The sequence below is a fragment of the Nocardia sp. NPDC004123 genome (assembly GCF_053603795.1).
The window spans coordinates 1-110,910 of sequence record NZ_JBSGGG010000008.1 but is presented as its reverse complement, the minus strand read 5'-3'; the positions used below and the strand labels follow the sequence as shown (position 1 = coordinate 110,910).

The following is a 110,910-nucleotide window of genomic DNA, read 5'->3' as shown; positions in this document are numbered from 1 at the left end:
TGTTTAGGTGTCCATCGGGAAATTGGTGTCGTTCGACAGTTCTCGGGGTTTCGGATTCATCCGTCCGGAAGACGGTGGTCCGGATGTGTTCGTGCACGTCAACGACATCGGGCTGGACGAGGACGAGTTGCGCCAGGGGCGGGTGTTCGAATTCGATGTGACCGAGGGTGATCGGGGTCCCAAGGCGATCAACCTTGCGGTGGTGCCGGGGCAGTCGGCTCCGGTGCGGCACGCCAAGGGCAAGGATCATCGCGGGTCGGGGCAGCTGACTGCGGCCGAGCATCGCCGGCTGATCACCGAGTTGCTGCTGGATGCCTCGCCGCAGCTGACCGCGGCGGAGATCATCACCATCCGCGACCGGCTCACCGCCTTCGCCGATCAGCACGGGTGGATCGAGAACTGACCGGTTCGCATTACGATCGGTCTCGGGTCCATCGCGAACCGAGGAGGTCGTGTGCAACTACCCGTGATGCCACCGGTCAAACCGATGCTGGCCAAATCGGTCTCGGAGCTGCCCCGTGACCCGGGGTTGCTGTTCGAACCGAAATGGGACGGCTTCCGCTGCATCGTCTTCCGCGACGGCGACGAGATCGAACTGGGTTCCCGCAACGACCGGCCCCTGACCCGGTACTTCCCCGAACTGGTGGAACTACTGGGTCGGGCGCTGCCGGACCAGTGCGTGGTGGACGGGGAGATCGTGGTCGTCACCGAGAACGGCCTGGATTTCGACACGCTGCAGAACCGGCTGCATCCGGCGGCCTCGCGGGTGAAGAAGCTGGCGGTGGAGACACCGGCCAGCTTCGTCGGCTTCGACCTGCTGGCGCTGGGCGAGCAGGATCTGACCGATCGGCCCTTCGCCGAGCGGCGGCGGATGCTGGAAACCGTGCTCGACGGGCAGGCGCCGGGCACGCATCTGACACCGATGACCGAGGACCCGCAGGTGGCGGCGGACTGGTTCACCCGGTTCGAGGGCGCGGGGTTCGACGGGGTGATGGCCAAGGCGGCGGACCTGCCGTACCTGCAGGACAAGCGGGTGATGCTCAAGATCAAGCACGAGCGGACCGCCGACTGCGTGGTGGCCGGGTTCCGCTGGCACAAGGACGGGCAGGGGGTGGGGTCGCTGCTGCTGGGGTTGTTCGACGACGAGGGGAATCTGCATCACGTCGGGGTGGCGTCGAGTTTCACCGCGGCCCGGCGCAAGGAGCTGGTGGGTGAGCTGGAACCGTTGCGCGAGAACGCACTCGAGCAGCATCCGTGGCGATCGTGGGCCGATGCGGCCGCGCAGGCCAAGGCGGACGGGAAGATGCCGGGCGGGGTGAGCCGCTGGACCGGCGGCAAGGATCTGTCGTGGGAGGCGCTGCGCCCGGAGCTGGTGGCCGAGGTGCGCTACGAGCATGTGATGGCGGGCCGGCTGCGCCACGGTGGCCGGCTGGTGCGGTTCCGCACCGACCGCACCCCCGAATCGTGTACCTACGCCCAGCTCGACGAGGTGGCGCCCGCCGAGCTGGCCGACATCTTCGCCGACGCCAGGAACGCGAAAGGGACTGCGCGGTGAGCGATTCGTTGGAGCTCGAGGTGGCCGGGCATACGGTCGGCGTCTCCAATCCGGGCAAGGTGTACTTCTCCAAGCGTGGGGAGACCAAGCTGGATCTGGTGAATTACTATCTGGCCGTTGCCGATCCGATCATGCGGACCATCGGCGGGCGGCCGGTGCTGCTGGAACGGTATCCGGATGGGGCCTCGGGGAAGTCCTGGTTCCAGAAGCGGGTGCCGAAGTCGGTGCCGGACTGGTTGCAGACCACGGTGGTGTCGACGCCGAACGGGACCACCAGCGACGCGCTGGTCGCTGTCGATATGGCGCACATCGTGTGGGCGGTGAACCTGGGCTGCCTGGGTTTCCACGTCTGGCCCACCCATGCCGGCGCCGAGGCCGCCTCCACGTTTCCCCCGGTCATGGACGCGGCCGGCACTGTCCTGCCGCCGACCGGGGTGACCGATGAGTTGCGTATCGATCTGGACCCCTCCCCCGGTATCGGTTTCGACGATCTGCGGGCGGCCGCCTTCGCCACCCGCGAGCTGTGCACCGAACTGGGTATCGATGTGCGCGTGAAGACCTCCGGCTCGCGCGGTCTGCACCTGTACGCGCTGCTGCAACCGGAGTGGGACGGTTATCAGGTTCGTGCCGCGGCGGTCGCGCTGGCCCGTGAGCTCGAGCGCCGCGACCCCGAGCGCATCACGGCCGCCTGGTGGAAGGAAGAGCGCGGTTCGCGGGTGTTCGTGGATTTCAACCAGAATGCCCCGCACAAAACGGTTTTCGGTGCCTGGTGTGTCCGCCCGAAGGTCGGCGCGCAGGTGTCCACCCCGATTTCGTGGGAGGCGCTGGAGACGATCGTCCCCGACGAACTGACCATCGCGACGGTCCCGGCCCGGGTCGCCGAACTGGGTGACCCGTGGGCCGATCGTGTCCCCCAGTCCCTGGAACCACTGCTGGAGATGTCGGAGAAGGACATGGCCGCAGGGTTGATGGACGCGCCCTGGCCGCCGGTCTATCCGAAGATGCCCAACGAGCCGCCGCGCGTGCAGCCGAGCAAGGCTCGCAAGGACAGCGCCGAATAGCGGTGTGCCGGTAGCACTCTCACCGCACAGGCCCCGGCGAGCGCGGCTCGCCGGGGCCTGTGCGGTTGTGAGATGTCTCGTGGTGGCGGACGGCGAGTTGTGGCGTTACCGTCATCGGCGACAACGCCGACGACACGGGCTATATCTGGAATGTCGTGCTGCCCGAACAGTTTCCGACACACCACCGACAGGCAGGGACATTCGATGGACAGCAATATCGAACGCGTGGCGTGGGACCACCGGGCCGCCGCCGCGTACGTGCGTGCGGCCGGTGATGCCGCGGCCCTGCTGGGCACCGCGAAGGATCACGCGCACACCGTGGCCGGTATGGACCTGTCCGGGCTGGGGACCCTCGGCAACGGGTTCGCCGCGGCCTGGGCGGCGGCCTGGACCACCCACGGCGGCCACCTGCAGACCGCGTCGGCGCTCACCGGCGCCTACGGCCGGGCCGTCACCGGGTGGGGGACCGTGCTCGGCGGGGCGGACACCGAGTCCGCGGCCACGATTGCGGGCGCCGTCCCCGGCACCGACGAGATCCAGGCGTAGGCCCGTCAGCGGATCAGGGGGACAACCGATATGCAGACCGGCATTCAGGGCGGAGACCTCACCGCGGTGGCGGAACCCGCTCTGGTCACCGCCTTGGTCGCACCGCTGGTGAAGCTGCGCGCGGCTCTGGGCGACGGGACCCGCCCCGGCGGGACGGCCCTGGCGGCGCTGGCGGCGGTGCCGGGCCTCGTGCGCGCTGCCGAGGACGCCCACCGGGGCGGGATCATGCCGCTGGCGTCCACCGACACCGCCGCGGCGGCGGTGCCCGTCCTGACGCGAACGGGCGATGAGGTGGGTGCCCTGGCCGACGTGGCGGAAACCCTTGCGCCGCTGGTGACCTCGGCCTACGCCATTCGCGACAAGGCCGCCGCCGACCTGGATGCCCTCATCGCCGATTTCCGGGCGCAGGCCACGCCGCTGGTGAAAGCCGCACGCTCGCAAGCGGATCTGGACTCGGTGGTGAGCCTGGCGGCGGACTACGTGCGTGACGGGGTGAGCGTGGCCGAGGCAGCCGACGGCCGCATGGACATCCTCACGGCCCGGATCACCAGCATCGACCAGGCCGGGGTCACCGTGCCCACCGGCCTGCCGATCGACAACGACATCAGCACACAGCGCGACGGACAGGCGGGCACGATCTCATGAATTTGTTCGGCGACCTGCCCGGCTTCGCGGGTGGACCGATCCTGCCCCCGCCCGGCAGCCCGGTCCCGGTGCCCCCGCCCGGCCCCGACACCGACCCGCCCGAGACGGAGGACTTCGAGGTCACCGGCGATATCCGCGATCACAGCTGGGACGAGCTGCCGACCGCGCGGCCCGGCCACCGGACCACCCTGTGGGACGATCCCGAGCACGCCGCGGCCCTGCAGGGCCCGCTGGCGGCCACCGATCCGGTGCTCGGGGCCGACACCACCACCGAGGCGGGCACCGCGCGCATCGATACGCACACCACCTACCACGAGATCGAAAAGCATTGCGCCGCCGAGTATTCGGTGACTCTCACGACCCAGATCAAGGCTCAGCCATGACCGACCCTGACGTTCCGGTGTTCACCACCACCAGCAGCAACCGCACCATCACCGTGACCGCCACCGACGCCGGCCAGATCATCGAACTCCGTTTCGAGGCCGCCGAATACGGCCGCGGTGCCGCCGCCCTGGCCGCCGAGATCGTGCGCCTGGCCCAGCGCTGCACCCTGCTGGCCCGTGCCCGCCGCCGCGAGGTCCTGGCCGCCTTCGGCCTGGCCGACGTACTCCTGGACCGCCTGGGGCTGCCCGACCCCCACACCGTCGCCGCCGAACTCGCCCGCCTGGACGCCCCCACCGCCGACACCACCCCGCACAGCTGGGTGCGTGCCCTATGAGCGCCGACATGCAAGCCCTCATCGCTCAGGTCGGCGACCAGCTCGAAGCCCTCACCCTCGCCGCCGACGGCCTGGCCCGAGTCACCGGCCACGCCTCCGGCCTGCACGGCACCATCACCGCCCAGGTGGCGGGCGACGGCGCCCTGACCGCCCTGACACTGGCCGAGTCCATCACCGCCCACCCACCCGACCAGGCCGCCGCCGCCATCCTGGCCACCATCACCGCGGCCACCACCGCCGCCGCTCGCCAGCGCGCCGAACTGCTGGCCCACCTCAGCGACACCCTCACCTAGCTGTCCTGGCTGCCGTCCCCGAACAGCGCGAGCTGGCGCGACGAAGCAACCGATCCCCCGATCTTGCGCAGACACCGGGCGCACGTGACTTCCGCCCGGGTCGGCTCCAGCGCAGTCGGCGACCACCCGGCAACACCGGTGTGGCACAACAGCTCCGGCACCTCCTCACCCTCGATCCAGTGCCCGAGGCTGACCGCGTGCACGGTACGCCCGGACCGCACGACGGCGTGCACACCCGGGTCGCCGAACACCGCTCGCGCGGCGGAGGCTAGAGGAGCGATATCGGTCATGCGCCCAGACGATAGGTCTGGTCACCGACAAACCGAACCCACCAGGACCTGCTCCGGGCACTCGCCGAAGATCCCCACGCGACTTACGTAATGTCGTGTAACGTAACAATAAGGTGAGGGTTCTGTTCCAGTGCCGCATACATCGAGGCTGATGGCCGGGCTCGTGCGTGCCGTTCCGCAGTCCGCAGGGTCCGTGCTCGATCTCGTGGAATTAACGTGTCTAGGTGGTATGTAAATGGCGCAGGTGATCGTCGAATGAAGATCGACGTGCAGTTGGATTGCCGGCCCGAGGACTCCGAGCAGGCAGCCGTCGAGAACGCTGCTCTCGGTGTCGACGGGTTGTTCAGCTTCGAGGGCGCCCACGATGTTTTTCTGCCGCTGGCGCTCGCGGCGCGGGTCGCCGACCTGGACTTCTTGACCAATGTCGCGGTCGCGTTGCCTCGCAGTCCCTTGCATCTGGCGCATCTGGCCTACGACATGCAGTCGATCACGAAGGGGCGGTTTCGGCTCGGTCTGGGGTCTCAGATTCGGTCCCACATCGAAAACCGGTACGGGGGTCACTGGTCGCGTCCGGCGGCGCGGATGCGAGAGACGGTGGCCGCGATCAAGGCGATCCTCGACACCTGGCAGTACGGCACACCGCTGCGGTTCGAGGGCGAGTTCACCCGCCACACGCTGATGACGCCCACATTCGATCCCGGACCGAACCGTTTCGGCCCTCCGCAGGTGTGCCTGGGCGCGTTGGGCCCGGTGATGACACGCACGGCCGCCGAAGTGGCCGACGGCTTGCTGGTGATGCCGTTCGGCAGCCGCCGCCATTTCGGGGAGGTCACCGTGCCCGCGGTCGAGGAGGGCCTGGCGCGAGCCGGTCGCACACGGGCCGATCTGGCGATCTATCCGCAGGCGATCGTCGCGGTGGGCCGCACACCGGAGCAGCTCGACGCGGCGCGTCACGGTGTGAGACGACTTCTCGCGTTCTACGGCTCGACACCGGCCTATCGGTCGGTGCTCGAGGTCGAGGGGTGGGGCGGGCTGCAGCCGCGACTGCGTCAGCTGGCCAGGCGCGGCGAGTTCGACGCGATGGCCGATCTCGTCGACGACGCGATGCTCGACACCTACGCGGTGGCCGGGACACCCGAGCAGTGCGCGACCGAGATCCGGTCACGGTTCTCCGCGCACGCCGATCGGGTGTGCTGCTATTTCCCGGGCTACTCCCCCAGCGGTCAGCACATCGCGGATCTGGCCCACGCGGTCAAGGACAGCGCCGCATGAGCGGGGTGCGGGTCGAGATCGTCGACGGTGTCGGGCTGGTGACGCTCGATCGTCCCGCCAAGCGCAACGCTTTCGACGGGCCCATGGGGCGGGCACTGGGCCGGGCCTACGGCCGGTTGGACGAGGATCGGACGGTGCGGGTGATCGTATTGACCGGCACACCGCCCGCGTTCTGCGCCGGGGCCGACCTGTCGGCGGGCGCACAAACCTTCGCCGCACCCGAGGATCCGGGCTTCTCCGCCTCACCGATCACACCGCCGGCATTCGATCTCCGCACACCGGTGATCGCTGCGGTGAACGGGCACGCCATCGGCATCGGGCTCACCCTCGCTCTGCAGGCCGACATCCGTGTGATGGCGGCGGAGGGAAAATACGCGATCCCCCAGGTACGCCGCGGGGTGATCCCGGACATGATGGCGCACTGGACCCTGCCTCGGATCGGCGGGATCGCCGTTGCGGCCGATCTCCTGCTGACCGGTCGGACGTTCGACGGCACCGAGGCCGTCAGTCTGGGACTGGCATCTCGATGTGTACCCGCGGACCGGGTGCTGGCGACAGCGATGGATATCGCTTCCGACATCGCGACCAACGTGGCGCCCCGGTCGGCGGCGTTGAGCAAGCGGCTGCTGTGGGACGCCGCCCGCACCGCCGACACCCCCGAAGTCGTGGCCGCCCGCGAGACTGCGGTCCACCGGCAGCTGATGGGAACCCCGGATGCCCGCGAGGGGGTGCGCGCCCACCTCGAGCGCCGCGCCCCCCGATGGGCACCGGCGGAACCTGTGACCCACGACCACGCCGAGTAAGAGAAGAGGCCCTCCGGCAATGGGAAACACCAGCAGATTCGGTGCCACGACGGTGACCGACGACGTCCTCGCCGACACCGACCTCACCGGCCATGTCGCACTGGTGACCGGCGCCACCAGCGGGCTCGGTGCCGAGACCGCGCGGTCACTGGCCGCGGCCGGCGCCGAGGTGATCCTGGCGGTACGGGACATCGCAGCCGCCACCGTGCTGTGTGAACGGATCCGTGACCGGCATCCGCACGCTGTGCTGGACGCGGTCCACCTCGATCTGGCCGACCTCGGCAGCGTGCGGGCGGCTGCGCATCTGCTCACTGCCCGTCGGCAGCGGCTGAACATCCTGATCAACAACGCGGCGGTGATGTACACGCCGTTCGGGCACACCACCGACGGGTTCGAGCTGCAGTTCGGGATCAACCATCTCGGCCACTTCGTCCTGACGACCGGTCTGCGCGCCGCGCTGTCGGCCGGTGCCCAGCACACGGGTTACCCCAGCCGTATCGTCACGGTCTCCTCCGACGCCCACCACCGGTACCCGGCCGACCTGGGTGACCCGAACTTCCATCGACGCAGCTACGACAAATTCGCCTCCTACGGCCAGTCCAAATCGGCCAACATCCTGATGACCGTCGCACTGGCCGCGCGGCCGACCGGGGACGTGCACGCCTTCGCCGTGCATCCAGGAGTGTGCGCCACCAACCTGGCCCGGCACATGTCCCGCACGGACTTCACCGAGATGCGCCGGCTGTCGAGCCGCGACCCCGGCCTGCTGCGCACCCTCAAATCGGTGCCCGCCGCCGCGGCAACCACGGTCTGGGCGGCGACCGACGCTCGACTGCCCGAACTCAACGGCGCTTACCTCGCCGACTGCGCGCCGGCGCAAGCCAGTGCCCATGCCACCGATCTCGACGCCGCCGGCGCGCTGTGGGAGTTGTCCGAGCAGCTCACCGCGCACCGGCCGTGACCGCACCCCTCACCTGCGTGCCGTATTCGCGCCGGCGACCTCGCTGTGTCGTGCCGCGACCACATAGAGTGCGCCGGCGAGGGTTTCGACGTAGGCGTCGGCATCGTCGAGCCCGCGTCGCAGCCCGCGCATGGACGTGGAATCGGCCAGGAGATCGAACAGGAATTCGGTGTCGACATCGGCGCTGATTTCGCCGCGCTGCACGGCATGGTCGATCAAGTCCGAAAATGCTTGTCGCACAGGCGCACCCAGGGCGGTCAATCGAGCCCGTGCCTGTTCGGTCTGGGTGTCGGCCAACAGCCCCGGAAAGCCCGCCCGCGCAGCGGGGCGCGCCGCGCGGGCCAGGAAGGTCTGGACCCAGGTCTTCAGATCCTCGCGCAGGTCACCGGTCTCCATCGGCAGCGGATGCCCGCCGGGGCCGTGCACGGCCTCCTCGATCAACGCCTCCCGAGTCGGCCAGCGGCGGTAGATCGCCGGCGTATTCACACCCGACTGCCGTGAGATCGCCGCGATCGTCGTCTGTTGGTAACCGACCTCGGCCAGCAGGCGACGAGCCGCCACCAGCACGGCCTGATCCTTCGATTCGTCCCGTGGACGGCCCATCCGCGGCCCCGCTCCCTCGCTCATAATTCCATGTAATCACGCTACGTTTCTGCGGACCAGAATCTGGCAGTGACGGGTTGCAGAGGCTGATAACCCTGCGTATATGGACTGTTCAGACCGCCGAGCGCCCTAGAATAGTTATGTGGCACCCCGTTACGTAATTGGTGACTTACGGCGACCTGAAAACCGTCCTGCACCTGTTCGCGCGACTCCACACCGCCTCGGCGCCGCAGGGTGATCGGTGTGCACGGGGTCCCGGTAGTAATCGTGCGAAAAACAACGACAATGGTTTGACCAGCGGTGATGTGGGGCTTCCGGTTCGGGCTGCGGGGCATCGTGTTTGATGCTCGGCTTGGCTGCCGATGAGGTTGGTCGGTGTGCTGGAGGTCGGGGTTCGTGGCGATGCAGGTTTCCTGATATCAGCCGCGAGGAGCTGTTCCGGTACTTCACGCTCACCCCGGCCGATATCGCGTTCGTCACCCCTGGGCGTGGGCGCGGCCCGGCGGAGCGACTGGATCTGTCGGTGGTGTTGTGCACGTTTCCGTGGCTGGGGTTCGTGCCGGACAAGGTGGCCGCCGGTCGCGGTGGCGTGTCTGGCCGAGCAGCTGAAAGTCGATGCGTCCCTGACCCGTTCGTACGATAGGTGAGCGCAGACGCGCACCGAGCATCTGCGGTTGGTCGCCCAGTATCTGGGGTGGCGGCCAGCTGGGGCGATGGAGCTGAAGGAGCTCGACGAGTTCCTGTTGGCGCGGGCGATGGAGCACGATTCACCAACGCTGTTGTTCGGGCTGGCGTGCGAGTACCTGCTCTCGACGCGGGTGATCCGGCCCAGCCCCGACACCGTCGTTCGCCGCGTCGTGCACGCGCGCGAGCGGGCACAACTCGAGACTTACGACCGGTTGGCGCATGAGCTGACTCCACAACGCCGTGCAGAGTTGGATGCGCTGCTGGTCACCGATCTCTCGGTCCGGATGTCACGGTTGCGGTGGCGGTCGACCGGGCCGGTGGAGGCGTCGGCGGCCGCGGTGCGCAACGAGGTCGAGAAACTGGGGTTCGTGCGAGGTCTGGGTGCCGACACCCTGGACCTATCGGTGCTCCCTGCGGAGCGCCGCCGGTTCCTGGCCACGCTGGGCCGCCGCCTGGACGACGAGGTCTCGGCCCACATCAGCCCGGCGCACAGCGAGAACATCAACTTCATCGGCGCGATCGAGGTCGACATCGGCGCCGAACTCGCCCAGCTCGGCCCCACCGATTACCGACCGCTGCGAGTACGCGACACCCTGTTCCAACCCCAGCGGGCCCGACCGACGCGAAGGACCAACCAGCGCCGTTACGCTGCGTCGGCGCGTAGCGCCTTCGGGACCGAGGAGCTATCACCGGGCCGGTACCTCCACGGCAACGCATTACGGGTCAACGCGATGAACAGCACCGACACGAAGACGACAGCGCAGGCAGCCTCGACAATCTGAAAGACCGCGAACTCGGCACCGCGTGGCATCTCCAAAACTCCTACTACCACAGAGAATGCCACCGCCGGCCCTCGGAACGCCGGTTTCGTCGCCCACGCGGCCAGCGGCACGATCGCCCACAGCAGATACCACGGTTGCACCACAGACGACAGCAGCACGATTGCACCTACCGACAGGCCGAGCGCGCCGATCGGGTGCAGGCGCCCGGTCCACGTGGCCACCAGCATGCGCAGGCTCAGGAACGCGGCTGCCGCCATCGCGAGCGGGCGCGTGAGGCTCAGCAACGCGGTGGTGTGATCACCCAAACCCAGGAGTACACCGCCGAACCCGATGATGATGCCCAGAGCAGTCGGAAGCGACAGCCAACTGCGTACCGCATTGGCCGTGCCGAGGGTGTAGATCCAGCCGAAACCGAGGCCACTACCCCAGCAGACCAACAGGGTGGTCAGCGCGGCGATCACACCGAGCGCCATCGCGGCACGAATCACAGGCCCGATGCGGCTGCCCCACTGCCGAGCCAGCGCCATGCCGACGAACCCCAGCGCGATGATCGCCGGAGCCTTGACCATGGCCGCGAGCGTGATGAGCACTGCACCGAACCCCAGCAGCGCCCAGGCGCGCCCGTCCAAAAGCGGAGATGAACCCGTATAGATGTCTACGCCGACGGGGAGCGCGCGCAGACAGTACTCCAGCCCGACCAGCATGAGTCCGAGCATCAGCGTGTCGTTGTGCACCCCGACGACCAGGTGGAACAGCACCAGCGGATTGGCCGCGCCGAGCCACAATGCGCTCACCGGCGCCACCCCGCAGCGGCGCGCCAATCGCGGCAACGCCCACACGATCAACGCCATCCCGCCGAGTTCGAGCAGCCGATGCGACCAGACCCCGAGCAGGATGTTGTCACCGGTGATCGCAGCGATCCCGCGGCCGATCCAGAGAAACAGCGGGCCGTATGGGGCGGGCGTCTCACGCCAGATGTTGGGCACGTTGTTGGTAAGCACATTGTCCAGGCCGAGCCCGGTTGCCGGACCCACCATGTAGGGATCCATGCCACGCTGCGCGATTTCGCTTTGTGCCAGATAGGAATACACGTCGTTGGAGAACATCGGCGGGGCGATGATCAGCGGAGTGACCCACAGCAACAGAGTGCGGTTGAGCTGAGAGCGGCTCATTCGGTGCGCGGGAGCCTTTCTGGTGCCGCCGACCACGAATCTGCCCAGCAGCAGCCAGGCCAACACCACCGCGACCGTGCCGATCATGCACATTGCCAGCATGGATGTCGGCATCCGCGCGAACAATCCCATCACCCGCACTCCCGACACCGGGTTCTGATGCACCGGCTGAGCGCCCACACCCAGCGCGCTGATCGCCATCAACACTGTTCCAGTGGTGCCGAGCATCCGGATCCGCCCGAACTGCACGGCTTCTCGGCGATCGAGCCCCGGCACCTCTGCCTCGTCGCTGTGCAGGTCGGCGATGGAGTGATCGGCGGGCGGTGTGTCCAGACCAATGGCCCGACGTCCTAGGTCGATACACCTGCGCCGCACGCTTTCTCCTACCCCCACAGCAGCCGAGCCTAGCCGCACCACATCGGTAGGTTGCTCGACCTCGGTTCTGGCAGGTCACTACGATTCGCTCCTCCCACGATGTGAGCGCTGTGTCGCAGAAACGATCGCTTTCGAGATCCGTTGTGCGGCAGCCAGCCTCGCTGGATGGATCGGTCTTGGAACCCCGTCTCCGAACCTACGTTTCCAGTGCCCGGGCTGCGGGCCACGCCCTCTACGGCCAGCTTCAGGCGAGCCTGTCCCGGGACCGTTAGGAAAATGATGGTCAGCCGACCTCCCTCGCGTATTCGGCGGCGGTGAGCAGGCGGTCGGTAGAGGCCGCCCGCCGCCAGCCTGATCTTGTACAGCCATGTGCCGTACGCGTCGGCGTTCACTCCCCGGGGGCGTCGACGGCGTCAGCGTTTGTATGCGGCTTTCCGGGCCGGCGAGCGGGCTTGTCACAACCGGTCGGTGCCCGATCGTGGCCTATCGATGAGGCCGATACGGCCCATGTGGTCCGGTCGATGGAGGTGCGGGCCGCGTTTTGTCAGCTGGCCGAGCCTGTGGGGAATCCGGGGCCGACCTTCGTGATGTCGACGGTGATGGTTTTGGTCGATGCGCCCTGGGTCGCGGTGAGGGTGTAGGTGCCCGTGGTGGCGGGTGTCCAGTCGTATCCCAGCAAGGTGGTGCCGTCGTCGTTCCTCGCGACCACGCGGCCGTTGATGCTCAGTGATGCGGGGGTGTACTGGTCCTCACCTACCAGCGTGACGGTGACAATGCAAACTTTCCACGTGGTGGTGCAGGGGACGAAGCCGCCTTCGCGGATGCCGGAAGAGGTATCGGCGGTGAAATAGTCGATTGCCGCCGATGCCGGGGGCGCAAGGAGTGCGGGGAAGAACAGTGCACCTGCGGCGATCGCGGTCAGGGGTGCCAGTCGGTTGATCAAGGTTTCCTCCCCGAGCGAGGCCCGGATTTCGCCGGACCCCATATGAAATGCAATTGTTTCATATTGAGGTGGGGTGGAAAGGGTGTCAAGGCAAAGGAATTGGGGGTGCTCGAACCGTGCTCGACATAGGTTCTTTGCCCGAGGTGCAGACGCGGCGACCCAAGCCGAGGTGTTCGTAAAACGATCGTCGGCCGAACGCGAACCGTCGACTGGCCGGACGCTCTCGCAAGACAGAGTGTTCGGCAACCTGTTCGTTTGAGGTACGGCCTGCCTCCACCGAGGACGCGGGCCGCGATGGGTGTCACCCGCATGGCCGTCGATGCTTCGTGTCGGCGTGCCTGTATCTGGTTCGGTTCCGGTACTGGGACGATTGTTGCGGCCAGTCGCCGGTTGCGGGCTTTCGGAAATCCGTCCGGCGGGTTGGCGTCAGGTAACCGCAGACGACAGTTAATCCGTGGACTCTTCCGGGGAAGCAGGTATGCGGGTATGAGCGAGCCGGTGCCATCGCGGCCAGTGTCGAACCTTCTGCGGCGACGGTGGATCGCTGTCCTGGCCCTGATGCTCCTGATAGTCGGGGCAGGCGGCGGCATCGCCTACTGGAAACTGAGCGAGAGGGTCCCGGCCGGCAGCCCGGCCTCCCACACCGTCACCGCCACCATCCATGTCGGCAAGAGACCACATGATCTGGCGGTCGACCCGGGCACGCACACCATCTACGCCACTAACGACAGCGACTCGGTGTCGGTGATCGACCCGGCCGCCCACGCCGTCACCGCGACCATCCCGGTCGGCAAGGGGCCAGGCGGTGTGGCGGTCGACCCGGGCACGCATACCGTCTACACCGCCAACAGCGACGACTCGGTGTCGGTGATCGACCCGGCCGCCCACGCCGTCACGGCCACCATCCCGGTCGGCAAGAACCCATACGGTGTGGCGGTCGACCCGGGCACACACACCGTCTACACCACCAACTACGACGACGGCTCGGTGTCGGTGATCGACCCGGGCACGCACACCGTCACCGCGACCATCCCGGTCGGCAAGGGGCCATGCGGTGTGGTGGTCGACCCGGATACGCACACGATCTTCGCCGCCAACGACGGCGACGGCTCGGTGTCGGTGATCGACCCGGGCACGCACACCGTCACTGCGACCATCCCGGTCGGCAAGGGGCCGATCGGTGTGGCGGTCGACCCCGGCACGCATACCGTCTACACCGCCAACAGCGTCGACGGCTCGGTGTCGGTGATCGACCCGGCCGCCCACATCGTCACTGCGACCATCCCGGTCGGCAAGGGGCCGATCGGTGTCGCGGTCGACCCGGGCACGCACACTGTCTACAACACCAACTACGACGGCGACTTGGTGTCGGTGTCGGTGTCGGTGATCGACCCGGACACGCACACCGTCACCGCCACTATCCCGGTCGGTAAGAACCCACTGACTGTGAATGGGCTGGCCGTGCAGTATGTGGCGGTCGACCCGTACACGCACACCGTGTACGCCACCAACAGCGGCGACAACTCGGTGGCGGTGATCGAGCCGCGGCACTGACTCGGGTGCTGTCTGGGCCCCGGCCCGGACGCCCATCCCACAGCGTCCGGGCCGCCCAGCTTCACCCCCGCCCTGGAATCATCTGCAGGACACCGCATGTGGGGGGCCAAACCTCTTAGCGTGACTTTTCGCGGATCCGTTCCTCATGCCCCGTAGCTGGCCGAGGTGTTCGGAAAACGATGGCAGCCGAACGCGAGCAGCCCTGCCCGGCGGTACGGCGTTCCCGCAGGAGGGGTTTTCGGTAGTAATCGCCGAGAATCCAACGAAGTTCGGCATTGGTGATCTAGCGGTGGTGCCGGCGGGGGCGGCGGCCACCGCGTGATCGAAGACGGCCATTTCCTTGCGCAGTCCGGACCCCTTCTGATGCCGGTTACGCCCTCACCGATGTCGCCCCGATAATTGGGGGGGCAAACACCCTGTACCGCATGGACATTGGAACAAGTCCGCAGCGGCCGGGCGCGCCGAGTCGCACCGCGTGACAAGGGCCGTCGGTGTATTCGATTGGTGGCCAACGGCTCTGGTAGTTCCCGGGGCAGCCTGCCACACTGGATCGGCGGTGTCGGCCCGAGTGGTCGGAGAGCGGGCATTCGATACCGTTCATGCGGTAATCACCTGTGGAAGGCATGAAGATGACCAACCCGCAATCGAATCAAGCCGTATTCTTCAGGCAAGTCAATTATCAGGGCGATCCCTACACCTATTCCATCGACGATGGTGTCGTGGACATGCCCGGATCGCTCAACGACGAGTTCAAATCCGTCAAGGTCGGCGCGGACGCGAAGGTGCTGGCCTGGCAGCACTACGGCTTCGGTGGCAACTACGTGGAATGGGAAACCGACCAGCCCGATATCTCCAGCATCGGCGGCCTCTCGGTGTTCACCGTCACCTACCGAAGCACCCGATTCATCATGGCCCGCTTGGTCAACTCCACACAAACCAACCGGGTGTTCGCTCTGAAGGTGAACACCGCGGGCGTCGATCCCGGGCTCAGTGAACGGTGGCTCGCGCAGAACGATTCCACCTTCTATCCGATCGCTCTCGCTTTCAAAGACGGCCGGAAGGTGACCACCGGGCTGTATGTTCGCGACGAGCAAACCTACGTCTTCAACCCCATCGGATCCTGTTACTTCCGTTGGAACCGCAACACCGACGCCGTCGAGCTGGACCCCGGCGTGAACTTCCCCGCAGGAATGAACCATAAGCAGGAAAGCGCCAGCGAATTCACCTTCGACCTCCTGGACGCACCCCCGTCGCGCTGATCACCCGCGTCGGGACTACGACGCGAAAGAGATTCGCCAGGCGCTGGCAAAGCCCATTCGATGGACTGGCCCTCCGCTACCCGGGGTTCCGGTAGCAACGGCGCGAAAAACAACGACAATGGCTTGACCAGCAGCGATGGCGAGAGTTTTCGCTGAAAATGCGGCGCATGCGCTGTAATCGGCTGTCTTGCAACAAGGGGGCAGGTGAATGACTGTGCGGCGTGCCCGAATCGGGTGCGCCGCACAGTCGTGTCTGGGCCTACCCGCCGGAGGGCCCCTGGTCGAGGTGGTGGGTCAGTAGTCCGGTCAGCGCCTCGTCGATGGTGGCTCACGGCCCGCCGCGCAGGACCGTGTTGTGCGGGTCGAGGGCTTGCCAGCGTCCGCGGCGTCCGGTCGCGGTGATCTGTCGGGCGATCCGGCCGAGGTACTCGTCGCCGTCGGTGACCCGGTGGTCGCCGGTGTCCGGGTCGCGGGTGAGGGTGACCAGCTCCCGCACCTTCGCCTTCGGGTCGAGCCACCGCTCGCGCCGCGACTTCGGTTGCCGGACACGGGAACCCGCCCGCCGACCAGGCGCCCGCGCGGCGGCGGGCACAGCCGGTGGAACCGGCGCAGGGGTCGGCATGGGCATGCCGGGAGAGCCGAGTTCGGAGGCCTTCTCTTCGGTGTGGACCACAGCGGGGCTGACACCGCCGACGGCAGCCTGCGCCCGCTCGTCGGCGGGTAGGGCGGGTTCGGTGTTGGGGTAGCTGTAGACGGTTTCGCGGCTGATGCCGAATTCCCTGGCGAGGGCGGCTTTCTTCTCCCCGGCGGCGGCGCGCTGGCGTAGTTGGTGGGATTGGGTGTCGGTGAGGGCGTGCTTGCGTCCTGTGTAGACGCCGCGGGCCTTGGCCGCGGCGATGCCTTTGCGCTGGCGTTCCAGGATCAGGGAGCGCTCGAATTCGGCGAAGGCCCCCATCACCGACAGCATCAGCGTCGCCATCGGTGAGTCCTCGCCGGTGAAGGTCAGGTTCTCCTTCACGAACTCCACCCGTACGCCCTTGCCCGCGGGCGCGGGCGGCGGCCAGGCCTTCGTGGGTGCCGTCGACGATCAGCTCGCGGATGAACTCTGCCAGTGCGGCGAAGACGTGGAAGACCAGGCGCCCGCCGGGGTGGTGGTGTCGAGTGCTTCGTGCAGGGATCGGAATCCGATGCCGCGCTTACGGAGTGCGGCGACGATCGAGACCAGGCCCTGCAGAGAGGGGTGTCGGTCCACTGTCACAAATTGTGAAAGGCCAACACTTCATAGTTCGGGGCGTTAGTGTTCGCCTGTCCTCGCGCAGGTGCGGGGTGAACGACCGGGAGGGACACATGACAACGAACCGCGTTTTGGGACGAATCGGCTGGGCCGCACAGGCTTTGGTGGCCGCGAGCGCCGTGGTGACCCTGGCGGCGGCCCCCGCGTCGGCCGGTTCGGGTTCGGCCGATTCGGGTTCGGCCGATCCGGGTTTCACGATCAAGGGCAATCCTGCGCAGTTGCAGGTGGGGACGAGTTACGAGCTGGACTACACCCGCGCCTACGACCACGTCCCTTGGATGGGCGCCCAGCTCGTGAATTTCTATGACAACGGGCAGTGCATCGGCTGGGACGCGGGATTTGGGGGGGATAAATACCTCGATTCGACGATGTGGACGCCGACTTCCGCTGGCGCCCATACCCTGCAGGTCGCATATGGCCCGTATGTTCAGACCATGACTGTCACCGTCCAACCCGCCGCGAGCGGCGCTCCGATCCCGAAGCCCACCACCGGCGGTTGCGGGGTTGACAGCCCCCCCACCTCCACAGGCAGCTCGGGAATCTGAGCCGCAGCCCCACGAGGGCGAGAATCGAGCAGACATCCAGGGGTCCCGGACTCGCCGAAAATCCAAGTGCCCGGCGTCGGCGTCGCGGAGGGTGATGCGGATCCGCATCCCGTGGGCGTACCCATCCTCCGCCTGCGTGACTGGTCCTACACCGCGACGTCGGGCAACCGCCCGTGATCCTCGGGCAGGGTGGGCCCGGCGTTGAGGTAGCTATAGACGGTGTCGCGGTGGACCCCGAATTCCTTGGCCAGCTTCGCTTTCGGCTCGCCGGCCGCGGCGCGAGTGCGCAGGGCGTGGGCCTCTGCGGTGGTGAGGGAGGGTTTTCGGCCCTTGTAGACGCCGCGGGTCTTGGCTTTGGCGATGCCTTCGCGTTGGCGTTCGAGGATGAGGGCGCGTTCGAATTCGGCGACCGCGCCCATCATGTTCAGCAGCAGGTTGGCCATCGGGGTGTCCTCGCCGGTGAAGGTGATGCCCTCTTTGACGAATTCGACCTTGATCCCGTCCTCGGTCAGCCCGCGTACCAGCTGGCGCAGGTCGTCGAGACTGCGGGCGAGCCGGTCCATGGAGTGCACGACCACGGTGTCGCCGTCGCGGACGTAGTCCAGCAAGGCCGTCAGTTGCGGGCGTTCGCGGTCTTTGCCGGAGGCCTTGTCGGTGAAGGTCTTGTCGACGCGGATCCCGTCGAGTTGCCGTTCGGTGTTCTGGTCGCCGGTGCTGACCCTGACGTAGCCGACTCGCTGCCCGTGCATCGCCCGCAATTCCCTTCTGTGCGTGGATATGTCGGGCTGGAGTCTAAGAACCGACACCGACAAGTGTCGGAAAAGCCGGTTCGGATTCTATTCCGACACTCGTGCGGGTGGATCGGGAGTGTCGGGTACGGGTGTACCTCAAAACGACATGCTGACTGCCGTTACCGAACCCGGCTAACCAACAGTCGACGAGTTCCTAGCCGTCCCGACTTCGCTCATCTCATCAAACCCGGCCTGGACCTGTCTCGCCCCGCGACAACCACCAGCGCCCGCCCCGAAACTCGGGGCGGGCGCTGGTGGTTGTCGTGCCAACTAGCGGTTGGTCAGAACATCGCCGGGAGATGGGAGGCGCTGCCAGAGCCTGCGGCGGCGCTGCCGGTCCCGGCAATAGCGGCAATGATCAGGCCAATGATTGTCAACATGAAGGGTGTTCTCCGTTCGTGTCTAACTCAGGTCTGACTAACTCATGACGCATCAACCTAACCTGGTCAAGTGACCAGTTGTCAAGCTCGCGGTGGCGGTCACGCCGCGAACTGTCCGAGAAAGGTCTGACACAGATTCTCGGACAACATGTCTCGGCAACACGGTTTTCGACAGGTGGTCCTTCCTCGCCACCTGGGGATTCGCCGCCGCACGGGGCATGTGAGGTGAGTGCTGGAGAAATGATCGATTCTCGACACTCATCCAGCCGCAGGCGGCGGAGCGACAGCTGGCGGCCAGTCCTGAGGCTCGACGTTGTTGGGCTTCTGACTAAGGTCCTGGTCCCAGTCAAACCGTGGTGCTGGCGGGCCCCATCGCCGCGGATCAGCGAACGAAATAGCTTCAGTACCGAAATCCACCATTTCAAACCTGGTGGTGCCGGAGAAGGTCACGCCCCCGAACCCGGCGGCGCCGGAGAAGGTCGCACCCCCGAACCCGGCGTCGCTGGAGAAGGTCGCGTCCCAGAACCTGGTGGTGCCGGAGAAGGTCGCCCCCTCGAATCCGACGGTGCCAGAGAAGGTCGCGCCTCCGAACCGGGCGGCCCTGGAGAAGGTCGCGTCCCCGAACCAGGCGTCGCTGGAGAAGGTTGCGCCATCGAATCGGGTGTCACTGGAGAAGGTCACGCCTCCGAACCAGGCGTCGCCGGAGAAAGTCGTGTCCCCGAACCAGGCGGTGCTGGAGAAGGTCGCGCCATCAAACCGAGCGGTGCTGGAGAAGGTCGCGCCCTCGAATCGGGTGTCGCTGAAGAAGGTCACGCGCCCGAACCTGGCTTCGCTGGAGAAGGTCGCGCCTCCGAACCTGGCTTCGCTGGAGAAGGTCGCGCCCCCGAACCAGGCGTCGCCGGAAAAGGTCGCGCCCCCGAACCCGGTGCCGCCGGAAAAGGTCGCGCCCCCGAACCCGGTGCCGCCGGAGAAGGTCGCGCCCCCGAACCTGGCTTCGCTGGAGAACGTCGCGTCCCCGAACCAAGCGTCGCTGGAGAAGGTCGCGTCCCCGAACCTGGCTTCGCCGGAAAAGGTCGCGCCCTCGAACCGGGCGGTACCGGAGAACTGGGCGGCTGTGAAGTCGATGTCTTCGAGGTATGCGGTACGGAAGTCGAAATCGCTTGTTGACCAGCTGTATTCAGCGGCGGGTCGGACATGGTCGGCGATGACGCGGACGATGGTTGCGCGTACCTCTCTGTCGTTGTGCCTGTACTCGAGGTGGCGCTCGGAGTCGTCGGCGCGGGTGCCGTCGGTGGTTGCGCGGTGGTGTTTGAGAACCAGTTTGCTCTGGTGGTTGGCCCCGAGTTCGGGACTGTAGGGCAGGCGCAGGTAACCGCACAGGACGTCGATGCATTGTTGGCGGCGCAGTCCACTCGATTCGTCGGCGACACCGGCCATGGCGTAGACCCCGGCGATGCGGACCGCGACATCGGTCGCGCCGAGCTGTGCGGCGGCGGCACCGAAGCGTTCGACGAACCGGCCCTGCTCGATATCGCGTTGCCGCCGGTAGGCGATCACCAACGCGACCACACCGCCGACACCGGCCACCACGGTCAACGCGATCCGGGTGACGTCGATGTCGCCGGCGGTCTTGCTCGGATCGATCGGGGTGATCCAGCGCAGGAATCGGTAGGCGGCGAACGCTACGAGCAGTCCGCCGCACAGTGCTAGGAAGACCGCGGGAAACAAGCCGATCCGTCCAGCGAAGCGACCCATTGCCCTGTTGCGCTTTCCCACCCACATGAGCACCGCTCGATTGTGCTCGACACCATGCCCTACCGCTCGCGATTCGTCGGCCCGCTGTTGCAGTTGATGAACGGGCTTCCGAACACCGCTTCATGCGGAGGCGCGGGATGCCCGGAACAAGGACCGCCGACGTATGTGAACCATCGTTTTCCGAACGGCCGTCGCTTCATTCGATCAGGTGCCGCCGTGGCAGCGCGCAAGGGGGAGGGAAGGTGGCGGGCGCACTCGCCGTCTCTGCGAGGAAGCCGAGCGATGTCATCGGGGAACTCCGTAGCCGGGCAGCCGGAACGGCGGGTTGCGGCATGGCGGGTCGGCCGGGATGTTCGGGGTGTCAATACCCCAAATTGTGAAACGGATTCAGTTCTGAATGTTGGCCGAGTCGTTAAACTCGCCGACACCCGGTGGCCTTTCTCCGGGGGGAAGCAAGGAGATCTACCAGCCATGAAGCTGAAACCACTGGCGTGCAAGGGGTTCGGTATCTTGACTGCCGCCACGGTAGCGAGTCTCGCACTCGGGGCGGCACCGGCCTCTGCCAGCATCACCGAACTCGGGGCGGAGTGCCCGATAAGCGGGTACGAAGGGTCCGACCCCAGGTGTGAAAACTCGCACATCTGGGTTGGCACTACGGACTCGACTCCGGTGTGGCTCGCCGTCAACGGCACTGTGCTCGGCGGGAGTCCCTTCCCGGTGACGCTCTACGCTGCCGGCGGCGGCTACGGGGCCGGGGTGTACCTCGACTGCGCCGAAATAACGTTGCATGTCACCGCCATGCAAAAGAGCGCGGACGGCACGATCACCAGCCAGAAGTCGATCGATTACACACCTGCCTACCCGCGGGTGGGGAGCACGGCCCAAAGCATCTTGGCCGGTAGCGCCAGCGGCTCGGCCAGCCCCACCTGTCACGTTGTCACGTAAGGACAGCGTGAGTAGATGCATCCCTGAGGTCAACTGATCCTGCCCATCCACAAGCCGCTGACCATCGTTTTCCGAACAGCCCGGCCTGAGGGGGTTCCGGTAGTAATCGCCAAAAATCCAACGAAGTTCGGGATATGCCCTGGTAGAGGGTGATTCGCCGGTTCCGGGTGCGGAGCAGGGTGGTTGGTGCTTGGCTTGGCTGCCGATGAGGTCGGTCGGTGTGCCGGAAGGCTGGGTTCGTGGCGACGCGGGTATTCGCTGATGAGGAGTTGCAGCGACTTCGGGAGTTCCCGGAGATCAGCCGCGATGAGCTGTTCCGGTACTTCACGCTCAGCCCAGCAGATTTGGCGTTCGTCACGCCACAGGGTCGAGGGGCGAGTGTGCGCCTGGGCTTGGCCGTGATTCTGTGCAGTCTGCCGTGACTGGGGTTCGTTCCGGACAAGGTGGCTGCGGCGCCGCCGGTGGCGGTGACGCGGCTGGCCGAGCAGTTGAATGTCGATGCGGCGCAGCTTCGTTCGTACGGTCGCCGTGCCCAGACGCGCAGTGAACATGTGCGGCTCGTGGCCCAATATCTGGGCTGGCGCGCGGGCGGAGCAATCGAGCTGAAGGAGCTGGATGAGTTCCTGCTGGCGCGAGCGATGGAGCATGATTCGCCGACACTGTTGTTCCGGCTGGCGTCCGAATACCTGATCTCGGCGCGGGTGATCCGGCCGGGCCCGGTCACGCTCGTGGAGCGGGTCGCGCACGCGCGCAACCAGGTTCAGGCCGAGACGTATGACCGGCTGGTACACGAGCTCACACCGCAGCGCTGTCAGGACCTGGATGCGCTGCTGGTGGTCGATCCGTCACTGGGGATGTCGAGGTTGACGTGGTTGTCGACCGGTCCGGTGGAGGCTTCCGCGGCCGCGGTGAAGGCCGAGGTCGACAAGCTGGGGTTCCTGCGCGGGCTGGGTGCCGACGCCCTGGACATTTCGGTGCTGCCCGCGGAGCGGCGACGGTTCCTGGCCACGATGGGCCGTCGCCTGACCGGTCAAGCGCTGGAACGGCGTGATCCGCAGCGGCGGTATCCGATCCTGCTCACACTGCTGACTCAGTCGGCCACCGACGTGCTCGACGAGGTGGTACAGCTGTTCGACCAGGCGATCTCGGCGAAATTCAGCACTGCCGAGAAACGGATGCGCGACGAGCTGGCCGAACGCGGCAAGACCGGCGAGGACCGGCAAGCGCTGCTGGACGATCTCCTGGCGATCGTCACCGACATGCAGATCCCCGACGAGGAGATCGGCGGATTGATCCGCGGCGAGAAGATCGGATGGGAGCGGTTGCGCGCGGCGATAGCGCAGGCCAAGCCACGGCTGCCCCGCGATCACGGCCATTTGGCTGCCCTGGATGCCTCGTATTCGTATCTGCGGCAGTTCACTCCGGCGGTGTTGTCGACGGTGCGCTTCGCCGGCGGCACCGCGGCCACCGAGCTGCTGATCGCGGTGAACATGCTGCGCGAGCTCAACGCCACCGGCGGCCGGAAGGTCTTCGACGATGCGCCGACCGGGTTCGTGCCCACCAAATGGCGCGGATACCTCGACGAAGCCCGAAAGTCGGGTAGCGCGACCGCCTACCGGCACTACTGGGAGCTGTGCGTGCTGCTCGGCCTTCGGGACGGCTTGTGCAGCGGCGATGTGTACGTGCCAGGCTCACGCCGCTACGCCGACCCGGCCGCCTACCTGCTCACACCCGAGCAGTGGGAGCCCCAACGCGCCGAATTCTGCCGCCTGGTCGGCAAACCCGCTGATCCGGCCCGCGCGCTGGCCAGCGCCACCGACGAACTGTACGAGGCTCTCGGCGAGCTGGAGACGGTGCTGGTCGAGGGCGACGGCCCGGTCCGTCTCGACGAGGACGGTGATCTGGTGATTTCGCCGTTGACCGCCGAAGATGTCCCGGAGGAAGCGAAGGCGCTCAAGGCCGAGCTCACGGAGATGCTGCCGTTCGCGCCGATCGTGTCGCTGTTGATCGAGTTGGACAAGCGCACCGGCTACCTGGACTGCTTCACCCACGCCTCGGGCAAGCAAGCCCGCAGTCCCGAGCTGAAACGCAACCTGATCGCGGTCCTGCTGGCCTTCTCCACCAACCTTGGTCTGACCAGGATGGCCGAAGCCTCCGGGATCTCCTACGACATCCTCGCCTGGACCTCGGAGTGGTACGTGCGGGAGGAGACACTGCGCGCCGCGAATACGGCGCTGATCGGCTACCACCAAAGCCTGCCGCTCACAGCGATTTTCGGTGCGGGCACGCTGTCCTCCAGCGATGGCCAGAGGTTCCCTACGCGCGGCAAGTCGATCACCGCCCGAGCCCTGAGCCGCTACTTCGCCCACGAAGGGCTCTCCACCTACACTCACGTCACCGACCAGCACGCCACCTACGGCACCAAGGTCATCGTCGCCACCAGACGCGAAGCGCACTATGTGCTCGATGAAATCCTCGGCAACGCAACCGATCTGCCGATCACTGAACATGCCACCGACACTCACGGCGTCACGCTGGTCAACTTTGGGCTGTTCGATCTACTCGGCATGCAGCTGTCCCCGCGCATCCGCGACCTGGGGCGCATCACCCTGTACCGGGCGGGGCCACGCTCCGAGGCGGAATCCCGATTCCCTCACACAGGCCCGTTGCTGACGCGCAAGCTGAATCTGGATCTGATCGCCGAGCACTACGACGACCTGCTCCGACTGGTCGGATCGCTGAAGTTCGGGCACGCCACCGCCTCGCTGCTGGTCGGCAAGCTGTCCGCGTCCGGGCGGCAGAACGCCCTCGCAGCTGCGCTCAAGGAGTACGGGGCGTTGCGCAGGACGATCTACGCCGCGAAGTACCTGTCGGACCCGGACTACCGGCGCAAGATCTCCCGCCAGCTCAACAAGGGCGAATCCCTGCACGCATTGCGTCGCGACCTGCTCTACGCCCACGAAGGCATGATCCGCGCCCGGCACCTGGAGTCCCAGACCGAACAGGCCTGGTGTTTGACCTTGGCCACCAACGCCGTGATCGCCTGGACCGCAGAGTATTACGGGTTGGCGGTGGAGCAGATGCGCCGCGAGGGGCGGCGCATCGACGACGAGGTCCTCGCGCACGTCTCACCCGCGCACAGCGAGAACATCAACTTCTTCGGCGCGATCGAGGTCGACATCGATGCCGAACTCGCCCAACTCGGACCGACCGGTTACCGACCGCTGCGGGTTCGTGACACCTTGTTCTGATCGACACCTGGCGTGCCGATCAGAACACGAATCTCGAGTGACTACTCCTCGGTCGTTATCCCGGAGCTGACCGCGGGCCGGTCATCGACGGCGCCGGTCCTGGAAGCCTCCGGTGCGGAGACCCGTGAAGACCGTCGCGGCAGCATCAGCGCGGGTACCACCGCTACAGCGCCGATCGCGAGTGCCCACCAATAGGTTTGGGTGAACGCGTGCGCCAGCGTGTGGGTGATTCCGTCGGTTCGCACTGTTGTCGTCAACGCGTTCGCAACGGAACCCTCGTGTTCGATGTTGCGTTGGACCAGCACCAGCAGCGCCGCGACTCCGAACGAACTCGCCGCACGGAGGCTGACGTTGGTAGCGGTTGTGGCCGAGGGGATTTCGGAACGCTGCAACGTCTGATAGCTGGCGCTCATCGCGGCGGGCATTATCGGGCCGTGCCCGAGGCCGATCACGAACAGCGTGGCCACGACCAGGGCATTGCTGGTGTCGGGGCCGATCTGGGTGAGACCGAGGATTCCCAACAGCACCAGAGGCAGTCCGATGAGGATCAGCAATCGTGGAGAGTGCTTGTCGGTCAGTTTGCCGGTGATCAGCGTCGTGGCCATCGCGCCCAGCCCGACTGGTGCGACCATAGCTCCCGAACGCAGCGGACTGTCGGCGTTGACGGTCTGGAAATACAGCGGCAGCAGCGCCGTCAGGCCGGACAGAGTGCCGATATAGGCGAAGACCAGCACGTTGACCGCGGTGAAGTTTCGATCCCGCACCAGCCGAACGTCGACCAGGGCTGTGGCACCCTTGCGGCGAGCATGCAGGACATAGCAGGCGATCAGCGCAACTCCGGCGAGCACGCTGGCGACGACACCGATATCGGTCAGCCTCGTCCCGCTGCCCGCCCGCGCGGTGCCGTACACCAGTGCACCCAAACCCGGTGACAGCAGCACCAATCCGACGATGTCGAGCCTGCTGCCACGGTCACGGACCTCGTCGGTCGGCAATAGCCGGATCGCGGCGATGACGGCCATCGCGCACAGGGGCACGTTGATGTAGAACATCCACCGCCACGACAGGTGACCGAGGATCAGCCCGCCGACTGTCGGACCGAGTACCGGGGCGAGCATCGCGGGTACCGCGACCGCGCTCATGACGCGGCCCATCCGGGCGGGGCCGGCGGCACGGGCCAGCATCGTCTGCCCGATCGGCAGGATCATGCCGGCGCCGAAGCCTTGCAGCACTCGGAACGCGATGAGGCTGGTGATGTTCCAGGCCATTCCGCACAGCACCGATCCGGTGATGAACAGCAGCAGCGAGACGATCCACATCGTCTTCGGGCCGAACCGCATGATCGCCCATCCCGACAACGGGATGCTGGCCGAGAGCGCCAGGGTGTATCCGGTCAGCACCCATTGAATCGCCGACAGCGACGTATGGAACTGAGCACCAAGGGTGTTCACTGCGACGCTGGTGATCGTGGTGTCGAGGATCGTCATGATCGCGCCCAGGACCACCACGATTACGAGTTTGCTCAGGGCCGGGTCGAAGTCGGTCGTTTCCGTTCGAGGTTGTGTCATTGCGAGGTTTCCCCACCATCGTTATCGATACACTGTATCGAGAACGATACGGCGTTCTGTCAAGCGATACGGTGTCTCGGGTAGACTGTGGACCGTGGAGCTGCATGATTCCGGCGAAGACAACACCGCGTCTGGCACCCCGATTTGGGCGCGCGAGACGCCGCGGCGACGGCCTGCGGTGACCAGGGACGACATCGTTGCCGCCGCAATGGAACTCGCGAATACCGAGGGCCTCGACGCTGTGTCCATGCGTCGGGTCGCCGCACGGCTGGGCGTCGGTCCGATGGCCCTCTACACGCACATCGACAGCAAAGACGATCTGTTCGACCTGCTCGCCGACGCGCTGGCCGGTGAGATCGTCCTCGACGAGGGTGATCTCACCGCGGACTGGCGTGAGTCGATCACCCGTGTGGCCCGGTGCGAGCGCGCCATGATCAAACGGCACCCTTGGGCCACCGATCTGGTCGGCAAGCGCACCACGATCGGGCCGAACGCGCTGCTGCACATCGAGCAATCACTCAAAGCGCTGGACGGGCTGGGTGTTTCACCGGCACAGGCGACGCAGATCGTGCAGGCAGTCGATCAGTACACGACTGGATTCGTCCTGCGGGAGACCCTGGCATCGTCGCCGGAGTCGTTCGGGCTCGACTCGCCAACCGGTGCCTATCTTCGTGATGCGGCGACTGCGGCGGGCCACGAGCGGCTGACCGAACTACTCCAACGCAATCCGTCCGAGCTGCCTGACCCCGACGAGAACTTCGAACAAGGACTGCGCTGGCTGCTGGAAGGTATCGCGCGCGACACCAGCGCTCCGTGATCCTAGAGGCGTCTCGGAAACGATCGTCCACGAGACACCTTGGGCTTCCAGGGATTCCCGCAGGTCGAATGCCACCGAATCTGCACGGTTGCCGTGTACGCGCCAACGTCAACCTGTCGGGGGTTCGCAATACAGTCCGCGCCATGCGAATCGGCTACGGGCGGGTCTGCACCCGCGACCAGCATCCCGAAGCCCAGCACGACGCGCTCACCGCGGCCGGCTGTGAGGAGATCTTCATCGACAAGGCCTCCGGCAAGCTCCCTCCCGCACCGAGCTGACCAAGGCGCTGCTGGTCGCCGACCGGCCCAAAGACCAACTGGTGGTGACCACGCTCGACCGGCTCGGCCGCTCCCTCGAGCACCTGATCGAACTGTCGAAGACCTTGCAGGAACGGAGCGTGGACCTGGTGGTCCTGGATCAGGGCATCGACACCTCCTCCGCCCTCGGGCGGATGTTCTTCCAAATCCTCGGTGCGATAGCCGAATTCGAGCACGCCCTGATGTCCGAACACACCCGCGACGGCCTGGCCGGGGCCCGCGCCCGCGGACGCACCGGCGGACAGAAGCCGAAACTTGGGCCCCCGCAGGTGAATCTGGCGCGGCAGATGTACGACGAACTCGATGAGCGAGACAAACGTCGATACACCGTCGACCAGATCGCCGCCGAGTTCGGCGTCACCCGCCCAACCATCTACCGCCACCTCGGCAAGACAACCCCATAGCTGACCACGACCGCGGTCCGACCATCATTGCTGGTCAAGCAATTGTCGTTGTTTTTCGCACGGTTACTACCGGGACCCCTGCACATCGAGGACGAACCGAGGTGATCGTCTTGCCGCAACTGCTGGCCGCCCGGGCCGAGGCCTCGCACCGAAACCACCGACGCCCGGCGGTGGCACCGCCCGAGGGGCGTAGCGGGGGCTGCCGGGATTCCGGTCGCGGACACGATATGACCGCCGATGGTGTTGTGTCGTAGGACTTTTCGCGTCGCGGCCTGCTCAGGCAGCGCCGGCGGTGGGCTGCTGGATATCGAGGGCGGGTTCGCGGGCGGCGCGCAGGATGAGGTGGAGCAGGGCCACGACGAGGGTTTGATCGAGGGGGCTCCAGGTCAGGGACATGCGGTTGTGGACGAAGCCGACGGAGATGCCGGAGCGGGGGTCGGTCCAGCCGGTGGAGCCGAAGGCCCCGACGTGGCCGTAGCCGCGGGGTGCCCGCGCGGCGGGGAGGCTGTGATAGCCCAGGTGCCAGAACGGGACCAGCAGACTGTGGTCGAGGCGGTAGGTGCGGATGCGTTCGAGTTCACGGACGGTCGGGGTGGACAGGTAGGGGCGGCCGTCGGCATATCCGTCGCAGGCCAGGGCGCTGTACATTTTCGCCAGCGCCGCGGCGGTGCAGACGGCGTTGCCGGCGGGCAGGGCGGTGTCGAGGATGGCGGGGTCGTCGCCGCGGAAGATGGATTCCAGGCCGGGCACGTAGATCGATGAGAGCGGGGCGCGCAGCAGGCGGGGCAGGCGCGGGACGGCGGCGGCGACCGGGGCCGGGATGCTGCGTTCGGCAAGGGTTTTCAGGGAGCCGACGAGGTGGGCGGGCCGGGTGCGGGACCCGGCGGGCGGGCGGCCGAGGTGGATGCCGTCCACGCCGAGGGGGTCGGCGACCTCGCTGCGATAGAGCTGGGTCATGTCGCGGCCGGTGACGGCGCGGGCCAGCCCGCTCATGAGCCAGCCGATGGTGAGGGCGTGGTAGATCGGCGTGCCCAGCAGGTCATCGGGTTTCGCGGCGGCCAGGCGCGCTTCCATGAGTTCGTGGTCGAGGATCTCGCCGGGGGTGGCGGCGGGCAGCGCCGACAGGCCGGCGCGGTGGCTGAGCAGTTCGGTGACGGTGATGCGGGCCTTGCCGTTGGCGGCGAACTCGGGCCAGTATTCGGCGACGGGCGCGGCGTAGTCGAGCAGGCCGCGGTCGGCCAGCCGCGCCAGCACGGTCGCCGAGACACCCTTGGATGCGGAGTAGACCATGGCGCCGGTGTCGGCGGTCCAGGGCGTGCCGTGGGCGTCGGCGGCGCCGGCCCAGACATCCACGACCGGTTCGCCGTGCTGGTAGACCGCCAGTGCGCCGCCGTTGCCGCGGCGGCCGGCGAAGACGCGGGCGAAAGTCTTGATGGCGGAGTCGAATCGGGGTTCGGCGGTGCCGTGCACCCCGGTGGGCAGTCCGGCAGCGGCGGCGGAGCTGGAGGTCGTCATCGATCCACGGTAGCGGCGCGGCGACCACTCCGACAAGATGTGTCTGGGACAATTTTCCGGCGTGGTGGAGAGTTCGGATGTCGGTGCCGTCTGCCACAGTGACGGTCATGGATCCGGTGACCTTCCCCGACGCCGCCGCCTTCGACTCCTGGCTCGAAGCCAATCACGCACGCCCGGAAGGGGTTTGGATCCGCATGGCCAAGAAGGGCTCGGGTATCGCCACGCTCACCGAGGACGAGGCGGTCGATGTCGGACTGTGCTGGGGCTGGATTTCGGGGCAGCGCAAGGCCTTCGACGCCGACTACTACCTGCAGAAGTATGTGCCGCGCCGCCCGCGCAGCCACTGGTCGCAGGTCAATGTCGACAAGGTCGCCGACCTCACCGCCGCCGGGCGCATGCGCGCGCCGGGACTCGCCGAGGTCGAAGCGGCCCGCGCGGACGGGCGGTGGGCCGCGGCCTACCCGTCGCAGGCGAACTTCACGGTGCCGCCGGATCTGGCTGCCGCGCTGGCCGATCGGCCCCGCGCCCGGCATGCCTTCGACGCCCTGGACCGGACCCGCCAGTATGCGATCGTGCTGGAGTTGCTGCGGGCGAGAACCGCGAAAACCCGTGCTTCCCGCCTCGACAAGGCGCTCGACGGCCTCGAATCACACTGAAACCGGCCGATTCCGGGTGCCCGGGCCATATCGGGCCCCCGGAATCGGTTCGTGCCGGGTTCAGTTCAGTCGTTCGGCCAGCAGCGGCGCGAGGGTGCGCAGCACCTCGAGGTAGTCCCCGCCGACGACCTGCGGCGCGACATGGTTCGCACCGGCGTGTACGTGTTCGGCCAGCCGGTCGGCGATCTGGGCGGCGCTGCCGTGCGCGACGACCGCGTCCACGAACCGGTCGCTGCCGGGCTGGGTCAGGTCGGTCTCGTCGAAACCGAAGCGGCGCAGGTTGTTCACGTAGTTGACCAGGCCCAGATAGAACCCGGCCTTCTCGCGGCCGACGACCCGGGCTCGCGCGGTGTCCTCGTCGAGGACCACCTTGTGCTCGCTGACCAGCAGCTTGTCGGGCCCCAGGATGCCGCGCAGCTCGGCGGTGTGCTCGGGCACGGTCAGATACGGCAGGGCGCCGGCGCTGCGGTCGCGCGCGAGTTTCGCCACCCGTGGGCCCAGTGCGGCCAGTGCGCGGCCCTGCTGCGGGACGCCGCGGGCGTCGAGGATGTCGAGGTAGTTGACCAGGGCGTCATAGGGTTTGGCGTAGGTGCCGGTGTGCTCGGGGTGACCGACGCCGATGCCGAGCAGGAACCGGCCGGGGAATTTCTCCGCGAGCCGCAGGTAGGTGTCCGCGGCCGCCTCGGCGGTGGAGCCCCACACGTTGACGATGCTGGTACCCACGACGATCGATTCGGATCCGGCGAGCAGTTTCTCGTAGCCGTCCCAGTCGGCCGGCGGCGATCCGCCCAGCCAGACCGCGCCGTAGCCGAGGTCTTCCAGTTCACGCACCGCTTCGGGGGTGAACTGCGTGTAGAACTGCCATGCACCGAACTTGCCCAGGTAGTCGAATGCCATATCAGCGGCCAACACATCAAGATCACGACGCATTCCCGGCGGCGCTGTCGAATTCGGCGCGCGCGGCGAGCACCTCGTCCATGTGGCCCTCGGCCCACTGGTGCAGCCGGGTCACGATCACCAGCAGGCTCTGCCCGAGCGGGGTCAGCGAATAATCCACGCGCACCGGTACCTGCGCGGTCATGCGCCGCGCCACCAGGCCGTCGCGTTCGAGGGTGCGCAGGGTCTGGGTGAGCATCTTGTTGCTGACCGCGGCCACGATCGCACCGATCTCGCCGTAGCGGCGCGGTCCCGGGCCGAGCGCGGCCAGGATCAGGCAGGTCCACTTGTCACCGATGGTGTCGAGCATCTGATTGGTGGGACAGGCGGCGAGGAAGGCGTTGTACTCGACTTTGGCCTGTTCCCGGCGTTGCGCGGCGGTGGTGGTCGGCATCGTCACTCCCCTGGTGCGGGCCCGGCCACGAGCCCGGATCGACAACTGGCTGTGCAGGTACAGCCGACGCGGTGGCGTGCGCATTCCCGCCCGCCGGGACCGGTTCGGGTCGCGATCCGCACTCTCACCGGTGACCTGGGTACTTTTCGGTGCCTACTGGCCCGGCGCCCGGACGCCGACCTACGGTGAAACCACGCCCCGCACCGCCGGTCACCCGGCGCGGCGGCGTTCCACCGGTGGACCTTCATTCCTTCGCAGTCACAGGAGCATTCCCATGCGTGCTGTTGCTTTCTCCCGTTTCGGCGGTCCGGAGGTCCTCGACCTGATCGACACCCCCGTACCCGTCCCGGGACCGGGTGAGGTGCTGGTGAAAATCGCTGCCGCCCCGGTCAATCCGGTCGATATCGGGGCGCGGGCCGGGGCGTTCGCCGCGCTGCTGCCCGAGCGCGACCATTACGTGCCCGGCGTCGAATTCTCCGGCTGGATCGAGGCGACCGGTCCTGGAGTGGCCGACGCCGAGCCGGGTCGGCCGGTGGTCGGGCTGATTCCGTGGCTGGCCACCTTCGACGGCGCCTGCACCGAGTACGTGACGATCGCGGCCGAGCTGGTCGCCGCCGCCCCGACCGGCGTCGATCTGACCGCCGCGGCGACCCTGCCGCTCAATGCGATCACCGCGGACCTGGCCGTGGCGGCGGCCCCCGGAGCCCGGGTGCTGGTGACCGGCGCGGCCGGCGGCGTCGGCGGATACGCGGTGCAGTTGGCCGCGGCACGGGGCGCGACGGTGATCGCCGTGGCCGGGCCCGGGGACGAAGACCTGGTGAAGTCACTGGGTGCGAGCGAATTCGCAACGCGCGGTGAGGATCTGGGGCAGAGTGTGGGCGTGGGCAGTGTCGACGCCGTCATCGATGCCGCGCTGGTTGGTGCGTCGCTGCTGCCACTGGTGCGCGACGGCGGCGCCTTCGTGGCGTTGCTGCCGCCGGTGACCCCGCCCGCCGAGCGCGGGATCACGGTGACGACGGTGCAGCAGGCCCCCGACGGCCGCCGCCTGGCCGAGCTGGTGGATCTGGTCGAGGCGGGCACGCTCACGCTGCGGGTCGCGGAGACCTTCCCGCTGGCCGAGGCCGCCGCCGCGCACGCCCGCTTCGAGAAGGGCGGTCTGCGCGGGCGGCTGGTACTGCTCCCCTAGGCGGCTTCGGGTCGGCCCTGGGCGCGGAATTGTCCGGGCGCCACCCCGAATTCGCGTTTGAATGCTTTGGCGAACGCGTATTCGGAGGTGTAGCCGGACTTTTCCGCGACCACCCGCAACAGGGCGTCGGACTCGCGCAGCAGCCGCGCCGCGCAGGTCATGCGCCACCAGGTCAGGTAGGTCAGCGGCCCGGTGCCGAGGGTGGCGGTGAAGCGTTGCGCGAACACCGAGCGCGACAGCCCGGCGCGGGCCGCGAGGGACTGCACCGTCCACGGCGCGCCCGGCTCGGCGTGAATGGCCTGCAGGGTGGTGTGCACGGCCGGATCGCGCAGTGCCGCAACCCATCCGGCGTCGGCGGGGTGGGCGTCGTGCCAGGCGCGCAGCATGAACAGCAGCAGCACCTCCAGCAGCGGCGCGATGGCCCCGGACCCGTCCTGGGTGTCGAGCTCGTGGCCGAGCAGATCGATGGCGGCACGCAGCGGGCTGTGGTGGCCGACGCGGGCGGGCAGGTGGATCACATCGGGCAGTTCCGCCAGCGCGGGGTGCGGGCGCGAGTCGTCGAGAGAATAGGCGCCGCACAGTAATACGGTCTCCGCGCCGATGTCGCCCCCGCCACGTCCGAGCTCGGGACTGTCGGTGATGGCGTGGCCGCGGCTGCGTGGCATGAATGCCACGTCGCCGACCTGCAGGTGCACCGGTTCCCCGCCCTCGGGCAGCAGCCAGCACGAACCCTGCAGCACCACATGGAATCCCGCGCTGTTGCCCTGCGCCGGGAAGTGCGTGCGCCAGGGTGCATGCTTGACGGTCCGGTTGGAATGCGGGGTGCCCAGCCGCATCGCGGCGACCGCGTCGCTGAGAATGTCCACCACCCAACCGTACCGGTAACTCCGGCCTACCCGGACGATCGGATATCAGGGCCGGAGTTTCGAGCATGGATCGTCCGGACCGGACTCCATAGCGTGAAGCGCGAGCCGAATCCCGGTTCGTGTCCCCTCACTCGATGGAGTTGTCTCCCATGCGTATTGCCGTGCACGGCGCCAGCGGTTTCACCGGTTCCCTCGTCGTGGCCGAGCTCGCCCGCCGCAACCTCACCCCGGTCCTGGTCGGCCGCGACCCGGACCGCCTGCGCCGCATCGCCGACCAGGCCGCGATCCCGGACGCCGAGATCCACGTCGCCCCCCTCGAGGACACCGCTGCCCTCACCGCCGCGTTCGCGAGCACCGACGCCGTGATCAATACCGCCGGACCCTTCACCCTCTGGGGCGAACCGGTCGTGCGGGCCGCCATCGCCGCCCGCCGCCCCTACCTCGACACCACCGGCGAACCCGCCTACCTGCACACGATCCTCACCACCTACGACGAACCCGCGAAACAGGCCGGGATCGCGGTCGTTCCGGCCGTCACCGACGACGGCGTGCCCGGCGACCTCATCGCCGCACTGACCGCCGCCCGCCTCACCGCCCCGATCGGCGAGGTCGTCATCGCCGACCTGCGCCGCCCGGGCGCCGCATCCCGGGGAACCGCACGCTCGATGGCCGCCATCATGGTCGCCGAACAGATCGAATACCGGTCCGGCAGCTGGCAATCGGTGCAGGAACCCTCGTCCACGATGCGCGAGCCCGGCGAGACCGAACCGGTGCCCATGAGCCCCATTGCCCTGCCCGGCGTCTACACGATCCCCCGCCACATCCAGACCCCGCGCGTGCGCGGCGTGATCCGCGCCGAGGTCGGAGACCTGTTCGCGTCCTTGAATTCCGAAGTCGCCGAGACCCTTCCGGAGGTCCCCGACGCGGCCGCGCTCGACGCCGCCCGCTGGTTCATGCTCGCCGAGGCCACCGGCGTGGACGGCCGGCGCGCCCGCGGCTGGGTGACCGGGTTCAACGCCTACGCCTCCACCGCGGTCATCGCCGTGGAGGCCGCGCGCCGGCTGGTCGCCGACGGCGCCCCGGCCGGAACCCTCGCCCCGGCACAGGCCTTCGACGCCGCGAGCTTCCTCGACCACCTCGCCACCACCGGGGTGGCCTGGCAGGTCGAGGAGCTCGCCGCCGTCTGAACTCCGTGCCCCACACCGGAATCAGTGCCCCACACGGGAATCAGCGCCCGGCGTCGACCTTCGGGAAGGTGTCGCTGACCAGCGTGAGCAGCGCGTCCGCGAGCAGGTGGTGCACCTGCTCGCGGGTCAGGCTGCCGCGCACGATCCATTCGCGCCCGGCCGCCTTCACCAGCCCGCCGTAACAGCGCACCAGCGCCCGCAGTTCGGCCGAGTGCAGCGACTCGCTCAGCCCCATCATCTGGACCATGCGGTCGGCCGCGGCATAGTCGGCCTCGTCGAGGATGCGCTGCACCTCGGGGTCGTCGCCGACGCCCTCGTGCCCGGTGACCTTGACCCACGTGCTGCCGTGCTCACCGATGGTGTCCAGCAGCCACGAGACGCTGGCGTCCACCCGGTCCCGGGTGGTCCCGGCGGGCACGATCATCTTCTCCGGCCGCGGCAGCGTCACCATCCGCCGCACCACCGCGAGATACAGATCCCGCTTGTTGCCGAAGTAGTGATTGATCAGCCCGCGCGCCACCCCGGCCCGCTGGGCCAGCTCGGCGGTGGACACCGCCGCGTAGGGGCGTTCGCCGAACATGTCGATGGCGCAGGACAGGATCTGCGCCCGGCGTTCGTCGGGTTCGAGCCGGCGACGGCGCGACGGCGCGTCCCCCGCGTCCTCGGACGCGGGCGGCTCGATAGTGGTGTCGATATCAGAGTGAGCGGGCAATGAGATCCTTCATCACCTCGTTGGCTCCCGCGAGGATCCGCAGGACCCGAGCGCCGGTGTACAGCTGGGAAATCGGGTATTCGGTCATGTATCCATAGCCGCCGAAGAACTGCAGGCAGCGATCCACCACATTACCGAGTTGGTCGGTCAACCAGTATTTCGACATGGCCGCGGTGGGGATGTCCAGCTCACCACGCAGATGCTTGGTGATGCAGTCGTCGAGGAACACCCGCCCGACCTTGGCGATGGTCGCGCACTCCGCCAGCTCGAAACGGGTGTTCTGCATGGCGAACAGCGGCTTGCCGAACGCCTCGCGGCCCTTGGTGTAGTCGACGGTCAGCTCGACCGCCTTCTCCGTCATCGCCACCGCCATGATCGCGGTGACCAGGCGTTCCTGGGCCAGCATCTGCATCATCTGATAGAAACCCTGGCCCTCGGCCGGGCCCAGCAGGTTCGACACCGGCACGCGCAGGCCGTCGAAGAACAGCTCGGCGGTGTCCTGCCCCTTGCCGCCGATCTTGGACAGGATGCGGCCGCGGGTGAAACCCGCAGTGTCGTCGCCCACTTCGGCGAAGATCAGCGACACACCGGCCGCGCCCAGGGCGGGGTCGGTCTTGCAGGCGATGATGATGCCGTCGCACAGCCACCCGTTGGAGATGAAGATCTTCGACCCGGTGATGACGTACTCGTCGCCCTCACGCACCGCGCGGGTCTTGATGTTCTGCAGGTCCGAGCCGGTCCCCGGTTCGGTCATGCCGATCGAGAGCACCATCTCACCGCTGGCCGCCTTCGGCAGCACCCGCTTCTTGAGTTCCTCGGACCCGAACTCGTGCAGGTAGGGCGCGATGATCGAGGAGTGCACCGACATGCCCAGTGAACCGTCACCGCAGTGTGCCTGGGCCTCGATGATCGCCGCCTCGTGGGCGAAAGTGCCACCGCCACCACCGTATTCGGACGGGATGGCCGCGCACAGCAGGCCCAGTTCACCGGCGCGGTTGTAGAGCGCGCGGTCGGGGTGCCCCTGGGCGATGAACTTCTCCTCGTGCGGAATCACCTCCTTCTCGAAGAAGGTGGTCGCCAATCCTCGTACCGCCTCGACCTCGTCGTCGCTCCATGCGGGGCGTGCCATCGTCCGTTCCTCGCTTGCCTGAAAAGGGTGCGCCTGAGCGCCTCGCCCCTCAGCGTGCACGGCTATTGGCGGTGTGTCAACAATGCGTCAACAATCGCCCGACCGGGACTGATTCACCTCGGCCAAGGTCGAGAAGATCGGCGTGTCCGCATCCGCCTCGATCCCCTGCCGCCGCAGGAACCCATCGATGAGCCCCCACACCAGCTCCGTCGCCCGCTCGACGAACTCCGCGGTCTGCTCACCCGACGGCGTATCCGAATCCGACAACCACAGATCCGTCATCGACACCACCGCCCCCACCAGCGCCCGCGACAGATAATCCAGCCCCGCCGCATCCAGGGGCACCGCCTCGGCCACCGACCGCGCCAGCTTCTCCAGCCGCCGCGCCGCATCCCGGCCCAGATCCAGTTGCAGCACACCGGCTCCCGACTGCTGCACCACCGGCGCCTGCCCCAGATACCGGAACACATTGGGATGCTCCAGAATCCCCCGCGCGTACTCGGTGAAGATGCGCCGCAACGCCGTCCGCGGCGGCTGCAGCAGCAACGTCATATCCGCACCCGCCGCCGCGAACGCTTGCCGCGACATACGCGCCGCGATCTCGGTGAACAGATCCCCCTTGTCGGCGAACTGCCGATACAGCCGCGGCTTGGTGATCTGCGCTTCCCGCGCGATGTCATCCATACTCGGACGCGGACCCGCCCGATCGATCACCCGGATCGCCGCATCCACGATGTCCTCGCGGGTCACCGACCGGGTCCCGGCACTGCTACGAGCCACGGGCGAAGTGTACACGTACCGCTGGTACGTCACCTGGGCCGGTCATGCCTGCCCAACAATCCACCGGTCATCGGTCAGCCACGTGATACAGGCCATAACCAAGGCCACCAATCCCGCATTGATTTCACACAGAACGTACTGCCAGTATCGAATGTCGTACCGGCAGTACGCACAACCGAAAGACCCCGATGTCCCACGCAGCACGCCAACTCAGCGACACCCTGCGGGCACCCCTGCCCGACACCTTCGACCAGCTCACCGACACCGACCTGGCCGAACTCGACCGCCACCTCCGCGCCACCATGGTCCGCCGCCGCGAAACCCTCGACGCCGCCATCGGCTCCTCCCTCGACTTCGTCCCGCGCCTCATGCGCCCAGCCATCAAGAAGGCCCTCGGACTATGAGTGAACACCTCGTCGCCGTCGCCGAAATCACCAAACTCGCACGCCTGCTCGGCATCACCGACCCCACCGAACTCGACTTCCTCGCCGACCTGCCGCCCGCCGCCATCCGCGCATACCGCGAACGCGTCACCGACCGACTCTTCGATCGAGACACCAAGCGCCTCAAAGGAATCGCCACCGCCAGCAAGATCGTCCCCGTCGGCATCAGCGCCAAAATCGCCGAACGCGCCTTCGGACCGCTACTCTGCGCCGCCGTCGCCAGCGCCGTCGAACCCCAGCGCGCCGTCGACATCGCCAAAGCACTGAGCGCCACATTCCTCGCCGAATGCGCCGTCCAACTCGACCCCCGCCGCACCGCCGCCATCATCGCCGCCGTGCCGCCGGCAATGGTCACCGAGGTTGCGCGCGAACTGCTTTCACACGGCGACCACATCACCATGGGCCGCTTCGTCCACGTCGTACCCGAACCCGCCCTGCGCGCCGCCGCCCCCGTCATGAGCGACGCAGACCTGCTGCGCATCGGATTCCTCCTCGAGGACAAAACCGCCATCGACAACGTCCTGCACGTCGTCGCCGACCGCGTCCCCGGCGTCATCCGCGCCGCCTGCGAAAACCAGATGTGGGCCGAAGGCATCGACCTGCTCGACTCCATCGCACCCCACAATCGCGCCTGGATCGGCGACATCACCGCCGCCCTCGGCGGCGACGTCCTCGACGCCCTCATCACCGCCGTAGCCGAACTCGACGCCTGGTCCACGCTGCTCCCCCTCACCAGCGCCATGAGCCACGACAGTCTGCGCCTGATCGCCGAACGACCCACCGTCCACACCGACACCGTCCTCGCCGCCATCACCGACGCCGCCCTCGACGGCGGACAATGGGTCAACCTCCTGCCCCTGGCCGCCCACCTGCCCGACCCCCAGCTCGCCTTCATCGCCACCCGCGTCGGCGAACAGAACGATGACCGCCTCGGCGACCTCATCCGCGACGCCCACACCGCCGGCCTCTGGGCCGCCATGGTCCCCCTCGCCCTCGCCCAGGACCACAAGGGCCGCACCCGCGTCCTGACCCTCATCGACGACATGGACGACATCGCCGAATTCCTCGCCGCCCTCACCCCCGACACCCCGGACGCGGCGTGGCAGGCCCTCATTCAGGTCCGCGACGACATCCCCGCCCGCCTGCAAACCCGGCTCGCCGAACGCGCCCGCGAACTCGGTCGCGACGACCTCGCACCCCTCGGCGCCACAGCCAACTGACCGCACCCCACCGCCACAACGCCCGGCCCCGCAACGGCCGGGCGTTTCCCAAATCCGGCCCTTTGAGAGAATGGCTCGTCCACCACCCCGCGCACGAAGGATCACCGCAGCTTCCGATGGCCGAGCAGACCACCCCGGCACCACAGTCCGACGCACCGGCCATCGACCCCGGCGACCTGGCCATCTGCCTGCGCGTCCTCGAACAGGCCGGACAGCTCGACAAGGAACACCCGGACTCCGTCACCGTGCAGCGAGCCGTCGCGCACATGTTCAAGAAGTTCAAGCGCAACAAGCGCGTCGCCGCCCGCGACGCCATCTCCGAAGCCGACCGCGAAGTCGTGGCCGCCACCGCCACCGGCTCACCCAACCGCATCGACGACGAAACCGCCGGGATCCCGATCAGCTCCACCACCACCGGAGCCAGCGCCGGAACCCTGCTGCGACCGCGCCCCTGCTACATATGCAAACAGCGCTATACCCGCGTGGACGCCTTCTACCACCAGCTCTGCCCCGATTGCGCCACCAAGAGCCACGCCAAACGCGACGCCCGCACCGACCTCGCCGGCAAACGCGCCCTCCTCACCGGCGGCCGCGCCAAGATCGGCATGTACATCGCCCTGCGCCTGCTCCGCGACGGCGCCCACACCACCATCACCACCCGCTTCCCCAACGACGCCATCCGCCGCTTCGCCGCCCAGCCCGACAGCGCCGACTGGCTGCACCGGCTCCGCATCGTCGGCATCGACCTCCGCGACCCCGCACAGGTCGTCGCACTCGCCGATGACATTGCCACACAGGGCCCGCTCGACATCCTCATCAACAACGCCGCTCAGACCGTGCGCCGCACCGCCGGGGCATACAGTGCCCTGGTCGAAGCCGAGAACGGGCCCCTGCCCGCGGGCGAACTGCCGGACGTGATCAGCTTCGGCAAGACCATGCAGGCACACCCCACCGCACTCACCGCCTCCCTCACACCCGACCTCACCGCGGCCGACATCACCGACCTGGCCCTGGTCGCCGGATCGGCCACGCCGGAACGCATTTCGCAGGGCGTCGCCATCGACGCGGGCGGACTCGTCCCCGACCTCGCCCACACCAACAGCTGGGTCCAGACCGTCGGCGAGGTCGACGCCACCGAACTGCTCGAAGTGCAGCTGTGCAACTCGGTCGCACCGTTCATCCTCATCTCCCGGCTGCGCCCGTCCATGGCCGCGGCGTCGGCCCGGCGCAAGTACGTGGTGAATGTGTCCGCCATGGAAGGCGTTTTCGCCCGCGGCTACAAGGGCGCCGGCCACCCGCACACGAACATGGCCAAGGCCGCACTCAACATGCTGACCCGCACCAGCGCGCGCGAGATGTTCGAGGGCGACAAGATCCTGATGACCGCCGTCGACACCGGCTGGATCACCGACGAGCGGCCGCACTACACCAAGATCCGCCTGGCCGAGGAAGGCTTCCACGCACCCCTCGACCTGGTCGACGGCGCGGCCCGCGTGTACGACCCGATCGTCCGCGGCGAAGCCGGCGACGACCTCTACGGGTGCTTCCTCAAGGACTACGAACCCTCCAACTGGTAACTCACCTCACCTGGACCTGCCCGGCCCCTCCCCTCTTGGCTGTTTTTTGGGGGTGATGGGGCTGGTACAGGGCTTTTCTAATGGGAAGGTGACTCATGTTTAGATGCGCATATGTCCGTATCAATATGTTCTATCCACGATTCAACGACGCCATGCCGGTTCAGGCTTCCTTTCCAGCCGAAGGAGACTCCCTATCCGTGCTCAGGCCTCTCGTACAGCACCCCGCCCTACCCCGACGTCCCAGCGCAGGACCATAATCGACGCACTCCCCCACTACGAGAACGGACGATCTCATGAGTGGAAAATCCTGGACCACCACGCTGCGGGAGCGACTGCCGTTCCTGCGCTGGTCGGTGATTCGATTCGCTTTGGGCGGGCCGACTTTCATGCGGACCGGGCAGGTGGGCGATGGTCGTGAGGCCGCCGCCCGGGACTACGTACTCACCCATTCCGCCGCGGGCGATCCGGAGAGCGTGCTCGCGGCCTACGACGGCTTCGCCCGCACGCAGAGCATGCTGGTGAACGTCGGGGACGAGAAGGGGCTGATCCTCGACGCCGCCGTGCAGCGGGCCGCGCCGAAACTGGCGCTCGAGCTGGGCGGTTACTGCGGGTACAGCGCGGTCCGGATCGGACGGGCCCTCTCCCCCGGGGCGCGCCTGGTGTCGGTGGAGCTCAATCCCGACAATGCCGGGATCGCCCGGACCCTGCTGGCACATGCCGGGCTCGCCGATCGGGTGAGCGTGGTGGTGGGCACCATCGGCGACGGCGGGAAGACGGTCGAGCGGCTCGCGAGCGAGTACGGATTCGGTTCCGGTGCACTCGATTTCGTCTTCATCGACCATGACAAGAGCGCCTACCTGCCCGATCTGAAGACCATCCTGGCGGCCGGCTGGCTGCATCCGGGCAGCATCGCGGTCGCCGACAATGTGCGTATCCCGGGCGCCCCGGAGTACCGGCGCTATCTGCACGAGGCCGAGGGCGCGAGCTGGCGGACCATCGAGCACGACACCCACGTCGAATACCAGTCGCTGCTCAAAGATCTTGTCCTGGAATCGGAGTACCTGGGCTGATCACTTCTATCCTGGGGTCATGGGCTACCGGCTGCTGGCCGACGCGACCGCGATCGTGCACTTCCTGTTCGTGGCCTACGTGGTGGTGGGCGGTTTCATCGCCTGGCGCTGGCCGCGCACCATCTGGCTGCACCTGCTCGCCTTCGGCTGGGGTTTCAGCACGGTGCTGTTCACCATCGAGTGCCCGCTGACGAATCTGGAGAACTGGGCGCGGCATCGGGCCGGCGAAGCGGGCCTGCCCGCGAGCGGGTTCATCGACTACTACATCACCGGCGTGCTCTATCCGCGCAGCGCTCTGGAGGAGGTGCGGGTGCTCGTGGTGATCTGTGTCGTCGTGTCCTGGGTGGGCCTGTATCTGCTGTCGAGGCACCGGGCCGCTACGCAGCGGTCCTGATCGCGCGAATCGGTGTGGTCAGGGCGGCAGTCAGGGCGAGTGTCGTCGCGATCAGCAGGGCCAGCAGCGATTTCGCCGCGCCGGCCGGGGACCAGCCCGCGGCCTCGATGGCCGGTTGCAGGGCGGTGGTGGGCAGGTAGGGCTGCACCGATGGTACGGCCGACACCAGCAGGCAGCCCACGTAGACCACGGCGGTCACCCCGGCGGCGATACCCGCCGAGCCGAACCGCGCCGCCAGGGCCGCGGCGAACACCGCGAACGACACCACCGCGAGGGCTTGCACCGCAAGCGAACCCACGGCCGGACCCAGCGGGTAGGACCCGAACAGCGCCCAGCACTCGTAGAGCGCGACCACGGCCCCGATCGAGGCAGCCACGGCGATCACCGCCGCGGCGACCAGGATCCGGGGCAGATAGAGCCGTACCGGCGAGACCTCGCGACTGAAGTAGTAGATCCCGATCGGATCGGTGTTGCGCAGGGCGCATGCCTGCGCGGCCAGGATCATGGCCACCGCCGCGACCAGCAGGCCGGTGTTCTTCACGTACTGCTGCAACCCGTCTCGCCAGTCGGGCACGCGCAGCAGCTGGATCTCCGAGGAGTGCCCGATCAGATCCGGCAGGTACTTCGCCCCGAGCAACGAGACGAATCCGAACAGAACGAAGGCGGCCACCAGGGCGACCAGCCGCCGCGTGCGCAGCCACCGGTACCACTCGACCCGGAATACGGTGCGGTTCATGGCTTCTCCCCGATGGCAGCGAAGAACGCGTCGGTCAAGGTCGGACGGGTGATGCGGATGTCGTCGAGCCGGCCGCTGTTCGCGGACGCGTCCGCCAGCGCCGGGCCCCACTGCGGCTGCTCGGCTTCGATGATCCGGCCGTCGGTCATGGCGATCCGCAGGATCGGTGCGGCAGTGTGCTCATCCAGGAATTCCCCTGTCTCCCCGGCGAAGACGGCCCGCCCGCGATGCAGGACCAGCAGCCGGTCGGCGAGATCCTCGACATCGGCGAGCAGATGGCTGGAGAACACGACCGTCATCCGACTGCCCAGGTCCCGGATCAGCCCCAGCACGGCGGCGCGGCCTTCGGGATCCAGTGCGCTGGTGGGTTCGTCGAGAATGAGCACCTCGGGCTCGCGGACCAGCGCAGCGGCAATTCCCAAGCGCTGCAACATGCCCCGGGAGAACCCTCCGGCGCGCCGGTGGGCGTGCCGTTCCAGGTCGACCGCCGCGAGCGCGGCGTCGGCGGACCACATGCCGGCGCCGCGGGCCGGTCCGATGGCCATGGACTGTTCGAGGACCTCCCGCGCGGACAGCCAGGGCTCGAAACCCGGTGTGTCCGGGCAGTATCCGAGGGCGTCCAGCCCGATCGGCACCCGCACTGCACCGCCGGTCACCGGTTGCAGGCCCAGCACGGCGCGGATCAGGGTGGTCTTGCCCGCGCCGTTGAGTCCGATCAGCCCCACGACCCCGGGACCGTCCACGGTCCAGCTCACGGTGTCGAGGGCGAGGAAGTCGCCGAAGCGCACCGACACATCGGTGACCTCGAGGTGGGGCTCAGCCACGGACCGTGTCACCGTCCCGGCCGACGATCAGGTAGATGATCCCGCCGAGCGGAATGCTGATCAGGCAGATGATCGCCCACGCCCATTTCGGCAGGTACTTCACCCGTGTGCGGGACAGGTCGTACCAGCAGAAACCGACGAAGCCGAGCCCCACCACGATCAGGGGCACCAGTGCGGCTACCGGGATGTTGGACACCGCGATTCCTCTCTTCAGCGCGAGCGCGTGATTGCTACCAGACATGCGAACATTATCAATTCCGATAGCAATAGTGCTAGTGTCCAGCCCGTGGAATCCGTCGAACTTCTGCTGCACCCGGTTCGGCTGCGGATCGTGCAGGCATTCCTCGGCGACCGGACCCTGACCACGAGCGAGCTCAATGCCGAGCTCGGCGATGTCCCGCCCGGCAGCCTCTACCGGCATGTCGCCAAGCTGGTCTCCGCCGGCGTCCTCGACGTCGTCACCGAACGCCGTGTGCGCGGCACCGTCGAGCGCACCTACCGGTTGCGCCTGAGCGCCGCCCAGATCACCCCCGACCAGCTCGACGCCATGAGTCCCGAGGACCATCGCCGCGCCTTCATGGGCTTCGTCGCCGGGCTCATGGCCGACTTCGACCGGTACCTCGACGGCGGCGATATCGATTACCTGCGAGACGGAGTCGGCTACCGCATGGCGGGTCTGTGGCTCGACGATGCCGAATTCGCCGACTTCGCCCGCGATCTGGGCCGCGTGCTGGCCCCGCGCCTGGCCAATGCCCCCGCGCCGGGCCGAAGGCGTCGTATCCTGCGCACCATCCTGGTCCCCGACTCCCCTGTCCCCGGAGGCGAAACCGCTTCGGGCCCGGCATAATCGCGCTGGCCGTCACAGCAAACGAAGGGGAATCAATGGGTGGCACATCGATCGGGTCGATCTTGCGCGAGCGTGTGGTGTATCCGGTGCGCACGGCCGTCAGCACCGTGCGCGGACTCGGAAACTTCACGCGCACCGGTCAATTCGGCGATGGCCGCGAGGCCGCCGTGCGCGACCACGTCCTCGCGAACGCCGAGCAGGGCGATCCGGAGAGTGTGCTGGCGGCCATCGACAAGTTCGCCCGCACCCGCAGCAACCTGGTGAACGTCGGGGACGAGAAGGGCCTGCTGCTGGATGCCGCTGTGCGCACAGCGAATCCGAAGCTGCTGCTCGAACTGGGCACCTATGTCGGCTACAGCGCGGTCCGCACCGCCCGCACCATGCCGGAGGGCGCGCGCCTCATCTCCGTGGAGTTCAGCGCGGCCAATGCGGAGGTGGCCCGCGCCATCATCGCCCACGCCGGGCTGGCGGAACGGGTGACCGTGGTGGTCGGCACCATCGGCGACGGCGGCGAGACCATCCGGCGGCTCACCGAGGAGCACGGAATCACCGAGGGCGCACTCGATTTCGTCTTCGTTGACCACGACAAGTCCGCGTACCTGGCCGACCTGAAGCACATTCTCGCGGCGGGCTGGCTGCACCCGGGCAGCATTGTCGTCGCCGACAATATGCGCGTCCCGGGCGCTCCGGACTACCTGCAGTACATGCGTGAGGCCGAGGGCAAGACCTGGCGCACCGTCGAGCACGACACCCACATCGAGTACCAGTCGCTGCTCAAGGACCGGGTACTCGAGTCGGAATACCTGGGCTGAGAAGCCTCGAAGACCTGGGCCGAGACTGTTTCTCGGCCCAGGCACGGGTTCAGCGACGCCGCAGCGTGACGGGCAGATCATCCTTCGGCAGTGGCGTCGCACTCATGTCGAGGGGCATGACGTAGTCCTGCGGCACCTCCCATTCGAAGGTGTGCAGCAGCTGGTGCACGATCGTCTTGATCTCGAGCCCCGCGAAATGCTGTCCGAGGCACTTGTGCGCGCCCGCCCCGAACGGGGCCCACGCCACCCGGTGCCGCTTGTGCTCGGCGCGTTCGTCGGAGAAACGCTCGGGATCGAATTCCTCGGGGTGCGACCACATGTCAGGGCGGCGGTGGTTGACGCTGATCGGGACGACGACGAAGGATCCCTTCGGCACGAAATAGCCGCACACCTCGGTGTCCTCCTGCACCGCCCGCGGGAAGATCTGCACCGGGGTACACAGCCGGGTGGTTTCCTTGATGATCCAGTCGAGTTCGGTCAGCTCGGCGAGCTCGTCGTAACCGAGTTCGAAGGGCATCTCCAGTGAGCGCGCTCGCGCGCGCTTCTGCCATTCCGGGTATTTGGCCATGTTGTAGACGACCCCGGACAGCGTGGTCGTGGTGGTGTCGTGGGCGGCGGCCAGCAGGAAGATCATGTGGTTCACGATGTCCTGGTCGGTGAACCGATCGCCGTCGTCGCCCGCGGCCTGACAGAGCATGGAAAGCAGGTCGGTGCCCGGGTTTTCGCGGGCGGCGACAATGCGGTCGGCGAGGAAGGCGGCCATGGTCTTGCGGGCGCGCATACCCCGCCACCAGCGATTGCCGGGAATGGCGACGCGCACCATCGCGCCGCCGGCCTGCAGGATGTCCATGGTGGCGCCGCAGATGCGCTCGGCCTCGTCGCGCGGCAGGCGCGCGCCCATGAAGACCTCCAGCACGATGTCCAGGGTGAGCCGCTGCAGGTGCTGGTGCATGAGCACCGGATTGCTTTCGGCCACACTGCCTTCCGGCAGCTTGCGCAGGTGGCGATCGGCGATCTCGTGCATATCCTTCAGATACGACGTGAGGGCGCCGCGACCGAAGGCCTGCTGCATGATCGAGCGGTGGCTGCGATGCTCGTCGAAATCCAGGCGGACCAGACCCCGGTCGAAGAACGGTCCCTGCAGCGGCGCCCACGCCGGACCGTTGGCGAACACCCGATCCTTGTTCATCAGGATGCGCTGTGCCGCCTCGGGGCCACCGGCGATGATCCACTTGTCGCCGAACATGTTCAGGACATAGAGCGGGCCGTAGGCCGCCTCGTCCTCGAAGGCGGCCCCGGTGGGGTCACGCCGCTGCCGCTGCAGCTGGGCGATCCAGTGCGTCGCGGGCCCGCTGATCTGCTTCAGATCACTGCCCTGGGGCGGAGCGGCGACGAATTGTGTTCTGGGCATTGAGAACCCCCTCCTGCTACGAAGACGCAACGGAGGAAGCTACCCGCACGAAGACGGGGTCCTCAACTCGAGCGCCCCGGAACCGTCGCGGCCAGCGCGCGGGTGATCAAATCGCCTATCGCGGGCAGGTTTTCGGGCAGATCCAGATAGAAATGGCCACCCGGGAAGGTGGCGAGGTCGAATCCGGCGGTGGTGTAGTCGCGCCACTCCCCCGCCTGCGCGGCCGAGGTGGTCGGATCGGCGGAGCTGATCAGCGCGGTGATCGGCGCGCGCAGCGGCGCACCGGGTTCGTGCCGGTAGGTTTCCACCGCGCGGTAGTCGCTGCGGACGGCCGGCAGCACCAACTCGGCCAGACCGGGCTCGTCGCGCAGGATCCGCACCGACGCCGGATCGTTCGACAGGCGTTCCAGATCGGCGATGAGGCCCTCGTCGGGTCCGGCGTGCAGGCTTCCGGTCTCGGCGAAAGCCGGTGCGGGACGGCCGGAGACGAACAGGTGGGTCAGCTCGCGTCCGCCCGCCTCGACCCGGCGGGCGGCCTCGTAGGCGACGGTCGCGCCCATGCTGTGCCCGAAGATGGCCAGGTGCACGTCCCGCGGCCAGGCCAGCAGGTCGGCGGCGGCCCGGTCGGCCAGTTCGGTGAGCTCGGGCACCGGCGCGTCGCCGAGGCGGTCCTGGCGGCCGGGGTACTGCACGCCGAACACCGCGGTACCCGAGCCGACGCGCTGGGCCAGCGCTCGGTAGGCGGTGACCGAGCCGCCGCCGGGCGGGAAGCAGACCAGCACGGTTGCGGGGCCGGGAGCGGGTTTCAGTTCGCGTAGCCAGGCGGTTCCGGTGAGTCGTTGGGCTGTCATCCGATCGAGTATGCCGTGAGATGTGCCACCGTGGTCGGACCCGGTGCCGGCGATACAGTCGGATGGTGGCTACCTACGATGCGCTGGTCCGTGAGTACGAGGCCGGAATCGGCGTCCCCGGCGCACCGCTGCCCGCGATCGATCCGGGTGCGAATCTGGCTGCGACACTGCCGGTCTGGGCGCTGGCGGGCGGTGCGGTGGCGGCCTTCGCCGCGGCGGCGGATCGCTGGCGGGCCACCTGCGGCATGACGCCGCTGGGCGGTACGGTCGACCCGGCCCGGGTCGCCGCGGCGTTCTCCAGCGAGCGCCTGTTCCGGCTCCACGGCGAACCGCCGGACATCTTCGCAGAGCTGTCGGGATTCTTCAGGGCTGCGGACGCATGGGTGCGTACGCACGCCAACTATCCGCATCATCGCGCCCGGTTGCTGGCCGCTGTGGAGTTGCCCGGCACGGCCGGTCGTGAGGATTTCGCCCGGCGCGCAGCGACACTGACGGCGGCGGACATCGAACAGCGGGCCGGCGAGCACGGTGCGATCGCGGTGCGGGTCCGTCCCGAGCGAGAGTGGGCCGACAGCCCGCAGGGCAAGGCCGCCGCCTCCGGCCCGCTCGTCGCCGTGGCCGAGCGCGGCGATCGGGGTGGATTCGAGTCCCCCACGGCCGCAACACAACTGCTCCCGCTGCGCGGGATCCGGGTTCTCGATCTCACCCGGGTGATCGCCGGACCGGTGGCGACGCGGGCATTGGCCCTGCTCGGAGCCGATGTGCTGCGGATCGACCCGCCCGGGTTGCCGGAGATCGGCTGGCAGTACCTGGACACTTGTCAGGGGAAGCGCTCCACTGTAGTCGATTTGCGTACCGGACTTCCTGTTTTTCGCGAATTGATCAGCAATGCAGACATAATCATCTCGGGTTACCGACCAGGCAGCTTGGAACGCCTCGGAGTACGACCCGGGGAAAATCGCCCGGGAATTGTGCACGGCCGAGTTTCGGCCTGGGGCGAACTCGGCCCGTGGGGTGATCGACGCGGTTTCGACAGCATCGTGCAGGCTGCATCGGGAATTTCGCTCATCGAAGGCACACAAAATAATTCGCGTAGCGAATCATCCGTGGGTGCCCTGCCGGCCCAGGCGCTCGATCACGCCAGCGGATACCTGCTCGCCGCGGGCGTGCTCGATGCGCTGTGCGCGCGCCGTGGCGACGGCCTCGGCCGCGATGTCCGGGTTGCCCTGTCCCGTACGGCATCCTGGCTGATCACCGCGCCGGGCCGGACGCCCGCCCACGAACCCGCCTCGGCGCCGGATGCCCGGTACGCACTCATCCACGACGCGGTGACCACCGCCGGACCCGCGCTGACCGAGTATCCGGACCATCCGTGGCCCGCTCCGGCCCACGGTTCGAGCGCTCCCGAGTGGAAAGCCCAACCGGACGGTTCGTAACGCGCTCGAATGTATACAACGCGCTGCACGCACACCCGCAAGTGCATCAGCGAATTAGGCGAATTGGCTTGCAATACAGCGCTTTCAACACACCGGACTTATCCCACGTACGGCGTTAATATTTGAGACCCTGAAACCGACATCAAAATTGTCGACCCGTATGTCGACATGCGGATGGAGGACGTCATCGTGGACACACCTACTCCCTTGCTCACCGCCGCCAGCGACGCCGGCGCCATCTCGGTGGGGAAACGGGAATGGGCCGGATTGGCGGTGCTGGCGCTGGCCTGCCTGGTGTACTCGATGGACCTCACCGTCCTGCACCTGGCGGTCCCCCAGATCAGCGAAATACTCCGCCCCACGAGCTCCCAATTGCTCTGGATCATCGACGTTTACGGATTCCTGGTCGCCGGGTTGCTGCTCACCATGGGCACCATCGGCGATCGCATCGGCCGACGGCGACTGCTGATGGTCGGGGCGGCCGCCTTCGCCGTGATCTCGGTGATCGCGGCCTTCGCACCCTCGGCGCCGGTGCTGATCGGCTGCCGGGCCCTGCTCGGCGTCGCCGGGGCCACCCTGGCGCCGTCCACGCTCTCGTTGATATTCACCATGTTTCGCGATCCGGGCCAGCGCTCCATCGCGGTCGGGGTGTGGGTGGGGTCCTACTCGGTGGGCGGCTCCATCGGGCCGCTGGCGGGCGGCATCATGCTCGAGCACTTCTGGTGGGGCTCGGTGTTCCTGCTCGCGGTGCCGGTCATGGTGTTGCTGATCGTTCTCGCGCCCCGCGTGCTCCCCGAGTTCCGCGATCCCGACGCCGGCCGTCTGGACCTGGTCAGTGCCGGATTGTGCACGACGGCAGTGCTCTTGGTGGTCTTCGGCATGAAGAAGGCCGCTCAGGACGGCCCCGGCGCGGCCGCGGTCTCGGCGCTGGTGGCCGGCCTCGCGATCGGCGCGCTCTTCGTCCGGCGGCAGCTCAATACCAGCGAACCCATGCTGGATCTGCGACTGTTCCGGCTGGGCAGCTTCCGCACCGCGCTCACCATCAATATGGTCGCGATCTTCGTGGCCTTCGGGTACGCCCTGTTCGTGGGGCAGTATTTCCAACTGGTGCTGGGCATGTCGCCGCTGCGGGCGGGTCTCGCCACCATCCCGGCGGGCCTCGGCTTCATGATCGGCTCGCAGCTGGGCCCGCGCATCATGAAGGTGATACGGCCCGCCTACATGATCGGTGGGGGCATGGCCATGGCGGCGTGCGGACTGCTGCTACTCACCCGGATCACCGCGACCGGCGGCGTGGAGCTCACCATCGCGGCTTCGCTGCTGGTGTCCTTCGGGCTGGCACCGGTTTTCGGCATCACCACCGAGCTCATCGTGGGCACCGCGCCTCCGGAGCAGGCGGGCGCGGCCTCCGGGCTCTCGGAGACCGGGGCCGAATTCGGTGGGGCGCTGGGAATCTCCATTCTCGGCAGCATCAGCATCGCGATCTACCGCAACCAGCTCAACACCACCCTGCCCTACGGGGTGCAGGAGCCCGACGCCCGCGCCGCCCGCGACACCCTGGGCGCGGCGCTCGAAGTCGCCCGGACCATGCCGGGGAAGGTGGGCAGCGCCATGGCCGAGGCGGCCAAGCACGCCTTCCTGACCGGCATGCACCTGACCGCCGCCATCGCGGCGGGCGCGGCGCTGCTGCTGGCCGTCATCGCCATGACCCGGCTGCGGCACGTGCCGCCGGGCTGAGTCCACCCGGCAGGACGGTGAGCTCATCTGCCCCGGATGGCTTCGATGGCGGTCACCAGCGAATCACCGTCCAGCAGTTCGGCACCCGGCGCGATCATCTTCTGGATGGCGAGGCCCTGGAACAGCAGGAACAGCAGCTGCGCGACCGCCGCGGCCTGCTCGTCGGTCAGCTCCGGGTGCGCCGAGTGGACAGCCGCGGCGATTTCCCGATGCGCGACCGCGCTGGCCTCGGCCATGTAGACCTGCTGCGCGGGATCGCGCGCGATCTGGATGCCGTTCTCGGTGCTCAGCAACAGGCCGTCGCGATTGCGCCGCACCACATCGACGAAGCCGTTCCAGATCGCGGCCAGCGACTCCCACAGCGTGCGGCCCTCCCCCGCGTCCCGGATGGCGGCCTCCATATCGTCACCGATCTGGGTGCCGACGCCCATGGTGATGGCCTCGGTGACCAGCTGATCCTTGGAACCGAAGTGATAGCCGATGGCGGCCAGGCTCACCCCTGCGGCAGTGGCGATGTCCCGGGCGGTCACCTTGGCCAGGCCGCGTTCCAGGACGGCCTTGCGGGCGCCCGCCAGGAGGTCTTCTCGATTTCCCATAGAACCACCCTACCAGCGTCTTAGACGAACGTTCTAGACGTGTGTTTCACAGGCTGACGAGACCGGCCCATCCTCCCCGCAGGGCCCCGGCACCGATACGGCTACCCTCGAACGCGTGCGGCAGAAGATCCTCATGGACAACGACACCGGCATCGATGACTCCCTGGGCCTGCTCTACCTCCTCGCCTCCCCCGAGGCCGAGATCGTCGGAATCGCCTCCACCGCGGGCAATGTGCCCGCGCCGCAGGTGGCCGCCAACAATCTCGCGCTGCTCGAGCTGGTGCGGGCCCCGGAGCTCGAGGTCGCCCAGGGCGCGCTGACACCCCTGGCCGTGCCGCTCCGCACCACCGAGGACACCCACGGGCCGCAGGGCGTCGGCTACGCCGAGCTGCCGCCGACCACCCGGACCCTGTCCGGCCGATCCGCGGCCCAGCTGTGGGTGGACCTGGTGCGCGAGCATCCGGGCGAGATCGTCGGGCTGTGCACCGGGCCGCTCACCAATCTCGCCCTGGCACTGCGGATGGAACCCCAACTGCCGCAGCTGCTCCGGCGCCTGGTGATCATGGGCGGCGCGTTCAACCATCCGGGCAACACCACCCCGACCAACGAGTGGAACGTGCACGTCGATCCGGAAGCGGCCAAGGAGGTGTTCGACGCCTTCTCCGCCGCGCCCGCCGACCGCCGGCCCATCGTGTGCGCACTCGACATCACCGAGACCATCGAGATGAAGCCCACACACCTGGCGCTGCTGGCCGAGCGGGCCGGGAGCACACCGGTGGAACACGTCAGCGAGAACGATCCGCCCGAAGCGCGCTCGGCGGCCAGCAATCCGCTGGTGCGCTACCTGACCGATGCGATCCGCTTCTACTTCGACTTCCACAAGCTCTACGACCAGGGGTATCTGGCACACATGCACGACCCGTTCGCGGCGGCCGTGGCACTGGACCCGAGCCTGGCCGTCACCAAGCCGGCGACCGTCGATGTGGAGCTGACCGGAACCATCACCCGTGCCACCACGGTCGCCGACTGGGCGGGCATGTGGGGGCGGGAACCCAACGCCGACATCGTGATCGGGACCGATCCTGAGCTGTTCTTCGAACGGCTCGTCGACCGGGTCGGGCATTACGCGCGAACTGTGTTCGCGGAAGGAGATTCGAGCCGGTGACCGACGAGCAGGACCTCGACTACGTCACCGATTTCCAGACGCGGCTGGGGCTGCCCGGGATCATCGACGTCCACACGCATTTCATGCCCGAGCAGGTGCTGCGCAAGGTGTGGGGCTACTTCGATTCGGCCGGGCCACTGCTCGGCCACCGTCAGTGGCCGATCACCTACCGCGCCGAGGAGCAGGTGCGGCTGAAGACGCTGCGCTGCTTCGGCGTTCGCGCCTTCACCTCGATGGTCTACCCGCACAAGGCGGAGATGGCGGCCTGGCTCAACGACTGGTCCGGCGATTTCGCCGCCCGCACCCCGGACTGCCTGCACACGTCGACCTTCTACCCGGAGCCGGGCGCGGCCGAGTATGTGCGTGCCGCGATCGGGTCGGGGACGCGAATCTTCAAGCTGCACATCCAGGTCGGCAACTACCACCCGGCGGATCCACTGCTGGACGAGGTGTGGGGACTGGTCCAGGAGGCGGGCATCCCGGTGGTCACCCACTGTGGATCCGGGCCTGCCGCCGGGCGATTCACCGGACCCGAGCCGATCGCCCAACTGCTCCGGCGGTTCCCGCGACTCCGTCTGATCATCGCGCACATGGGGGCGCCCGAGTACAGCGAGTTCCTCGACATCGCCGCGGACAACCCCGGAGTGCTGTTCGACACCACCATGAACTTCACCGACTTCTTCGAGGCCGGTGACCCCTTCCCCGCCGCCGAGCTGCCGCGCCTGCGGGACTTCGGGGACCGCATCCTGTTCGGCAGCGACTTCCCGAACATTCCCTATTCCTACGGCCATGCGCTGTTCGCTCTGGAACGGCTCGGTCTCGGTAACGACTGGCTGCGAGCGGTCTGTTACCGCAATGCGGCGGACCTCTTCGGCATCGGATAGCTCACCGGGGGCGCGACACTCGAGGTTTCGACGATGCGCTCAGGGCCTTCCGGCGCATCGGTCTGACACGATGAGACGCGGTGGCCGGTGTCGGCTGAAACCTCACGGAAGGCGGGTCGGTCATGCGATTGGTCGCGGACATCCTGGTCGGATTGCTCGCCGCGCTGCACGTCTACATCCTGGTCATGGAGATGTTCCTGTGGACCACTCCGCGGGTGCGCGCGGGCTTCGGCGTCACGGCCGAGTTCGCCGAGGAGTCCAAGGTGTTCGCCGCGAATCAGGGGCTCTACAACGGTTTTCTGGCGGCGGGGCTGATCTGGGGCCTGATCGCCGCCGATCCGGTGGGGCAGGCCGCGAAGATATTCTTCGCGGCCTGCGTCGTGGTGGCCGGACTCTATGGTGGGGCCACCGCGAGCCGCCGGATCTTCGTCGGGCAGGCGCTGCCCGGCGCGATCACGCTGATCGCGGTCCTATTGGCCGGGTAGCGCCGCGGCGCTGAGCGCGATCTTGGCATTGCGGCCCGGGCGTTCGCTCGCGGCCGCGGCCTCGGCGGCCTCCGCGAGCGGGTAGGTGGCCTCGATGGCCAGGTCCAGTTCGCCGCGGGCGGCCAGGGTCACCAGCTCGGTGATGAGGCGGCGGCGTTCGTCACCGCCGATCTCCTCGGCGCGCTTGGAACCCCAGAAGCCCTTCACGACGGCCTGTTTGAAGATGATCGGTCCAGGGTTGAGCACGAGCGGCTGGCCAGACAGCACGCCGAAGGTGATGAGCTCACCGCGCTGGCCGAGCACCGACAGCAGGTCATCGGCGGCCGGCCCACCGACCTGGTCCACCGCACGGGCGATGGGTTCGCCGCCGGTGACCTCCGCGACCTGCTGCTGCCAGTCCCCCGACTCGGTCTCGAGCACCGGTTCGAAGCCCAGCTCCCGCAACGACTTCGCGGCCGCCGCGCTGCGCACCAGGTTCAGGACGTGGACGCCGCGGGCGCGGGCGAGCTGGTTCACCAGTCGTCCCACCGCGCCATTGGCGGCATTGATCGCGATCCACTGACCAGGTTCGACATCGAGATCCTCGAGCAGCATGAGTGCGCTCAGCGGCATGGCCAGCAGCTGACTCGCGGTCGCGTCGGACACCGCATCCGGCACCGGGACGATCCCGCCCGCCTTGGCCACGAAGTACTCCGCCCACGCGCCCTGCACACCCGAAACCGTCACGCGCTGACCGACTTCCAGGCCGGTGACCCCCGGGCCCAGGGCATCGACGCGGCCGACGGCCTCGGTGCCCGGGATGGCGGGCAGCTCGGGCCGGTAGCCGTAGACGCCCCGGATGATGGCCAGGTCGTGATTGTGGATCGGGGCCAGCGTGGTCGCGATCCGCACCTCACCCGGCCCGGGCTCGGGCATCGGCCGCTCGGCCGTGGTCAGGACCTGCTCGGGCTCGCCGAACTGTTCGATGATTACCGCACGCATGCTCATCCTCCTCAGTCTTCGACCACGATGACGTCGACCTCGATATTGCCGCGAGTGGCATTGGAATACGGGCACACCTGGTGAGCCTTGTCCGCCAGCGCCTGCGCCTCGTCCAGGGGCAGGTGCGGCAGCGACACCTCGAGGGTAACGGCCAGGCCGAACCCGCCGGCGTCATTGGGGCCGATGCCGACCTTCGCGCCCACGGCCGAGTCGTCCACGTTCGCCTTCAGCGACCGCGCCACCGTGCGCAGCGCCGAGTGGAAGCAGGCAGCGTAACCGGCCGCGAAGAGCTGCTCCGGGTTGGTGCCGAGGCCGTTGCCGCCCATCTCCTTCGGAATCGAGAGCGTGGCGTCGATCTTGCCGTCGTCGGTGCGGACCTGGCCGTTGCGGCCGTCTCCGGTGGCGAGGGCTTCGGCGGTGTAGAGCACGTTCATCAGGGGGTCTCCTTCGATCGGGTGTGGGCGGTGAGAGCTTCGGTGAGTCGGTGCAGGGTTTCCCGCAGTTGGATCAGTTCCTCGCCGGGCAGGCCGGCGATGTCGGCCGATCGCGCCGGGATCCGGCATGCGGCCGAACGCAATTCGCGTCCGCTGTCGGTCAGCGTGATCTCCACGCGGCGTTCGTCGACGGTCGAGCGGCGGCGTGCCACGAAGCCCGCCGCCTCGAGCCGTTTGAGCAGTGGCGACAGCGTGCCCGAGTCCAGTTCCAGGGCCGAGCACAGATCGCCGACGGTGCGGTCGTCGCGCTGCCAGAGCGCGAGCAGCACCAGGTATTGGGGATAGGTGATGCCCAGGGCGTCCAGCTGGGGCCGGTACATGGCGGTCATGGCCCGGGACGCCGAGTAGAGCGCGAAGCACAGCTGGTTTTCCAGCGCCAGCTCATCGGTCATGTCCAATACGGTAGCCAGCAATTAGATTGTGCACAATCTAATTCATCGTCTGCTGCGTCACACCCGGCGATAGCATCACCCGAACCCCGCCGCAGGCCGGGTTCCGATCATCGGGAATTTCGCTCGCGGGCAAACGGATTCCCGGACACCGCCGCTAGAACGCGTTCTAATAGGGGCACACCGAACCAGTGGGGAGTTGCGATGACGCACGAGGTAGTGAACCGGGTCGCGGAGCTGTCGGGCCAGTTGGCGGCGACCGCCGAGGAGACCGAGCGGCTGGGCAAGCTCTCCGACGAGAGCGTGAAGCTGATCCGTCAGGCCGGGGTGATGCGGTTGCTGCAGCCGGCCGATTTCGGCGGGTACGCGGCGCATCCGCGCGATTTCGCCGAGGCGGTCATGGCCGTGGCCCAGCACTGCGGGTCCACCGGCTGGGTGTGTGGCGTCGGCGGCGTGCACCCGTGGGAGATGGCACTGATGGACCGGCGGCTGCAGAACGAGGTGTGGGGCGAGAACCCCGACACCTGGATCGCCTCGCCGTATGCCGCCCAGGGCGTGGCGACGCCGGCCGACGGCGGATACACCCTGCGCGGTCGCTGGAACTTCTCCTCCGGCACCGATCACTGCGACTGGATCTTCCTGGGCGCGCTGCTCGGTGACGCCGACGGCAACCCGGTCATGCCGCCGACCGTGCTGCACGTGGTGCTGCCGCGCAAGGACTACACGATCGTCGACGACTCGTGGGATGTCATCGGGCTGCAGGGCACCGGCAGCAAGGACGTCATCGTGGACGGCGCGTTCATCCCGGCCTATCGGACCATCGAATTCGATGCCGTCGCGGCCGGTGAGATCGCGGCCGAGCGGGCGGGCCGCACCGAGACCGTCTACAAGCTGCCGTTCTGGGCCATGTTCCCGCTGGGCATCACCTCCGCGGTGATCGGCATCGCCGAGGGCGCGCTCGCGGCGCACCTGGACTATCAGCGCGACCGGGTCACGGCCATGGGCACCAAGATCAAGGACGATCCGTACGTGCTGTCGGCCATCTCCGAGGCGGCGGCCGATATCGCGGCCTCGCGCACGCAACTCCTGGACGGCATCAGCCGCCTCTACGACCAGGCCGAGGCCGGGAAGACCATCACCTTCGAGGATCGTTCCCTGGTGCGGCGCAATCAAGTTCGCTGCGCCTGGCGGGCGGTGTCGGCGGTGGACGAGATCTTCGCCCGGTCCGGCGGCAATGCGGTGCGGCGGCAGAACGTCATGCAGCGGTTCTGGCGGGACGCGCACGTGGGTCTGCAGCACGCCATCCACACGCCCGGATCGCTGTACCACTCGACGGCGTTGACGATCATGGGAATCGAGCCCGAGGGTCCGCTGCGCGCCATGATCTGACAAGCGCCGCGTCGGCCCGGCACGGTTTCCGCGCTGGGCGGCCACGCTTCCAGACAGTTCCGACGGGCGATGCTACAAGTTTGCTACCGAACGGTTTCTAGAAGGATGCAATCACGTCAACGCAGGACATTCTGTAGACCAACACGCACGATTTTGTCTGGAAAATAGCCTCAAAAGCGACATACTCGCTGTCATGCATCGGCTGTCGCGCTACCTCGTTGCCCTGATCGCCACATTTGCTGCCCTTGCGCCCGTCACCGCGGCGGCCGACCCCAACCCAGGGGCTTCCATCGTCGACGTGCGCCCGCTGGGCGGTCGCCAGTACGAGGTCACCGTCTACTCGGCGGCCATGAACCGGACCATCCCGGTGTGGGTTTCGCACCCGAACGGCCCCGCGCCCGCCCTGTACCTGCTCAATGCGGTCGACGGCGGTGAGGCCGGCGGCCCGTGGACCAATCGGACCGATGTCGCCCAGTTCTTCGCCGACAAGCCGGTCAATGTGATCACCCCGATAGGTGGCCGTGCCAGCTTCTACACCGACTGGGTCGCCGATGATCCGACACTGGGCCGGAACCAATGGTCCACTTTCCTTATTCACGAATTGCCGCCGCTGCTGGAATCGCGATTCGCGATGACAGGGCGCAATGCCGTCGCGGGCGCATCGATGTCGGCCACCTCCGCACTCAACCTCGCCATCCAAGCACCCGGTATGTATCAGGCGGTGGGTTCCTTCAGCGGTTGCCCGCGCACGGCGGACGCGGCGGCGCGGACCTATGTGCGATCCACGCTCGAGCTGTTCGGCGCGAATGCCGCCAATATGTGGGGCGGCGACGACAATCCGGCCTGGAGCGCCCACGACCCGGTTCTCAATGCGGGCCGACTGCGCGGTGTGGCGCTGTACATTTCGGCGGGGAATGGCGTTCTGGGAGTTCATGACTCGCTCGACGATCCCAGCATCGGGGGGAATGTCAACACGCTGACGGATCGGCTGGGCGTGGGTGGGGCTATGGAGACGGTGGTGCGAGCCTGCACGGATTCGCTTGTCGGAGCGTTGGGTTCGCTGGGGATTCCGGCGCAGGTGGTGTATCGGAATGGGACGCATGCGTGGCCGTACTGGCAGGACGACATGCATGACTCTTGGCCGCTCTTCGCAGGGGCTCTGGGAGTTTAGAAGGAGAAGAAAGGTATGGATTGGGGCGGGCAGATCATCGACGACATCACCGCGGTGGATGCGGTCGGTGTGGTGGGTGACGCGCTCGATGTGCTGATTCAGGATCCGCTGGGTTGGTGTCGGTGGATTCGGCACGCATGATCGGCAAGCAGTCACCGTCGAGCCCTGGTCACCGTAAGTCTGTCGGTGTTCGCCGTCGGTGTGACGGCTGCCCGGCTGCGCCGCATCGATCGATTGATCGCGATTCCCGTATCAGCTGCGTGACCAGGTAATTTCCAGTTCCTGGAGATCAAAGCCCTGGGGGAAGTGTGCGGTCCGGGGTTCGCCGGGGCGGCCGCCGTGGCGCTCGTAGAAGGCGATGGCGGGTGTATTGGCCTGGAGGACTTCGAGGTAGACGGGGCGGCCCGGGTATTCGGCAGCGGCCCATTCGAATCCGTGGTGCAGGAGGCGGGAGCCGATGCCGCCTCGTTTGCGGGTCGGGCTGACGTGCAGATTGTCGATCAGAATGCGGCCGTCTGCGCGGGGTGCCAGGTAGATGAACCCGAGTATTTCCGAGCCGGATTCGGCGATGAAGAGGTCGCCTTCGGACCGGTCGCCGGTCAGGCGGCTGTGCCAGAGCGCCTTGTGGTCGTCGGACAGCGCACCGGTCAGGTAGCTCTCGGGCATGATGCTCGCGTAGGCGGTGCGCCAGCTGGCGGTGTGCAGCGTGGCGACCGCTTCCGCGTCGGATTCGGTACCTGGTCGGATCCGGATGTCCATGGGGCTCAGGCCCGTTCGTCGAAGGCCCGCAGGATTTCTTCGGCGGCGAGGGCGGGGGTGAGCGAGCCGTCGCGGACCTGTTTTTCCACCTGGGTGCGCAGTGCCTTGACGTTCGGGTTCTCGGTGAGGCGGCGGAGCAGGTTGTCGTGGACCATGGTCCAGGTCCAGTCGACCTGCTGGCGGCGGCGCTTCTCGGCGAACTCGCCTGCTTCGGTGAGGACGCGGCGGTGGGTGAGGACCGTGTCCCAGAACGAATCCAGTCCGATGCCGTTCAGGCCGGACATGGTGAGAACCGGTGGACGCCACAGGGATTCGCGCGGGTGGATGAGCCGCATGGCTCCTTGCAGCTCCCGCGCGGCGGCCTTGGCCTCCAGTTCGTGGCGGCCGTCGGCCTTGTTCACGGCCACCAGGTCGGCGAGTTCGAGGACGCCCTTCTTGATTCCTTGCAGCTGGTCGCCGGTGCGGGCCAGGGTGAGGAAGCAGAAGACGTCGACCATATTGGCGACGGTGACCTCGGACTGGCCGACACCGACGGTCTCCACCAGGATGACGTCGTAGCCTGCCGCCTCCAGCAGCACGATGGTCTCGCGGGTCGCTTTCGCCACGCCGCCGAGGGTTCCGGCCGTGGGGGACGGGCGGATGAAGGCGTCCCGTTCCACCGACAGTCGCGCCATGCGGGTCTTATCGCCGAGGATCGAGCCGCCGGTCCGCGTCGAGGACGGGTCCACGGCCAGTACCGCCACGCGGTGGCCCTGGCCGATGAGGTACATGCCGAGCGCGTCGATGAACGTCGACTTGCCGACGCCCGGAACACCGGTGATGCCAACGCGATTGGACACCACCTTGCCCGCTTCGGGGGTCAGCCGCAGCAGCAGCTGCTGGGCCAGGTCCCGATGGTCGGTGCGGGTCGATTCGACCAGGGTGATGGCGCGGGCCAGGCCGGCCCGCTCCCCTGCCCGGACCTGCGCGGCCAGCTGGTCGACGTCGATCACTCGGCGCGCCACCGGAGTGGCGGGCTGGGCGCCGGGGCCGGGCGTTGCTGCGCCGGCGGGGCCGGGCAGGCCGACGCCGGCGGTGGTGCCGAGCCGAGGGTGGATTCCGCCACCCTCGGTCCCGCGTGCGGCGTCGCTCATTCCGTTGCGCCGGTGCCGATCTCGTGGCCCAGCTGTGCGGCCAGCTTCTTGATCAGGTCGATCGCGGCGTCGGCGATGATGGTGCCGGGCCCGAAGATGCCCGCGGCACCCGCGGCGTACAGCTCGTCGTAGTCACCGGGCGGGATGACGCCGCCGACGGTGACCATGATGTCGGGGCGTCCGACATCGGCCAGTGCCTGCCGCAGGGCGGGCACCAGCGTGAGGTGACCTGCGGCCAGCGACGAGACACCGACGACGTGCACGTCGTTGTCGGCCGCCTGCTGCGCCACCTCCTCGGGGGTCTGGAACAGCGGGCCCACGTCGACGTCCATGCCGAGGTCGGCGAAGGCCGTGGCGATCACCTTCTGGCCGCGGTCGTGGCCGTCCTGACCCATCTTGGCGACCAGGATGCGGGGGCGACGGCCCTCGGCCTCGGCGAACGCCTCGACCAGTTCGATGGCCTTGCTGATATTGGTCACCTTGCCGGCCTCCTCACGGTAAACGCCGGAGAGCGTGCGGATCTCGGCCTGGTGGCGGCCGTACACCTGCTCCAGCGCGTCGGAGATCTCACCCACGGTGGCCTTGGCGCGCGCGGCGTTGATGGCCAGGGCGAGCAGGTTGTTGTCCATGCCGCCCTCGGACGAGGCCGCCGCACGGGTCAATTCGGCCAGCGCCCTCTCGACCTCGGCCGAATCGCGTTCCGCCCGCAGCTTTTCCAGCTTGGCGTTCTGCTCGGCGCGCACGCGCGAGTTCTCGACCTTGAGCACCTCGATCGGGGTGTCTTCCTCGACCAGGTACTTGTTGACGCCGATCACCGGCTGCTGGCCGGTGTCGATGCGCGCCTGGGTGCGGGCGGCGGCCTCTTCGATGCGCAGCTTCGGGATGCCCTCCGAAATCGCCTGCGCCATACCGCCGTGCGCCTCGATCTCGGCGATGTGGGCGCGGGCACGCTCGGCCAGCTGGTGGGTCAGCCACTCCACGTAGTACGAGCCGCCCCACGGGTCGGCCGGACGGGTGGTGTTGGACTCCTGCTGGATGAGCAGCTGGGTGTTGCGGGCGATGCGCGCGGAGAAGTCCGTCGGCAGGGCCAGCGCCTCGTCCAGCGCGTTGGTGTGCAGCGACTGGGTGTGGCCCTGGGTGGCGGCCATCGCCTCGACGCAGGTGCGCGCGACGTTGTTGAACACGTCCTGCGCGGTCAGCGACCAGCCCGAGGTCTGCGAGTGTGTACGCAGCGCCAGCGACTTCGAGTTCTTGGGCTCGAACTTGGCGACCAGCTCGCTCCAGAGGAGCCGTCCCGCACGGAGTTTCGCGACCTCCATGAAGAAGTTCATGCCGATGGCCCAGAAGAACGACAGTCGCGGCGCGAACTTGTCGACCTCCATGCCCGCGTCCAGACCGGCCTTGATGTACTCCACGCCGTCGGCGAGGGTGTAGGCCAGCTCCAGGTCGGCCGTGGCTCCGGCCTCCTGGATGTGGTAGCCGGAGATGGAGATCGAGTTGAACTTCGGCATCTTCGCGGAGGTGTAGGCGAAGATGTCGGAGATGATCCGCATCGAGGGCTTGGGCGGGTAGATGTAGGTGTTGCGGACCATGAACTCCTTCAGAATGTCGTTCTGAATGGTTCCGGCCAGCTGCTCGGGCTTGACGCCCTGCTCCTCGGCGGCGACGACGTAGAGCGCCAGGATCGGCAGCACCGCGCCGTTCATGGTCATCGACACCGAAACCTGGTCCAGCGGAATGTGATCGAACAGTTCCCGCATGTCGAGGATGGAGTCGATGGCGACACCGGCCATGCCGACGTCACCGGTGACGCGCGGGTGGTCGGAGTCGTAGCCGCGGTGGGTCGCCAGGTCGAAGGCGACCGACAGGCCCTTCTGGCCCGCCTGCAGGTTGCGGCGGTAGAAGGCGTTCGAGTCGGCGGCGGTGGAGAAGCCCGCGTACTGGCGGATCGTCCACGGCTGGTTCACGTACATGGTCGGGTACGGGCCGCGCACGAACGGGGCCACACCCGGCACGCTGTCGAGCGGGTAGCCCTCGGCGACGATGGCGTCCCGGTCGGCCTTGGTGAACACCGGCGGCACCTCGATGCCCTCGGGGGTCGACCAGGTGAGCTGTTCGGGCGCATAGTGATTGGCGCTCGCGGCCTCGGCGACGAAGGCGTCGACCTGCGCGGCGCTGACGTCGGCGGGCGCGGTGCCGCCCTCGGTCAGCGGTACTTCGGCGAAATTGCCGATGCGATGTTTGATATCGCTCATCTCTACGCTCCCAGCTTTTCGAGCAGGCCGGTCAGAGCCGCCACAGCATCCATGCGGGCCGTCACGAAGCCATCCGGGCGCTGCGCGCCGGTCAGCTCCGCGACCGCCTTCTCGGGTCCGGCCAGCAGCACGGTGGTCACACCGGCAGCCCGCAATTCGTCCACGGCCGCGGCGGCGTCGGTGCCGTAGCGGGTGTCGGAGCCGCACAGCACGGCGATCGACGGGCCGGTCTCGGTGACCGCTTCGATACCGCCGGAGGCCAGCAGGTTGGTGGTGAAGGTGACACGAACATTGTTCTCCGACACCGGGCCCAGCGGAACCAGGCGCACCTGCGGGCGCGCGCCGTTGGCGGCCAGGTAGGCGTCGGAGCGGTTGCGCAGCGCCTCGAAGGCCGCGCCGTAGCGGGCCGGCGAGGTCTTGGCGCGCGCGGCCTCCGACAGCGGCTTCTCGCCCAGGTTCGGGAACTCGTTGACACCGGTGACGGCCGTCTTGCGGTGCGCCACATCGGAATCGCGCTTGGCCTTGGTCTCGGCGATGCGCTCGGCGAGCAGGCCCGCCTGCAGCGCGGCCAGGTAGCCGCCGGCGGCCTCGATCTCCTGCATGAACTCCCACGCCTTGGCGGCGAGCTCATCGGTCAGCGATTCCACGTACCAGGAGCCCGCGCCCGGGTCTTGCACGTGGCCGAGGCGGGATTCCTCGAGCAGCAGCAGCTGGGTGTTGCGGGCCATACGCTCCGAGAACGCCTTGGAGACCTCGAGCTCCCCGCCGGGCAGCGCCTCGTCGAAGGGCAGCACGGTGACGATGTCCGCGCCACCGACGCCCGCACCGAACGCGGCGAGGGTGGTGCGCAGCATGTTCACCCACGGGTCGCGCTGGCTCATCATGGCCGCGGACGTGATCGCCTGCTGCGGCGCGTTACCGAAGGCCGGAGCCCCGCAGACGTGCGCGACGCGTGCCCAGAGTCGCCGGGCGGCACGGAATTTGGCGATGGTCTCGAACTGGTCGTCGGTGGCCGCGAAGCGGAACTCCAACTGCTCCAGCGCATCCGCGATATCGGCCCCGGCGTCGGTGAGCGAGCGCAGGTACTCCAGACCCGCGGCCACCGCCGCACCCAGCTCCTGGGCGTCGGAGGCGCCGGCATTGTGGAAGGCCACGCCACACACGGTGATCGCGCGGACCGTCTCGGTGCGGGCCACCGCCTGCTGGGCCAGCGCGACCGCGCCGTCCAGGTCGATGGCCGAGGAGCCGGCGAACAGGCTCGTCAGCGGGGTGGCGCCCAGCGAGACCCGAATGTCCTTGCGGTTCGGGGCCTCATAGCCGTCGAGCACCGAGAACAGTGCGGCCGCAGCCTCATTGGCGGCCGGCCCGGCATCGAGGGTCAGCGGCGCCAGCTCGAAGAGGAAGCCCTGCAGTGCGGTGGCCAGCCCGTCGACCGGCACGCCGCGCTCGGCGACGCCCAGCCACACCGCGCTCACGCCGTTGTCGAGCGCGAAGAGGATGTCCGCGTTGACGGCCTCGGCATCGGGGCCGCCGAAACGCTGGCTGACGAACCAGCCACGGTGCACGTCACGGGTGGCGTCGCCACCGCGCACGTAGGGGAACTGCCCGGGCAGCGGCTGCTCGGGCAGTTCGTCGCGGCGCGTGTAGAGCGGGTTGACGGTCAGACCGTCATAGGTCGTGACCGCGAGCAGCTTCTCCGGCTCATCCGGCAAGTCGCTCGCATCCACCCTGCGGGCCTTCGCCAGCACCCCGGCGACACCCTTGCGCCAGGCGGCATACTCGGGCACCGGATCGGTGTCCGAGTCGGAAGCAATCGGCATAGCTGCTGTTCCTTCTTCCACTCCCTGACCGGATGGCCGTTGCACCGGCATTCACCCAGCTCAACGGCCACTTTGGTTAACGAGCATTCATCGTCTTTCCCCTGATGCTAGCGGCAGCCTCGAGATAACGGTCTCCGGAGTCTCACTACCAGCGGGTAACCTGGCGCCGTGCCAACAACCGTGCGTGTGCCGCTCGAGCGGGTATCCGGGCTGCTCAGCCGTCTCCGTCAACCGCGAAATCTGGCCTTGCTGATCGGCTGCGGGCTACTTTTCGCGCTGGCCGCCTTCGCACCGCACCCGGCACCCCAGCAGATCCGGCAGTGGGCCGGCTCGGTCGGGCCGCTGCTGCCGCTGGTGTTCTTCGCGGTGCACACGCTGGTCTGTGTCGCGCCCTTCCCGCGCACCATCTTCACCCTCAGCGCGGGCATGCTGTTCGGCTCGATGGAGGGACTCACACTGGCCCTCACCGCCACGACACTCAGTGCGGTGCTGGCGCTGTGGCTGGTGCGCGCCCTCGATCACGAGCGGGTCCGCGCGCGGCTCACCCATCCGACCGTGCAGGCGGTCGACACCCGGTTGGCGCGGCGGGGCTGGCTGGCGATCGGATCGCTGCGATTGATCGCGTTCGCGCCGTTCTCGATCGTGAACTATTGCGCGGCACTGTCTTCGATCCGGTTCACCCCGTACCTGATCGCCACCTTCATCGGCATCATCCCGGGCACCGTGGGCACCGTACTGCTGGGCGACGCCCTCACCAATCGCACCTCCCCCGCCCAATTGATCTTCACAGCAGCCTGTTTGGCGGTCGGCGTGATCGGGCTGGTCGTGGACGCGAGGATGGCCGTCGCGGAACCGGAGGCTCAGCCGGAGCCGGTCGCCTGATCGGGCGGCGGCAGCGGCCACTGGTCGAAGCCGGGGAGCGAATCCAGGGGCGGTGCGGGCTCGATCAGCTCGTTCAGTTGCGCGAGCAGGTCATCCTGGTGTGCCTCGGCGTAATTCAGCGTGCTGTCGAGTTCGTGTGCCCGGACCAGCCAGCCGCTGGCCTGACGAACCACCTCGGCCGGTGGCGCCGCGCCGTCGGAGTCGAGGAGGAATGCGGCGAGCGCCGGTTCGATGGCCGCGGCCGACCCCAGATGTTGCAGGCACCGGCCGGTGCCGAGATCGTCGGCGAGAGCGCGCCATTCGCTCAGGGCGGTCTGCCATCGCACCAGCGCGTGCCGCGGTTCGCCCACCGACCAGTCGAGAACACCCGCGATCTCGTGCACGTGGGCCAGCCCGCCGGGGTCGCGCCCGCCCGCGGCCATGGATTCGGCCAGTTCCAGGCGGTCGCGTGCGGCGGTGTGCCGCCCCTGCACGAGGTGCGCGATCGCCATGTTCACCAGGGCGCACACCTCACCGGCGACGTCTTCGCGCGGTAGCAGCCACCAGGCCTGTTCCAGGAGGTTGACCGCCTTGCTCAGATTCGCGTCCGTGGTGTCCATGGCGCCCAGGGCCTGTCGGTGCAGGGCGCGAGCGCGCAGGCTACGGGACACCGTCCACGGGCTGTAGCGCGCCGGCCGCCGCTCCGGCACCGTCGCGCGGATATCGGCCAGGGCATGCAGCGGGCCGTATCGGGTCGCGGACGTGATCGTCACCATCGCTGCCGCCGGGCCCGGCTCGTGCGGGCCGCCGCCCGCGCCCTGGCTGTCCTCCGGGCGGCCGCTGCGCGCGAACCAGATGTCCAGCGCGTCGGCGATCGCGGCCAGATCCGGTACCACCGCGCGAACCCGGTTCAGCAGGGTGTTGTTCGCCTGTCCCGCTTCCGGTTCGGCCCGTCGCGCACAGTTACGCAGGAGGAGACAGAGCCGGGGCTCCTCGTTCTCGAACCAGCGGCGCGCGACCGCGGCGTGTGCCGGACGATCGAGCGCCCGCGCCCACCGCGTGGCTTCCTCGGCGTGCCTGCGGAGCAGCGCCGCGAGCGCGGCCCGCCACTCGGGCGTCTCTGTGATGGCGGGATCCTCACCGGCGGGCGGGACCTCGGCCAGCCGGTAGCGGCCCGGCGGCATCGGCTCCACCGCGCCCGCTGTGGTCAGGCTCGCCAATAGTCGCGGTGCGGAGGGTGTTTCGGTCTCCGCCGTGGTGGCGGGGAGCCGGGCCGCGGCGCTCGCCCCGAGCACCTCGAGGAGCACTCCGGTCTCATAGGTTCGAATGGGCAGCTCGCGGAGTACGGTCGCGGCCCAATTCCCCGTCAACTCCGGGTTCGTCTCCGGCTCGTGCTCCGGCCCCCAGGGCGCTCCGGGCTCGGGTAACTCCACGGGTCGCGGACCCGTGAGTCCCGCGCGATCCTGCACCAATCGATAACCGCGCCGGACGGATTCGGTCAGGAAGTAGGCGAGCACGACCCACCCGACGGCGGACTCGGTCCACCGCACGGCGGGGTTCGCCTTGAACGCGTCGGTCATCACATTGGCGATCAGGGTGGCGATACCGATACCCACCAGTGCCGGGGCGCCCAGCAGCCACTGCCACACCGCGGATTTCGGCGTGGCCATGAGGCTGCGGCTCTCCCGGGCCAGCTCGGTGGACTCGGGTCCACCGGGCGCGGATTCGGTTTCGCTCATATCCGCGCTCCCCCGGCCAGGCCCGGTACCAGCCAGCGTCGCCAGCACACCAGCAGCAGCACGAGCGGGACGACCGCGGAGACCAGCGCCCCGGTCGCGAGTTGGGCGGAGCTCTCGTCGAATTGGCGGGTGTAGCCCCACAGCAGCAGCGACCACGGGCTGCCGCCGGTGCCGTTGACCAGCAGTCCGATGAAGAAGTCGTTCCACACCTGGATGAACTCCAGCACCGCCACCGCGACAACCGCCGGCACCACGGCACCCAGCCGGGCGACGATGGTGCGCAGCGATGCCAGTCCGTACAGCGCGTCGGCGGCCGGGGTGTAGGCCGGTGCGAGGAGGGCTCCGCGCAGGACGAGAATCGAGATCGGCAGTCCGGCGGCGGCATGGGTGAAGATCAAAGGGACCAGGGTGCCGAACCACCCGGAGGACCCGATCACCCGCTGCAGTGCGCCCAGATACATCTGGGCGGGCAGCACGGTCAGAATCACCAGGCAGGGCACCGCGATTCGGACGCGTGCGGCGGCCAGCCAGTGGGCGACCGGCAGTGCGAAGGCCACGACCATCGCGGTCGCGGGGACCGCAACGGTCAGGGTGGTGCGCAGTGCGTCGCGCAGGGCCGGATCGATCGTGACAGCTGGTACGCCAACGACTTCCGGCCCGACGGTCCCGTGCAGCGCGACGTAGACCAGCTCCGCGATCGGCGACAGCACCACCAGCACGGCGAATCCCACCAGGAGCCGGCGCGGGATGGCCCGCCACAGGGGCAGGTGCTCGCGCCACGCGGAGGGGCGCGGGCGCAGCGGACGCGGACCGCGCGGGCGGCGCACAGTGATCCGATCCTGCGCGAACAGCGCGGCCAGCACGAGAGCGGCCGTCAATGGCAGGGCGTACGCTGCCGCTTCCCCGCACGAATTCGCCTCGCACGCGCTGTTGAGACGCCACCATTCCACGGTCGCGGTGCCGACATCGTGTTGCAGCGACCGTGGCACGGCACCGAGTACCGCGTCGAATACCCGGGCCGCGGCGACCGCCACCACCAGGAAGGCCACGGAGGCGACGGGCCGGACCTGCGTCCACAACCGGATCGGCATGAGCCGGCGCGGACCGCCGGCCAATTCCGGGGCGCGCACCGGATCGTCCTCGATCGCGAGGATAGCGGCGCGGAACAGCCCGACCAGCAGCCCGAGCCAGGTCCAGACGAAGGCCGCCACCAGAACCGCTTCGAACGCATAACGTTCCGCTGCGACACCGCTGAAATATCGTCCGCGCGTAATGGTTTCGAGTATCAGCCGGAAAGCGATCCCGGAGGTGAAGGCCGAGACTCCGAACGGCACGATGAACGGCCACCACAGCCACGGCAGGCGTCGGCTGGGCCAGGCCAGCACCAGGGCCACACCGACCAGGACGATGGCCAGCGCCACCCAGCCCGCGGTGTGCAGGTACGCGCTGCGGCTCGCGCGGGGCAGCTCCCGCCACACCACCAGCGATCCGGCCGACAGGCAGCCGAGCCCGAGCCCGGCCGCGAACGCCCACACGGTGAACGCGAACAGGCTCGGCAGGGCGGCCATTCCGGTGCGCAGCCGCCGCCGGTCGACGATGAGCAGCGTGCCGCCGCCGAGCAGTTGCAGCCCGCAGCCGAGAGCGAGCCCCGGATGCGTGCGCGCGCCGAGCCCGACGGTGTACAGCGCCGGAGCCACCAGCAGCAGCCCCATCAGCACGACGGCCGGTGCCCGGACCAGGTAGTTGACCACGACCTCGACGTGCGGATGCCGGCCCGGCACCAGCGGCCCCGACAGCCTGCGGGTGGCGAGTGTCAGTTCGAGGCCGTTGGAATGCACCGAATACACGCGTATCTCACCCCTGCCGAGTGCGTTCCAGCTCGTAGACGGCGTTCACGGCGGTGCGGACGGCCGCGGCGGCGCGCTGCGACGAATCCGCCGCAGTGCCATCGAGATCCATCAGGAATTGCGTGATGATCCCCCACAGCGGATTGTCGCCGCCCCGCGAACCGATGCGGTCGGCCAGGTCGAATTCGGTCCAGGAGCGGACGCGCGGACCGAGGGATTCGAGCATGGCCGAATAGGCCGGGCGGGTGCGCAGGTCGGGTGCGATGAATCCGCCTTCCTTTCCGATCCAGCTGTCCGGGGCATCGGGCAGCGACAGCAGGCGGATCAGTTCGGCCGCCGCGTCTTTGGCCGAGCGGGTCAGGACCATGATGTCGCCGCCCCCGATCACCGGGCCGTCGCGGAATCCGGGGAGGATGCTCGGAAACAGCGACACCCCGACGGCCTGTTTCATCGCCACGTCATCGCCGTGGAAACAACTCCTGACTATCGGCTCGGCGAAATCGGGCGCCACCACCATGGCCGCGTCGCCCTGGGCGAACACCTCGCGCACGGCATCGGGAAATTGCTGGGTCAGCGCGCGGCCGATACTGCCGGGAAAGGCATTCGGAAATCCCCAGATTCCGGCGAGGGTCTCGAGTGCCCGGGTGATTTCGGCACGCCGCTGTCCAGGACGCCAGTCGTTCGGGCTCACCACGCTCTCGTAGGCGTCGGGTGACTGGGCGAGCAGCACATTCGCGAAGAAGTCGGCGAGCATCCAGCCGTCGGCCGCGCCCAGCGCCAGCGGGTGGGTTCCACTGCGCGCCAGGCGGTCGAGCAGGACGGGCCACTGCCACGGCGCCCAGCTGCCCGGTGGCGGCAGGCCGAGGCGTCGAAACTTCGCCAGGTCGAACCACACCAGCGATTTGCAGGAGGCCTTGAACGGCAGTCCGTAGAGCCGATTGCCGGACACCGTCTCGACATGCACCAGTTCCCACCAGCCGTGGGCATAACGCGGCGCCTTCCGTTCATCGCCCCACAATGATTCGTCGAGCGGGCGCAGCCGTCCGTCCTGCGCCAGCCGGGTTATCTGCCCGAGCTGCGGCAACACCACGATGTCCGGCGTGTACCGGCCGGCCGAGAACACCGTCCCCACATCGTCACCCAGGGTGAATACCTGAGTGCTGTGCGAAAACTGGTGGGAATCCCGCAGATCGGCGAGCACGTCCTCGAATGCCCGCAACTCCGCGCCACCCCAGGGCACCGCGAGTTTCACCGTGTCGGAATTCGCGCCGGACACGAAGGGGGTGCACGCCGCAGCCATCGGAAGCAGTGCACCTGCACGCAAAATGGTTCTACGGGTCGCCATTTCGTCCCCCAACCGATGCGACTTTGCCCCGGTTCCGGCCTCGGTGCGGGACACGTTACTCCTGTGGGTGGTCCGGCACGATCGCTATTCACGAGCCGGCCGCACCCCGTCCGCGCCCCCACGCCACCGTCGTCAGGACGAAATGGACAGCAGCGCAGGGGTTTTCGCGGCGGGAGTCAGTCGAGGGTGCAGCCCGGGATCGGCACGTCGTTGAGGCGATCGACCAGATAGCCGATCGCATTGTCGGTGCCGAAGCCGTCGATCAACTCGGGGCCGAAATGGTTCGGGAGGGTGGCCCCGGGCAGGATCGGGGGCAGCTCGTCGGTCCGGAAGCTGACGGTGGCGCCCCTGCCGCACCACTCGGTGGCGAGTTGCCGGGCCTGACCGTAGGGGACGGTGTCGTCGTTGCGACCGCTGGTGATCAGGACCGGGCTTGCCGGAGTGAGGTTTCCGATGTGCTGCTGCCGCAGGATGTCCTCGGCCTCGGGGACCTCCTGGAGGTGATCGATCATCGGCCGATGATCGACGGTGAACTCGGTGCTGCGCAGGAACGGATGCTTCAGGATCACGTCACCGATGCACTCGTTGCCCAGGTCGCTCAGCAGCGCCTTGCCCTCCGGCGTGGTGCGTTCGTCCAGAATCGGCTGCAGATCGGGGTAGCGCGCGACGAAACCGTTGAGCGCGAACCCGATCACGCCGCTGATCAGACTGCCGTCGGCCTGCTTCAGCACCTCGGTCAGATCCGCGACCGGCGCGCCCGCCCACGTTCCCTTCAGGTTCAGTTCGGGGGCGTAGCCGGGTTGCATCTCGACCGCCGCGGCCGTGGCGCCGCCACCCTGGGAGTACCCCCACAGCGCCAGTGGTGTGTCATCGCCGGAACCGGCCAGGTTGTTGGCCGCGCGCGCGGCGTCGAGGACGGCATGGGCCTCCTCGACGCGGTTGACATAGGTATGGGTCCCCGGTGTTCCCATGCCGATGTAGTCCGCCACGAAGACGCGGGCGCCCAGCGAATTCCACGCCAGCGCCGAGATCGCCTCCTGGTTCGCGGAGAAGGTCGGCGGCGTGATGCTCGCGTACATCCCGGTCGAGAAGGCCAGCGACACCGCGCATTGATCGCCCTGACCGGTGGTGCCCGGCGCGATGACGATGGTGGGCCGCGGCCCGGACCCGTGCCAGGGCTGGGTGGAATCGAGGAAGACACCGGTCGCCGCGACGGGCGTGCCGTCCTGCATCTGGGTCGTGTACATGACCTGTTTGGCAGGCAACGGCCAGACCCCGTTGTCCGCCGGCTGCGCCAGTAAGGCCGAGATATCGGTGGTCTTGATGATCGCTCCGCGCGTCGGATCGAATTGCGCAGGAGGAACATAGAAGTCGTTGACCGGATCGGCGGAGGCCGACCCCGGAACGGCGGCGGCACCGGCGGCCGTCACGCACAGCGCCGCCGCGATGGCGAGGGCGTGATCGACCTTCCGGGACGTCTGTCGCTTCCGAGGATTCGGACGGCGTTGTCCAGACATTTTCTGCTTTCTCTGCGGACTCGCGAGTAACACCGTTACTCGAGTAACGCGGTTACTCTAGCCACAGACGAAGACCGTGGGAAGAGGGTTGACTCCGGTCCGACCCACATCGTGGCGCAGCTGGGCGTACCGGTGACCGACGTCCGAAAACAGCTGAGCGAGTACGGGTACCTCGATGCAGGCCCCGAGGCCGGGCCGCTTCCCTGGGCGGGCAGCTGGGCACGGACGGACCTGAAGCCTTGCTGCAACCGCTCGGCGGTTTCCTCGAACCCAGCGACGGCACACTGCTGGTCGGTCACGATCCCATCGCCGGGCCCGGTCCCGAACGCGGGTGTGCCTTCCAGGCCCCACCCCCTACCCGTGGCCGACCGCCCGCGGCAGCGTCGAGTTCGGTCCGAAATGCGGAGGTGTGGATCGGAAAACGCGGCTCGCCGAGGCACAGCGCATGCTCGAGCTCGTCGGGCTCGGCAATACCGGCGGCAGGCCGCCCTACGAGCTGTCCGGCGGCATGCAGCAGCGGCCTCGGATCGCGCGGGTGCTGGTCAACGATCCGCGCGTCATCCTCGTGGACGAACCGTTCGGGGCGCTGGATCAGCTCACCCGGGAGCGGCTGCAGGTGGAGCCGCTGCGGCTGTGGCGCGAATCGGGCAAAACCATTGCGTTCGTGACCCATTCGGTGGCGGAGGCAGTATTCCTGCCCACCGGGTCCTGGTCATGAGCGCGCGTCCGGGACGGATCATCGTGGACCGGGAGATCGCATTGCCGGGCGATGTCGAGGCGGGCGTCCGGGACATCACCGGCACCGCGACACTCGAATTCCAGGCCCTGAAAACCGAATTGGCGAAGGCGATCTACACAGCCCGCATTTGATCATGAATACGACAATGGCCCGTGCCGCGACTTTGCGGAACGGGCCATCGGACGTTTCGAACCGACGCGAAACCTGAATTACAGGTAGGCGCCGCACACGGGCCAGGCGCCCGGGCCCTGACCGGCGAGCACGTTCTCCGCGACGCGGATCTGCTCCTCACGGCTGGCGTTGGCGGCACTGCCGCCGCCACCGTAGGCGTTCCAGGTGCTCTGGGTGAACTGCAGACCGCCGTAGAACCCGTTGCCGGTGTTGGCGCCCCAGTTGCCGCTGCTCTCGCACTGCGCGACAGCGTCCCAGTTGTGCCCGGCGGCCGAGGCGGTCGCGGTGGACAGCGCGAACGGGACGGACACGAGCGCACCGATGGCCGCGGCGGCAGCGAATGTGCGGGTGGTGAGCTTCCGGTTGCGATGCATAAAATGTTTCCTCGCCTGCGCCCGCCGGCCCGCGCTCTCGGCTGCGGGTCCCCGTCCCCAGGGTTATCGGTTGCTCTCGAATCGTGGGACGGAGTTGCCGGTGTTCGTCGATTCGAGCGGGGCCCGGTCGAATCCGAGCCATGAACGACGGTAACGGATCAATCACGTTAGATCACGTAACGATCACGGCCAGTTGACAGATGGATATCTTGGATACTCAATCCGTTTTCGCAGTTCGCATCGGAAGTTCGCCGAATGACATTTCTGGAATTCGTAAACAATTTTGTGACGCAGGTCACGAGAAAATAGTGATCCCGATCTCGTAATACAAACCAGAAACAAAACGATCCCCACCCAAAATCGCCCTCCGACCGGCTCGGATCGCGATGCGCACAACCATTGCCCCAGTTCAGCGCCCTGACCATAGTGCCTCCATGGCCGATGAACCCCGTTCCGGAGCCCGCGCTGTCGACCGCGCGATCCAGGTGCTGAATTGCTTCCACGGCGACGATCCGGAGCTGTCGCTGAGCGAACTCGCCCAGCGGGCCCGGCTGCCCGTCAGCACCGCACACCGTCTCGCCCAGGCCCTGGTGCGCGGCGGCCTGCTCGAGCAGGGACCGGCCGGTGATCGCTACCGCGTCGGGCACGGGCTCGCGACCCTGGCCCGGCCCGCACTCGCCCGGCTGGGCCTGGAGTCCGCCGCGCCCCATCTGTACGCGCTGGCCGCGGGCATCCGGATCACGGTCAGCGTGAGCGTCATGGACGACAGTGACGCGCTCACCGTCTTCCAGGCCCGCCCGCCGATCCACTTCTGCCACCACCAGGTGCCACGGTCCCGGCAGTCCCTGCACGCCAGCGCGGCGGGCCACGCACTACTGGCCTACTCCCCCGCCCGCGCCGCCGCCGACGTCGACCTGGACCGGGTCCGCCGCACCGGCTTCGCCTCCGAGCTGATCGAGACCGACGACCCCATCCGCGCCCTGGCGGTGCCCATCGTCGGGCCCGGCCGGCAGGTGCACGGGGCGCTGGCGGTGCAGGCCCGCTCGGCCCGCCTGGACAGCGAGCTGATCCGGGCCGTCGTGCCCGCCATGCGGATCGCCGCGGGCCGGATCGCACCGCTGTTCCAGACCACCGACGGCGCGGTGCGCGCCGCCGAGTTTCGCTCACGCTGATTTCCACATGGTGAAAAGCCGGTTGCCGCACCCCAGCGCCCATCGCAGCATGTGACCACCGCCGAATCATCGCCAGTTCCCCTGTCCGGCAAAGGAATCCCCATGACGCTCTGTTGTCGCCCAGCCCTCGAATCCCACCGAGCGACAGTCGTATTCACCGAAAGACTCCCCCATGGCATTCCCTCCCCGCCGGAGCCGGGTGCGCCGCGCCCTCGCCGCCGCGTTCGCCGTCTCCAGTGCTCTCGTCCTGCTCACCGGCTGCGCGAAAACCGACGCGGGCACGACCGCCGACGGTAGGACCGTCCTCCGCTATCAGGGATCGACCGGTCAGGTCTCCGCCTTCGAACTAGCCGCCGACCTCGGCTACTTCAGCAAGATCGACCTCCACTGGGAGGGCGACACCACCAGCGGCCCGGCCAATATCCAGGCCGCTGCCACCAAGCAGGTCGAATTCGGCAGCGCCTTCAACGGCGCCGTCATCAAGCTGGTCGCGGGTGGCGCTCCCGTCACCGCTGTCCTCAGCTCCTACGGGGCCGACGAACTCAACTTCACCGGCTACTTCGTCCGCGACAATTCCGGCATCACCTCCGCGCGCGACCTCATCGGCAAGAAGGTCGGCGTCAACACCCTGGGTGCGCACCACGAGTTCATCACCCGGCAGTGGCTGCACGACCAGGGGCTCAGCGATCAGGAGATCAAGCAGGTCCAACTGGTCGTGTTGCCGCCCGCCAGTACCGAGGACGCGCTGCGCAATGGCCAGATCGATGTGGCCGCGCTCGGCGGCGTCTTCCGTGACACCGCCGTCGGGCGGGGCGGAGTGCATCCGCTCTACACCGACAAGGACCTGTTCGGGCAGTTCGATTACGGCACTTACGTCTTCCGCAACGACTACCTGAAGTCGCATGCCGCGGCCGTCGCCGATTTCGTGCAGGGCACCGCGCGGGCCACCCGCTGGCTGCAGGTCACGCCGCGCGACGAGGTGGTGGCGCGGTTCGCCGACATCATCCACAAGCGCGGGCGCAACGAGAACACCGGACTGCTGCAGTACTACAAGAGCTCGGGCATCCCCGTCCCCGGCGGCGTGATCGCCGAACGCGAACTGCAGATCTGGATCGACTGGCTGGTCCGCAATGGGGAACTGCCCGCGGGCAAGCTCGCGGCCAAGGACCTCTACACCAACAAGGACAATCCCTACGCCAACGGCACCTACCCGGCCACCAGCGGTCCCAGCGGTGAGGCGGTGGCGAAATGAGTTCCGCGACCGTCAAACTCGCGCTCACCGGGGTCAGCAAGGACTTCGCCGTGCGCGGGGAGCAGCAGAGTTTCACCGCGCTCGCCGATATCAGCGTCGATGTGCGGGACGGTGAGTTCCTGGTCCTGGTCGGGCCCAGCGGCTCGGGCAAGTCCACCCTGCTGGATCTGCTCGGCGGGCTCGGCAAACCCACCTCCGGACAGATCCTGCTGGACGGGGCGCCGGTGACGGGACCCGGTCTGGACCGCGGGATCGTCTTCCAGCAGTACGCGCTGCTGCCCTGGCGCACCGCCCGGGCGAATATCGAATTCGGGCTGGAGGCCAAGGGCATTCGCCGCCGCGAACGCCGCGAGATCGCCGAGCACTATCTCGAACTGGTCGGCCTGGCCGGATTCGGGAACCGCTATCCGCACGAATTGTCCGGCGGCATGAAACAGCGGGTCGCCATCGCCCGCAGCCTGGCCTTCGACCCGGAGGTGCTGCTGATGGACGAGCCCTTCGCCGCCCTCGACGCCCAGACCCGGGAGTCGTTGCAGGACGAACTGTTACGGATCTGGCGGGCCACCGGGAAGACGGTGCTGTTCATCACCCACGGCATCGACGAGGCGGTGTACCTGGGGCAGCGCGTGGCGGTGCTGACCTCGCGGCCCGGCCGGATCAAGGCGGTCGTGGACATCGACCTCGACCGTGCCGGGGATCCGGATATCCGTTCCAGCGAACGATTCCGCGAACTACGCCATCACGTCTGGTCCCTGCTGCACGACGAGGTCGCGCGGGCACAGGACCTCGAGCAGGCCGCGCTCACCGCCGACAAGAGGAGCTCCCATGTCTAGCGCACTGCAACTCGTCGAAGCATCCATCGATCTCCGTCCGGAGCCGGCCCGCACCGGCGACGCCACCCATACGGGAACCCGGCATGCTCCGGCCGTGCTGCCGGCCGTCGCCAGAATCGCATGGCGAATCGGCAAGCCCGCCATCGTGATCGCGGCCTTCCTCGCCCTGTGGGAAGCCGCGCCACGGCTGGGGCTGGTGGACGAGGTGTTCCTACCGCCGTTCTCGACGGTGGTAGAGGCCGGGCTAGAGCTCATCCGCAACGGCCAACTGTGGGAACACATCTCGGCCAGCGTGACCCGGTCGCTCATCGGCTTCTCCATCGCCCTGGTCGCGGCCATTCCGGTGGGTGTGGCCATTGCCTGGTACCGGCCGGTGGCGGAATTCCTGAGCCCGGTGCTGGAACTGTTCCGCAATACCGCCGCCCTGGCGCTGCTGCCGGTGTTCATCCTGATCCTCGGCATCGGCGAGACCTCCAAGATCGCGCTGGTGGTGTACGCCGGGTTCTTCCCGATTCTGCTCAACACCATCAGCGGGGTGCGGACGGTCGATCCGCTGCTCGTGAAATCGGCCGTCTCGCTGGGGTTCTCACCGCTCCGCCTGTTCCAGAAGGTGATCCTGCCCGCCGCCGTGCCGTCGATCTTCACCGGCATCCGCATGGCCGCCTCCGGATCGATCCTGGTGCTCATCGCCGCCGAGATGTTCGGGGCGCGCTCCGGGCTCGGCTACCTGATCACCGCCGCCCAGCAGAACTTCCAGATTCCGGACATGTACGCCGGGATCGTGGCCATCGCCCTGGTCGGACTCACCTACAACGGCGTGCTCGTGGCCATCGAGCGACGGCTGTCCCGCTGGCGCGCCCACTGAAATCCGTCGAAGGAACCCTCTTCCATGTCCAACGCACGCAAAACCTTCCACCTGAACGCCTTCCTCATGGGCGTCGGCCACCACGAGGCCGCCTGGCGGCATCCGCGCACCGAGGAGCATCGGGTCCTGGAGGTGAAGCACTTCCAGGAACTGGGCCGCATCGCCGAACGCGGCAAACTCGACTCGGTGTTCTTCGCCGACGGGCTGGCCGTCGGACCCCGGATCAAGCGCAACGCGCTCTCCGTCTTCGAGCCGATCACCCTGCTCGCCGCCATCGCCGCCGTCACCGAGCACGTCGGGTTGATCGCGACCGCCTCCACCACCTACAACGAACCCTTCAACCTGGCACGGAAATTCGCGTCCCTCGACCACATCAGCGGCGGCCGGGCCGGCTGGAACATCGTCACCTCGGGTAGCGAGGACGAGGCGTTCAACTTCGGCTACGACGCCATCCCCGAGCACGCCCGCCGCTACGAGCGCGCCGACGAATTCGTCGACCTGGCGGTACGGCTCTGGGACAGCTGGGAATCCGATGCCATCGTGCTCGACCCCGAAACCGGCATCTTCGCCGACCCCGACAAGGTTCACACTCTCGACTACCGCGGCGAACGCTTCCAGGTCCGCGGTCCGCTGAATTCGCCTCGCAGCCCCCAGGGCCGCCCGTTGCTGGTGCAGGCCGGATCCTCCGAGAGCGGAAAGGAATTCGCCGCCCGCCACGCCGAAGCGGTGTTCACCGCACAGCGCTCCATCGAGGAGGGGCAGAAGTTCTACCGCGACCTGAAGTCCCGGCTGCCCAAATACGGCCGCGCCGCCGACGACCTCAAGGTTCTGCCGGGCCTGGTCCCCTTCATCGCCGACACCGAGGCCGAGGCCCGCGCACTCGAACAGGAATTCACCGACCTCATCTCCCCCGACTACGCGCTGCGGCAACTCTCCACCCTGCTCGGCGTCGACCTCACCGAGCACGCCCTCGACGCACCGCTGCCGCCTTTGCCGCAGGAGGGCGACATCCAAGGCGGCAAGAGCAGATTCACCCTCGTCAAGGAGCTCGCGGAGAAGGAGGACCTGACCGTCCGCCAGCTCATCGGCAAACTCGGCGGCGGCCGCGGCCACCGCACCTTCGCCGGCACGCCCGAACAGATCGCCGACGAACTCCAGTCCTGGTTCGACCAGGGCGCGGCCGACGGCTTCAACATCATGCCGCCCTACCTGCCCGGCGGGCTCGAGGACTTCGTCGACCGCGTGGTCCCGATCCTGCAGGAGCGCGGCCTGTTCCGCACCGACTACACCGCACCGACGCTGCGCGGCCACTACGGACTCGCGCCCGTGGAAAGCCAATTCGCCCCCGCCCGTACCCAGGCGACCGCCTGAGATCTGAAAGGAACGCACATGACCACCGCAACCGAGAACCAGGTCGGCACCTTCCGCATCGGACCCGTCGCCGGGCATATCGGCGCCGAGATCAGCGGCATCGACCTGCGCGACGACTTCACCGACGAGCAGATCGCGGTACTCACCGCCGCGCTGCACGAATACAAGGTGCTGTTCTTCCGGGATCAGCACATCGGGCACGCCGAACAGATCGCCTTCTCCCGGCGATTCGGCGCGGTCACGCCCTCGCACCCGTACGACGATGACGCGCCCACCGAGTACCCGGAGATCCTCGCCGTCGACAGCCGCCTGTACGAAAAGCGGTTCGGGAAGAAGAAATTCAGCTACACCAACCACTGGCACACCGACGTCTCGCCGCTCATCAACCCGCCGGCGGCCTCGCTGCTGCGGGCCGAGATCGCGCCCGAGCGCGGCGGAGATACCCAGTGGACCAATCTCGCCGCCGCCTACGCGGGCCTGCCGGATTCGCTCAAGTCCTTCCTCGACGGACTGCGCGCCGAACACCGATTCGGCGGCAAGCTGCCCGCCTGGGACGCGGAGAGCGACTACGCCAAGCGGGTCGCGGCCGCACCGCTGATCACCGAGCACCCGGTGGTGCGGGTGCATCCGGTGACCGGCGAACGCGTGCTCTTCGTGAACCCGGGCTTCACCACCCGCATCGTCGGCCTCAGCCCGCGCCAGAGCGACGCGCTGCTGGAACTGCTCTACGCCGAACTCTCCGATCCGGCGTACACGGTCCGATTCCGTTGGGAGAAGGGCAGTGTCGCGTTCTGGGACAACCGGGCCACCGCGCACCTCGCACCCGGCGACCTCACCCACCTCGACGTGACCCGCGTGCTCTACCGCACGACCCTGGAGGGCGACGTGCCGGTCGGCGTCGACGGCGAGCCCTCACGCTCCATCGCCGGTGCGCACTTCGGCGGCTCGCAGAACTGATCCCGCGGCGCTCGCCACGGAATCAGCGGGGCCCTCTCGACAGTGTCGAGAGGGCCCCGCTCAGTTCCTGATTCGATCCCCGTGTTCGATCCCCGGACCGTCAGCGGCCCAGCGGACGCGGCGGCGGAGGCGGGTTCTGCCAGCGCTGGTCCGGGGGCTCCTGGCGGTACTGCGGCTGCACCGGCTGCTGCTGCGGCGGTTGCGGGGACCGCTGCTCCAGAGTCGGCCGGGTCGAGGTCTGTGGCAAACCGACCGGCTCGACCGGTGTCCGCGCATCCGCCTCGGCCGCCCGGACGGCCCGCTGGGTGGCCGGGTCGGTGGCGGTGTCGAACCAGTCGGCCACCTCGTCGGCGTCGTTCTCGGGCGCTTCCGCGGCCGCACCGTCCTCGGACGGCTCGTACCGGAACACGCCGTCCTCGCCCTGCTTGCCGAAGCCGCGCGCGAAGCCCTCGAGGGCCTTGCCGAAATCGCTGGGCACCAGCCACACCTTGTTGGCGTCACCCTTGGCCACCTGCGGCAGGGTCTGCATGTACTGGTAGGCCAGCAGCTCGGGGGTCGGCTTGCCGTTCTTGATCGCGGCGAACACCTTCTCGATGGCCTTGGCCTGGCCCTGCGCCTGCAGGTAGGCGGCGGCCCGCTCACCCTGAGCGCGCAGAATGCGGGACTGCCGCTCGCCCTCGGCCGAGAGGATGGCCGACTGCTTCGAGCCTTCGGCCGAAAGGATCTGCGCCTGCTTCTGGCCCTCGGCCGTCTTGATCGACGCCTCCCGCTGACCTTCCGCGGTGAGGATGATGGCGCGCTTCTCACGGTCGGCCTTCATCTGCTTCTCCATCGATTCCTGAATCGACGGCGGCGGATCGATGGCCTTCAGCTCGACGCGCGACACCCGCAGACCCCAGCGGCCGGTGGCCTCGTCGAGCACCCCGCGCAGCTGAGTGTTGATCTGGTCGCGGGAGGTCAGGGTTTCCTCGAGGGTCATGCCGCCGACCACGTTGCGCAGCGTGGTGATCGTCAACTGTTCCACGGCCGCAATGTAATTGGAGATCTCGTAGACCGCGGCCTGCGGACTGGTGACCTGGAAGTAGACCACCGAGTCGATCTGGACGGTCAGGTTGTCCTGGGTGATGACCGGCTGCGGCGGGAACGACACCACCCGCTCGCGCAGATCCACCTTGGCGCGCACCCGATCGGCGAACGGCACCAGGAAGGTCAGCTGCCCGGACACCGTCCGCGAATACCGGCCCAGCCGCTCGATCACGGCGGCCTCGGCCTGCGGCACCAGGGCCACCGATTTGAAGACCACCACCACGACCAGGAGGATGAGTACGACGGCGACTATCAGTACAGCCATCACGGCCCTTTCATGACGACGGCGTGAGCGCCGTCGATCCGCATGATGTACACGGTCGAACCGACGGGATAGGACTCCGCGGCGTCATAGGGACGCGCGCTCCACACCTCGCCACCGAGCTTCACGCGACCGCCGTGCTCGTCGACCGTTTCGAGCACCTTCGCGGTCTTGCCGGGCAACGCGTCCACCCCGGTCTGATGTGGCGGCGGAATCGCGTAGCGCCGCAACAGGAATGGGCGGACCAGCACGAGCAGGGCAATCGACGAGACACTGAACACCACCGCGTCGATGAGGACCGACGAGCCGGTGAGCTCGTTGGCGCCCGCAGTGATGAGCGCGGCAACACCCAGCATGATCAGCACGAGACTGCCCGTGAGCATCTCGGCCGCCGCGAGCAGGATCCCCGCGACCAGCCAAACTATTGCGGCCACGTCACCAACAGTAACCGTAATCGCGGGTTACGGCCGGTATTCGTGATCACTCCGCGCTTTCTACCGGACATATCGGAATGGGCGCGGCGCGAGGGGGATTCCCGCTCAGCGCCGGTAACCTCGACGCGGTGAGTGGGCACCAACGGTACGGCGACATCTTCTCCGGGCACGCGCGCAAGCAGAAACGGGAGGTGCCCCGCGTGGTCGCCGAACGCGACCTCGTCGCCGAGGACGCGGCCACCGGATTCTGCGGCGCCGTAGTGGGTTTCGATCGCAGCTACGACGGCGAGTTCGTCAAACTCGAGGATCGCAGTGGGCGGGTCCGGCTGTTCGCACTGCGGGAAGCCGCCTTTCTGATCGACGGGCAGCCGGTGACACTCGTGAAGCCGACCGCCGCCGCGCCCACGCAGCCGACCCGATCCGCCTCGGGATCGACCCGCGTCGAAGGGCTGAAGGCGCGCGTCGCGAAGGCCAGCCGCATCTGGGTGGAGGGCGTGCACGACGCCGCACTGGTCGAGCGGGTGTGGGGACACGACCTACGGGTCGAGGGCGTGGTGGTCGAACAGCTCGAGGGCCTCGACCATCTCGGCGCCAAACTCGCCGAATTCCAGCCCGGACCGACCCGGCGCGTCGGAGTCCTGGTCGACCATTTGGTCGCCGGCTCCAAGGAATCCGGCCTGACCCAGGGCCTGGGCGCGCACGTCCTCGTCACCGGCCACCCCTACATCGACGTGTGGCAGGCCGTCCGCCCGCAGGCCGTCGGCATCCCCGCCTGGCCCGATGTCCCACGCGGCGAGGACTGGAAAACCGGCATCTGCCAGCGGCTACGCTGGGGCACGCCGCAGGAGGGGTGGCGGCGCGTCTACAACGCGGTCGACTCCTACCGCGATCTGGAGACCCCGCTCATCGGCGCGGTCGAACGACTGATCGATTTCGTCACCGAGCAGGAGTAGCCCGCCAGTTATCCTCGAATGCATGAGTTCCCCGAGTGCATCGCTGACGGTCTGGGCCGGTGCCTGGCTGGCCGGCCGCAGCGCCCCCGACGACGTGCTGGACGCGCTGCGCGCCTGGGCTCCCCAGCAGACGGTGGCCGCCGGGGATCCCGTGACCGGCGGGCGCACCGGATTGCCGTGGGCGTCCGACGACGAGCCCGCGGCAGTGGCCGGGGCGGGAATCATGGTGCTGCTCAAGGTCATCCGGGAAGCGATCGACGGGCCCGAGGCGCAGCTGCGGCTGGTGCTGCCGATCCCCGGAGACGTGCGCGGACTCCCGGCCGGTACCGAATTCGCCACCGCCGCAACCGAAGCCGAGGAAGGCATTCTGATCGGGACGGCCGGATCCAGCGGCACCGGGCTGGTCCCGGTCTGGACCGACGACGACGCACTGCAATGGCGGGTCTACTCGGCACCGATCCCCTTCGCGCTCGCACCCGAAATGCCGCTGGGCGAAGCCGAATACACCATGCGGGAGGCGGTCCGCGACGCCGCCGACGCACTCCAGCAGCTCCAGACCACCCGGCTCGGGTCCGGCGGAGTCGGGCCTCGCGAACTCGTCGAAGCCGAGCTGGCCGGACATACCAGGCATAAATACCCCGATTCGATGCCCCTGCGTGCCCGCCGGATCCTCGACACCGCCGACCAGGTGGCCGCGATCCTCACCGTCGCCGAACGCGAACCAGCCTCGGCCCCCACCTCCGCGACCGCCGTGGCCGCACAGGAGGCTCTACTGCGGCCACTCTGGAACGCGATCCGGGCCGCACGCCTGGCCGCGGTCCACGCCCGCTGACTGTCCGATTTCTTCAAGACCTCTCGTGATCGGGCCGCATACCGTTCGGGTATGGCTATTCGACTGAATGTGATCGGGATCGTGGTGACGGACATGGGTGCGTCGCTGGAGTTCTATCGGCGTCTGGGCGTGGAGTTCGCCGACGGCTCCGAGCAGCAACCGCACGTGGACGCCGACCTGGGCGGCGGTATCAAGCTGATGCTCGACACCGAGGAGACAGTCCGCTCATTCCACCCGGACTGGAAGACAGTTCCCGGGGCCGGGCGAATCGGCCTCGCGTGTGACTGCGGCTCACCCGCCGGGGTGGACCAGAAGTTCGAAGAGCTGGTCGACGCAGGCTACCGAGCAGAGCTCAAACCCTTCGATGCGTTCTGGGGCCAGCGATACGCCACAGTCCTCGACCCCGACGGGAATAGCGTCGACCTCTACGCCACCCGCGCGTAAATCGGCAAGGCCCAAGGACGAAGAGACAAAGATCGAAAGACAAAAAGATTCCTGGAGAAGGGAGGGGGGTGTCTCTATGTTCGTTGTCAAGTCGCGGGGCGGGTGTTCTGTCGGGTGAGATGCTGGGCGAAGTCGGTTGTCGGTAGCGTGATTTGGGTGGGGACGAAGGCCGAACGGCAGGCTGCCCGTCGCGTGGTGGCTGCGTATCACGAGGCGCAGCTCGGTGTGCTGATCGAGCACGTCGGCCAGGCGGTGGACCGGTTCCGGGCCAGCGAGCAGGACGCGTTCGAGGTCGACGCGGTGATTCACCGGTTCCATCGGGCAGCCCGGCAGTTGTGGTCGTTCTGTGCGCAGTCCGGCGCGCAGGTGGAATCCACCGCGCACCTGATTCAGCGCATGGACGAAGACGGCGAGGATATCGATTGGTGGCAGCGCGGCGCACCGGCCAGAGCTCGCGGTGCCGAGGATCCGGACGCCTGATCGGGCCGGTTTTGTGGCAGCTCAGGCGGCGGGGCTGCGATAGGGCTGGGACGGCCGCCGATCGAGCGTCAACGCCCGGCACCCACGTTACGAAGAGACCTAGCAGCGGCCCTGTCCCCATCAGCGGTCCGTCGACGCCACCAGGCCGCGGCGACACCACCCCCTCAGATCACGGGGTTGGTGTCGCCACGTGATGGCTTGCGCCCCTTGGAGCGACAATGCCGATCGGCTGGGAGGCCGGCGATCGACCTTCCGACCGGCGGCAGTGTGGTGAGGACAGGGGGCTGCCAGGCCGAAGGTGGTCCGTTCTACCCGGGAGGGGTCGCCGGCTCGATGGGCTTCAGCGTTGGGTCCGAGAGCTGACCAGTTGGCAGGACTCCGAGACCTCGGGCCGTGAAGACGTGACCTGTCGATTCGATCGCGATCCCCGGCGGCGGTCGCCTGCGAAGCGGTGGAGATGGCGGGGGCTGCCGCAGTGGTGGCCGTCGCAGATGCCGAACGCACTCGCGGGCCGGGCAAACGATAACAGTAGTGGCCGAGGCGGCAATCGCGGCGGCGCTGACGATCGGGGCGACGGTGGCGGTTGCGGTCGGAGTGGCAGTGGCAGTGGCAGTGGCAGGAATATCGTTGCGGGCGTTCGTGATCGGCGAGAGCCGCTGAGCCAGTGAGGGCGGGGTGGTCGCTGGCGATCGCGATTGTGACTGCGGTCGGACCCTTGGTCACGGAGGTGGGTGTGGTGGAGATGGCCGCGCCAATCGCGGTGGCGGGAATATCACCGTGGCCGTGAGTGGTTCGGTGACTGGTGGGTAGTTAGCGGCGGGTTTGTCTGTAAAAGGTGATGCGTGCCCTACCTTTCTTCCTGGGTCGGTCGGGCCTGTAATGTCGCTGCGGCCCAGGGGAATCGGGTGTGGCTTTGATGCGTGTGCCGCTGGTGGCTCGGACTGCTTGGCCGCTCGGTTCCCCGTGACGACCCTGGCCGCATATTGGGATGTGCGTGCAGTCCGTGGGCCGGGATCGGCGGGAGACGGCTCTCAACCTGGCGTCAGCTCGAGTCCGGTAGGGCAGGCGAGGTGACCACACTTCCTCGTCCCTGCGCACGCCGGCAGGACACGAGCAGCCGGGAATCACGCCGCCCGTGAACCCCACCTCGAGCAACTGGAATCGATCGCAGCAGCGACCGACTCGCCGACGTGATGTCTGTCGTTCACGCGAGGAATGCCAGTCGGGTCAAGACGTTTCGGGGCAATCCACCCGGTCCGCCCCCGATAGGGGGAATCTTTATCCATGACAACGGTTTTCCAGCCGTCGGGACTGTCGTTGACCAGCGCATGGCAGTGATCACAGACGAGCGTCAGGTTGGTCAGATCGGTGGGGCCGCCTTCGGCCCAGTCGGTGATGTGGTGCACCGCGCACATCGACGCGGGTGCATCGCATCCCGGTCGGGTGCAGCCCCTGTCGCGGGCGATCAACGCCAAACGCTGAGCCGGAGTGGCCAGGCGCTGGCAGCGACCCAGGAACAGCGGCAGCCCGTCGGCGTCGAGGACCACCAGCACCGGGCGGGTCCCCTCGGCCAGCTTCAACGCCTCGTTGATCGAGACGTGCCCGCCCGAGGCGGTGGTCGCGACCCTGGCCCCACGCTCGAGATCCGCGACGGACATGGTCAGGATGGCCTGCACCGGCAGGCCACGGTGGGAACCCAGCTTGGCCGGGTCGACACCGGGCTGCAGCAACGCGAACAGGGCGTCGTGGGTGCGCTGACCGGCATCACGACGGTCACGACGCGCGGCCGCCTCCAACACCGTCGAATCGACCACCTTGACCGTGGCAGCAACGCTGTCGGCGTCATCGATGTTGCACATACCCGGACGCGCCAACTTGGCGAACACCGCATCCAACAGCGCCCGCAGTTCCGGAGTGATCCAGCCCTCGATCCACGACATCCCGTCCACCCCGGGACGACCCAGGATCAAGCCGCGACAGCGACGGCGGTCGGCGTCGGAGACGACCTTGCCGTCGGGGTCGATACGGGCGAGGATATCGCGGCCGATCTTGGGCAGGTCATCGGGCCACCCGACACGGGAGTGGCCGACCAGGAGGCCCTCGGCTTCCACGCGAGTCTCGGCGGGGATGTCGGTGGGCAGGTGGTTCATGACGTCGATGATGTTGCGGACATGATCGCGCGAGATGTCGCCTGCCTCGAAGGCTTCGGCAGTCGCAGCCAAGGTGGCCGGGCGCAGATGACCGGTGGGTTCGAAGAATTCTCCGCACTGGCGGGTGATCTTCACCCGCACCGACGCGTCATACCTCGACAACCCCAACGTCTGGCGCAGGAACGGCACCACATTCTTCGCCCCGCTACCTTCGGGCAGCGAACGATTGCAGGCCTCGATGATCAGGCGTGAATCCAGCGCCGACAGTTGACGTTTGCAGGTTTCCAGGCGCTGCATCAACTCCACGACATCACTGTCGGAGAACGGAGTGAGGTTCCCGCAGAGGACGGAATTCGACAGGGTTTCGACGGCGGCCGCCAGGTCGGCGATGCCGCACGTGTCGAGTGTTACCCCCTTCGAATCCATGCGTCTATTTTACCTCTGCCACATGCTAATAGAGCGCGAATTGCCATGTGATATAAGGAAATTCAGACCGAGGACATTTCCACTAACCCAAGCAATTGCCCGGGCGACATGTCCGAAAACTCTCGAATATCCCGAGTCAAATGCGCTTGATCGGCGTATCCGACTAATGCGGCGACCTCCGCGAGCCCCATCCCACCCCGCGCCAGCGCCAACGCCCGCTGCATCCTCAATACCCGGCCCAGAGTCTTCGGCCCATACCCGAAGGCCGCCAAGGAGAGTCGATGCAGCCGCCGTGGACCCGTCCCCAATTCTTCGGCCGTCGCCGACACCGACATCCCTGAGCCCAGCGAGGTCACGATGAATCGCACCATCGGATCCGCGGCATCGGTCTCGCTCGCACGCCAGCGTGCGATGGTCTCGAGACCGACCGCCGGATTCGGCGCCTTGGCGATCAGCCCGGAGGCGCGGCGCAGGTCTGCCGGTGACCAGAGGTCGGCAAGATCAGCTCTGGCGTCGCGTAGTTCGTGCGCGGGCACCCCGAGGAGAGCCGGAGCCGTGCCAGGGAAGAAGCGGATCCCAGTGATCCGGTCGGCGAATCCCGCCGGCGGACGGTAGGCGCGGGTGTCCGGGCCCGCCACCGAGAGTCGCCCGTCGATCCACAGCAGATCCATGCTGCCGTCCGGCAGCACGGGCAGATCCGTGTCCACGACACCCTCGCGAGTCCACACCACCGCGCGGCCAACCCCCGACGGTCGCTCCCGATAGCCCCGCGGCGGGTGGATTTCCATCACCACGCCCACTCCTCACCGCATCCCGACCCCGAGAAGCGCTGAAACACATCCCTGTTCAGCACTTCGCGCACACTTGCATCGTTTGCTTGTTTGCACTCGATGCAATATTGCACGTTATGTCGCCGCGGGTTCCGCTGCATCGGAGACTTCGACCACGTGCTCGGACTGCCCCGGCCTCCAGGCCGTCACCTCCATGCGCCCGTCCACGATCTCGACCGACGACGCCCCCGTGATGTCGACGGCGTAGAACGGCTCGAACTTGCGGCCGCGCAGGTCGAACCCGCTCTCGGCGAACAGGTCCTCGGCCCAGCGCCGCTGCAGCTCGGGATCCTGGACATCGTGCACGGTGCCGAAGATCTTCACGTCCCCATCGATGACCTGCGTGTCCACCGTCGCCGTGTGCAGGCAGAAGCGTGGGTCGCGGGCCAGATCCGCGAACTTCGTCGTCCCCGGCATGCCGACCAGCCATAGCTCGCCCTCGAAGATGCGCGGTTCGAGCGGGCTGATGCGCGGGAAGCCGTCCTTGCGGAGGGTGGCGAGCATGCACAGGTTGCCGGTGGCGGCGTGACGACGGGTGAAGATGGTCGAGATGCGGGGTGCGGCGGCGGCGAACTCGGCCCAGGAGGTCATGTTCGCGACCGTACTCCTGGGGACCGACACCTCCGCTCGTCGAAACTCCCTGATCTCTGTTTGAATGGCCAGATGTCGATCTCCCGCCGGATCGCCGTGCTCGCCGCGGCGCTCATCGGTTGCGTCAGCCCCGCCACGCTCCCGGCGAATGCCGTGGTCGGCGGCACCGAAGCCCAGGCCGGCGACTATCCCTGGCTCGCCGCAGTCGGCACCCCGCTGTTCTTCCCCCGCGCCTCCGGCCAGTTCTGCGGCGGCGCGCTCATCGCGCCCGACCAGGTGCTCACCTCCGCCCACTGTGTGGCGATCGCCCAGCTGCTGCCGCAGGCGCTGACGGTCACCTTCGATCGCAGCGACCTGACCTCACACGACGGAACCACCGTGAGCGTCACCAATGTTCGCCTGCACCCCGATTTCCGCACCGACACGGTCAACGGCGTCGACGTCTATTACCACGACCTCGCCATCTTGACCCTCGGGACCCCGCAGCACCGGCCCACCGTGCCGATCGCCGCGGCGCAGGGCGGCAGCGCAACCGTGCTCGGCTGGGGCGGGACCTCCGAAAACGACCTGTTCAACACCGTGCTCAGGCGCGCCACCGTCCCACTGGTCTCCGACGCCGACTGCGCCGCCGACTACCCCGGCGTCTTCGATGCCACCGAGATGGTGTGCGCCGGCTCGGCCGAGGCCGACACCGCCGAATTCGACAGCGGCGGACCGCTGCTCGTCGACGGCAAGCTGGCCGGCATCACCTCGTGGGCGCGCGGGACAGCCCTGGCCGGCTCTCCGACCGTCTACGCTCGGCTGCCCGCACCGTTCTGAGGCGTCAGACCTTCGACGCCGACTGGTCGAAGGTAAAAACGCCATTGGGGTCGTAGTGCTCGGCGATGCCGTGCAGACGAGACGCGTTGTCGCCGTAGTAGGCGCTGCCCCAATTCGATAGGTCGGGGTCGATGTAGTTGACGAATGCCGTGTTCCCGGTCAGGTCGCCGAGCCGATCCCGTACCTCGTTCACGGCGTTCCGGGCATCCGATGTGGTGGCGCCGACATAGATCTGGGCGGTCGCGAGTGCGCCGCGATACGGAAAAGCCGTGTCCTTCACGCCGATTCGTGAGGGAGCCCCGGAGAGACTGTCCAGCAGAATATCCATCCCTTCGCGGCCGGTGAGCAGTGCGGTCAACCGACTCGGGTCGGAAAGCGGTTTGGTCAGTACTCGCGAGGAGGCCGTGAACGACTCGCGACCCAATACTCCCCCGCCATTCCAATTCGGCCGGCACTGCTCCACCGAATAATTCGCGCACCCGCCGAAATACATCATTCCCGATAGGTAGTCCTTGGTCAGCGAATACCTGTTGGACGGTTGGGTCTTGGTGGCTGCCACCAGTTTGTCGAGGAGACCGTTCATCTCGCTCTCGGATCCGACATAGCAGCCATTGATCCGGCACGTCGGCGGGCTCCCGGCGGAAATGCCGAGGGTGGACCAGAATTCGTCCGGAGCCGACGCGGTGAAGGTCTGCCAGGCGCCGAGCACATCGGTCAGCGATCCGGCCGGAAAGCGGACCTGGAAGACCGCCAGCTGCGATGCCGCCACGGTCTGGAAGGTGAACGAGGTGACGATGCCGAAGTTGCCGCCACCGCCACCGCGCAGCGCCCAGAAGAGATCCGGTTCCGAGGTCGCCGAGGCGGTCCGCAGCGTGCCGTCCGCGGTGACCACCTGCGCCGAAACCAGGTTGTCGCATGTCAATCCGTACTTCCCGGCCAGCACACCTACCCCGCCGCCGAGCGTCAGCCCGGCGATCCCGACCGTCGGGCAGGACCCGGCCGGGAGGCAGCGGCCCGCTCGGGCCAGTGCGGAGTACACGTCCATCAGCCGCGTGCCCGCACCGATGACCGCGGTGCCGTCCGCTTTCACCTCGACCCCGCTCATCCCGCCCAGCTCCACGACCAGGCCGTTGTCGGGTGTCGAGTAGCCGCCGTAGCTGTGCCCGCCGCTGCGTGCCGCCACCGGGATCTTCGCGGTCGCGGCGGCATAGACGCAAGCCTGCACATCGGAAGCAGTGGCGCACTGCACGATTGCCGCGGGCTGCCGGGTGTCGAACGCAGGGTTGTAGGCCAGTTTCGCCGTCGCATAACCGGAGTCGGACGGCAGATTCAGTGTCCCGCTCAAACGCTGCCGCAGCGCGACCCAATCCACCTGTCCGGCGGGCGGTTGCGCGGCAGGCACCTCCGGCACGCAGCCGGTCGCCGACCCGAGCGCCGCCAGGCTCGCGCCGAGTCCGGCTGCCCGCAACAGATTTCGCCGATTGATCGCCATGACGGCGTCCCTCCCCCGAGGGTGTGCCCGGCCCGCCGGGCACACACGAACCATTCAACGGTCGGTTATCGCGACCGTGAACGTTCGTGTTTCACCCGAGCATGCCCTCGGCGAGCCGCGCCCAATCGGCGAGAACCTGCTTGCGCCGCAGGCGATCCCGTCCCACCATCTCGTCGAGGGTCGCGCCGCGCACCAGGTTGATGGTGAGCCAGAACGCGGCCACGAGGCGCTCTCGCGGCGCGTCGATGAAACGCCCGCAGGCGTCGAGCAGTTCGATCGTCAGGTCGTGCTGCACGCGCAGCATGTTCCGGCGCAGGTCCTTGTCGTTGGCGATGCCGACATACAACTCCACCGCGGCCTTGCCCAGCTTCCCCGCGAACGGCGCGGTCACCAGCTCGACCAGCACCTCCCCCGCCGGCACCGCCCGCGACAGCGTCCGCTCCCGCCGCTGCAGCGCCTCCCCCTGCCGCTGCGTCAGATGCTCGATGGTCTGGGCGAACAATTCCTGCCGGGTGTGGAAGTGATGCAGCTGTGCGCCCCGTGTCACCCCGGCCCGCGCGGTGATGTCGGCGATCGACGCGCTCGCGTACCCGACCTCGGCCAGGCTCTCGATGGCCGCATCCAGCAGCAGCGCTCGGGTGCGGAGGCTCTTCTCCTGATGCTTGTTCGGGGGCAGACCGGATACCACCCGGTCAGTCTAGCCGCCTGACGAAATTGCGTGCTCCCTTGCACGCAATTGGGTGTCGGTCGTAATGTGACCAGCATGCCCGTCGATCGCTTGCTGCCCACACCCGAAGCCCGCGACCTCATCGAGCTCACCCGCGATATCGCGGACAAGGTGCTCGAGCCCCAGGTCGTGGAGTACGAGAAGCAGGAGCGCTACCCTGCCGAGGCGTTCCGCGCGCTCGGCGCGGCGGGGCTGCTGAGCCTGCCGTATCCGGAGGAGTTCGGCGGGGCCGGGCAGCCGTACGAGGTGTATCTGCAGGTGCTCGAGGAGCTCGGCGCGCGCTGGGCGGCGGTCGCGGTGGCGGTGAGCGTGCACAGCCTGTCGTGCCATCCATTGTTCGCCTACGGCACCGAGGAGCAGAAGCAGCGCTGGCTGCCGGAGATGCTGTCCGGCAATCTGATCGGCGCCTACAGCCTGTCCGAGTCGCATGCCGGATCCGACGCTGCCGCCCTGCGCTGCCGGGCCGTCGAGGCCGAGGGCGGCTACCGGATCACCGGCACCAAGGCGTGGATCACCAACGGCGGCAAGGCCGACTACTACACCCTGTTCGCCCGCACCGGCGAGGGCTCACGCGGCATCTCGTGCTTCCTGGTCCCCGCCGGCACCGAGGGCCTGTCGTTCGGCAAGCCCGAGGAGAAGATGGGCCTGCGCGCGGTCCCGACCACCACCGCCGCCTACGACAACGTCTTCCTCCCGGCCGAGCGGCTCATCGGCGAACCGGGGCAGGGCCTTCCGATCGCCTTCAGCGCCCTGGACTCCGGCCGCCTCGGCATCGCCGCCGTCGCCACCGGCATCGCCCAGCGTGCCCTCGACGACGCCGTCGCCTACGCCAAGGAGCGAGAAGCCTTCGGCCGCCCCATCATCGACCACCAGGGCCTCGGTTTCGTCCTGGCCGACATGGCCGCCGCCGTCGACTCCGCCCGCGCCACCTACCTCGACGCCGCCCGCCGCCGCGACGCCGGCCTCCCCTATTCCCGCCAGGCCAGCGTCGCCAAGCTCACCGCCACCGACGCCGCCATGAAGGTCACCACCGACGCCGTCCAGGTCTTCGGCGGCTACGGCTACACCCAGGACTTCCCCGTCGAGCGCTACATGCGCGAGGCCAAGATCACCCAGATCTTCGAGGGCACCAACCAGATCCAGCGCCTGGTCATCGCCCGGAGCCTGGCGAGCAGCTGAGGCTCGAATCGGTGCGACGCTAGCCCCAGGAGCCGGTCGGCACCTGGGAACCGGGCGCCGCGCCGGTGATATTCCACGAACTCATGACGTCACCGCCCGCGCAGCAGGGGGTCAGGATTGCTTGGCCGTGCGCCGGAACGGTGACTCGGAAGCCCTCGACGGAGGTGGCGTCCCAGCGCCCGATGAGCTGCTCGAAGCCCTATGCTGAGCTCAGGCCACCGAGGAGGTGTCATGGGACGGATCGTCTCCGCCGTGATCGGCGTCGTGCTGTGCGTCGTCGGAGTGATCTGGATCGTCCAGGGCGCCGGTTCCCTGCACGGATCGCCCATGACCGGGCACTCCGAATGGAGTTACCTCGGTGGCGTTCTCGTCGTGGTGGGCGCGGGCCTGCTGCTCTGGACCGGGTACCGGACGCTGCGTCGCTGACCGGCGTCCGGGACAGGCGAAATCCCCGGGTCGCCCCCGGGGATCACTGTGCCCGACTCACGCGGTAACCGTTGCGTCCCAGTCGATGACGAAACGGTGCACCGGGCCGAACATCTTCTCCGGCTTGAGGAAGGTGCGGGTCGCGATAGGCATCATCAGACCGAACAAGGCCTTGGCGACCGGGCCGGAGGTCTTGCCGTTGTTGGTCTTGGCGGCATTGTCGGAGATGTCCTCGACGCGGGGACGGCGCAGACCCTCGTAGGCCGCGAAAGCCGCTGCGGGGTCCGGGATGTCACGCAGGCAGCGGGCCAGCTCGACGGCCGACTCGATGGCCAGCGACGCGCCCTGGCCCGAGCTGGAGGACGGGGCGTGCACGGCGTCGCCGACCAGGACCACACGACCGCGGAACCAGTTGGGCACGTGGGGCATCCGCTCCATCGGGCCGGTGACGATCATGTCCCCGACACCGGCCTCGGCGAACAGCTGCTCGCCGGGAGTGTCGCCGATGTGCGCGGCGCGCAGCTTCGCCAGCCAGTCTTCGGCGGGCACGGCCTTCGCCTCGGCAAGAGTCATGGGCTGTTCCTGCGGGAAGTTGCTGAAGAAGACATACTTGCCGTTCGGCTGACGCCAGTAACCGTAGAAGGCACGCTTGCCGAATGCGAAGTGCATCGCCTCGATATCGCCCTCGCCGCCGTCGGAAAGCTTTCCGTCCGGGGTGAATTCGCCGAAGCCGAAGCTCATCAGGCCGGTGTACTCCGGACCGGGGGCCTGCGGGTCGATCAGGGTGCGCACGGTGGAGTGGATGCCGTCCGCGCCGATCAGGATGTCCCCGGTGGCCGTGGTGCCGTCCTCGAACTGCGCGATCACGCCCGTCTCGGTCTGCTCGAGATCGACCAGCCGCTTACCGTGCTCGATGGTGATGCCGTTGGCGACCGCGTGGTCGTGCAGCACCCGGAACAGGTCCGCGCGCAGGATGGTGCAGCTCGGCGGCAGGCCGGGCAGCGCGTCGACCTGCATGAGCGTGCGGCCAGTGCCGGTCTCCATCACCATGCTGCGCAACGGGTGCCCCGCGGCCTCGACGAGCTTGTCCGCGCCGATGATCCCCAGCGCCGCAAGGCCGTTCGGCGCTACGGTGAGCATCGCGCCGGTGTCGGCCGCGGCCGGGTACGCCTCGTACACCGTCGCCTCGATGCCGGCCTTCTGCAGCGCCAGCGCGGTCACCGGGCCCGCAATGCCGCCGCCGATGATCAGTGCCTTCTTGATGCCGTTCATGACTGTTGCCTTCCCCGATTCCTTCGATCACCCTCGCGACCGCTGTAGCAATAGTATCCATGAAACTAGTTTTCGTGCAACTAGTTCGTGGAACAAAAAGGGGCCTCACCGGGGACACACCCCGATGAGGCCCACTCGGATCTACGCCGTGGCCTGCCGTTTCGGCAGCTTCCAGCCCGGCCGCGGGAAGTGGCAGGTGTAGCCGTTCGGGAATCGCTCCAGGTAGTCCTGGTGTTCCGGCTCGGCCTCCCAGAACGTGCTCGCCGGGGTCACCTCGGTGACCACCTTGCCCGGCCACAGGCCGGAAGCGTCGACGTCGGCAATGGTGTCCTCGGCGACCCGCTTCTGCTCGTCGTCCAGGTAGAAGATGGCAGAGCGGTAGCTCGTCCCGAGGTCATTGCCCTGCCGATCCTTGGTGCTCGGATCGTGGATCTGGAAGAAGAACTCCAGCAGCGCACGGTAATCCGTCTGCGCGGGGTCGTAGACGATCTCCACCGCCTCCGCGTGCCCGGGGTGATTGCGGTAGTTCGGGTTGTCGTTGCGACCGCCCGTGTAACCCACCCGGGTCGACAGCACACCCGGCTGCTTCCGGATGAGATCCTGCATGCCCCAGAAGCATCCGCCGGCCAGAATGGCCTTCCGCGTATCGGTCACGCTTCCTCCTTCGTGAACAGAGACTTGTACTGCCCGTAGCCTTCGGCCTCGAGCTGGTCGAGGTGGATGAACCGCAGCGACGCCGAGTTGATGCAGTAGCGCAGCCCGCCCGCATCGCGCGGCCCATCGGTGAACACATGACCCAGATGGCTGTCGCCGTGCGACGAGCGCACCTCGGTCCGGATCATGAAGTGGCTCCGATCCCGCTTCTCGACCACATTGGCGTTGTCGATCGGCTTGGTGAAACTCGGCCACCCCGATCCGCTCTCGAACTTGTCCGTCGACGCGAACAACGGCTCACCGGACACCACATCCACATAGATACCAGGCTCGTGGTTGTCCCAGTACTCGCCCGTGAACGCCCGCTCGGTCCCGTTCTCCTGCGTGACGTGATACTGCTCAGGCGAGAGCGCGGCCACAGCCGCCGGATTCCGGTTGTACTCCCGTGCCACATGACCTCCTTGATCGGCCTCAGCTACAACCCACCCTGCCCGCTGGAAAGTCCACCCTCAACCCCGCGTCATACTTCTGTCACCATTGGCCGCCGGGCATACTCACCAGCGTGAGCGCGCCCGGGAACGAGACCGACGACGATCAGGTGCCCGCGTGGGCGCGGCGAACAGCAGGGGAATCGCGGTGGGCGGCGACCGCGGCGATCGTCGGGATCCTGGTCGTGCAGTTCTATCTGCCCGCGCAATTCATTGCCGGGCCGCGCTGGGTCGTTCCGGGCATCGGGCTGCTGTTGCTGATCGTCCTGATGATCGGCAACCCCGTCCGCCTGGACCGGGACGAGATTCGCCTGCGCCGCTTCAGCCTGCTGCTGATGGCGCTGCTCGGATTCGCCATGGTGTGGTCGGTGGCACACCTGGTACAGGGCCTGATCGACGGGACGGTCAGCGACAATGCGGCCGGCCTGCTGACCTCCGGCGGCGCGGTGTGGCTGACCAATGTGCTCGTATTCGCGCTCTGGTACTGGGATTTCGACCGCGGCGGGCCCGCCGCCCGCGCCCACGCCCGCAAGCCCTATCCCGATTTCCTCTGGGTGCAGATGCAGAATCCGGATCTCACGGATCCCGAGTGGGAACCGCAATTTCCGGATTACCTCTACCTGTCCTTCACCAACGCAACCGCGTTCAGCCCGACCGACGTGATGCCCATGTCCCGCTGGGCGAAAACCCTGATGATGATCCAATCGGCGATCTCGCTGATCACGGTGAGCCTGGTCATCGCCCGCGCGGTCAATGTCCTGAAGTAGTGCCGAACCTGTTGTGTCAGCGGTTGAACCACATGTCGGCGACGAGCATGATCACCGCGACACCGACGAAGGCGGCGGCGAAGCCGATGGACTGGCCGATGGTGCCGACGATGCCGGCGGCGAGGAACAGCGTCAGGACCGGCGCCCAGACGAACATGTCCGGCGGGCCGAAGGTGCGCTGCTTGCGGGCGGCGGCGGCGCTCGAGGCGGGCTGACGGCGTTGCGGGGTTCCGCGTCCGGGTGTAGTCACCTGGGCGAGACTACAATTCGGCGGCCGCCGGTGCCACCGCGGGGCGGCGCGGCGGGAGGGCACAGCAGCCGACGACGCAGGGCGCGCCGTTGACGGTGCAGCCCATGGCGGTGATCTCGCTCAGGCGGGCCGGGGCGGCGGCGGTGCGGTACTCGTCCACCAGGTCGGCGACCAGCTGCGCATAGCGCGGGTCCGGGCCGGGTGTGGCGGCGCGGGCGAAGGCCATGCCCAGTTCGGCGGCCCGCTCCTTCGCCTCGTTGTCCAGGTCCCAGATGACCTCGAGGTGGTCGGAGACGAAGCCGACCGGGCACACCACGACCGCGTCCACGCCGCGCTCGGCGAGGGCGTCGAGGTGGTCCACGATGTCGGGATCCAGCCACGGGATCTGCGGCGGGCCGGAACGTGACTGCCACACCAGGTCGTAGTCGTCGAATCCGGTTGCGGCAGCGCACAATCGGGCCGCCTCGGCGACCTGACGGCTGTAGAGGTGCTGCTCGGACGGCGGGCCGGAGGCGACATCGGCGGAGACCGGCACCGAATGGGCGGTGAAGACCAGGCGAGCAAACTCGCGTTTGTCGCCCGGCAATTCCGCGACGGCCGCGCGGATCGAGTCCGCGAAGGCTCCGATGAACAGCGGATGGTCGAAATACTGGCGCAGCTTCACCAATTCGGGCGCGTCGGCGACCGCGGCCCGGGCACGCACGATGTCCTCGTGGTACTGCAGGCAGCCGGAGTACCCGCCCCACGCCGAGGTCGGGAACACCAGCGCGGACCGGACACCGTCCGCGCGCATGCGCTCGACGGTCTCCTCGACCATCGGATGCCAGTTGCGGTTGCCGAAGTACACCGGCAGATCGATACCGCGCGTGGCGAATTCGGCCTCGATGGCCTTGATGATGTCCAGGTTCAGGGCATTGATCGGCGATACGCCGCCGAAGTGCAGGTAGTGCTGCGCGACTTCGGCGAGGCGCTCCGGCGGCACGCCCCGGCCCCGAGTGACGTTCTCCAGGAACGGCATCACGTCCTCGGGGCGCTCGGGACCGCCGAAGGACAGCAGTAGCAGGGCGTCCACTTCACGAGCCGTGGGCTCCGCAGCCACTGCTCTCCTCCTTACCCTCGAGTCTCTACCGGTTCAGTTGGCGCCGAAGCCGTCCGCCGGGAACCAGGTGTTGTGGCTGGCGCCGCCGTCGACGTAGATGATCGAACCGGTGGTGCCCGGCAGCCAATCCGACAGCAGGGTCACCACGGACTTGGCGACGACCGTCGGGTCGTCGACATCCCAGCCGATCGGGGATGCGCCGTCCCAGTAGGTGTTGAGCATGTTCAGCTGCTTGGCGTCATCGGTGGCGGTGCCCGCGATGGCCTTGGCGGCGAGGGTCTTGATCGGGCCCGCGGCGATCAGGTTGGAGCGAACCTTCTTGGCCTCGCCCACCTCTCGCGCCACGTACCGGTTCACCGACTCGAGCGCGGCCTTGGCCACACCCATCCAGTTGTAGTACGGCATCGCGGTGCGCGGATCGAAGTCCATGCCCACGATGGAGCCGCCCTCGTTCATGACCGGCAGCACGGCGCGGGCCAGCGAGGCGTAGGACCACGCCGAGATCTCGAAGGCCTTGGCGGCGTCGGCGCCGGGGCCGTCGAGGAACGGCAGCGCCTCCGGGCCCATCAGGGTGCGCGGCGCGAACGCGATCGAGTGCAGCACACCGTCGATGCCCTCGGGCGCCAGCTCGCGGACCTTGTCGGCGAGCTCGGCCAGGTTCTCCTCATTGGTCACGTCCAGGCCGATGGCCGGGGGGACCTCCTGCGGCAGGCGCTTGGCGATGCGGTCGATGAGCCGCAGGCGCTCCGGGATACCGGTGATGATCACCTTCGCGCCCTGCTCCTGCGCGACCGCGGCCGCGTGGAAGGCGATGGACGAGTCGGTGATGATGCCGGTGATGAGGACGGTTTTGCCGTCGAGCAATCCAGCCATGGGGTGGTCGGTTCTCCTCGTTTGGAAAGTGCTGGGGTTGAGGGTTCGGGTCGGGCCTGAGCACACTGTGTCGTGCACAGTGAAAAGCTCAGTGGCCCATGCCCATACCGCCGTCGACGGGGATGATCGCGCCGGAGATGTAGGAGGCGTCGTCCGAGGCGAGGAAGCTGATCACGCCCGCGACGTCCTCGGCCTGACCGATCCGGCCCGCGGGGATGAAATCGAGCGCGGTCTTGCGCATCTCCGGGGTCATCTCGTCACGGGTCATGTCGGTGTCGATCAGGCCGGGCGCGACCACATTCGCGGTGATGTTGCGCTTGCCGACCTCACGGGTGATGGCGCGCGCCATGCCGACCAGACCGGACTTCGCCGCCGCGTAGCTGACCTGCGCCGGCGCGCCGATCTGACCGACCACCGAGCCGAGGAAGATGACACGGCCGAAGCGGTTCTTGAGCATATTGCGGTTGGCGCGCTGGGCGACTCGCCATGCACCGGTCAGGTTGGCATCGATGACCTTCGAGAACGACTCCTCGCTCATGCGCATGAACAAGACGTTGTCCACGATGCCCGCATTGGCGACGACGACCTCGACCGGACCCTGGTGCGCCTCCACCTCGGAGAACGCGCGATCGACCGATTCGGCATCGGTCACATCGCATTTCACGCCGAAAAGCCCCTCGGGCACGCCGGACCCACGATGAGTCACGGCGACCTTGTGTCCGTCGGCGAGCAGGCGCTGGGCGACCGCGAGACCGATGCCGCGGTTACCGCCGGTCACCAGTACCGACCGGGATGTGATGTTCGACATAAGGGCAAACCTATCTGTTCGTGTTCGGGACTCGGCGCGCGGTACCGATTTACGGCAGACGCTGACGATAGAGCAGGGCGGTGAGGACGCCACCGGCGGTCACCAGCAGGCCGAGCAACAGCCATGGACGGCTGGCGTCGCCCATGGTGGTCTCGTAGCCGATCTGCTCTTCCAAATGGGCATAGACGTTCTTGAGTTCCTCCAGCGTGGAGGCGGTGAAGAACTCGCCGCCGGACAACTTGGCGATCTCGCGCAGCGAATCGTCGTCCACCGGCACCCGCACCCGCTGCGAACCCTTGCCGTCCTGATCCGGAATCTCGACGGTGCCCCAGGTGGTGCCGAACGAAATCGTCGACACCGGAATGCCTTTCTCCTTCGCCAGCCGCGCAGCGGTGAAGCCGTGGCGAGGGTTCTCGACGTCCTTGTCGTCCGGAACGGTCTGTTTACCGTCGGACATCATGACGATCTGGGCCGGCGGCGGCTTCTCCGCGCCGCCCAGCACCGACGCCAGTGTGTCGATCGACTGCATGGCGGTGAGAATGCCCTCGCCGGTGGCGGTCCGCTCGGCCAGCTTCATATTGTCGATGGCCGCTTTGACCGCTTCCCGATTGGTCGTCGGCGACACCTGCACCGACGCGGTACCGGCGAAGGTGACCAGACCCAGGTTGATACCGGGCGTCAGATTGTCCGCGAACTCCTTGGCGGCCTTCTTGGCCACCTGAATTCGGCTGGGCGGCACGTCGGTCGCCTCCATGGACAGCGACACGTCGATCACCAGGATGACCGTGGCCCGGTTGCGCGGCACCTTCTTGGCCGCGGTCGGACCGGCGGCGGCGAAGGTCAGGAAGATCAGGCCCACCAGGGTGAGCGCCACCGGGATGTGCCGCCACGGCTTGGGCTGCGAGGGTGCGACCTTCTCCAGCAGATCCATATTGGCGAAGCGCAGCATGTGCTTTCGCCGCCGCTGCTGGATCAGGATGTAGATCAGCGCGATCGCGGCCAGCACGGCCAGGAATCCCAGCCAGTACTGCGCCGTGAAATGCGAAAGGCTCAAAGTGACATTGCCAATGCTCACTGTCGCGGCACCCGCCCGGCAGTCGGGGCGCCGAAGGTGTGGCGCCGAGTCGACACGAATCTGACCACGTCCGCGATCCAGTCGCGATCGGTGCGCAGGGTCATCACCGGCGCACCGCAGCTGCGCAGCGCCTGCTCGACCTGGTCGCGATGACGCTGCGCGGCGCGCGCGAAATCGGTACGGAGCGTGGGGGTCACACTGAATTCCCGGGTCCGGCCCGACTCCGGGTCGTGCAGGACCACATCGCCGACGTCCGGGAGTTCCAGATCGCGCGGGTCGAGCACCTCGACGCCGAGCAGGTCGTGGCGGCCGGAGATGGCGCGCAGCGAACGCTGCCAGTCGATGTCCCCGAGGAAATCGGAGACGACCACGGCCAGACCGCGTTTGCGCTGCGGGCGGCGCAGGGCCTCGATGGCCCCGCGCAGATCACCGCGCACCCCGTCGGGAGCGTGCGGGGTGGTCGCGATCTTGCGCAGCATCGCCTGCTCGTGCACGCGGCCGCTGCGGGCCGGAATACGGATCAGCTGCTGGCCATTGGCCACCACCGCGCCGATCCGGTTGCCGCCGCCACTGGTCAGATGCGTGACCGCGGCCGCCGCGGCGACCACCAGATCCCGCTTCTCGCACAGCGCGGTACCGAAGTCGACACTGGCCGACAGGTCGATGACCAGCCAGGTCTCGAGTTCGCGGTCGGCGATCATCTGCCGCACGTGCGGATGGGTGGTGCGGGCGGTGACCGACCAATCCATCTGCCGCACATCGTCGCCCGGCTGATACATGCGGGCGTCGCCGGGTTCGGAGCCGGGGCCGGGGATCAGGCCCAGGTGGTCACCGTGCAGCACGCCGTCCAGGCGGCGGCGCACGGTGAGTTCGAGCGTCTTCAACGCCGCCGACAACCGCGGGTCGGTCAGCTGCCCCTGCCGGAACGAGGGCGGGGCGTGCGTGGAGCCGCTGGGAGGTGAGATCGTCACGGGCGCAATCGATTCCGAGACCGGCCTCACTTCGGCTGGGGCTGACCGGGAACTCCGGACACCTGACCGTTGGGGGGCTGCGGAATACCCTGCTGCAGCGGCTGCGGAATGCCCTGGGCGGGCACGCCAGGCTGCTGCGGGGCGCCGCCGTGCGGGACCATCGCCGGCTGCTGCGCCGGGGCGGGCATCGGGGCGGCGGGGGCGCCGGCCGGGGCATTGGCCTGGGCGGCGACCTGCGGCAGGCCGACGGTCTGCAGCACGCGCTTGATCACGTCGTCGGGGCTGACCTCGTCGGCGAGCGCGTCGTAGGACAGCACCAGGCGGTGGCGCAGCACGTCCGGGATCACCTCGACGACATCCTGCGGGACCACGTAGTCGCGGCCTCGGATCAGCGCGACCGCGCGGGCCGCGGCGATGATGCCGAGCGAGGCGCGCGGCGAGGCGCCGTAGGAGATCCAGCCCGCCACGTCCTGCATGCCGAAGTCGGCAGGCTTGCGGGTCGCCGCGATCACGCGGACCACGTAGTCGACCAGCGCGTGGTGGACGAACGTATTGGCGGCCACGCTCTGCAGCCGGACCAGTTCCTCCGGATCGAGCACCCGCTTGGCCTCCGGCGGGGTGACACCCATCCGGTAGATGATCTCGCGCTCCTCTTCGACGGAGGGGTAGTCCACGACGACCTTGAACAGGAAGCGGTCACGCTGCGCCTCGGGCAGCGGGTACACGCCCTCCGACTCGATCGGGTTCTGGGTCGCCATGACCAGGAACGGATTCGGCATCGGGTAGGTCTTGCCGCCGATGGACACGTGCCGCTCGGCCATCACCTCGAGCAGCGCGGACTGCACCTTGGCGGGCGCGCGGTTGATCTCGTCGGCGAGCACGAAGTTGGCGACCACCGGGCCCAGCTCGGTGTCGAACTCCTCGCGGCCCTGCCGGTAGATGCGGGTACCCACGAGGTCGGTGGGCACCAGGTCCGGGGTGAACTGCACGCGCGAGAAGCTGCCGCCCACCACCTTCGCGAAGGTCTCGACGGCCAGGGTCTTGGCGATACCCGGCACGCCCTCCAGCAGCACGTGCCCCTTGGCGAGGACACCGACCAACAGCCGCTCGACCAGCCGATCCTGACCGACGATCACGCGCTTGACTTCGTAGATCGCCTTTTCCAGGGTCTGGACATCGCGCTCGAGGGTGTTCGGAGGCGAGGGCGGTGCATCCTTCACCGTGCTTACCCCGCTCACACCGTCAGTCGAAGTCACCAACATCCCCGCTTTCGCCTTGGTCCTGTGCGTTCCGCCCCAACTATTCCAGGTATCTCGCGCAATTGCCGCACCCGGATCCGATCGCGGCGCGAATTTCGGTCGTGAAATGTGGCTTTCGGCTATTTCCTGGCCGTGGTGGCGTGGTCGAGGACCAGTTCGACGGCGTCGGCGACAGGGGTGTGACCGTCGGTCAGTTCGATGATGACGCGGTTGAGGGCGGGACGGTGCAGGGCGACGTCGATGAAGGCGGCGACGTCGTCGCGGTGGACGTCGCCGTATTCGATCGCAAGTCCGGCTGTGACCAGGCCTTTTCCGGGTTCGTTGCGCAGTGTGCCGGGACGCACGATGAGCCAGTCGAGGTCGGTGGCGACGAGGTAGGCGTCGGCCATCTTCTTCACGCGCATGTAGTGCTCGAAGGCGGGTGTTGTGTTGAGATCGCGACCCGCGTCGGGGAACACGGACACCAGAACGAAACGGGCAACACCGGCAAATCGGGCGGCATCGGCCGACTTTTCCAGCCCCCTGCCATCGATCAGCGAGGTCTGGTCCATCCCGGTGCCGTGCGCGCCCGCGGAGAAGACGATGGCGTCGTGGCCGTGGAATTTGGCGGCGAGTTCGTCCACCGAATCGGTGACCAGGTCGCCGGCCACCGGAGTCGCGCCGGTCGCGGCGATCACCGCCGCCTGGTCCGGGTTGCGGTGCATACCGGTGACCTCGTCACCGCGCGCGGTCAGCAGCGTCGACAGACGGCGTCCGATGCCGCCGGCCGCTCCGATCTGGAATACCTTCATCGGTGACTCCTCTCGTAGGCGGGCACACTCCCAGCTTTCCATCGAACCGGCGGAAGGATTCGATCGGTACCAGAAAGTTTCCGGACCTCCGATGCGCCGGGCGAAGATGCGTCTAATCTTGCGAATGTCTCTGCCGCCGACCGCTTCTGCGCCGGTAGCGTTGTCGGTATCGGTCGACGGTGTCCGGTGATACGGGATGTGGTGTGACGTGTGGGATTTCGAGGTTTCGCCCAGGCAATCCATCGGCGAGACGGTGCTGGAAGAACTCCGGGAGCGGGCGGCCGCCGACGGGGTCGCGCTACGGGTGGGAGTGGTTGTCGAACACAATGACGCGGTGCTGATGCTCGAGCACGAGGAGCACGTCGAGGGACGCAGTCCGCTACACCTGCCCGGGACGGTGGTCCGCCCGGGCGAGTCGCTGGCCGGCGCGGTGGTGCGGGCGGTGCGCGAGGAGACCGGGCTCGCGGTGGTCGACGTCGTGCGCCACCTCGGCAGCTTCGACTACCTCTCGAGTGCCGGAAAGCGGGTCCGCAGAGAACATTTCGCGGCCTCGGTGGCGAGTGCTGGGCCGGTGCGGGTCACGAACTACGCCGAGTACCGGTGGGTCCCGCTCAGTGGTGAACTGCCGGTCACCCCGTCGATCCGCCGTATTCTCATGACGTACCAGGAGTAGCCACTCGCCGCTGCGGAGGACCACATGCTCGAGATCGACACTCGTCCGGTGGTCCTCGACCAATTCACGGTCGACGAGACCGGCCGAGCGGGGCAGCGTCCCCGCGGCGTGGTCTATCCGGTCACCGCCGAGGACGTGGTGACCGTGGTCGACTGGGCCCGCGAGCACCGCACGCCATTGATCGCGCGCGGGGCCGGGACCAGCCTGGAAGGCCATCTCCTGGCCCGAGGTGACGAGCTGATCCTGGACTTCACCCAGGCCGACAAGATCCTCGACATCTCCCCCGGCGATTTCACCGCCACCGTGCAGCCCGGCGTCAGCCGGACCCGGCTCAATGCGGCGGCCGCCGAATTCGGGCTGCAGTTCACGGTGGATCCCGGTGCCGACGCGTCACTGGGCGGGATGGCGGCCACCAATGCCAGCGGCACCACCACTGTCCGTTACGGCGGCATGCGGGCCAATGTGCTCGCGTTGCAGGCGGTGTTCGCCGACGGCACCGTCACCCGGATCGGGCGCGCGGTGCGCAAATCCTCGAGCGGATACGACCTGAAGGACCTGCTCATCGGGTCGGCGGGCACGCTCGGGATCATCACCGAGCTGACCGTCAAGCTGCATCCGATTCCGGAATGGATTCACTCGCTGCGCATTTCGTTCCCGACGGTGGCCGATGCCGTGGACACCGCGGTCGAGATGCTGGGCGCGGCGCTGCCGGTGAGCCGGCTGGAATTGGTGGACGCGCCGAGCATGGCGGCCATCAACGCGTTCCGCGGTACCGCGTACGCCGAAACGCCCGCCCTGTTCGTCGATATCGAATCCGGGTCGTCCGCGGCGGTGGCCGCCAATGAGCAGGAGATCGGGCGGATCGCCGCCGCGCACGATGCGATCGAGGTGGCGACCGCGCGCACGCACGGGGATCGGCACGCGCTCTGGGAGGATCGGCACAATCTCTACTTCGCGGTCAAGGCGAGCAATCCCGGCTGCCGATTCATGATCACCGATACCGCCGTGCCCTATTCGCGGATCGCGGGGGCCGTGGAGACCGCCACCCGGCTGGGGGCCGAACTCGGGCTGAACATCACCGTCGCCGGGCATATCGGAGACGGGAACGTCCACACCATCGTTCCCTACACCGAGGCCGAATACCACGCGGCGCAGCAGTTCTCGGATCTGGTGGTGCGGCATGCGCTCGAGGTCGGCGGCACCGCCACCGGTGAGCACGGGATCGGGCTGGCCAAGAAGAAGTATCTGCGGGAAGAGCACGGGGCCGCGGTGGACCTGATGGCTGCGGTGAAGCGGGCGCTCGACCCACTGGGACTGCTCAACCCCGGCAAGGTGCTCGACGTCAACCCGGGAAATCCGCTTCCCAACGGGTCCTGACGGCGGTCTCGCGCGTGTGCTCGAGATACGACATGGCATGCGCCGCAACATGATCGCGCAGGCGCGCCACGGCGGGCGTCGGACGGTGATTGCCGGAGACCAGGCCGATGCTGCGCTCCCGATCCCCGGTCAGGGGCACACGCGTGAGGCCCGGGTGCGGGGTCTCCGGGGCCGGGAGCACCGCGATGCCGAGGTTCTGGGCGACCAGGGCGCGCAGGGTTTCGAACTCGGTGATCTCGAAGCCGACATCCGGGGTGAACCCGGCCTCGGCGCACCAGGAGTCGACGAGCCGGCGCAGGTGGTAGGTCGGCGGATTGGCGATGAACGGCTCGTCGGCGAGTTCGGCGAGATCGACCAGCCCCCGGGTCGCGAGCGGGTGGGCGTTCGCGACATAGAGGTGCAGCCGCTGGAACCCGAGGATGATCGCGGGCAGGTCATCGGGTGCGGGGATGGTGACGGCCAGATCGAGGCGACCCTCGCGGACCATCTCGGCCAGGGCGGTGCCGTGCGCCTGCACCAGGCTCAGGCGGATGCGGGGTGCGCCCGTGTGGAAGTCGGCCAGCAGTGACGGGATGCTGACCGGGCCCAGGGTGAAGGGGAAGCCGAAGCGGACCAGGCCGCTCTCCGGATCGGCGTCGCTGCGGACCACGTCGACCGCGTCGCCGAGGGCCTGGACCAGTCCGCGCGTACGGTCGAACAGCTCCTGGCCCGCGGCGGTGAGCGCGACCCGGCGACCGACCGGCTGGAACAACTTCACCCCGACGGCCTGCTCGACCGCTTTCAACCGGCGGCTCAGCGACGACTGCGGCACGCCGAGCCGCTGCGCCGCGCGCGTGATGTGCCCTTCGGCCGCCGCCGCGTCGAATGCCGCGAGCAGCGGAATCAGGGCCTCGACCTGGGTAGACGGCAATACATCCATATTCGGATCATAATCGCTCGAAATGAACATTGGACGGATGAATGAGCGCGGCGTGACGATTACCGGTACCAGCAACCGAGGAGGTCAGTCAGATGGACACGCACGTCGGCAGCACCGAATCCCACACGGACACAGCGGTTCTCGATGTCGTACTGATCGGGGGCGGCATCATGTCCGCCACCCTCGGCGCGATGATCGCGGCGCTGCAACCGGATTGGTCGATGGTCCTGCTGGAACGGCTCGATCGGGTCGCGGCGGAGAGCTCGGATCCGTGGAACAACGCGGGCACGGGACACTCGGGGTTCTGCGAACTCAACTACATGCTGGATGCGGGCGATCCGAGCAAATCGGCCGAAATCGCGTCCATGTTCGCATTGTCGCGGCAGCTCTGGGCGGGCCTCGCGGATCGGGGCATGCTGCCGGATACGACCTTCGTCACCGCGACGCCGCACATGGATGTGGTGTTCGGCGAGCGGGACGTGACATATCTGTGCCGGCGTTTCGAGACGCTCCGGGCACTGCCCGCCTTCTCGGCAATGGAGTACAGCGAGGATCCGGCGATGATCGCGCGGTGGGCTCCCTTGCTCATGGACGGACGTGAACCGGGTGAGCCGGTGGCGGCCACCCGGTACGAGGGCGGCACCGATGTCGATTTCGGAGCGCTCACCGCATCCCTGGTGGAGGCCATGACCGGTGCGGGCGGTCGGCTGCGCACCGGACACGAGGTCACCGGGCTGCGGCGCGGTGACGACGGCATCTGGACGGTGACCGGACGCGATCGGAACAGCAGGCAGCACTTCACCCTCCGCGCGCGCTTCGTCTTCGTCGGGGCGGGCGGCTACGCCCTCAAGCTGCTCCAGAAGGCCCGGATTCCCGAGGTCCGCGGTTACGGGGTGTTCCCGGTCGGCGCGCAGTTCCTGCGCACCGACAACCCCGACGTCGTGGCCCGGCACGAGGCGAAGGTCTACAGCCAGGCGCTGGTCGGCGCTCCCCCGATGTCCGTGCCGCACTTGGACAAACGCATCGTCGACGGCGAATCGTCGCTGCTGTTCGGCCCCTACGCCACGTTCAGTACGAGGCTGCTCAAGCACGGCAGGCTCAGCGATCTGTTCACCACCCTGCGGGTCTCGAATATCGTGGCGCTGGTGGCCGCGGGCCTCCAGAACCTGCCGCTGGTGCGCTATCTGATTCGCGAACTGCTCTCGACGCGCCGCCGCAAATTCGCACAGCTGCAACGGTTCTACCCCGAGGCCGACCCCGCGGACTGGTACCTGGTGCAGGCCGGTCAGCGCGCCCAGCTGGTCAAACCCGCCCACGACCGCCTCGGCGTGCTGACCATGGGCACCGAGCTGATCATCGGTGCGGACGGCACCATCGCCGGACTGCTGGGCGCGTCGCCCGGTGCCTCGACCGCGCCCGCCATCATGGCCGATCTGTTGAACCGGTGCTTCCCGCAGCAGCATTCACAGTGGAAATCGACACTGCGGGAACTCATGCCGGGCTATGCCGACGGCTCGAACTCCCAGAGCGCGGGTGCGCTGCCCGACGTCCCGGTCGCGATCGGGAAGTAGCTGTGATGATCGGCGGGATCGACGACCACGATGTGCGCGCCGGTCGCGAGATGCGCGGCCCCGGCCGGTTTCGGATGTCCGTCCCGCCGATCGAAGACGCTCACCCACCCGCTCTCACTGGCCACGTACACCCGTTGCGGACCCGGGTCGTACGCAAGGACATCGGGCGTCTCCCCCACGCTGTTGTGGTCGGTCACTGCACGTTTCGCGATATCCACCGTGATGAGCGTCGCATTGCCCTCGCATCCGACGTACATGATCTGCGTGCTTGCATCGAGTGCCTGACCATGCGGCCCCGAACATCCGGGTGTGGGGATGCGATCGGTGACGGTCAGCGAATCCGGTGCGATGACGGCGAGCTCGCCGCGGCCCTGCACCGCGACCACCATCCGATCGACCGCGGCGTCGTAGACGACATTGCCCACCTCCCCGCCCAGCGCGACGGTGCCGCGGACGGTTCCGCCGTCCGCGTCGACGACGCTCTCACTGCCCGCCCGCTCGTTGGTGGTCCACACCGCGTTCCGCACCGGATCGTAGGCCAGTCCGTCGGGATAGGCGCCGGTCGGGGCGGTGAACAGCACCGCCCCGCTGTCCTCGTCCAGTGCCACGACCTGATCGCGGCCCGTCACGGTGGCGTACAGGCGATGCTTCCCGGGGACGACCAGCACACCGTGCACATCGGGCGCGTCGGGGATAGTCCGAACCACGGTGTGTGCCCGGACATCGACCTCGACGATCTCACCGGCCCCCATGTGCGCCAGGAACATCAGCCCACGGGCGGAATCCAGGCTCGCATAGTCGAATCGACCGGAGCCCCCGGTCAAGGCGACCTCCGCGACCTTGCGCAGCGGCAGCTGCCCGCCGGTCGTGGCCGGACCCTGGGCAGCGGAGCAGGCCGCCGCCACCATGGCCCCGGCCAGCGCCCACCCCACCCGTCTCGACCACATCCGGCTCACCTCATGGGACTTGGCAGACGTCGCGGAACAGCGCGGCGGCCGCGTCGGCGGCGGGCTCGATCAGACGGGGATCGTCGTAGAAGTCGATCTGGCCGACCGAGTTCAGCCACAGCTCCGATTTCGGGGATGCCACCGCAGCATAGAACTTGCGGGCCCAGGGCGGGACCAACGCGTTCTCGGAGTGCACGAGCAGGAAGGGAACCGTCAGTCGCGCGGCGGCCTCCTGGGCGTCGAAATCGGCCGTGTGCTCGAAGGATTCGACCGCGAAACCATTCGTATAGTTGGGGACCGCACCGCGCGGGGTGCCGTAGTACTCGAACGCCTCCCGCAGCGGCATGGCGACATCGCCGTTGTCGGCCGCCACGGCCGGGATGGTCTCGACCTCACCGGTGGCCAGCCGGCGTTCCCGGGCCTGGCGTCCCCGATCGACCACCGCCGGATCCGCCGGGTTGGCAGCCACATCCGGGTAGACCCCGGCGACACCGGCGAACGCCCGGATGCGCGGATCATCGGCGACGGCGCGCGCCATGTACCCGCCGCCGGCGCACACGCCCAGCGCGACCACGGTCTTGCCCGCGAACCGCTCATCGTCCTGCAACGCCGACACCGCCGCGGCGATATCGGCGGCCTTGCCCAGCGGATCCTCCAATTGCCGTGGCACACCCTCGCTCTCACCGAACGTGCGGTGATCGAAGGCCAGGGCCGCGAACCCGCGCCGCGCCAGCGCCTCCGCGTACACGCCCGCCGCCTGCTCCTTGACGGAGGTCAACGGCCCGGTCGTGACCACGACCCCCGTCGGCGTTCCCTCTGGCAGGTACAGCGTGCCCACCAGCCGATCCCCGTCCCGGGCGACCGTGAACGGAACTGTGCTGACTGTCATTTCGTGCCCTCGTCCTCGAATTCTTCGCATTACGGTGAGTGAGACGGTAGGCGCGGTCCCCGGCCACCGATAGAAGGCACTTCGCGGTGCCCTTCCGAATGGAGGCGACATGGCAGCGGTCATCCCGGACGTGCTCGAGGAATCCTGCACGACCCGGCAGGCCCTCGAACGCCTCGCCGCGAAATGGCGCATCCTGCTGATCTACGCACTACTCGACGGCCCGCAGCGCCCCGCCGCGCTGCGCCGCCGCCTGCCCGGCATCACCCAGAAGGTCCTCACCGAAACGCTGCGCGGCATGGAGTCCGACGGCCTGGTAGAACGCCACGTCTACAAGGAGACCGCCCCACAGCACATCGAGTACTCGCTGACCGAGCTCGGCAAGTCCCTCGAAACACCCTTGGCCGCCATCTGTGCCTGGGCCGCCGAACACCCCTGAGCGACAAGCCGATCCCGCGCCCCGGTGCTGGCGGCACCACACAATTTCTTCCGCTGACCTGAGCACTCGCGCCAACGCCGAGGCCCCCGCGCCGCAGCCAAGGCACCGACCGAGGTCGCCCCGCCACTCGTCGTCGACGACGGCGGGCACGACTGGCACACCTGGCAAGCCATGTACCCGAAAACGTTCGGCTGGCTCGACACCCACCTTCGCCACCCCCGACCACCGTCGTCGACCACGCTCCCCGTCGGCGCTCCCGGCGCAGTCGCCGCGACGCGGCCCCACCGCTCGATGCCCGGGCCAGCGATGAGCTTGCGCGCCGCTAGCTCAGTGGAATCCCAGGGTTAGGTCGCGGCGCAGCACCTTGCCGGTGGCATTGCGCGGCAGGGGTTCCGCGGTGACCAGCCAGCGCGCGGGCACCTTGAAATAGGCCAGCTGTCTGGCCACGTGATCACGCAACTCGTCTTCCGACAACGACTCCGGGTCGTCGACCACCACGATCGCGGCGACCTCCTGACCGAGATCCTCGTGCGGGACACCGATCACGGCCGATTCGCGCACCAGCGGGTGCTCGTCGAGGACGTTCTCGATCTCCTGCGGGTAGACGTTCTCCCCACCCCGCAGGATCAGATCCGAACGGCGACCGGAAATATAGAGCTTGCCCTCCCGCAGGGTGCCGTAGTCACCGGTGCGCAGCCAACGGTTCTCATCGATCGCGGCCCTGGTCGCTTCCTCGTTGTTCCAGTAGCCGAGCATGACATACGGGCTGCGGATACAGATCTCACCCTCCTCGCCGTCGGGCACCGGTTTGCCGTCGGGGTCGCGCACCTCGACCGAGACACCGACCACCGCACGACCCACGGTCTCGTTGTCGGCGGCCAACTCCGGCGGAGTCGCCACCGTCGCGGCGGTACCGGACTCGGTGCACCCGTAACTGGTGGTCAAACCCTGCAACGCGACCGGGAACCGCTCCCGCAGCCGCTGCACCAACGCCGGAGACGACGGCGCGGAATTGAGCGAGAACGCCGTCAGCGACGACAGGTCATAACGCGAGATGTCCACGCCCAGAATACGACTCGCCAACGTCGGCACCGCCGCCCAGTTGGTGACCCTCTCCGACTCGACCAGCTTCAACAGTGACTCGGCATCGAACTCGCCCGAGGTCGGGAAGATGACGGCGTCACCGGTGGCCAGCCGCGGGATCGACAGGTTGTGCAGGCTCGCGATATGGAACAGCGGCATCGTCGCCAGATAGCGGCGACCCGCCGGGGAACCATCCCACCCCTGCCCTCGGAACCCGGCCGCCAACGCGTCCATGAACCGGTGATAGTCGGCCACGGCGACCATGTTCTGCTGGGTGTGCACCACACCCTTCGGCCGGCCGGTCGTGCCGGAGGTGTAGAGGATGATCGCCGGATCGTCCTCGGCCACTTCCACACTCGGGTTGCCGCCGGCGAACTCCTGGATGAGGGCGGGCAGATCGGATTCCATGGTCAGCACCGGGATCTCGGTGCCGGTCTCGGTGGCCAGCGCGGCCCGCTTGGCGTCGGCGATCACGACCTTCGGGGCGGAGTGCTCGAGACCGTAGGCGATCTCGCGCGGCACCCACCACGCGTTGTAACCGACCGGGATCGCACCCAGCCGCTGCGCGGCCCAGAACGTCAACACCCACTCGGGGCTATTGTCAGCCAGAATGCCGACACGGTCGCCCTTGCCGACGCCGTAACGCTCGGCCAGCGCCGCCGCGAGCGCACCCGCGGCCGCGTAATGCTCGGCAAAGGTGTAGCGGGT

General features: G+C 67.9%; 109 protein-coding genes and 4 pseudogenes. 58 read left to right on the top strand and 55 right to left on the bottom strand.

Annotated features, from left to right (window positions below):
• Nucleotides 1-7: 7 nt before the first annotated feature.
• The 8 genes from ACWEQQ_RS13430 (at nt 8) to ACWEQQ_RS13395 (ending at nt 4,818) form a co-directional block, all read left to right on the top strand.
• Nucleotides 8-403, top strand: coding sequence for a cold-shock protein (locus tag ACWEQQ_RS13430; protein ID WP_452340856.1), 396 nt, complete (start codon nt 8-10; stop codon nt 401-403).
• A 51-nt stretch (nt 404-454) separates the two neighbouring features.
• Nucleotides 455-1,555: an ATP-dependent DNA ligase gene (locus ACWEQQ_RS13425; RefSeq protein WP_452340857.1), complete on the top strand. Its 1,101-nt coding sequence runs from the start codon at nt 455-457 to the stop codon at nt 1,553-1,555.
• Entirely contained in the window at nt 1,552-2,616 is a 1,065-nt protein-coding gene (locus tag ACWEQQ_RS13420; RefSeq protein ID WP_452348406.1) for a DNA polymerase domain-containing protein, read from the top strand. The genes ACWEQQ_RS13425 and ACWEQQ_RS13420 overlap by 4 nt, the downstream gene beginning before the upstream one ends.
• A gap of 204 nt (nt 2,617-2,820) precedes the next feature.
• Entirely contained in the window at nt 2,821-3,162 is a 342-nt protein-coding gene (locus tag ACWEQQ_RS13415) for a hypothetical protein (RefSeq protein ID WP_452348405.1), read from the top strand.
• Nucleotides 3,163-3,192: 30 nt separating this feature from the next.
• Entirely contained in the window at nt 3,193-3,807 is a 615-nt protein-coding gene (locus tag ACWEQQ_RS13410) for a hypothetical protein (protein ID WP_452348404.1), read from the top strand.
• Complete coding sequence (locus ACWEQQ_RS13405; RefSeq protein ID WP_452348403.1) at nt 3,804-4,190, top strand: hypothetical protein; 387 nt, start codon at nt 3,804-3,806, stop codon at nt 4,188-4,190. The genes ACWEQQ_RS13410 and ACWEQQ_RS13405 overlap by 4 nt, the downstream gene beginning before the upstream one ends.
• A complete protein-coding gene (locus ACWEQQ_RS13400; protein ID WP_452348402.1) occupies nt 4,187-4,525 on the top strand; it encodes a hypothetical protein in 339 nt (112 codons plus the stop codon). Before ACWEQQ_RS13405 ends, ACWEQQ_RS13400 begins: the two co-directional genes overlap by 4 nt.
• Complete coding sequence (locus ACWEQQ_RS13395; RefSeq protein WP_452348401.1) at nt 4,522-4,818, top strand: YbaB/EbfC family nucleoid-associated protein; 297 nt, start codon at nt 4,522-4,524, stop codon at nt 4,816-4,818. The genes ACWEQQ_RS13400 and ACWEQQ_RS13395 overlap by 4 nt, the downstream gene beginning before the upstream one ends.
• Here the strand turns inward: ACWEQQ_RS13395 and ACWEQQ_RS13390 are convergent.
• Nucleotides 4,815-5,108 carry a hypothetical protein gene (locus tag ACWEQQ_RS13390; RefSeq protein WP_452348400.1) on the bottom strand — a complete coding sequence of 98 codons (294 nt, stop codon included), beginning with the start codon at nt 5,106-5,108 and terminating at the stop codon, nt 4,815-4,817. The genes ACWEQQ_RS13395 and ACWEQQ_RS13390 overlap by 4 nt on opposite strands.
• 255 nt (nt 5,109-5,363) lie before the next feature.
• On the opposite strand from ACWEQQ_RS13390, the gene ACWEQQ_RS13385 reads away from it, so the two are divergent.
• The 3 genes from ACWEQQ_RS13385 to ACWEQQ_RS13375 are packed head-to-tail and all read left to right on the top strand — an operon-like array spanning nt 5,364 to nt 8,144.
• Complete coding sequence (locus tag ACWEQQ_RS13385) at nt 5,364-6,380, top strand: TIGR03617 family F420-dependent LLM class oxidoreductase (protein ID WP_452348399.1); 1,017 nt, start codon at nt 5,364-5,366, stop codon at nt 6,378-6,380.
• The gene (locus ACWEQQ_RS13380) at nt 6,377-7,183 is read left to right on the top strand and encodes an enoyl-CoA hydratase/isomerase family protein (protein ID WP_452348398.1); all 807 of its coding nucleotides are present in this window, start codon (nt 6,377-6,379) and stop codon (nt 7,181-7,183) included. The genes ACWEQQ_RS13385 and ACWEQQ_RS13380 overlap by 4 nt, the downstream gene beginning before the upstream one ends.
• Before the next feature lie 52 nt (nt 7,184-7,235).
• Nucleotides 7,236-8,144: an SDR family NAD(P)-dependent oxidoreductase gene (locus ACWEQQ_RS13375; RefSeq protein WP_452348397.1), complete on the top strand. Its 909-nt coding sequence runs from the start codon at nt 7,236-7,238 to the stop codon at nt 8,142-8,144.
• 9 nt (nt 8,145-8,153) lie between these two features.
• Here ACWEQQ_RS13375 and ACWEQQ_RS13370 read toward each other — a convergent pair whose 3' ends face one another.
• On the bottom strand, nt 8,154-8,747 hold the full coding sequence (locus ACWEQQ_RS13370) for a TetR/AcrR family transcriptional regulator (RefSeq protein ID WP_452348396.1): 594 nt from the start codon (nt 8,745-8,747) through the stop codon (nt 8,154-8,156).
• Between the two features lie 352 nt (nt 8,748-9,099).
• Between ACWEQQ_RS13370 and ACWEQQ_RS13365 the strand changes: the two are divergent.
• Nucleotides 9,100-9,919 (top strand): annotated as a pseudogene (locus ACWEQQ_RS13365) (DUF4158 domain-containing protein); the annotation flags it as partial.
• 158 nt (nt 9,920-10,077) lie between these two features.
• Here the strand turns inward: ACWEQQ_RS13365 and mptB are convergent.
• Both mptB and ACWEQQ_RS13355 read right to left on the bottom strand, forming a co-directional pair.
• The gene (gene mptB / locus ACWEQQ_RS13360; RefSeq protein WP_452348540.1) at nt 10,078-11,781 is read right to left on the bottom strand and encodes a polyprenol phosphomannose-dependent alpha 1,6 mannosyltransferase MptB; all 1,704 of its coding nucleotides are present in this window, start codon (nt 11,779-11,781) and stop codon (nt 10,078-10,080) included.
• 526 nt (nt 11,782-12,307) lie between these two features.
• The gene (locus ACWEQQ_RS13355; RefSeq protein WP_452348395.1) at nt 12,308-12,706 is read right to left on the bottom strand and encodes a hypothetical protein; all 399 of its coding nucleotides are present in this window, start codon (nt 12,704-12,706) and stop codon (nt 12,308-12,310) included.
• A gap of 558 nt (nt 12,707-13,264) precedes the next feature.
• Between ACWEQQ_RS13355 and ACWEQQ_RS13350 the strand changes: the two genes are divergently transcribed.
• Together ACWEQQ_RS13350 and ACWEQQ_RS13345 are read left to right on the top strand one after the other, a co-directional pair.
• A complete protein-coding gene (locus ACWEQQ_RS13350; RefSeq protein ID WP_452348394.1) occupies nt 13,265-14,260 on the top strand; it encodes a YncE family protein in 996 nt (331 codons plus the stop codon).
• A 623-nt stretch (nt 14,261-14,883) separates the two neighbouring features.
• On the top strand, nt 14,884-15,519 hold the full coding sequence (locus ACWEQQ_RS13345) for a beta/gamma crystallin domain-containing protein (protein WP_452348539.1): 636 nt from the start codon (nt 14,884-14,886) through the stop codon (nt 15,517-15,519).
• Between the two features lie 742 nt (nt 15,520-16,261).
• Here ACWEQQ_RS13345 and ACWEQQ_RS13340 read toward each other — a convergent pair.
• Nucleotides 16,262-16,558, bottom strand: a pseudogene (locus ACWEQQ_RS13340) (recombinase family protein); the annotation flags it as partial.
• A gap of 308 nt (nt 16,559-16,866) precedes the next feature.
• Between ACWEQQ_RS13340 and ACWEQQ_RS13335 the strand changes: the two are divergent.
• Entirely contained in the window at nt 16,867-17,358 is a 492-nt protein-coding gene (locus tag ACWEQQ_RS13335; RefSeq protein ID WP_452348393.1) for a hypothetical protein, read from the top strand.
• A gap of 146 nt (nt 17,359-17,504) precedes the next feature.
• On the opposite strand, the gene ACWEQQ_RS13330 is transcribed toward ACWEQQ_RS13335, so the two are convergent.
• Together ACWEQQ_RS13330 and ACWEQQ_RS13325 are read right to left on the bottom strand one after the other, a co-directional pair.
• Entirely contained in the window at nt 17,505-18,107 is a 603-nt protein-coding gene (locus ACWEQQ_RS13330) for a recombinase family protein (protein WP_452348392.1), read from the bottom strand.
• Between the two features lie 680 nt (nt 18,108-18,787).
• Nucleotides 18,788-20,311, bottom strand: a complete 1,524-nt coding sequence (locus ACWEQQ_RS13325; RefSeq protein WP_452348538.1) for a pentapeptide repeat-containing protein — start codon at nt 20,309-20,311, stop codon at nt 18,788-18,790.
• Between the two features lie 444 nt (nt 20,312-20,755).
• Between ACWEQQ_RS13325 and ACWEQQ_RS13320 the strand changes: the two genes are divergently transcribed.
• Both ACWEQQ_RS13320 and ACWEQQ_RS13315 read left to right on the top strand, forming a co-directional pair.
• Entirely contained in the window at nt 20,756-21,229 is a 474-nt protein-coding gene (locus ACWEQQ_RS13320) for a hypothetical protein (protein ID WP_452348391.1), read from the top strand.
• 239 nt (nt 21,230-21,468) lie between these two features.
• Nucleotides 21,469-24,480, top strand: a pseudogene (locus tag ACWEQQ_RS13315) (Tn3 family transposase).
• A gap of 41 nt (nt 24,481-24,521) precedes the next feature.
• Here ACWEQQ_RS13315 and ACWEQQ_RS13310 read toward each other — a convergent pair.
• A complete protein-coding gene (locus ACWEQQ_RS13310; protein WP_452348390.1) occupies nt 24,522-26,048 on the bottom strand; it encodes an MDR family MFS transporter in 1,527 nt (508 codons plus the stop codon).
• A gap of 94 nt (nt 26,049-26,142) precedes the next feature.
• Here ACWEQQ_RS13310 and ACWEQQ_RS13305 point away from each other — a divergent pair, with 94 nt between their 5' ends.
• Together ACWEQQ_RS13305 and ACWEQQ_RS13300 are read left to right on the top strand one after the other, a co-directional pair.
• Nucleotides 26,143-26,865, top strand: a complete 723-nt coding sequence (locus ACWEQQ_RS13305; protein ID WP_452348389.1) for a TetR/AcrR family transcriptional regulator — start codon at nt 26,143-26,145, stop codon at nt 26,863-26,865.
• A gap of 68 nt (nt 26,866-26,933) precedes the next feature.
• Nucleotides 26,934-27,586 (top strand): annotated as a pseudogene (locus ACWEQQ_RS13300) (recombinase family protein).
• Nucleotides 27,587-27,862: 276 nt separating this feature from the next.
• Here ACWEQQ_RS13300 and ACWEQQ_RS13295 read toward each other — a convergent pair.
• On the bottom strand, nt 27,863-29,101 hold the full coding sequence (locus ACWEQQ_RS13295; protein ID WP_452348388.1) for a serine hydrolase domain-containing protein: 1,239 nt from the start codon (nt 29,099-29,101) through the stop codon (nt 27,863-27,865).
• A gap of 77 nt (nt 29,102-29,178) precedes the next feature.
• On the opposite strand from ACWEQQ_RS13295, the gene ACWEQQ_RS13290 reads away from it, so the two are divergent.
• Complete coding sequence (locus ACWEQQ_RS13290) at nt 29,179-29,757, top strand: YdeI/OmpD-associated family protein (protein ID WP_452348387.1); 579 nt, start codon at nt 29,179-29,181, stop codon at nt 29,755-29,757.
• Between the two features lie 60 nt (nt 29,758-29,817).
• Here ACWEQQ_RS13290 and ACWEQQ_RS13285 read toward each other — a convergent pair whose 3' ends face one another.
• Nucleotides 29,818-30,654, bottom strand: coding sequence for an LLM class F420-dependent oxidoreductase (locus tag ACWEQQ_RS13285; RefSeq protein ID WP_452340881.1), 837 nt, complete (start codon nt 30,652-30,654; stop codon nt 29,818-29,820).
• 22 nt (nt 30,655-30,676) lie between these two features.
• A complete protein-coding gene (locus ACWEQQ_RS13280; protein WP_452340882.1) occupies nt 30,677-31,087 on the bottom strand; it encodes a winged helix-turn-helix transcriptional regulator in 411 nt (136 codons plus the stop codon).
• Between the two features lie 274 nt (nt 31,088-31,361).
• Between ACWEQQ_RS13280 and ACWEQQ_RS13275 the strand changes: the two genes are divergently transcribed.
• Nucleotides 31,362-32,273, top strand: a complete 912-nt coding sequence (locus ACWEQQ_RS13275) for an NADP-dependent oxidoreductase (RefSeq protein ID WP_452348386.1) — start codon at nt 31,362-31,364, stop codon at nt 32,271-32,273.
• On the opposite strand, the gene ACWEQQ_RS13270 is transcribed toward ACWEQQ_RS13275, so the two are convergent.
• Entirely contained in the window at nt 32,270-33,139 is an 870-nt protein-coding gene (locus tag ACWEQQ_RS13270; protein ID WP_452348385.1) for an AraC family transcriptional regulator, read from the bottom strand. The genes ACWEQQ_RS13275 and ACWEQQ_RS13270 overlap by 4 nt on opposite strands.
• Nucleotides 33,140-33,288: 149 nt before the next feature.
• Here ACWEQQ_RS13270 and ACWEQQ_RS13265 point away from each other — a divergent pair, with 149 nt between their 5' ends.
• Nucleotides 33,289-34,326 carry a saccharopine dehydrogenase family protein gene (locus tag ACWEQQ_RS13265; protein WP_452348384.1) on the top strand — a complete coding sequence of 346 codons (1,038 nt, stop codon included), beginning with the start codon at nt 33,289-33,291 and terminating at the stop codon, nt 34,324-34,326.
• 40 nt (nt 34,327-34,366) lie between these two features.
• Here the strand turns inward: ACWEQQ_RS13265 and ACWEQQ_RS13260 are convergent, their stop codons facing one another.
• From ACWEQQ_RS13260 to ACWEQQ_RS13250, 3 genes are all read right to left on the bottom strand, one after another.
• Entirely contained in the window at nt 34,367-35,038 is a 672-nt protein-coding gene (locus ACWEQQ_RS13260) for a TetR/AcrR family transcriptional regulator (protein WP_452348383.1), read from the bottom strand.
• Nucleotides 35,022-36,167 carry an acyl-CoA dehydrogenase family protein gene (locus tag ACWEQQ_RS13255; protein WP_452348382.1) on the bottom strand — a complete coding sequence of 382 codons (1,146 nt, stop codon included), beginning with the start codon at nt 36,165-36,167 and terminating at the stop codon, nt 35,022-35,024. The genes ACWEQQ_RS13260 and ACWEQQ_RS13255 overlap by 17 nt, the downstream gene beginning before the upstream one ends.
• A gap of 87 nt (nt 36,168-36,254) precedes the next feature.
• Entirely contained in the window at nt 36,255-36,947 is a 693-nt protein-coding gene (locus tag ACWEQQ_RS13250) for a TetR/AcrR family transcriptional regulator (protein ID WP_452348381.1), read from the bottom strand.
• A 188-nt stretch (nt 36,948-37,135) separates the two neighbouring features.
• Between ACWEQQ_RS13250 and ACWEQQ_RS13245 the strand changes: the two genes are divergently transcribed.
• The 5 genes from ACWEQQ_RS13245 to ACWEQQ_RS13225 all read left to right on the top strand — a co-directional run bounded on the left by ACWEQQ_RS13245 (nt 37,136) and on the right by ACWEQQ_RS13225 (nt 41,651).
• Nucleotides 37,136-37,351 carry a hypothetical protein gene (locus tag ACWEQQ_RS13245; protein WP_452348380.1) on the top strand — a complete coding sequence of 72 codons (216 nt, stop codon included), beginning with the start codon at nt 37,136-37,138 and terminating at the stop codon, nt 37,349-37,351.
• Nucleotides 37,348-38,610, top strand: coding sequence for a hypothetical protein (locus tag ACWEQQ_RS13240; protein WP_452348379.1), 1,263 nt, complete (start codon nt 37,348-37,350; stop codon nt 38,608-38,610). Before ACWEQQ_RS13245 ends, ACWEQQ_RS13240 begins: the two co-directional genes overlap by 4 nt.
• Before the next feature lie 116 nt (nt 38,611-38,726).
• Entirely contained in the window at nt 38,727-40,187 is a 1,461-nt protein-coding gene (locus tag ACWEQQ_RS13235; RefSeq protein ID WP_452348378.1) for an SDR family NAD(P)-dependent oxidoreductase, read from the top strand.
• Nucleotides 40,188-40,480: 293 nt separating this feature from the next.
• Nucleotides 40,481-41,257 (top strand): O-methyltransferase, encoded by a 777-nt coding sequence (locus tag ACWEQQ_RS13230; protein ID WP_452348377.1) that lies wholly within the window; start codon nt 40,481-40,483, stop codon nt 41,255-41,257.
• A gap of 19 nt (nt 41,258-41,276) precedes the next feature.
• Entirely contained in the window at nt 41,277-41,651 is a 375-nt protein-coding gene (locus ACWEQQ_RS13225) for a DUF2784 domain-containing protein (RefSeq protein WP_452340893.1), read from the top strand.
• On the opposite strand, the gene ACWEQQ_RS13220 is transcribed toward ACWEQQ_RS13225, so the two are convergent.
• From ACWEQQ_RS13220 to ACWEQQ_RS13210, 3 genes are read right to left on the bottom strand one after another with little or no spacing between them, the layout of a single operon-like run.
• On the bottom strand, nt 41,635-42,387 hold the full coding sequence (locus tag ACWEQQ_RS13220; protein ID WP_452348376.1) for a hypothetical protein: 753 nt from the start codon (nt 42,385-42,387) through the stop codon (nt 41,635-41,637). The two genes, ACWEQQ_RS13225 and ACWEQQ_RS13220, sit on opposite strands and share 17 nt — an antisense overlap.
• Nucleotides 42,384-43,211: an ABC transporter ATP-binding protein gene (locus ACWEQQ_RS13215; protein ID WP_452348375.1), complete on the bottom strand. Its 828-nt coding sequence runs from the start codon at nt 43,209-43,211 to the stop codon at nt 42,384-42,386. Before ACWEQQ_RS13215 ends, ACWEQQ_RS13220 begins: the two co-directional genes overlap by 4 nt.
• Complete coding sequence (locus tag ACWEQQ_RS13210; RefSeq protein ID WP_452348374.1) at nt 43,204-43,452, bottom strand: PLDc N-terminal domain-containing protein; 249 nt, start codon at nt 43,450-43,452, stop codon at nt 43,204-43,206. Before ACWEQQ_RS13210 ends, ACWEQQ_RS13215 begins: the two co-directional genes overlap by 8 nt.
• A 45-nt stretch (nt 43,453-43,497) precedes the next feature.
• Between ACWEQQ_RS13210 and ACWEQQ_RS13205 the strand changes: the two genes are divergently transcribed.
• Both ACWEQQ_RS13205 and ACWEQQ_RS13200 read left to right on the top strand, forming a co-directional pair.
• Entirely contained in the window at nt 43,498-44,058 is a 561-nt protein-coding gene (locus ACWEQQ_RS13205; protein WP_452348373.1) for a helix-turn-helix domain-containing protein, read from the top strand.
• A 35-nt stretch (nt 44,059-44,093) separates the two neighbouring features.
• A complete protein-coding gene (locus ACWEQQ_RS13200; RefSeq protein WP_452340898.1) occupies nt 44,094-44,870 on the top strand; it encodes an O-methyltransferase in 777 nt (258 codons plus the stop codon).
• A 49-nt stretch (nt 44,871-44,919) separates the two neighbouring features.
• Here ACWEQQ_RS13200 and ACWEQQ_RS13195 read toward each other — a convergent pair whose 3' ends face one another.
• Together ACWEQQ_RS13195 and ACWEQQ_RS13190 are read right to left on the bottom strand one after the other, a co-directional pair.
• Nucleotides 44,920-46,281: a cytochrome P450 gene (locus ACWEQQ_RS13195; protein WP_452348372.1), complete on the bottom strand. Its 1,362-nt coding sequence runs from the start codon at nt 46,279-46,281 to the stop codon at nt 44,920-44,922.
• Between the two features lie 62 nt (nt 46,282-46,343).
• On the bottom strand, nt 46,344-47,132 hold the full coding sequence (locus tag ACWEQQ_RS13190; protein ID WP_452348371.1) for a thioesterase II family protein: 789 nt from the start codon (nt 47,130-47,132) through the stop codon (nt 46,344-46,346).
• Between the two features lie 62 nt (nt 47,133-47,194).
• Between ACWEQQ_RS13190 and ACWEQQ_RS13185 the strand changes: the two genes are divergently transcribed.
• Together ACWEQQ_RS13185 and ACWEQQ_RS13180 are read left to right on the top strand one after the other, a co-directional pair.
• Nucleotides 47,195-48,568 (top strand): CoA transferase, encoded by a 1,374-nt coding sequence (locus ACWEQQ_RS13185; protein ID WP_452348370.1) that lies wholly within the window; start codon nt 47,195-47,197, stop codon nt 48,566-48,568.
• Nucleotides 48,569-48,736: 168 nt separating this feature from the next.
• A complete protein-coding gene (locus ACWEQQ_RS13180) occupies nt 48,737-50,305 on the top strand; it encodes an MFS transporter (RefSeq protein ID WP_452348369.1) in 1,569 nt (522 codons plus the stop codon).
• A 23-nt stretch (nt 50,306-50,328) separates the two neighbouring features.
• On the opposite strand, the gene ACWEQQ_RS13175 is transcribed toward ACWEQQ_RS13180, so the two are convergent.
• On the bottom strand, nt 50,329-50,901 hold the full coding sequence (locus tag ACWEQQ_RS13175; protein WP_452348368.1) for a TetR/AcrR family transcriptional regulator: 573 nt from the start codon (nt 50,899-50,901) through the stop codon (nt 50,329-50,331).
• Nucleotides 50,902-51,034: 133 nt separating this feature from the next.
• Here ACWEQQ_RS13175 and ACWEQQ_RS13170 point away from each other — a divergent pair, with 133 nt between their 5' ends.
• From ACWEQQ_RS13170 to ACWEQQ_RS13160, 3 genes are all read left to right on the top strand, one after another.
• A complete protein-coding gene (locus tag ACWEQQ_RS13170; protein ID WP_452348537.1) occupies nt 51,035-52,066 on the top strand; it encodes a nucleoside hydrolase in 1,032 nt (343 codons plus the stop codon).
• A complete protein-coding gene (locus ACWEQQ_RS13165; protein WP_452348367.1) occupies nt 52,063-52,950 on the top strand; it encodes an amidohydrolase family protein in 888 nt (295 codons plus the stop codon). Before ACWEQQ_RS13170 ends, ACWEQQ_RS13165 begins: the two co-directional genes overlap by 4 nt.
• Nucleotides 52,951-53,072: 122 nt before the next feature.
• On the top strand, nt 53,073-53,435 hold the full coding sequence (locus ACWEQQ_RS13160; protein WP_452348366.1) for a DUF1304 domain-containing protein: 363 nt from the start codon (nt 53,073-53,075) through the stop codon (nt 53,433-53,435).
• Here ACWEQQ_RS13160 and ACWEQQ_RS13155 read toward each other — a convergent pair.
• The 3 genes from ACWEQQ_RS13155 to ACWEQQ_RS13145 are packed head-to-tail and all read right to left on the bottom strand — an operon-like array spanning nt 53,421 to nt 55,302.
• Entirely contained in the window at nt 53,421-54,416 is a 996-nt protein-coding gene (locus ACWEQQ_RS13155; RefSeq protein WP_452348365.1) for a zinc-binding dehydrogenase, read from the bottom strand. The two genes, ACWEQQ_RS13160 and ACWEQQ_RS13155, sit on opposite strands and share 15 nt — an antisense overlap.
• 11 nt (nt 54,417-54,427) lie before the next feature.
• Nucleotides 54,428-54,850, bottom strand: a complete 423-nt coding sequence (locus tag ACWEQQ_RS13150) for an organic hydroperoxide resistance protein (protein ID WP_452340906.1) — start codon at nt 54,848-54,850, stop codon at nt 54,428-54,430.
• Entirely contained in the window at nt 54,850-55,302 is a 453-nt protein-coding gene (locus ACWEQQ_RS13145) for a MarR family winged helix-turn-helix transcriptional regulator (protein ID WP_452340907.1), read from the bottom strand. Before ACWEQQ_RS13145 ends, ACWEQQ_RS13150 begins: the two co-directional genes overlap by 1 nt.
• A 201-nt stretch (nt 55,303-55,503) precedes the next feature.
• Here ACWEQQ_RS13145 and ACWEQQ_RS13140 point away from each other — a divergent pair, with 201 nt between their 5' ends.
• The 3 genes from ACWEQQ_RS13140 (at nt 55,504) to ACWEQQ_RS13130 (ending at nt 58,000) form a co-directional block, all read left to right on the top strand.
• A complete protein-coding gene (locus tag ACWEQQ_RS13140) occupies nt 55,504-56,688 on the top strand; it encodes an acyl-CoA dehydrogenase family protein (protein WP_452348364.1) in 1,185 nt (394 codons plus the stop codon).
• 193 nt (nt 56,689-56,881) lie between these two features.
• Nucleotides 56,882-57,859 carry an alpha/beta hydrolase gene (locus tag ACWEQQ_RS13135; protein ID WP_452348363.1) on the top strand — a complete coding sequence of 326 codons (978 nt, stop codon included), beginning with the start codon at nt 56,882-56,884 and terminating at the stop codon, nt 57,857-57,859.
• Nucleotides 57,860-57,874: 15 nt separating this feature from the next.
• Nucleotides 57,875-58,000 (top strand): hypothetical protein, encoded by a 126-nt coding sequence (locus ACWEQQ_RS13130; protein ID WP_452348362.1) that lies wholly within the window; start codon nt 57,875-57,877, stop codon nt 57,998-58,000.
• A gap of 111 nt (nt 58,001-58,111) precedes the next feature.
• Here the strand turns inward: ACWEQQ_RS13130 and ACWEQQ_RS13125 are convergent, their stop codons facing one another.
• From ACWEQQ_RS13125 to ACWEQQ_RS13110, 4 genes are all read right to left on the bottom strand, one after another.
• The gene (locus ACWEQQ_RS13125) at nt 58,112-58,618 is read right to left on the bottom strand and encodes an N-acetyltransferase family protein (protein WP_452348361.1); all 507 of its coding nucleotides are present in this window, start codon (nt 58,616-58,618) and stop codon (nt 58,112-58,114) included.
• Nucleotides 58,619-58,623: 5 nt separating this feature from the next.
• A complete protein-coding gene (gene meaB, locus ACWEQQ_RS13120; RefSeq protein WP_364612020.1) occupies nt 58,624-59,622 on the bottom strand; it encodes a methylmalonyl Co-A mutase-associated GTPase MeaB in 999 nt (332 codons plus the stop codon).
• A gap of 125 nt (nt 59,623-59,747) precedes the next feature.
• The gene (gene scpA, locus ACWEQQ_RS13115; RefSeq protein ID WP_452340912.1) at nt 59,748-62,006 is read right to left on the bottom strand and encodes a methylmalonyl-CoA mutase; all 2,259 of its coding nucleotides are present in this window, start codon (nt 62,004-62,006) and stop codon (nt 59,748-59,750) included.
• A 2-nt stretch (nt 62,007-62,008) separates the two neighbouring features.
• The gene (locus tag ACWEQQ_RS13110; protein ID WP_452348360.1) at nt 62,009-63,826 is read right to left on the bottom strand and encodes a methylmalonyl-CoA mutase family protein; all 1,818 of its coding nucleotides are present in this window, start codon (nt 63,824-63,826) and stop codon (nt 62,009-62,011) included.
• A gap of 168 nt (nt 63,827-63,994) precedes the next feature.
• On the opposite strand from ACWEQQ_RS13110, the gene ACWEQQ_RS13105 reads away from it, so the two are divergent.
• The gene (locus ACWEQQ_RS13105) at nt 63,995-64,708 is read left to right on the top strand and encodes a TVP38/TMEM64 family protein (protein WP_452348359.1); all 714 of its coding nucleotides are present in this window, start codon (nt 63,995-63,997) and stop codon (nt 64,706-64,708) included.
• Here ACWEQQ_RS13105 and ACWEQQ_RS13100 read toward each other — a convergent pair.
• The 4 genes from ACWEQQ_RS13100 to ACWEQQ_RS13085 form a co-directional block, all read right to left on the bottom strand.
• A complete protein-coding gene (locus ACWEQQ_RS13100) occupies nt 64,687-66,426 on the bottom strand; it encodes a hypothetical protein (protein WP_452348358.1) in 1,740 nt (579 codons plus the stop codon). The genes ACWEQQ_RS13105 and ACWEQQ_RS13100 overlap by 22 nt on opposite strands.
• Nucleotides 66,423-68,273 (bottom strand): hypothetical protein, encoded by a 1,851-nt coding sequence (locus ACWEQQ_RS13095; RefSeq protein ID WP_452348357.1) that lies wholly within the window; start codon nt 68,271-68,273, stop codon nt 66,423-66,425. Before ACWEQQ_RS13095 ends, ACWEQQ_RS13100 begins: the two co-directional genes overlap by 4 nt.
• Nucleotides 68,274-68,280: 7 nt before the next feature.
• Nucleotides 68,281-69,573 carry an ABC transporter substrate-binding protein gene (locus tag ACWEQQ_RS13090; protein ID WP_452348356.1) on the bottom strand — a complete coding sequence of 431 codons (1,293 nt, stop codon included), beginning with the start codon at nt 69,571-69,573 and terminating at the stop codon, nt 68,281-68,283.
• A 221-nt stretch (nt 69,574-69,794) separates the two neighbouring features.
• A complete protein-coding gene (locus tag ACWEQQ_RS13085; protein ID WP_452340918.1) occupies nt 69,795-71,135 on the bottom strand; it encodes a lipase family protein in 1,341 nt (446 codons plus the stop codon).
• Nucleotides 71,136-71,544: 409 nt separating this feature from the next.
• Here ACWEQQ_RS13085 and ACWEQQ_RS13080 point away from each other — a divergent pair, with 409 nt between their 5' ends.
• Nucleotides 71,545-71,853: an ATP-binding cassette domain-containing protein gene (locus ACWEQQ_RS13080; RefSeq protein WP_452348355.1), complete on the top strand. Its 309-nt coding sequence runs from the start codon at nt 71,545-71,547 to the stop codon at nt 71,851-71,853.
• A complete protein-coding gene (locus ACWEQQ_RS13075; RefSeq protein WP_452348354.1) occupies nt 71,850-72,005 on the top strand; it encodes a hypothetical protein in 156 nt (51 codons plus the stop codon). The genes ACWEQQ_RS13080 and ACWEQQ_RS13075 overlap by 4 nt, the downstream gene beginning before the upstream one ends.
• 78 nt (nt 72,006-72,083) lie before the next feature.
• On the opposite strand, the gene ACWEQQ_RS13070 is transcribed toward ACWEQQ_RS13075, so the two are convergent.
• Entirely contained in the window at nt 72,084-72,419 is a 336-nt protein-coding gene (locus tag ACWEQQ_RS13070) for a transglycosylase family protein (protein WP_452348353.1), read from the bottom strand.
• A gap of 434 nt (nt 72,420-72,853) precedes the next feature.
• Here ACWEQQ_RS13070 and ACWEQQ_RS13065 point away from each other — a divergent pair, with 434 nt between their 5' ends.
• From ACWEQQ_RS13065 to ACWEQQ_RS13040, 6 genes are all read left to right on the top strand, one after another.
• Nucleotides 72,854-73,591 (top strand): IclR family transcriptional regulator, encoded by a 738-nt coding sequence (locus ACWEQQ_RS13065; RefSeq protein WP_452340920.1) that lies wholly within the window; start codon nt 72,854-72,856, stop codon nt 73,589-73,591.
• Nucleotides 73,592-73,763: 172 nt separating this feature from the next.
• The gene (locus ACWEQQ_RS13060) at nt 73,764-74,843 is read left to right on the top strand and encodes an ABC transporter substrate-binding protein (protein WP_452348352.1); all 1,080 of its coding nucleotides are present in this window, start codon (nt 73,764-73,766) and stop codon (nt 74,841-74,843) included.
• A complete protein-coding gene (locus ACWEQQ_RS13055) occupies nt 74,840-75,676 on the top strand; it encodes an ABC transporter ATP-binding protein (RefSeq protein ID WP_452340922.1) in 837 nt (278 codons plus the stop codon). Before ACWEQQ_RS13060 ends, ACWEQQ_RS13055 begins: the two co-directional genes overlap by 4 nt.
• Nucleotides 75,669-76,541 (top strand): ABC transporter permease, encoded by an 873-nt coding sequence (locus tag ACWEQQ_RS13050; RefSeq protein WP_452348351.1) that lies wholly within the window; start codon nt 75,669-75,671, stop codon nt 76,539-76,541. The genes ACWEQQ_RS13055 and ACWEQQ_RS13050 overlap by 8 nt, the downstream gene beginning before the upstream one ends.
• 24 nt (nt 76,542-76,565) lie before the next feature.
• A complete protein-coding gene (locus ACWEQQ_RS13045) occupies nt 76,566-77,912 on the top strand; it encodes an LLM class flavin-dependent oxidoreductase (RefSeq protein WP_452348350.1) in 1,347 nt (448 codons plus the stop codon).
• An 18-nt stretch (nt 77,913-77,930) separates the two neighbouring features.
• The gene (locus ACWEQQ_RS13040) at nt 77,931-78,869 is read left to right on the top strand and encodes a TauD/TfdA dioxygenase family protein (protein WP_452348349.1); all 939 of its coding nucleotides are present in this window, start codon (nt 77,931-77,933) and stop codon (nt 78,867-78,869) included.
• Between the two features lie 100 nt (nt 78,870-78,969).
• Here ACWEQQ_RS13040 and ACWEQQ_RS13035 read toward each other — a convergent pair whose 3' ends face one another.
• Together ACWEQQ_RS13035 and ACWEQQ_RS13030 are read right to left on the bottom strand one after the other, a co-directional pair.
• The gene (locus tag ACWEQQ_RS13035; RefSeq protein WP_452348348.1) at nt 78,970-80,220 is read right to left on the bottom strand and encodes an SPFH domain-containing protein; all 1,251 of its coding nucleotides are present in this window, start codon (nt 80,218-80,220) and stop codon (nt 78,970-78,972) included.
• Nucleotides 80,220-80,651: an NfeD family protein gene (locus tag ACWEQQ_RS13030; protein ID WP_357007533.1), complete on the bottom strand. Its 432-nt coding sequence runs from the start codon at nt 80,649-80,651 to the stop codon at nt 80,220-80,222. Before ACWEQQ_RS13030 ends, ACWEQQ_RS13035 begins: the two co-directional genes overlap by 1 nt.
• Before the next feature lie 128 nt (nt 80,652-80,779).
• Between ACWEQQ_RS13030 and ACWEQQ_RS13025 the strand changes: the two genes are divergently transcribed.
• From ACWEQQ_RS13025 to ACWEQQ_RS13010, 4 genes are all read left to right on the top strand, one after another.
• Nucleotides 80,780-81,604 (top strand): DUF3097 domain-containing protein, encoded by an 825-nt coding sequence (locus ACWEQQ_RS13025; protein ID WP_452340927.1) that lies wholly within the window; start codon nt 80,780-80,782, stop codon nt 81,602-81,604.
• Between the two features lie 22 nt (nt 81,605-81,626).
• Nucleotides 81,627-82,436 carry a hypothetical protein gene (locus tag ACWEQQ_RS13020; RefSeq protein WP_452348347.1) on the top strand — a complete coding sequence of 270 codons (810 nt, stop codon included), beginning with the start codon at nt 81,627-81,629 and terminating at the stop codon, nt 82,434-82,436.
• Between the two features lie 51 nt (nt 82,437-82,487).
• Entirely contained in the window at nt 82,488-82,880 is a 393-nt protein-coding gene (locus ACWEQQ_RS13015) for a VOC family protein (RefSeq protein WP_452348346.1), read from the top strand.
• A 156-nt stretch (nt 82,881-83,036) separates the two neighbouring features.
• Entirely contained in the window at nt 83,037-83,360 is a 324-nt protein-coding gene (locus ACWEQQ_RS13010) for a hypothetical protein (protein WP_452348345.1), read from the top strand.
• 1,124 nt (nt 83,361-84,484) lie between these two features.
• On the opposite strand, the gene ACWEQQ_RS13005 is transcribed toward ACWEQQ_RS13010, so the two are convergent.
• The 3 genes from ACWEQQ_RS13005 to ACWEQQ_RS12995 all read right to left on the bottom strand — a co-directional run bounded on the left by ACWEQQ_RS13005 (nt 84,485) and on the right by ACWEQQ_RS12995 (nt 87,357).
• Entirely contained in the window at nt 84,485-85,936 is a 1,452-nt protein-coding gene (locus ACWEQQ_RS13005; RefSeq protein WP_452348344.1) for a DUF222 domain-containing protein, read from the bottom strand.
• 62 nt (nt 85,937-85,998) lie between these two features.
• A complete protein-coding gene (locus tag ACWEQQ_RS13000; protein ID WP_452348536.1) occupies nt 85,999-86,724 on the bottom strand; it encodes a helix-turn-helix domain-containing protein in 726 nt (241 codons plus the stop codon).
• A 117-nt stretch (nt 86,725-86,841) separates the two neighbouring features.
• Entirely contained in the window at nt 86,842-87,357 is a 516-nt protein-coding gene (locus tag ACWEQQ_RS12995) for a pyridoxamine 5'-phosphate oxidase family protein (RefSeq protein ID WP_452348343.1), read from the bottom strand.
• A gap of 72 nt (nt 87,358-87,429) precedes the next feature.
• On the opposite strand from ACWEQQ_RS12995, the gene ACWEQQ_RS12990 reads away from it, so the two are divergent.
• On the top strand, nt 87,430-88,176 hold the full coding sequence (locus tag ACWEQQ_RS12990) for a S1 family peptidase (protein ID WP_452348342.1): 747 nt from the start codon (nt 87,430-87,432) through the stop codon (nt 88,174-88,176).
• A 4-nt stretch (nt 88,177-88,180) separates the two neighbouring features.
• On the opposite strand, the gene ACWEQQ_RS12985 is transcribed toward ACWEQQ_RS12990, so the two are convergent.
• Entirely contained in the window at nt 88,181-89,668 is a 1,488-nt protein-coding gene (locus ACWEQQ_RS12985) for an FAD-binding oxidoreductase (RefSeq protein WP_452348341.1), read from the bottom strand.
• A gap of 91 nt (nt 89,669-89,759) precedes the next feature.
• Nucleotides 89,760-90,356: a TetR family transcriptional regulator gene (locus ACWEQQ_RS12980; protein WP_452348340.1), complete on the bottom strand. Its 597-nt coding sequence runs from the start codon at nt 90,354-90,356 to the stop codon at nt 89,760-89,762.
• A gap of 75 nt (nt 90,357-90,431) precedes the next feature.
• On the opposite strand from ACWEQQ_RS12980, the gene ACWEQQ_RS12975 reads away from it, so the two are divergent.
• The gene (locus ACWEQQ_RS12975; protein ID WP_354849318.1) at nt 90,432-91,574 is read left to right on the top strand and encodes an acyl-CoA dehydrogenase family protein; all 1,143 of its coding nucleotides are present in this window, start codon (nt 90,432-90,434) and stop codon (nt 91,572-91,574) included.
• 231 nt (nt 91,575-91,805) lie between these two features.
• Nucleotides 91,806-92,000, top strand: a complete 195-nt coding sequence (locus ACWEQQ_RS12970) for a hypothetical protein (RefSeq protein WP_452348339.1) — start codon at nt 91,806-91,808, stop codon at nt 91,998-92,000.
• Nucleotides 92,001-92,057: 57 nt separating this feature from the next.
• Here ACWEQQ_RS12970 and ACWEQQ_RS12965 read toward each other — a convergent pair whose 3' ends face one another.
• The 3 genes from ACWEQQ_RS12965 to msrB form a co-directional block, all read right to left on the bottom strand.
• Entirely contained in the window at nt 92,058-93,272 is a 1,215-nt protein-coding gene (locus tag ACWEQQ_RS12965) for an FAD-dependent monooxygenase (protein WP_452348338.1), read from the bottom strand.
• A 141-nt stretch (nt 93,273-93,413) separates the two neighbouring features.
• Nucleotides 93,414-93,926, bottom strand: a complete 513-nt coding sequence (gene msrA, locus ACWEQQ_RS12960; protein WP_452348337.1) for a peptide-methionine (S)-S-oxide reductase MsrA — start codon at nt 93,924-93,926, stop codon at nt 93,414-93,416.
• Complete coding sequence (gene msrB, locus ACWEQQ_RS12955) at nt 93,923-94,378, bottom strand: peptide-methionine (R)-S-oxide reductase MsrB (RefSeq protein WP_452345743.1); 456 nt, start codon at nt 94,376-94,378, stop codon at nt 93,923-93,925. The genes msrA and msrB overlap by 4 nt, the downstream gene beginning before the upstream one ends.
• 110 nt (nt 94,379-94,488) lie before the next feature.
• On the opposite strand from msrB, the gene ACWEQQ_RS12950 reads away from it, so the two are divergent.
• A complete protein-coding gene (locus ACWEQQ_RS12950; RefSeq protein ID WP_452348336.1) occupies nt 94,489-95,181 on the top strand; it encodes a hypothetical protein in 693 nt (230 codons plus the stop codon).
• A 16-nt stretch (nt 95,182-95,197) separates the two neighbouring features.
• Here ACWEQQ_RS12950 and ACWEQQ_RS12945 read toward each other — a convergent pair whose 3' ends face one another.
• The 8 genes from ACWEQQ_RS12945 to ACWEQQ_RS12910 all read right to left on the bottom strand — a co-directional run bounded on the left by ACWEQQ_RS12945 (nt 95,198) and on the right by ACWEQQ_RS12910 (nt 102,550).
• Nucleotides 95,198-95,431, bottom strand: coding sequence for a hypothetical protein (locus tag ACWEQQ_RS12945; RefSeq protein ID WP_452345741.1), 234 nt, complete (start codon nt 95,429-95,431; stop codon nt 95,198-95,200).
• Nucleotides 95,432-95,441: 10 nt separating this feature from the next.
• Complete coding sequence (locus ACWEQQ_RS12940) at nt 95,442-96,449, bottom strand: ferrochelatase (protein ID WP_452348535.1); 1,008 nt, start codon at nt 96,447-96,449, stop codon at nt 95,442-95,444.
• A gap of 114 nt (nt 96,450-96,563) precedes the next feature.
• On the bottom strand, nt 96,564-97,403 hold the full coding sequence (inhA, locus tag ACWEQQ_RS12935) for an NADH-dependent enoyl-ACP reductase InhA (RefSeq protein ID WP_379388415.1): 840 nt from the start codon (nt 97,401-97,403) through the stop codon (nt 96,564-96,566).
• A gap of 88 nt (nt 97,404-97,491) precedes the next feature.
• Entirely contained in the window at nt 97,492-98,211 is a 720-nt protein-coding gene (gene fabG1, locus ACWEQQ_RS12930) for a 3-oxoacyl-ACP reductase FabG1 (RefSeq protein ID WP_364611676.1), read from the bottom strand.
• 49 nt (nt 98,212-98,260) lie between these two features.
• On the bottom strand, nt 98,261-99,265 hold the full coding sequence (locus tag ACWEQQ_RS12925; RefSeq protein WP_452345752.1) for a VWA domain-containing protein: 1,005 nt from the start codon (nt 99,263-99,265) through the stop codon (nt 98,261-98,263).
• Between the two features lie 17 nt (nt 99,266-99,282).
• Nucleotides 99,283-100,257, bottom strand: coding sequence for a DUF58 domain-containing protein (locus ACWEQQ_RS12920; RefSeq protein WP_354849346.1), 975 nt, complete (start codon nt 100,255-100,257; stop codon nt 99,283-99,285).
• 26 nt (nt 100,258-100,283) lie between these two features.
• Nucleotides 100,284-101,519 carry an AAA family ATPase gene (locus ACWEQQ_RS12915; RefSeq protein ID WP_452348335.1) on the bottom strand — a complete coding sequence of 412 codons (1,236 nt, stop codon included), beginning with the start codon at nt 101,517-101,519 and terminating at the stop codon, nt 100,284-100,286.
• Between the two features lie 116 nt (nt 101,520-101,635).
• The gene (locus ACWEQQ_RS12910; protein ID WP_452348334.1) at nt 101,636-102,550 is read right to left on the bottom strand and encodes an SDR family oxidoreductase; all 915 of its coding nucleotides are present in this window, start codon (nt 102,548-102,550) and stop codon (nt 101,636-101,638) included.
• Here ACWEQQ_RS12910 and ACWEQQ_RS12905 point away from each other — a divergent pair.
• Both ACWEQQ_RS12905 and ACWEQQ_RS12900 read left to right on the top strand, forming a co-directional pair.
• Nucleotides 102,516-102,980: an NUDIX hydrolase gene (locus ACWEQQ_RS12905; RefSeq protein WP_452348333.1), complete on the top strand. Its 465-nt coding sequence runs from the start codon at nt 102,516-102,518 to the stop codon at nt 102,978-102,980. The genes ACWEQQ_RS12910 and ACWEQQ_RS12905 overlap by 35 nt on opposite strands.
• A 24-nt stretch (nt 102,981-103,004) precedes the next feature.
• Nucleotides 103,005-104,357: an FAD-binding oxidoreductase gene (locus tag ACWEQQ_RS12900; protein WP_452348332.1), complete on the top strand. Its 1,353-nt coding sequence runs from the start codon at nt 103,005-103,007 to the stop codon at nt 104,355-104,357.
• On the opposite strand, the gene ACWEQQ_RS12895 is transcribed toward ACWEQQ_RS12900, so the two are convergent.
• Entirely contained in the window at nt 104,323-105,276 is a 954-nt protein-coding gene (locus tag ACWEQQ_RS12895; RefSeq protein WP_452348331.1) for a LysR family transcriptional regulator, read from the bottom strand. The two genes, ACWEQQ_RS12900 and ACWEQQ_RS12895, sit on opposite strands and share 35 nt — an antisense overlap.
• Nucleotides 105,277-105,368: 92 nt before the next feature.
• On the opposite strand from ACWEQQ_RS12895, the gene mqo reads away from it, so the two are divergent.
• A complete protein-coding gene (mqo, locus tag ACWEQQ_RS12890; RefSeq protein ID WP_452348330.1) occupies nt 105,369-106,847 on the top strand; it encodes a malate dehydrogenase (quinone) in 1,479 nt (492 codons plus the stop codon).
• On the opposite strand, the gene ACWEQQ_RS12885 is transcribed toward mqo, so the two are convergent.
• Both ACWEQQ_RS12885 and ACWEQQ_RS12880 read right to left on the bottom strand, forming a co-directional pair.
• The gene (locus ACWEQQ_RS12885) at nt 106,778-107,794 is read right to left on the bottom strand and encodes a YncE family protein (protein ID WP_452348329.1); all 1,017 of its coding nucleotides are present in this window, start codon (nt 107,792-107,794) and stop codon (nt 106,778-106,780) included. The two genes, mqo and ACWEQQ_RS12885, sit on opposite strands and share 70 nt — an antisense overlap.
• A 10-nt stretch (nt 107,795-107,804) precedes the next feature.
• Nucleotides 107,805-108,683 carry an alpha/beta hydrolase gene (locus tag ACWEQQ_RS12880; RefSeq protein ID WP_452348328.1) on the bottom strand — a complete coding sequence of 293 codons (879 nt, stop codon included), beginning with the start codon at nt 108,681-108,683 and terminating at the stop codon, nt 107,805-107,807.
• Between the two features lie 109 nt (nt 108,684-108,792).
• On the opposite strand from ACWEQQ_RS12880, the gene ACWEQQ_RS12875 reads away from it, so the two are divergent.
• Nucleotides 108,793-109,119 (top strand): winged helix-turn-helix transcriptional regulator, encoded by a 327-nt coding sequence (locus ACWEQQ_RS12875; protein ID WP_452348327.1) that lies wholly within the window; start codon nt 108,793-108,795, stop codon nt 109,117-109,119.
• A 327-nt stretch (nt 109,120-109,446) separates the two neighbouring features.
• Here ACWEQQ_RS12875 and ACWEQQ_RS12870 read toward each other — a convergent pair.
• Nucleotides 109,447-110,910, bottom strand: a 1,464-nt coding sequence (locus ACWEQQ_RS12870) for a class I adenylate-forming enzyme family protein (protein WP_452348326.1), incomplete at its 5' end; no start/stop codon positions are given.

What these genes read in the sequence shown, in the direction of transcription:
- ACWEQQ_RS13405 (WP_452348403.1), top strand. Translation starts at nt 3,804, where the DNA reads ATGAATTTGTTCGGCGACCTGCCCGGCTTCGCGGGTGGACCGATCCTG.
- ACWEQQ_RS13230 (WP_452348377.1), top strand. Translation starts at nt 40,481, where the DNA reads ATGAGTGGAAAATCCTGGACCACCACGCTGCGGGAGCGACTGCCGTTC.
- inhA (WP_379388415.1), bottom strand. Translation starts at nt 97,403, where the DNA reads ATGGCTGGATTGCTCGACGGCAAAACCGTCCTCATCACCGGCATCATC.
- ACWEQQ_RS12880 (WP_452348328.1), bottom strand. Translation starts at nt 108,683, where the DNA reads ATGACAGTCAGCACAGTTCCGTTCACGGTCGCCCGGGACGGGGATCGG.
- ACWEQQ_RS13235 (WP_452348378.1), top strand. Translation starts at nt 38,727, where the DNA reads ATGGCCGAGCAGACCACCCCGGCACCACAGTCCGACGCACCGGCCATC.
- ACWEQQ_RS13185 (WP_452348370.1), top strand. Translation starts at nt 47,195, where the DNA reads ATGGTGGCTACCTACGATGCGCTGGTCCGTGAGTACGAGGCCGGAATC.
- ACWEQQ_RS13280 (WP_452340882.1), bottom strand. Translation starts at nt 31,087, where the DNA reads ATGCCGACCACCACCGCCGCGCAACGCCGGGAACAGGCCAAAGTCGAG.
- ACWEQQ_RS12985 (WP_452348341.1), bottom strand. Translation starts at nt 89,668, where the DNA reads ATGGCGATCAATCGGCGAAATCTGTTGCGGGCAGCCGGACTCGGCGCG.
- ACWEQQ_RS13155 (WP_452348365.1), bottom strand. Translation starts at nt 54,416, where the DNA reads ATGCGTGCGGTAATCATCGAACAGTTCGGCGAGCCCGAGCAGGTCCTG.
- ACWEQQ_RS13275 (WP_452348386.1), top strand. Translation starts at nt 31,362, where the DNA reads ATGCGTGCTGTTGCTTTCTCCCGTTTCGGCGGTCCGGAGGTCCTCGAC.
- ACWEQQ_RS12885 (WP_452348329.1), bottom strand. Translation starts at nt 107,794, where the DNA reads ATGTGGTCGAGACGGGTGGGGTGGGCGCTGGCCGGGGCCATGGTGGCG.
- ACWEQQ_RS12995 (WP_452348343.1), bottom strand. Translation starts at nt 87,357, where the DNA reads ATGACCTCCTGGGCCGAGTTCGCCGCCGCCGCACCCCGCATCTCGACC.
- ACWEQQ_RS13015 (WP_452348346.1), top strand. Translation starts at nt 82,488, where the DNA reads ATGGCTATTCGACTGAATGTGATCGGGATCGTGGTGACGGACATGGGT.
- ACWEQQ_RS13070 (WP_452348353.1), bottom strand. Translation starts at nt 72,419, where the DNA reads ATGCATCGCAACCGGAAGCTCACCACCCGCACATTCGCTGCCGCCGCG.
- ACWEQQ_RS13145 (WP_452340907.1), bottom strand. Translation starts at nt 55,302, where the DNA reads ATGACCGATGAGCTGGCGCTGGAAAACCAGCTGTGCTTCGCGCTCTAC.
- ACWEQQ_RS12900 (WP_452348332.1), top strand. Translation starts at nt 103,005, where the DNA reads ATGCTCGAGATCGACACTCGTCCGGTGGTCCTCGACCAATTCACGGTC.
- ACWEQQ_RS12895 (WP_452348331.1), bottom strand. Translation starts at nt 105,276, where the DNA reads ATGGATGTATTGCCGTCTACCCAGGTCGAGGCCCTGATTCCGCTGCTC.
- ACWEQQ_RS13065 (WP_452340920.1), top strand. Translation starts at nt 72,854, where the DNA reads ATGGCCGATGAACCCCGTTCCGGAGCCCGCGCTGTCGACCGCGCGATC.
- ACWEQQ_RS13335 (WP_452348393.1), top strand. Translation starts at nt 16,867, where the DNA reads ATGACAACGAACCGCGTTTTGGGACGAATCGGCTGGGCCGCACAGGCT.
- ACWEQQ_RS12965 (WP_452348338.1), bottom strand. Translation starts at nt 93,272, where the DNA reads ATGAACGGCATCAAGAAGGCACTGATCATCGGCGGCGGCATTGCGGGC.
- ACWEQQ_RS13175 (WP_452348368.1), bottom strand. Translation starts at nt 50,901, where the DNA reads ATGGGAAATCGAGAAGACCTCCTGGCGGGCGCCCGCAAGGCCGTCCTG.
- ACWEQQ_RS13350 (WP_452348394.1), top strand. Translation starts at nt 13,265, where the DNA reads ATGCTCCTGATAGTCGGGGCAGGCGGCGGCATCGCCTACTGGAAACTG.
- ACWEQQ_RS13195 (WP_452348372.1), bottom strand. Translation starts at nt 46,281, where the DNA reads ATGCCCAGAACACAATTCGTCGCCGCTCCGCCCCAGGGCAGTGATCTG.
- ACWEQQ_RS13170 (WP_452348537.1), top strand. Translation starts at nt 51,035, where the DNA reads ATGGACAACGACACCGGCATCGATGACTCCCTGGGCCTGCTCTACCTC.
- ACWEQQ_RS13385 (WP_452348399.1), top strand. Translation starts at nt 5,364, where the DNA reads ATGAAGATCGACGTGCAGTTGGATTGCCGGCCCGAGGACTCCGAGCAG.
- ACWEQQ_RS13100 (WP_452348358.1), bottom strand. Translation starts at nt 66,426, where the DNA reads ATGAGCGAAACCGAATCCGCGCCCGGTGGACCCGAGTCCACCGAGCTG.
- scpA (WP_452340912.1), bottom strand. Translation starts at nt 62,006, where the DNA reads ATGAGCGATATCAAACATCGCATCGGCAATTTCGCCGAAGTACCGCTG.
- ACWEQQ_RS13110 (WP_452348360.1), bottom strand. Translation starts at nt 63,826, where the DNA reads ATGCCGATTGCTTCCGACTCGGACACCGATCCGGTGCCCGAGTATGCC.
- ACWEQQ_RS13310 (WP_452348390.1), bottom strand. Translation starts at nt 26,048, where the DNA reads ATGACACAACCTCGAACGGAAACGACCGACTTCGACCCGGCCCTGAGC.
- ACWEQQ_RS13415 (WP_452348405.1), top strand. Translation starts at nt 2,821, where the DNA reads ATGGACAGCAATATCGAACGCGTGGCGTGGGACCACCGGGCCGCCGCC.
- ACWEQQ_RS12915 (WP_452348335.1), bottom strand. Translation starts at nt 101,519, where the DNA reads ATGTTGGTGACTTCGACTGACGGTGTGAGCGGGGTAAGCACGGTGAAG.
- ACWEQQ_RS13320 (WP_452348391.1), top strand. Translation starts at nt 20,756, where the DNA reads ATGAAGCTGAAACCACTGGCGTGCAAGGGGTTCGGTATCTTGACTGCC.
- ACWEQQ_RS13210 (WP_452348374.1), bottom strand. Translation starts at nt 43,452, where the DNA reads ATGTCTGGTAGCAATCACGCGCTCGCGCTGAAGAGAGGAATCGCGGTG.
- ACWEQQ_RS13220 (WP_452348376.1), bottom strand. Translation starts at nt 42,387, where the DNA reads ATGAACCGCACCGTATTCCGGGTCGAGTGGTACCGGTGGCTGCGCACG.
- ACWEQQ_RS13245 (WP_452348380.1), top strand. Translation starts at nt 37,136, where the DNA reads ATGTCCCACGCAGCACGCCAACTCAGCGACACCCTGCGGGCACCCCTG.
- ACWEQQ_RS13180 (WP_452348369.1), top strand. Translation starts at nt 48,737, where the DNA reads ATGCGGATGGAGGACGTCATCGTGGACACACCTACTCCCTTGCTCACC.
- ACWEQQ_RS13060 (WP_452348352.1), top strand. Translation starts at nt 73,764, where the DNA reads ATGGCATTCCCTCCCCGCCGGAGCCGGGTGCGCCGCGCCCTCGCCGCC.
- ACWEQQ_RS13370 (WP_452348396.1), bottom strand. Translation starts at nt 8,747, where the DNA reads ATGGGCCGTCCACGGGACGAATCGAAGGATCAGGCCGTGCTGGTGGCG.
- ACWEQQ_RS13125 (WP_452348361.1), bottom strand. Translation starts at nt 58,618, where the DNA reads ATGGACATCCGGATCCGACCAGGTACCGAATCCGACGCGGAAGCGGTC.
- ACWEQQ_RS13200 (WP_452340898.1), top strand. Translation starts at nt 44,094, where the DNA reads ATGGGTGGCACATCGATCGGGTCGATCTTGCGCGAGCGTGTGGTGTAT.
- ACWEQQ_RS13295 (WP_452348388.1), bottom strand. Translation starts at nt 29,101, where the DNA reads ATGACGACCTCCAGCTCCGCCGCCGCTGCCGGACTGCCCACCGGGGTG.
- ACWEQQ_RS13140 (WP_452348364.1), top strand. Translation starts at nt 55,504, where the DNA reads ATGACGCACGAGGTAGTGAACCGGGTCGCGGAGCTGTCGGGCCAGTTG.
- ACWEQQ_RS12940 (WP_452348535.1), bottom strand. Translation starts at nt 96,449, where the DNA reads ATGCCGTTCCTGGAGAACGTCACTCGGGGCCGGGGCGTGCCGCCGGAG.
- ACWEQQ_RS12975 (WP_354849318.1), top strand. Translation starts at nt 90,432, where the DNA reads ATGCCCGTCGATCGCTTGCTGCCCACACCCGAAGCCCGCGACCTCATC.
- mqo (WP_452348330.1), top strand. Translation starts at nt 105,369, where the DNA reads ATGGACACGCACGTCGGCAGCACCGAATCCCACACGGACACAGCGGTT.
- ACWEQQ_RS13345 (WP_452348539.1), top strand. Translation starts at nt 14,884, where the DNA reads ATGAAGATGACCAACCCGCAATCGAATCAAGCCGTATTCTTCAGGCAA.
- ACWEQQ_RS12910 (WP_452348334.1), bottom strand. Translation starts at nt 102,550, where the DNA reads ATGGATTGCCTGGGCGAAACCTCGAAATCCCACACGTCACACCACATC.
- ACWEQQ_RS13190 (WP_452348371.1), bottom strand. Translation starts at nt 47,132, where the DNA reads ATGACAGCCCAACGACTCACCGGAACCGCCTGGCTACGCGAACTGAAA.
- ACWEQQ_RS13240 (WP_452348379.1), top strand. Translation starts at nt 37,348, where the DNA reads ATGAGTGAACACCTCGTCGCCGTCGCCGAAATCACCAAACTCGCACGC.
- ACWEQQ_RS13290 (WP_452348387.1), top strand. Translation starts at nt 29,179, where the DNA reads ATGTCGGTGCCGTCTGCCACAGTGACGGTCATGGATCCGGTGACCTTC.
- ACWEQQ_RS13395 (WP_452348401.1), top strand. Translation starts at nt 4,522, where the DNA reads ATGAGCGCCGACATGCAAGCCCTCATCGCTCAGGTCGGCGACCAGCTC.
- ACWEQQ_RS13330 (WP_452348392.1), bottom strand. Translation starts at nt 18,107, where the DNA reads ATGCACGGGCAGCGAGTCGGCTACGTCAGGGTCAGCACCGGCGACCAG.
- ACWEQQ_RS13225 (WP_452340893.1), top strand. Translation starts at nt 41,277, where the DNA reads ATGGGCTACCGGCTGCTGGCCGACGCGACCGCGATCGTGCACTTCCTG.
- ACWEQQ_RS13035 (WP_452348348.1), bottom strand. Translation starts at nt 80,220, where the DNA reads ATGGCTGTACTGATAGTCGCCGTCGTACTCATCCTCCTGGTCGTGGTG.
- ACWEQQ_RS13160 (WP_452348366.1), top strand. Translation starts at nt 53,073, where the DNA reads ATGCGATTGGTCGCGGACATCCTGGTCGGATTGCTCGCCGCGCTGCAC.
- ACWEQQ_RS13135 (WP_452348363.1), top strand. Translation starts at nt 56,882, where the DNA reads ATGCATCGGCTGTCGCGCTACCTCGTTGCCCTGATCGCCACATTTGCT.
- ACWEQQ_RS13045 (WP_452348350.1), top strand. Translation starts at nt 76,566, where the DNA reads ATGTCCAACGCACGCAAAACCTTCCACCTGAACGCCTTCCTCATGGGC.
- ACWEQQ_RS13040 (WP_452348349.1), top strand. Translation starts at nt 77,931, where the DNA reads ATGACCACCGCAACCGAGAACCAGGTCGGCACCTTCCGCATCGGACCC.
- ACWEQQ_RS13390 (WP_452348400.1), bottom strand. Translation starts at nt 5,108, where the DNA reads ATGACCGATATCGCTCCTCTAGCCTCCGCCGCGCGAGCGGTGTTCGGC.
- ACWEQQ_RS13000 (WP_452348536.1), bottom strand. Translation starts at nt 86,724, where the DNA reads ATGGAAATCCACCCGCCGCGGGGCTATCGGGAGCGACCGTCGGGGGTT.
- ACWEQQ_RS13050 (WP_452348351.1), top strand. Translation starts at nt 75,669, where the DNA reads ATGTCTAGCGCACTGCAACTCGTCGAAGCATCCATCGATCTCCGTCCG.
- ACWEQQ_RS13130 (WP_452348362.1), top strand. Translation starts at nt 57,875, where the DNA reads ATGGATTGGGGCGGGCAGATCATCGACGACATCACCGCGGTGGATGCG.
- ACWEQQ_RS13005 (WP_452348344.1), bottom strand. Translation starts at nt 85,936, where the DNA reads ATGGATTCGAAGGGGGTAACACTCGACACGTGCGGCATCGCCGACCTG.
- ACWEQQ_RS13325 (WP_452348538.1), bottom strand. Translation starts at nt 20,311, where the DNA reads ATGTGGGTGGGAAAGCGCAACAGGGCAATGGGTCGCTTCGCTGGACGG.
- ACWEQQ_RS13380 (WP_452348398.1), top strand. Translation starts at nt 6,377, where the DNA reads ATGAGCGGGGTGCGGGTCGAGATCGTCGACGGTGTCGGGCTGGTGACG.
- ACWEQQ_RS13020 (WP_452348347.1), top strand. Translation starts at nt 81,627, where the DNA reads ATGAGTTCCCCGAGTGCATCGCTGACGGTCTGGGCCGGTGCCTGGCTG.
- ACWEQQ_RS13255 (WP_452348382.1), bottom strand. Translation starts at nt 36,167, where the DNA reads ATGGCACGCCCCGCATGGAGCGACGACGAGGTCGAGGCGGTACGAGGA.
- ACWEQQ_RS12970 (WP_452348339.1), top strand. Translation starts at nt 91,806, where the DNA reads ATGGGACGGATCGTCTCCGCCGTGATCGGCGTCGTGCTGTGCGTCGTC.
- ACWEQQ_RS13150 (WP_452340906.1), bottom strand. Translation starts at nt 54,850, where the DNA reads ATGAACGTGCTCTACACCGCCGAAGCCCTCGCCACCGGAGACGGCCGC.
- ACWEQQ_RS13410 (WP_452348404.1), top strand. Translation starts at nt 3,193, where the DNA reads ATGCAGACCGGCATTCAGGGCGGAGACCTCACCGCGGTGGCGGAACCC.
- ACWEQQ_RS13400 (WP_452348402.1), top strand. Translation starts at nt 4,187, where the DNA reads ATGACCGACCCTGACGTTCCGGTGTTCACCACCACCAGCAGCAACCGC.
- ACWEQQ_RS13285 (WP_452340881.1), bottom strand. Translation starts at nt 30,654, where the DNA reads ATGGCATTCGACTACCTGGGCAAGTTCGGTGCATGGCAGTTCTACACG.
- ACWEQQ_RS12990 (WP_452348342.1), top strand. Translation starts at nt 87,430, where the DNA reads ATGTCGATCTCCCGCCGGATCGCCGTGCTCGCCGCGGCGCTCATCGGT.
- ACWEQQ_RS13265 (WP_452348384.1), top strand. Translation starts at nt 33,289, where the DNA reads ATGCGTATTGCCGTGCACGGCGCCAGCGGTTTCACCGGTTCCCTCGTC.
- ACWEQQ_RS12875 (WP_452348327.1), top strand. Translation starts at nt 108,793, where the DNA reads ATGGCAGCGGTCATCCCGGACGTGCTCGAGGAATCCTGCACGACCCGG.
- ACWEQQ_RS13055 (WP_452340922.1), top strand. Translation starts at nt 74,840, where the DNA reads ATGAGTTCCGCGACCGTCAAACTCGCGCTCACCGGGGTCAGCAAGGAC.
- ACWEQQ_RS13075 (WP_452348354.1), top strand. Translation starts at nt 71,850, where the DNA reads ATGAGCGCGCGTCCGGGACGGATCATCGTGGACCGGGAGATCGCATTG.
- ACWEQQ_RS13090 (WP_452348356.1), bottom strand. Translation starts at nt 69,573, where the DNA reads ATGGCTGCGGCGTGCACCCCCTTCGTGTCCGGCGCGAATTCCGACACG.
- fabG1 (WP_364611676.1), bottom strand. Translation starts at nt 98,211, where the DNA reads ATGTCGAACATCACATCCCGGTCGGTACTGGTGACCGGCGGTAACCGC.
- ACWEQQ_RS13085 (WP_452340918.1), bottom strand. Translation starts at nt 71,135, where the DNA reads ATGTCTGGACAACGCCGTCCGAATCCTCGGAAGCGACAGACGTCCCGG.